The 115343-nt window shown below is 70.2% G+C and carries 101 protein-coding genes and 1 riboswitch (2 of these 102 running past the window's edge); of the genes, 24 read left to right on the top strand and 77 right to left on the bottom strand.

Features of this window, described 5'->3' with window-relative positions; all coding sequences use genetic code 11:
* The 16 genes from DFJ64_RS00760 to DFJ64_RS20130 all read right to left on the bottom strand — a co-directional run.
* Window positions 1-2267: the 5' portion of an HAD-IB family hydrolase gene (locus DFJ64_RS00760; RefSeq protein WP_115848690.1), read on the bottom strand. It extends 19 nt beyond the left edge of the window; 2267 of the gene's 2286 nt are visible here — the first part of the coding sequence; its start codon is at window positions 2265-2267; the stop codon falls past the left edge of the window.
* 114 nt (window positions 2268-2381) lie between these two features.
* Window positions 2382-3101: a bifunctional 1-(5-phosphoribosyl)-5-((5-phosphoribosylamino)methylideneamino)imidazole-4-carboxamide isomerase/phosphoribosylanthranilate isomerase PriA gene (gene priA, locus DFJ64_RS00765; protein WP_115848691.1), complete on the bottom strand. Its 720-nt coding sequence runs from the start codon at window positions 3099-3101 to the stop codon at window positions 2382-2384.
* A gap of 105 nt (window positions 3102-3206) precedes the next feature.
* On the bottom strand, window positions 3207-3827 hold the full coding sequence (gmk, locus tag DFJ64_RS00770; protein ID WP_115848692.1) for a guanylate kinase: 621 nt from the start codon (window positions 3825-3827) through the stop codon (window positions 3207-3209).
* Window positions 3828-3967: 140 nt separating this feature from the next.
* Complete coding sequence (gene hisH / locus DFJ64_RS00775) at window positions 3968-4606, bottom strand: imidazole glycerol phosphate synthase subunit HisH (RefSeq protein ID WP_115848693.1); 639 nt, start codon at window positions 4604-4606, stop codon at window positions 3968-3970.
* A gap of 25 nt (window positions 4607-4631) precedes the next feature.
* The gene (locus tag DFJ64_RS19310; RefSeq protein ID WP_170152446.1) at window positions 4632-4772 is read right to left on the bottom strand and encodes a hypothetical protein; all 141 of its coding nucleotides are present in this window, start codon (window positions 4770-4772) and stop codon (window positions 4632-4634) included.
* Window positions 4773-4790: 18 nt separating this feature from the next.
* Window positions 4791-5435: an imidazoleglycerol-phosphate dehydratase HisB gene (gene hisB / locus DFJ64_RS00780; protein WP_115848694.1), complete on the bottom strand. Its 645-nt coding sequence runs from the start codon at window positions 5433-5435 to the stop codon at window positions 4791-4793.
* Entirely contained in the window at window positions 5432-6514 is a 1083-nt protein-coding gene (locus DFJ64_RS00785; protein ID WP_115848695.1) for a histidinol-phosphate transaminase, read from the bottom strand. The genes hisB and DFJ64_RS00785 overlap by 4 nt, the downstream gene beginning before the upstream one ends.
* A 1-nt stretch (window position 6515) precedes the next feature.
* Window positions 6516-7325: an inositol monophosphatase family protein gene (locus DFJ64_RS00790; protein ID WP_115848696.1), complete on the bottom strand. Its 810-nt coding sequence runs from the start codon at window positions 7323-7325 to the stop codon at window positions 6516-6518.
* Window positions 7326-7390: 65 nt separating this feature from the next.
* Window positions 7391-8713, bottom strand: coding sequence for a histidinol dehydrogenase (gene hisD / locus DFJ64_RS00795; RefSeq protein ID WP_115848697.1), 1323 nt, complete (start codon window positions 8711-8713; stop codon window positions 7391-7393).
* A gap of 207 nt (window positions 8714-8920) precedes the next feature.
* Window positions 8921-10390, bottom strand: coding sequence for a DUF3352 domain-containing protein (locus DFJ64_RS00800; protein ID WP_115848698.1), 1470 nt, complete (start codon window positions 10388-10390; stop codon window positions 8921-8923).
* Window positions 10391-10753: 363 nt separating this feature from the next.
* The gene (locus DFJ64_RS00805; protein WP_147304553.1) at window positions 10754-11377 is read right to left on the bottom strand and encodes a hypothetical protein; all 624 of its coding nucleotides are present in this window, start codon (window positions 11375-11377) and stop codon (window positions 10754-10756) included.
* Window positions 11378-11470: 93 nt separating this feature from the next.
* The gene (dnaE, locus tag DFJ64_RS00810) at window positions 11471-15001 is read right to left on the bottom strand and encodes a DNA polymerase III subunit alpha (RefSeq protein ID WP_115848700.1); all 3531 of its coding nucleotides are present in this window, start codon (window positions 14999-15001) and stop codon (window positions 11471-11473) included.
* A 147-nt stretch (window positions 15002-15148) separates the two neighbouring features.
* Window positions 15149-15478 (bottom strand): chorismate mutase, encoded by a 330-nt coding sequence (locus tag DFJ64_RS00815; RefSeq protein ID WP_211310448.1) that lies wholly within the window; start codon window positions 15476-15478, stop codon window positions 15149-15151.
* Window positions 15479-15571: 93 nt separating this feature from the next.
* Window positions 15572-16525, bottom strand: coding sequence for an RluA family pseudouridine synthase (locus DFJ64_RS00820; RefSeq protein WP_115848701.1), 954 nt, complete (start codon window positions 16523-16525; stop codon window positions 15572-15574).
* Window positions 16522-17199 (bottom strand): signal peptidase II, encoded by a 678-nt coding sequence (gene lspA / locus DFJ64_RS00825; protein ID WP_115848702.1) that lies wholly within the window; start codon window positions 17197-17199, stop codon window positions 16522-16524. The genes DFJ64_RS00820 and lspA overlap by 4 nt, the downstream gene beginning before the upstream one ends.
* The gene (locus DFJ64_RS20130) at window positions 17172-18089 is read right to left on the bottom strand and encodes a DUF167 family protein (RefSeq protein ID WP_211310449.1); all 918 of its coding nucleotides are present in this window, start codon (window positions 18087-18089) and stop codon (window positions 17172-17174) included. Before DFJ64_RS20130 ends, lspA begins: the two co-directional genes overlap by 28 nt.
* Before the next feature lie 230 nt (window positions 18090-18319).
* On the opposite strand from DFJ64_RS20130, the gene ileS reads away from it, so the two are divergent.
* Complete coding sequence (gene ileS, locus DFJ64_RS00835; RefSeq protein ID WP_245940873.1) at window positions 18320-21547, top strand: isoleucine--tRNA ligase; 3228 nt, start codon at window positions 18320-18322, stop codon at window positions 21545-21547.
* A gap of 236 nt (window positions 21548-21783) precedes the next feature.
* Here the strand turns inward: ileS and DFJ64_RS00840 are convergent, their stop codons facing one another.
* From DFJ64_RS00840 to mraZ, 18 genes are all read right to left on the bottom strand, one after another.
* Window positions 21784-22584: a DivIVA domain-containing protein gene (locus DFJ64_RS00840; protein WP_115848704.1), complete on the bottom strand. Its 801-nt coding sequence runs from the start codon at window positions 22582-22584 to the stop codon at window positions 21784-21786.
* A gap of 106 nt (window positions 22585-22690) precedes the next feature.
* A complete protein-coding gene (locus DFJ64_RS00845) occupies window positions 22691-22981 on the bottom strand; it encodes a YggT family protein (RefSeq protein WP_115848705.1) in 291 nt (96 codons plus the stop codon).
* A 119-nt stretch (window positions 22982-23100) separates the two neighbouring features.
* Entirely contained in the window at window positions 23101-23595 is a 495-nt protein-coding gene (locus tag DFJ64_RS00850) for a cell division protein SepF (RefSeq protein ID WP_115848706.1), read from the bottom strand.
* Between the two features lie 65 nt (window positions 23596-23660).
* Window positions 23661-24398, bottom strand: a complete 738-nt coding sequence (locus DFJ64_RS00855; RefSeq protein ID WP_115848707.1) for a YggS family pyridoxal phosphate-dependent enzyme — start codon at window positions 24396-24398, stop codon at window positions 23661-23663.
* Window positions 24395-25903 carry a cell division protein FtsZ gene (ftsZ, locus tag DFJ64_RS00860; RefSeq protein WP_115848708.1) on the bottom strand — a complete coding sequence of 503 codons (1509 nt, stop codon included), beginning with the start codon at window positions 25901-25903 and terminating at the stop codon, window positions 24395-24397. Before ftsZ ends, DFJ64_RS00855 begins: the two co-directional genes overlap by 4 nt.
* 191 nt (window positions 25904-26094) lie before the next feature.
* The gene (locus tag DFJ64_RS00865; RefSeq protein WP_170152456.1) at window positions 26095-26853 is read right to left on the bottom strand and encodes a cell division protein FtsQ/DivIB; all 759 of its coding nucleotides are present in this window, start codon (window positions 26851-26853) and stop codon (window positions 26095-26097) included.
* A gap of 5 nt (window positions 26854-26858) precedes the next feature.
* A complete protein-coding gene (gene murC, locus DFJ64_RS00870) occupies window positions 26859-28313 on the bottom strand; it encodes a UDP-N-acetylmuramate--L-alanine ligase (RefSeq protein WP_115848710.1) in 1455 nt (484 codons plus the stop codon).
* Window positions 28310-29419, bottom strand: a complete 1110-nt coding sequence (gene murG, locus DFJ64_RS00875) for an undecaprenyldiphospho-muramoylpentapeptide beta-N-acetylglucosaminyltransferase (RefSeq protein WP_115848711.1) — start codon at window positions 29417-29419, stop codon at window positions 28310-28312. The genes murC and murG overlap by 4 nt, the downstream gene beginning before the upstream one ends.
* Before the next feature lie 6 nt (window positions 29420-29425).
* Window positions 29426-30652, bottom strand: a complete 1227-nt coding sequence (gene ftsW / locus DFJ64_RS00880) for a putative lipid II flippase FtsW (RefSeq protein ID WP_245940874.1) — start codon at window positions 30650-30652, stop codon at window positions 29426-29428.
* A 65-nt stretch (window positions 30653-30717) separates the two neighbouring features.
* Complete coding sequence (gene murD / locus DFJ64_RS00885) at window positions 30718-32181, bottom strand: UDP-N-acetylmuramoyl-L-alanine--D-glutamate ligase (protein WP_115848713.1); 1464 nt, start codon at window positions 32179-32181, stop codon at window positions 30718-30720.
* Window positions 32178-33263 (bottom strand): phospho-N-acetylmuramoyl-pentapeptide-transferase, encoded by a 1086-nt coding sequence (mraY, locus tag DFJ64_RS00890; protein WP_115851709.1) that lies wholly within the window; start codon window positions 33261-33263, stop codon window positions 32178-32180. Before mraY ends, murD begins: the two co-directional genes overlap by 4 nt.
* Window positions 33260-34675, bottom strand: a complete 1416-nt coding sequence (locus DFJ64_RS00895; RefSeq protein WP_115848714.1) for a UDP-N-acetylmuramoyl-tripeptide--D-alanyl-D-alanine ligase — start codon at window positions 34673-34675, stop codon at window positions 33260-33262. The genes mraY and DFJ64_RS00895 overlap by 4 nt, the downstream gene beginning before the upstream one ends.
* A complete protein-coding gene (locus DFJ64_RS00900) occupies window positions 34672-36252 on the bottom strand; it encodes a UDP-N-acetylmuramoyl-L-alanyl-D-glutamate--2,6-diaminopimelate ligase (RefSeq protein ID WP_115848715.1) in 1581 nt (526 codons plus the stop codon). Before DFJ64_RS00900 ends, DFJ64_RS00895 begins: the two co-directional genes overlap by 4 nt.
* 161 nt (window positions 36253-36413) lie before the next feature.
* Window positions 36414-38147, bottom strand: a complete 1734-nt coding sequence (locus DFJ64_RS00905; RefSeq protein WP_245940875.1) for a peptidoglycan D,D-transpeptidase FtsI family protein — start codon at window positions 38145-38147, stop codon at window positions 36414-36416.
* A gap of 440 nt (window positions 38148-38587) precedes the next feature.
* Window positions 38588-39184 carry a cell division protein FtsL gene (ftsL, locus tag DFJ64_RS00910; protein WP_147304554.1) on the bottom strand — a complete coding sequence of 199 codons (597 nt, stop codon included), beginning with the start codon at window positions 39182-39184 and terminating at the stop codon, window positions 38588-38590.
* Window positions 39181-40167: a 16S rRNA (cytosine(1402)-N(4))-methyltransferase RsmH gene (gene rsmH, locus DFJ64_RS00915; protein ID WP_425452151.1), complete on the bottom strand. Its 987-nt coding sequence runs from the start codon at window positions 40165-40167 to the stop codon at window positions 39181-39183. Before rsmH ends, ftsL begins: the two co-directional genes overlap by 4 nt.
* 9 nt (window positions 40168-40176) lie before the next feature.
* Window positions 40177-40422 carry a hypothetical protein gene (locus DFJ64_RS00920; RefSeq protein ID WP_115848718.1) on the bottom strand — a complete coding sequence of 82 codons (246 nt, stop codon included), beginning with the start codon at window positions 40420-40422 and terminating at the stop codon, window positions 40177-40179.
* A 253-nt stretch (window positions 40423-40675) separates the two neighbouring features.
* Entirely contained in the window at window positions 40676-41116 is a 441-nt protein-coding gene (gene mraZ, locus DFJ64_RS00925) for a division/cell wall cluster transcriptional repressor MraZ (RefSeq protein WP_115848719.1), read from the bottom strand.
* Between the two features lie 759 nt (window positions 41117-41875).
* Between mraZ and DFJ64_RS00930 the strand changes: the two genes are divergently transcribed.
* The 3 genes from DFJ64_RS00930 to DFJ64_RS00940 all read left to right on the top strand — a co-directional run bounded on the left by DFJ64_RS00930 (window position 41876) and on the right by DFJ64_RS00940 (window position 46694).
* Window positions 41876-42898: an AAA family ATPase gene (locus tag DFJ64_RS00930; RefSeq protein WP_211310450.1), complete on the top strand. Its 1023-nt coding sequence runs from the start codon at window positions 41876-41878 to the stop codon at window positions 42896-42898.
* 5 nt (window positions 42899-42903) lie between these two features.
* Window positions 42904-44250 (top strand): DUF58 domain-containing protein, encoded by a 1347-nt coding sequence (locus tag DFJ64_RS00935; RefSeq protein ID WP_115851712.1) that lies wholly within the window; start codon window positions 42904-42906, stop codon window positions 44248-44250.
* A 68-nt stretch (window positions 44251-44318) separates the two neighbouring features.
* Window positions 44319-46694 carry a transglutaminase TgpA family protein gene (locus tag DFJ64_RS00940; RefSeq protein ID WP_115848720.1) on the top strand — a complete coding sequence of 792 codons (2376 nt, stop codon included), beginning with the start codon at window positions 44319-44321 and terminating at the stop codon, window positions 46692-46694.
* Window positions 46695-46935: 241 nt separating this feature from the next.
* On the opposite strand, the gene DFJ64_RS00945 is transcribed toward DFJ64_RS00940, so the two are convergent.
* From DFJ64_RS00945 to DFJ64_RS00955, 3 genes are all read right to left on the bottom strand, one after another.
* A complete protein-coding gene (locus DFJ64_RS00945; protein ID WP_115848721.1) occupies window positions 46936-47364 on the bottom strand; it encodes a DUF3040 domain-containing protein in 429 nt (142 codons plus the stop codon).
* 221 nt (window positions 47365-47585) lie between these two features.
* The gene (locus DFJ64_RS00950; RefSeq protein ID WP_245940876.1) at window positions 47586-48293 is read right to left on the bottom strand and encodes a methyltransferase domain-containing protein; all 708 of its coding nucleotides are present in this window, start codon (window positions 48291-48293) and stop codon (window positions 47586-47588) included.
* A 319-nt stretch (window positions 48294-48612) separates the two neighbouring features.
* Window positions 48613-49134 (bottom strand): SAV_6107 family HEPN domain-containing protein, encoded by a 522-nt coding sequence (locus DFJ64_RS00955; RefSeq protein WP_170152457.1) that lies wholly within the window; start codon window positions 49132-49134, stop codon window positions 48613-48615.
* Window positions 49135-50012: 878 nt separating this feature from the next.
* On the opposite strand from DFJ64_RS00955, the gene DFJ64_RS00965 reads away from it, so the two are divergent.
* Window positions 50013-51371, top strand: a complete 1359-nt coding sequence (locus DFJ64_RS00965; protein WP_170152458.1) for a phytoene desaturase family protein — start codon at window positions 50013-50015, stop codon at window positions 51369-51371.
* 14 nt (window positions 51372-51385) lie between these two features.
* On the opposite strand, the gene metF is transcribed toward DFJ64_RS00965, so the two are convergent.
* Window positions 51386-52306 carry a methylenetetrahydrofolate reductase [NAD(P)H] gene (metF, locus tag DFJ64_RS00970; protein WP_115848725.1) on the bottom strand — a complete coding sequence of 307 codons (921 nt, stop codon included), beginning with the start codon at window positions 52304-52306 and terminating at the stop codon, window positions 51386-51388.
* A gap of 49 nt (window positions 52307-52355) precedes the next feature.
* Here metF and DFJ64_RS00975 point away from each other — a divergent pair, with 49 nt between their 5' ends.
* On the top strand, window positions 52356-53483 hold the full coding sequence (locus DFJ64_RS00975) for a polyprenyl synthetase family protein (protein WP_245940877.1): 1128 nt from the start codon (window positions 52356-52358) through the stop codon (window positions 53481-53483).
* 100 nt (window positions 53484-53583) lie between these two features.
* Here the strand turns inward: DFJ64_RS00975 and DFJ64_RS00980 are convergent, their stop codons facing one another.
* From DFJ64_RS00980 to DFJ64_RS00990, 3 genes are all read right to left on the bottom strand, one after another.
* Window positions 53584-54024: a barstar family protein gene (locus tag DFJ64_RS00980; RefSeq protein WP_170152459.1), complete on the bottom strand. Its 441-nt coding sequence runs from the start codon at window positions 54022-54024 to the stop codon at window positions 53584-53586.
* Window positions 54025-54128: 104 nt separating this feature from the next.
* Window positions 54129-54521, bottom strand: a complete 393-nt coding sequence (locus tag DFJ64_RS00985; RefSeq protein ID WP_115848728.1) for an Rv2175c family DNA-binding protein — start codon at window positions 54519-54521, stop codon at window positions 54129-54131.
* Window positions 54518-55702 (bottom strand): NAD(P)/FAD-dependent oxidoreductase, encoded by a 1185-nt coding sequence (locus tag DFJ64_RS00990; RefSeq protein ID WP_115848729.1) that lies wholly within the window; start codon window positions 55700-55702, stop codon window positions 54518-54520. The genes DFJ64_RS00985 and DFJ64_RS00990 overlap by 4 nt, the downstream gene beginning before the upstream one ends.
* A 174-nt stretch (window positions 55703-55876) precedes the next feature.
* Between DFJ64_RS00990 and pknB the strand changes: the two genes are divergently transcribed.
* The 9 genes from pknB (at window position 55877) to DFJ64_RS01035 (ending at window position 66577) form a co-directional block, all read left to right on the top strand.
* Entirely contained in the window at window positions 55877-57805 is a 1929-nt protein-coding gene (pknB, locus tag DFJ64_RS00995; protein ID WP_245940878.1) for a Stk1 family PASTA domain-containing Ser/Thr kinase, read from the top strand.
* 205 nt (window positions 57806-58010) lie between these two features.
* Window positions 58011-58844 carry a deoxyribonuclease IV gene (locus DFJ64_RS01000; protein ID WP_245940879.1) on the top strand — a complete coding sequence of 278 codons (834 nt, stop codon included), beginning with the start codon at window positions 58011-58013 and terminating at the stop codon, window positions 58842-58844.
* A 5-nt stretch (window positions 58845-58849) separates the two neighbouring features.
* Entirely contained in the window at window positions 58850-59794 is a 945-nt protein-coding gene (locus tag DFJ64_RS01005) for a DMT family transporter (RefSeq protein WP_245940880.1), read from the top strand.
* 114 nt (window positions 59795-59908) lie between these two features.
* Window positions 59909-60922 (top strand): aldo/keto reductase, encoded by a 1014-nt coding sequence (locus DFJ64_RS01010; protein WP_245940881.1) that lies wholly within the window; start codon window positions 59909-59911, stop codon window positions 60920-60922.
* Window positions 60923-61348: 426 nt separating this feature from the next.
* Window positions 61349-62305 (top strand): carbohydrate ABC transporter permease, encoded by a 957-nt coding sequence (locus DFJ64_RS01015; RefSeq protein ID WP_115848731.1) that lies wholly within the window; start codon window positions 61349-61351, stop codon window positions 62303-62305.
* Between the two features lie 44 nt (window positions 62306-62349).
* Window positions 62350-63249 (top strand): carbohydrate ABC transporter permease, encoded by a 900-nt coding sequence (locus DFJ64_RS01020; protein WP_245940882.1) that lies wholly within the window; start codon window positions 62350-62352, stop codon window positions 63247-63249.
* A 16-nt stretch (window positions 63250-63265) separates the two neighbouring features.
* Complete coding sequence (locus DFJ64_RS01025) at window positions 63266-64603, top strand: ABC transporter substrate-binding protein (protein WP_115848732.1); 1338 nt, start codon at window positions 63266-63268, stop codon at window positions 64601-64603.
* A gap of 125 nt (window positions 64604-64728) precedes the next feature.
* Window positions 64729-65388, top strand: a complete 660-nt coding sequence (locus DFJ64_RS01030; protein WP_115848733.1) for a molybdopterin-dependent oxidoreductase — start codon at window positions 64729-64731, stop codon at window positions 65386-65388.
* Between the two features lie 163 nt (window positions 65389-65551).
* Complete coding sequence (locus DFJ64_RS01035; RefSeq protein ID WP_245940883.1) at window positions 65552-66577, top strand: N-acetylneuraminate synthase family protein; 1026 nt, start codon at window positions 65552-65554, stop codon at window positions 66575-66577.
* Between the two features lie 24 nt (window positions 66578-66601).
* Here DFJ64_RS01035 and DFJ64_RS01040 read toward each other — a convergent pair whose 3' ends face one another.
* Window positions 66602-67657, bottom strand: coding sequence for a threonine aldolase family protein (locus DFJ64_RS01040; protein WP_281268473.1), 1056 nt, complete (start codon window positions 67655-67657; stop codon window positions 66602-66604).
* 168 nt (window positions 67658-67825) lie between these two features.
* On the opposite strand from DFJ64_RS01040, the gene DFJ64_RS01045 reads away from it, so the two are divergent.
* Window positions 67826-68647, top strand: a complete 822-nt coding sequence (locus DFJ64_RS01045; protein WP_115848735.1) for an RraA family protein — start codon at window positions 67826-67828, stop codon at window positions 68645-68647.
* Window positions 68644-69927, top strand: coding sequence for a mandelate racemase/muconate lactonizing enzyme family protein (locus DFJ64_RS01050; RefSeq protein ID WP_115848736.1), 1284 nt, complete (start codon window positions 68644-68646; stop codon window positions 69925-69927). The genes DFJ64_RS01045 and DFJ64_RS01050 overlap by 4 nt, the downstream gene beginning before the upstream one ends.
* Window positions 69928-69958: 31 nt before the next feature.
* Here the strand turns inward: DFJ64_RS01050 and DFJ64_RS01055 are convergent, their stop codons facing one another.
* From DFJ64_RS01055 to DFJ64_RS01085, 7 genes are all read right to left on the bottom strand, one after another.
* Window positions 69959-70861 (bottom strand): universal stress protein, encoded by a 903-nt coding sequence (locus tag DFJ64_RS01055; protein WP_115848737.1) that lies wholly within the window; start codon window positions 70859-70861, stop codon window positions 69959-69961.
* Between the two features lie 44 nt (window positions 70862-70905).
* Entirely contained in the window at window positions 70906-71562 is a 657-nt protein-coding gene (locus tag DFJ64_RS01060) for a CBS domain-containing protein (protein ID WP_115848738.1), read from the bottom strand.
* Between the two features lie 153 nt (window positions 71563-71715).
* On the bottom strand, window positions 71716-73044 hold the full coding sequence (locus DFJ64_RS01065; protein WP_245940884.1) for a class II 3-deoxy-7-phosphoheptulonate synthase: 1329 nt from the start codon (window positions 73042-73044) through the stop codon (window positions 71716-71718).
* A gap of 16 nt (window positions 73045-73060) precedes the next feature.
* On the bottom strand, window positions 73061-74086 hold the full coding sequence (locus DFJ64_RS01070) for a 6-phosphofructokinase (RefSeq protein ID WP_115848739.1): 1026 nt from the start codon (window positions 74084-74086) through the stop codon (window positions 73061-73063).
* A 65-nt stretch (window positions 74087-74151) separates the two neighbouring features.
* On the bottom strand, window positions 74152-74829 hold the full coding sequence (locus DFJ64_RS01075) for a response regulator (RefSeq protein WP_115848740.1): 678 nt from the start codon (window positions 74827-74829) through the stop codon (window positions 74152-74154).
* A 10-nt stretch (window positions 74830-74839) separates the two neighbouring features.
* Complete coding sequence (gene macS / locus DFJ64_RS01080; protein ID WP_211310452.1) at window positions 74840-76012, bottom strand: MacS family sensor histidine kinase; 1173 nt, start codon at window positions 76010-76012, stop codon at window positions 74840-74842.
* Window positions 75993-76796, bottom strand: coding sequence for a lysophospholipid acyltransferase family protein (locus DFJ64_RS01085; RefSeq protein WP_115848742.1), 804 nt, complete (start codon window positions 76794-76796; stop codon window positions 75993-75995). Before DFJ64_RS01085 ends, macS begins: the two co-directional genes overlap by 20 nt.
* 204 nt (window positions 76797-77000) lie before the next feature.
* Here DFJ64_RS01085 and DFJ64_RS01090 point away from each other — a divergent pair, with 204 nt between their 5' ends.
* A complete protein-coding gene (locus DFJ64_RS01090) occupies window positions 77001-77777 on the top strand; it encodes an alpha/beta hydrolase (RefSeq protein WP_115848743.1) in 777 nt (258 codons plus the stop codon).
* Between the two features lie 2 nt (window positions 77778-77779).
* A complete protein-coding gene (locus DFJ64_RS01095; protein WP_147304555.1) occupies window positions 77780-78634 on the top strand; it encodes a hypothetical protein in 855 nt (284 codons plus the stop codon).
* Between the two features lie 97 nt (window positions 78635-78731).
* Here DFJ64_RS01095 and DFJ64_RS01100 read toward each other — a convergent pair whose 3' ends face one another.
* A complete protein-coding gene (locus DFJ64_RS01100) occupies window positions 78732-79016 on the bottom strand; it encodes a hypothetical protein (protein WP_147304556.1) in 285 nt (94 codons plus the stop codon).
* A gap of 180 nt (window positions 79017-79196) precedes the next feature.
* Here DFJ64_RS01100 and DFJ64_RS01105 point away from each other — a divergent pair, with 180 nt between their 5' ends.
* The 3 genes from DFJ64_RS01105 (at window position 79197) to DFJ64_RS01115 (ending at window position 83723) form a co-directional block, all read left to right on the top strand.
* A complete protein-coding gene (locus DFJ64_RS01105; RefSeq protein WP_115848746.1) occupies window positions 79197-80042 on the top strand; it encodes a helix-turn-helix domain-containing protein in 846 nt (281 codons plus the stop codon).
* Between the two features lie 19 nt (window positions 80043-80061).
* A complete protein-coding gene (locus DFJ64_RS01110; protein WP_115848747.1) occupies window positions 80062-80268 on the top strand; it encodes a DUF397 domain-containing protein in 207 nt (68 codons plus the stop codon).
* Window positions 80269-80549: 281 nt separating this feature from the next.
* Complete coding sequence (locus tag DFJ64_RS01115; protein ID WP_115848748.1) at window positions 80550-83723, top strand: RICIN domain-containing protein; 3174 nt, start codon at window positions 80550-80552, stop codon at window positions 83721-83723.
* A gap of 58 nt (window positions 83724-83781) precedes the next feature.
* Here DFJ64_RS01115 and DFJ64_RS01120 read toward each other — a convergent pair whose 3' ends face one another.
* The 15 genes from DFJ64_RS01120 to DFJ64_RS01190 all read right to left on the bottom strand — a co-directional run bounded on the left by DFJ64_RS01120 (window position 83782) and on the right by DFJ64_RS01190 (window position 99252).
* A complete protein-coding gene (locus DFJ64_RS01120; protein WP_115848749.1) occupies window positions 83782-84294 on the bottom strand; it encodes a 2,4'-dihydroxyacetophenone dioxygenase family protein in 513 nt (170 codons plus the stop codon).
* A gap of 132 nt (window positions 84295-84426) precedes the next feature.
* A complete protein-coding gene (locus DFJ64_RS01125) occupies window positions 84427-85170 on the bottom strand; it encodes an SDR family NAD(P)-dependent oxidoreductase (RefSeq protein WP_115848750.1) in 744 nt (247 codons plus the stop codon).
* A complete protein-coding gene (locus tag DFJ64_RS01130; protein WP_211310453.1) occupies window positions 85160-86152 on the bottom strand; it encodes an aldo/keto reductase in 993 nt (330 codons plus the stop codon). Before DFJ64_RS01130 ends, DFJ64_RS01125 begins: the two co-directional genes overlap by 11 nt.
* 103 nt (window positions 86153-86255) lie before the next feature.
* Complete coding sequence (locus tag DFJ64_RS01135) at window positions 86256-87002, bottom strand: endonuclease/exonuclease/phosphatase family protein (protein WP_170152460.1); 747 nt, start codon at window positions 87000-87002, stop codon at window positions 86256-86258.
* 102 nt (window positions 87003-87104) lie between these two features.
* Complete coding sequence (locus DFJ64_RS01140; protein ID WP_245940885.1) at window positions 87105-88127, bottom strand: Gfo/Idh/MocA family oxidoreductase; 1023 nt, start codon at window positions 88125-88127, stop codon at window positions 87105-87107.
* Entirely contained in the window at window positions 88124-89032 is a 909-nt protein-coding gene (locus DFJ64_RS01145) for a TIM barrel protein (protein ID WP_115848753.1), read from the bottom strand. The genes DFJ64_RS01140 and DFJ64_RS01145 overlap by 4 nt, the downstream gene beginning before the upstream one ends.
* Window positions 89032-89976 carry an ATP-binding cassette domain-containing protein gene (locus tag DFJ64_RS01150; protein WP_115848754.1) on the bottom strand — a complete coding sequence of 315 codons (945 nt, stop codon included), beginning with the start codon at window positions 89974-89976 and terminating at the stop codon, window positions 89032-89034. The genes DFJ64_RS01145 and DFJ64_RS01150 overlap by 1 nt, the downstream gene beginning before the upstream one ends.
* On the bottom strand, window positions 89973-91019 hold the full coding sequence (locus DFJ64_RS01155) for an ABC transporter permease (protein WP_115848755.1): 1047 nt from the start codon (window positions 91017-91019) through the stop codon (window positions 89973-89975). Before DFJ64_RS01155 ends, DFJ64_RS01150 begins: the two co-directional genes overlap by 4 nt.
* A gap of 3 nt (window positions 91020-91022) precedes the next feature.
* Complete coding sequence (locus DFJ64_RS01160) at window positions 91023-92033, bottom strand: sugar ABC transporter substrate-binding protein (RefSeq protein WP_115848756.1); 1011 nt, start codon at window positions 92031-92033, stop codon at window positions 91023-91025.
* A 108-nt stretch (window positions 92034-92141) separates the two neighbouring features.
* Complete coding sequence (locus DFJ64_RS01165; protein ID WP_115848757.1) at window positions 92142-93647, bottom strand: CoA-acylating methylmalonate-semialdehyde dehydrogenase; 1506 nt, start codon at window positions 93645-93647, stop codon at window positions 92142-92144.
* A gap of 15 nt (window positions 93648-93662) precedes the next feature.
* The gene (gene iolD, locus DFJ64_RS01170; protein WP_115848758.1) at window positions 93663-95546 is read right to left on the bottom strand and encodes a 3D-(3,5/4)-trihydroxycyclohexane-1,2-dione acylhydrolase (decyclizing); all 1884 of its coding nucleotides are present in this window, start codon (window positions 95544-95546) and stop codon (window positions 93663-93665) included.
* The gene (gene iolB / locus DFJ64_RS01175) at window positions 95543-96418 is read right to left on the bottom strand and encodes a 5-deoxy-glucuronate isomerase (RefSeq protein WP_115848759.1); all 876 of its coding nucleotides are present in this window, start codon (window positions 96416-96418) and stop codon (window positions 95543-95545) included. The genes iolD and iolB overlap by 4 nt, the downstream gene beginning before the upstream one ends.
* Window positions 96415-97320 carry a Cgl0159 family (beta/alpha)8-fold protein gene (locus DFJ64_RS01180; protein ID WP_245940886.1) on the bottom strand — a complete coding sequence of 302 codons (906 nt, stop codon included), beginning with the start codon at window positions 97318-97320 and terminating at the stop codon, window positions 96415-96417. Before DFJ64_RS01180 ends, iolB begins: the two co-directional genes overlap by 4 nt.
* A complete protein-coding gene (iolC, locus tag DFJ64_RS01185) occupies window positions 97313-98236 on the bottom strand; it encodes a 5-dehydro-2-deoxygluconokinase (RefSeq protein ID WP_115851720.1) in 924 nt (307 codons plus the stop codon). Before iolC ends, DFJ64_RS01180 begins: the two co-directional genes overlap by 8 nt.
* Before the next feature lie 17 nt (window positions 98237-98253).
* Complete coding sequence (locus tag DFJ64_RS01190; RefSeq protein ID WP_115848760.1) at window positions 98254-99252, bottom strand: Gfo/Idh/MocA family protein; 999 nt, start codon at window positions 99250-99252, stop codon at window positions 98254-98256.
* 261 nt (window positions 99253-99513) lie between these two features.
* On the opposite strand from DFJ64_RS01190, the gene DFJ64_RS01195 reads away from it, so the two are divergent.
* Window positions 99514-100251, top strand: a complete 738-nt coding sequence (locus DFJ64_RS01195; protein ID WP_245940887.1) for a GntR family transcriptional regulator — start codon at window positions 99514-99516, stop codon at window positions 100249-100251.
* A gap of 37 nt (window positions 100252-100288) precedes the next feature.
* Here DFJ64_RS01195 and DFJ64_RS01200 read toward each other — a convergent pair whose 3' ends face one another.
* The 7 genes from DFJ64_RS01200 to DFJ64_RS01235 all read right to left on the bottom strand — a co-directional run bounded on the left by DFJ64_RS01200 (window position 100289) and on the right by DFJ64_RS01235 (window position 107515).
* Entirely contained in the window at window positions 100289-101326 is a 1038-nt protein-coding gene (locus tag DFJ64_RS01200) for an ROK family glucokinase (protein WP_115851722.1), read from the bottom strand.
* The gene (locus DFJ64_RS01205; protein WP_425452154.1) at window positions 101326-102342 is read right to left on the bottom strand and encodes an ROK family glucokinase; all 1017 of its coding nucleotides are present in this window, start codon (window positions 102340-102342) and stop codon (window positions 101326-101328) included. Before DFJ64_RS01205 ends, DFJ64_RS01200 begins: the two co-directional genes overlap by 1 nt.
* Window positions 102343-102508: 166 nt before the next feature.
* A complete protein-coding gene (locus DFJ64_RS01210; RefSeq protein ID WP_115848762.1) occupies window positions 102509-102943 on the bottom strand; it encodes an SRPBCC family protein in 435 nt (144 codons plus the stop codon).
* A gap of 180 nt (window positions 102944-103123) precedes the next feature.
* On the bottom strand, window positions 103124-104107 hold the full coding sequence (locus tag DFJ64_RS01215) for a DUF3500 domain-containing protein (protein ID WP_115848763.1): 984 nt from the start codon (window positions 104105-104107) through the stop codon (window positions 103124-103126).
* A gap of 342 nt (window positions 104108-104449) precedes the next feature.
* Complete coding sequence (locus DFJ64_RS01225; RefSeq protein WP_115848764.1) at window positions 104450-104734, bottom strand: ubiquitin-like small modifier protein 1; 285 nt, start codon at window positions 104732-104734, stop codon at window positions 104450-104452.
* Window positions 104731-105819, bottom strand: a complete 1089-nt coding sequence (locus DFJ64_RS01230; RefSeq protein WP_115848765.1) for a WD40/YVTN/BNR-like repeat-containing protein — start codon at window positions 105817-105819, stop codon at window positions 104731-104733. The genes DFJ64_RS01225 and DFJ64_RS01230 overlap by 4 nt, the downstream gene beginning before the upstream one ends.
* A 145-nt stretch (window positions 105820-105964) precedes the next feature.
* Window positions 105965-107515, bottom strand: a complete 1551-nt coding sequence (locus tag DFJ64_RS01235) for a phosphotransferase family protein (RefSeq protein ID WP_115848766.1) — start codon at window positions 107513-107515, stop codon at window positions 105965-105967.
* A gap of 154 nt (window positions 107516-107669) precedes the next feature.
* Between DFJ64_RS01235 and DFJ64_RS01240 the strand changes: the two genes are divergently transcribed.
* Window positions 107670-109535, top strand: coding sequence for a polyamine aminopropyltransferase (locus DFJ64_RS01240; RefSeq protein WP_115848767.1), 1866 nt, complete (start codon window positions 107670-107672; stop codon window positions 109533-109535).
* Here the strand turns inward: DFJ64_RS01240 and DFJ64_RS01245 are convergent.
* From DFJ64_RS01245 to DFJ64_RS01265, 5 genes are all read right to left on the bottom strand, one after another.
* Entirely contained in the window at window positions 109520-110659 is a 1140-nt protein-coding gene (locus tag DFJ64_RS01245) for a glycosyltransferase family 4 protein (RefSeq protein WP_115851724.1), read from the bottom strand. The two genes, DFJ64_RS01240 and DFJ64_RS01245, sit on opposite strands and share 16 nt — an antisense overlap.
* A gap of 55 nt (window positions 110660-110714) precedes the next feature.
* Window positions 110715-112016, bottom strand: coding sequence for a M48 family metalloprotease (locus tag DFJ64_RS01250; protein WP_211310454.1), 1302 nt, complete (start codon window positions 112014-112016; stop codon window positions 110715-110717).
* A gap of 36 nt (window positions 112017-112052) precedes the next feature.
* Entirely contained in the window at window positions 112053-113456 is a 1404-nt protein-coding gene (locus tag DFJ64_RS01255; RefSeq protein WP_147304557.1) for a hypothetical protein, read from the bottom strand.
* 98 nt (window positions 113457-113554) lie between these two features.
* A complete protein-coding gene (locus tag DFJ64_RS01260; protein ID WP_115848770.1) occupies window positions 113555-114580 on the bottom strand; it encodes a C40 family peptidase in 1026 nt (341 codons plus the stop codon).
* A 13-nt stretch (window positions 114581-114593) separates the two neighbouring features.
* Window positions 114594-114771, bottom strand: a riboswitch (cyclic di-AMP (ydaO/yuaA leader).
* A 117-nt stretch (window positions 114772-114888) separates the two neighbouring features.
* A protein-coding gene (locus DFJ64_RS01265) for an NYN domain-containing protein (protein WP_115848771.1) crosses the window boundary here: on the bottom strand, window positions 114889-115343 show its 3' portion. 871 nt of this gene lie beyond the right edge of the window; only the last 455 of its 1326 coding nucleotides appear in the window; its start codon lies beyond the right edge, outside the window — the gene reads right to left on this strand; its stop codon occupies window positions 114889-114891.

Here is a 115343-nt window from a genome sequence, read left to right on the forward strand (position 1 = left end):
GTCAGGTCACGGTCGGGCAGGGTCAGTCGGGACACCGTGCCCGAGGTCTTCCAGTCCTCCACGGGCCACCGGCCCTTGCGGGCCTCCCGCCACAGGTGGACGTCCGGGCTCACCGCCACCGGCCGGCCGACCGCCCGCAGCATCGGCAGGTCGGAGTGGCTGTCGGCGTAGGCGTAGGACCGGGTCAGGTCGAAGCCGTGCGTGCTGGCGTACCTGCGCAGCCACGCGGCTCGGGCTTCTCCCACCAACGGTGGCGAGGTGAGGAACCCGGTGCACCGGCCCCAGTCGTCGGTAGCGAGATCGGCGGCGACGATCTCGTCGAACAACGGCGCGAGTGGCCTCGTCAGCGGCCGGATCGCGCCCGTGATGAGCACGGTGCGGTGACCGGCCGCCCGGTGCGCGCGAACCCTGCGCAACGCGGCGCCCGAGACCCGTTCCAGGATGTGCGGGGTGAGGATCTCGTCGACGATGCGCTCCAGCTCGGCCAGGTCGGCACCCTGGTAGCGGCGGTAGACCGCGCGCAGGAAGCCACCTCGGTCACGGCGCTCGGCGGCGATGAAGCCGGGCAGCTTCCGCAGTAGCACGCCGATCTCCCGCAGTCTCCCCACGCGGTCAAGCTCGGGCAGCCGCAGCCACAAGTAGGTCTCGATCACGTTGCTCGACAGCAGGGTGCCGTCCATGTCGAACGCGGCGAGGATGTCGGAGCCCTGCGGAAGCTCCTTGGCGACCGTCGGCGCCCGCCGGCCGCGGCGTCGCCGGATGACGTCGTACTGCCGCATCGACTTCGTGACGCTCGGGCAGTGGACGTCGATGAGGTAGTGCTTCCAGTCGATGACGGACGTGTCGAAGGCGAAGACCCGTCGGTCCTCCTCGTCGAGGCTGGCGAGCAGCTCCATCGTCCGGTCGTCGGTGAAGTGCAGCTCGGCCTCGGCGTAGGGCCGGTACAGGTCCAGGTAGCGGCGCAGAAAGTCCAGCCGCCGCTGCTGCTGGTCGAGCTCTCGGGCGAGCTTGCGGACCCGCTCACCACGCGGAGCGTGCCGGACCGCCCAGTCGGCGATCTTGTGCGCCCGCTCGCTCATTCCGAGCAACCGATCGACCGCCTCCCCGCCGGGGAAACGCCACGTCGGCAGGCGAACCGCGCCGCGCTCGTTCATGTCGAACGGGTGTGCGTCGAAGTAGCTGCGGACCAGCTCGTAGAGCCGGCTGAAGGTGAGCGGGTTCCGCGAGCCCGAGCAGATGTGGAAGTACGCGGGCTTCCCCGGGGGTGGTGGCGTCGCCGCGGCCGCCAGCGTCGCCCCCACCACGTGGTCGACGGGCACGATGTCGACGACCCCGTCCGGACTGGCGGGGAACTCCGGCAGCTCACCTCGCCCGTAGGCCAGGATCAACGGCTCGGCCATCTTGAAGCCCTCGATCCAGCCCGGGTAAGGCGTCTCCAACGCGCTCTCGATGATGCTGGGCCGGACGATCGTGACCGGGAGTGGCGCGCCGACCTCTTCGACGACCCGCTCCCCCAAAGCCTTGGTGAAGGTGTAGACGTCGGTCCAGCCGAGGGAGCGGGCCCGCTCCCGTCCGGCCTCGACGAGCTTCTTGTCGACCCACTCCCGCCGCCGGCGCTCGGTGTCGTGGGCCGAGGTGATCGGGCCAGCGCGGCCGTGCTCACGCTCGGCTTCCCGGCGCAGCCTGGACAGCACCCCCGGCGACCGGGAGGTCTCCTCGATGCGGTCCCGCAACGCCTGGCCCCACCGCGCCTCCGTCCGCCAGTCGACGTTGTGCTCGACGGGGGCCTCCGGGATCGCGCCGCGGCGCCGACCGGCCGTGTAGGCGGTCGAGACGTGGACGTAGTGCGGCTCGGCGCCGCTGGCCAGGATGCGCCGCAGCAGGCGTTCGGTGCCCAGCACATTGGTCTCGAACGCCTCGTGGATCGGAGGGTCGAACGACACGTCACCAGCGCAGTGGATGACGATGTCCAGGTCGCCAGGCAGCTCCGGCACGTCGGTGAGGTCGCCCTCGAGCACCGTGACCCGCGTGTCGAGCAGTGCTGCCGCCTCGCCTCCGTGCTTCGCCCGGATCTCCTCGAAGATCGGCTTGCTCAGCAGCTGCTCAGCGCGGGCACGTCCGGTAAGTGATCCCTTCGGGCGGACGAGCGCCACGACGTGGGTGTCCGGCAGGTCACGAAGGATGCGGTGCAGTAACGCCTCGCCCACGAAGCCGGTGACACCGGTGAGAAGCATCCGCTTCCCCTGGAGTCGTTCCCTCAGCTTCACTGGCGCTTCCCCTCTTGTCGGCAGCACGGAGCACGCCCCCGGACGTGTGCTGCCACACCCTATCCGGACGCTCTGCGTGACAGCGGGAACCCACTCAGAATGCGGCCCAGCTTGTCAGCCCACCGCAGCGAGAGCTTCCTCGAGAGTGAACGCGCCGGTGTAGAGCGCCGTCCCGACGATCGCCCCCTCCACCCCGAGTGGGACGAGCTTCGCGATGGCTCGCAGGTCCTCGAGCGTGGAGACCCCGCCGGAGGCGATGATCGGCCGATCGGTCGCCGCGCACACGGAGCGGAGCAGATCCAGGTTGGGGCCCTGGAGCATGCCGTCCTTGTTGACGTCGGTGACGACGTAGCGGGCGCAGCCTTCGGCGTCGAGGCGGGCCAGCGTCTCGAACAGGTCGCCGCCCTCGCGGGTCCACCCACGAGCGGCGAGCGTACGGCCACGGACGTCCAGGCCGATCGCCACCCGGTCGCCGTACTCGGCGATCGCCTTCGCGCACCAGGTGGGGTTCTCCAGCGCGGCGGTGCCGATGTTGACGCGGGCGGCACCAGCGCTCATCGCCCAGTGCAGCGAGTCGTCGTCGCGCAGCCCACCAGACAGCTCCACCTGCACGTCGACCCGCCGGATGATCTCGGCGAGGAGATCCCGGTTGTGACCGCGCCCGAACGCCGCGTCGAGATCGACCAGGTGGATCCACTCGGCACCGGCCCGCTGCCAGCGCAGCGCGGCCTCGATGGGGTCGCCGTACTGTCCGCCGGTGCCGGCACGCCCCTGGACCAGCTGGACGGCCTGTCCGTCCGAGACGTCGACGGCGGGAAGAAGGACCAGGCTCATGACGTCCGCCTCACCTCGCTCATGTCCGCGCAGGGTATCCCCTCGCAGGGACGGCCGGCTCACGGCCCAGGCGACTCCGCCTGGAGACCACGCGACCCCCTCGCGTCACGTCCGCTCGCCGCTTCGTTCGGGACGGATCCGGCAGCGCTCCGCGTGGACGATGTGCACGAGGTTCATGGCAGCGACCTCCACGTCGTCGTTGACGATCTCGTAGCGGAAGAGGTGCCGCTCCCGAAGCTCCTCCTCGGCCTTGCGCAGTCGGAGGGCGATCTTGTCCGGGCTGTCCGTGCCTCGACGGTAGAGCCGCTCCCGAAGCGCCTCGAACGAGGGTGGGGAGAGGAAGACGAGCACCGCGTCGGGGTGGCTGGCCAGCACCTGCTTGGCGCCTTGGACCTCGATCTCGAGCAGGACGTCCAACCCCGCCGCCAGCCGGTCCTCCACCCAGGCGCGGGGTGTGCCGTAGTAGGCGCCGGCGAACTCGGCCCACTCGAGCAGCTCACCCGCCGCGCGCAGCTTGGCGAACTGCTCCTCGGTGCGGAAGAAGTAGTCCACGCCCTCGATCTCGTGGGCACGCCGCGGACGGGTCGTCACCGAAACCGACAACACCATCCGGGGGCACCGGGCCAGCGCGAGCTCGCGGACGACTCCCTTGCCCACGCCGGAGGGTCCGGTCAGGACGATCAAGTTGCCGGGTCGGATCCCGTCCCGACCCTGGTCGGGGCACATAAGCCCGAATCTAGCGGGGGCACCTCCGGGACGCCCGGACCTCCGCGGTGTCCCGAGCCCCAGAACCTGCACGCGTCACCAAGGCTGTACCGCCAGCGAGCGGATGCCGGAGGCCACCGGCACGAGAGGCTCAGCCGAGGTCAGCGGAGAGTCGTGAGCCAGTTCTTCAGAACCTGCGCGCCGGCGTCGCCGGACTTCTCCGGGTGGAACTGGGTCGCCCACAATGGGCCGTTCTCCACGGCGGAGACGAAGCGGTCGCCCCCGTACGGCGTCCAGGTCACCAAGGGTGTACGGAAGTGCCCGCTTCCCTCGAGCAGCCACTGGCGCACGGCGTAGGAGTGGACGAAGTAGAAGCGTTCCTGCGACACCCCCGCGAAGAGCGCGGAGTCGTCCGGCGCCTCCACGACATTCCACCCCATGTGGGGCACGATGGGCGCGCGCAGACGCTCGACGACGCCCGGCCACTCGCCGCAGCCCTCGGTCTCCTCCCCGTGCTCGATTCCTCGTTCGAAGAGGATCTGCATCCCCACGCAGATGCCAAGCACCGGTCGGGAACCGGCGAGCCGGCGTCCGATCAACTGGGCACCCCGCACCCGCCGCAGGCCGGCCATGCAAGCGGCGAAGGCGCCCACGCCGGGAACCACCAGTCCGTCGGCCTCCATCGCCGCGTCGTAGTCGCCGGTGACCTCGACGTCCGCACCGACCCGAGCCAACGCGCGTTCAGCAGACCGGAGGTTCCCCGATCCGTAGTCGAGGACCACGACCCGTGGTCGCTTCATCCGCGCAGCTTCCTCCTCCCTGATCTCATCGGGTGGACTCGCGCATGCCGGCCCACAAGAAGATGGCGGCGAGCACGGCCAAGGTCAGCGAGACCCACAGTGGCCGGCGCTGCTGTCGAGTCGCGATCACGCCACCGACGAGGAGGCCAGCCAGAGCGAAGAACACGTACTGCACCGTGGTCGCCTACGCGGTCAGGTCGTCGGATCTGCCCTCGCCCCCGAGGACTCCCTTGGTGCTGGGCACGCCGGTCTCCCTCGGATCGAGCGCCACAGCGTCCCGTAGCGCGCGGGCGAGCGCTTTGAACTGCGCCTCGACGATGTGGTGGGGGTCGCGTCCCGCGAGCACCCGAACGTGCAGACAGATCGCAGCGTGGAACGCCAGCGTCTCCAGGATGTGCCGGGTGAGTGAACCGGTGAAGTGGCCGCCGATCATCGCGTAGGCCTGACCCTCCGGCTCTCCGGTGTGGACGCAGTAGGGACGTCCCGCCACGTCGACGACGACCTGGACCAAGGCCTCGTCGAGTGGCACGGTCGCGTCGGCGAACCGTCTGATCCCTCGCTTGTCGCCGAGCGCCTGGCGCAACGCCTGCCCGAGGACGATCGCGGTGTCCTCCACCGTGTGGTGGACGTCGACGTCGATGTCACCTTGAGCGCGGACGGTGAGGTCGAACAAGGCGTGGCGGCCAAGCTGGTCGAGCATGTGGTCGTAGAACGGGACACCGGTGGACACGTCCACCCGCCCGGTGCCGTCGAGATCGAGCTCGACGATCACCTTGCTTTCCTTGGTTTCCCGCTCGATTCGAGCGCGCCGCGCTCCCCGGTCACTCACAACGCCAGCACCTCCCGCAACGCGGCCCGGAACGCCGTCATCTCCTCGAACGTACCGATCGAGACTCGCAGCCAGCCGTCCGGGCCGGTCTCCCGGATGAGCACGCCCCGGTCGAGCAGCCCCTTCCAGACCGCGTGCCGGTCCTCGAAACGACCGAAGAGGACGAAGTTGGCGTCGGAGTCGATCGCCTCCAGGCCGAGGCCACGCAGCCAGCTCACCGTCTGGTCACGACGCGCGCGGAGCTCGTCCACACGGGCCAGCAGCTCGTCGGCGTGCCGCAGGGCGGCGAGCGCCACCGCCTGGCTCACCGCCGACAGGTGGTACGGCAACCGGACGATCCGCAAGGCGTCGACCACGGCGGGGTCGGCGGCCAGGTAGCCCAGGCGCCCGCCCGCGAGCGCGAACGCCTTCGACATGGTCCGGGTCACCACCAGACGGGGGTACGACGGCAGCAACGTCAGCGCGCTCGGCGTGCCCTCCCGGCGGAACTCGGCGTAGGCCTCGTCGACGACGACCATGCCGGGCGCCACGGCACAGATCCGTTCGATCACCTCGAGCGGCAGCGACGTGCCCGTGGGATTGTTGGGCGAGGCGAGAAAGACCACCGACGGCTTGTGGTGGACGATCTCCCGCACGGCGCGCTCGGGGTCGATGGTGAAGTCGTCGGAGCGGGGAACGGTGAGCCAGGTGGTGTTCGTGTCCCGGGCGTACTCGGGATACATCGAGTACGTCGGCTCGAAGGACATCGCCACCCGTCCGGGCCCGCCGAACGCCTGAAGGATCTGCAGCATCACCTCGTTGGAGCCGTTCGCCGCCCAGACGTTGTTGGCGGTGAGGCCGTGTCCGAGGTACGTGGCGAGAGCGCGACGCAGCTCGAGGGCCTCCCGGTCGGGGTACCGGTTGAGCCCGCGGGCCGCTTCGGCCACCGAGCGCGCGATGTCGGCGACGACCGCCTCCGACGGCGGGTAGGGGTTCTCGTTGACGTTGAGCCGAACCGCCACGTCGAGCTGGGGCGCGCCGTACGGCTCTTGGTCCCGCAGATCGTCTCTCAGCGGAAGATCGGCGAGTGTCTGGCCCATCTCATATCACCTTGACCATGCCAACCAGGGCTTGCGTCACAGCGGGGGTGCCGGCGACAAGCACGTCCATGCCGGACTCGGTGGTGACCCACTGGCAGCTTCCCCCCGCGGCGTGGACCAAGGCGATGCCGGCCGCGACGTCCCACAGGTTGACGCCGAACCCGAGATACCCCTCCTGGGAGCCGAGTGCCACGGACAGCAGTTCGCAAGCGGAGGAACCACTGCGCCGGTAGTCGCGGATGTGATGCATGAGGTCACTGACGAACGCCTGAACGCGCAGCCGCTGCTCGAGCCCGCTGGGGAGCCCGATGCCGATGAGAGCATCGCCGATGTCGGTGGCCGCAGAGACTCGCGGTGTCACCGACCGACCGAACGCCTCTCCACCTCCCGCAGTCGCCCACTCACCGTCAGCGGGCCGGACGATCGCCCCCGCGACCACCTGTCCATCCCGCTCGACACCTACCGACACCGCGTAGTCGCCACGCCTGTGGACGAAGTTCATCGTCCCGTCGAGAGGGTCGACCAGCCAGCGGACTCCGCTCTCACCGGCGTGGACGCCAGACTCCTCGGCGAGGATCGCGTCGTGCGGTCGGGCGGCTCTGATCAGGCGAAGGATGGCCTGCTCGGCCGCCTTGTCCGCGCTGGTGACGAAGTCGGCGGCGTGTGCCTTGGAGTTCACCTCCACGCTGCCCAGACGCAGCTCACGCAAGATCGCGTAAGAGCCCGCGTGCGCCGCCGCGAGCGCGAGGTCGCGCAGGTCACTGTCGAGGGTCATGGGGTCATCGAACCGGTCATCCGCCGGTGTGGTCATGGTGATACCTGCTCCGTTCGATCGGTGGGCAGTATCTCAGGCGGCGCGAACGGCACCGTGGGGCCTCAGGAATACCCACCGGGATCGTCGACGAACCGAACCTGTACCGCGGCGCCGTGTGCCGGAAGGTCCTCCGCCTCGGCGAGCGCGACGACGTGCGGAACGGCCTCGCGCAACGCTCGCTCGTCGTAGGTGACCACGTGGACCGCCTTCAGGAAGCTCCGGACCGACAGTCCGGAGGAGTGACACGCGCATCCACCGGTGGGGAGCACGTGGTTGGAGCCAGCGCAGTAGTCACCGAGCGAGACCGGGGACCACGGTCCGACGAAGATGGCGCCGGCGTTGCGCACCCGCGCCGCCCAGCGGTCCGCATCGACGGTGTGGATCTCTAGGTGCTCGGCGGCGTAGGCGTCGACGACGGCCAGTCCTTGCTCGAGGTCGTCGACCAGCACGATCGCGGACTGCTCACCACCGAGCGCCTCGGTGATGCGGTCGACGTGCTTGGTCGCCCGGACCTGCGCCTCGATCTCGTGCAGGACCCGCGTGGCGAGCGTCTCGCTGGGCGTGACGAGAACGCTGGCGGCCATCGTGTCGTGCTCGGCCTGGCTGATCAGGTCGGCTGCCACGAAGGCGGGGTTGGCGCTGTCGTCCGCGAGGATGGCGATCTCGGTCGGACCGGCCTCCGAGTCGATCCCGACGACTCCCTTGACCAGGCGCTTGGCGGCCACGGTGGTGATCCGACCCGGACCGGCCACGAAGTCGACCCGGGGACACGTCTCGGTGCCGTAGGCGAACATGGCCACCGCGCCGACGCCGCCGACGGTGTAGACCTCATCGACGCCGAGCAGCGCGCACACCGCCAGGATCGTGGGATGCGGCAGGCCGCCGAACTCCCGCTGGGCGGGCGAGGCCACCGCGATCGAGCCGACCCCTGCGACTTGGGCGGGGACGACGTTCATCGCCACGGTGGATGCCAAGGGCGCCAGACCGCCGGGAATGTAAAGCCCGACCCGCTGGTAGGGAATCAGGCGTTGGGCCACCCGGCCGCCGGGCACGACCTCAACGCTGGGTTCCTTCTCCAGCTCGGCCTCGCTCACCACGCGCAACCGGCGGATGGACTCCTCGAACGCCGCACGCACCGCGGGATCAAGCTCGGCGAGCGCCCGCTCGAGCCGTTCGGGGGGAACCCGAAGATCCGTGACCTCCACGCCGTCGCGGCTCGCGATCTCGAGGAGCGCCTCGGTCCCCCGGTGTCGAACGTCGTCCATGATGGGGCGGACGACCTCGATCGCTGCGTCGACGTCGAACTCCGCCCGAGGAACCAGGCTGCGGTAGTCGAGGGCTTCACCGCGGGCACGGCGGCCGCGAAGGTCGATACGACGGATCACGTCACCGAGTCTAGGGCGCCGGTCGCGAACCGCGTCGTGCGCTGCCGACACCAGCTTCGGGGCGTTGCGTTTCGCCCGACCTATCCGATTTCACGCCGGACCTGGTGCCGCTCAGCTCAGCCGAGGTGCCACCCCCTGAGAAGACGTCGCGGCGCCCCGACCGACCACGCCGGTGGGGCGCCGCGACGAGGTGCGAGTGCGCGTCGGTTAGTTGACGAGGACTCTGAGGGTGAACGCCGCACCGTCGTCGGTGGTGTACCCGGACATCCCGACGGCCTTGAGCGGCTCGATGACGTCCCGGTTCGACATCGACGACGGCGCCAGTTGCTCCAGCTTGTCGATGTCGACGAACAGCCCGAACTGGGCGTTCTCGGTGTTGGCCACCACCTGCCGGAAGGCGTCTGTGTCGCTCAGGCCTCCCTCCTCGACGAGCGCCTGCGCGTAGGACTCGCTGGTGGCCAGCGCCACCGCATCGGACGAGGTGGCCGTTCCCAGCTGGAACGGCGCACCGGCCGCCGACAGCAGGTTCGTGACCTTGTCCAGGACGTCCTTGGCCTGGTCGACGTCAGCAGGCGTCGACCGGAATCCCACCTTCGGGAGCGCGGAGGCACGGCCCTGCACGGCGTCGGCGAGCCCCTCCTCGTCGAGCGCGATGGTGAACTCCTTGCCGAGGATGGTCACCAGGTCACCTGGCAGCTCGATCCCGAACTGCTGCCGAGCGGCGTCGATCACGGCGTTGTACTGGTCGCCCGCGGAGGCCCTCAGCGCGCTCTCCACCATCGACCAGTTCTGCTCAAGCGACGCGCCGGCACCGGCGACCGAGAGCCCGACCACGGTCGACTCCGGCAGCTCACCGAGCTTGATGCCCTTGTCCTGCACCTCGGGGATCTGTCCCCCGCGCAGGCGAGCCTCCAGCTGGGCGTAGTTGCTCTCGAAGCTGAGAGCCCCGACGACGCGCCCGTCGAACTGGGTGCTTGCCGCGCCCAGCTGCCCCATGGACTCGTCACCGACCTCGTTGGCGAGCTCCTTCGCGTCGGCCCAGAAGGAGAGCACACCCGTGCTGTCGAGGGCGGCCATGTCGGCGCGGAAGTCCTCGTTCTCGGCCAGTGGCTTCTCCGCCGCGGCCTTGACCACGTCGTCAGCGATCTGCTGGGTGTCGGCGATGACCATGTAGTCATCGGTGAAGGCGACGCCGGTGTCGTCGTCTTCGGAGCGGATCTTCTTGACCGCCTCTTCAGCCTTCTCCTGGTCGGTGATGTGGAGGACCGCGACTGGTTCGGTCCCGCTGTCACCGGCCGGGACCGCAGCCATGGCCGCCCGGTTGCCCAGCCACGGCTCGATGTCCGTGGCGTAGTCGAGGTCCTTCAGGTCGTCGTCCTCGGACGCGATCGCCTCCCACAGGGTCTTGCGCAGATCCTCCTCCTCGTCCCCGAGCTTCTTGTCGACCTCTGGGAACTTCTTGAAGAACCGGAGGGCGTTGAGCTTCTGGTCGGCGGACGGGTCGAGGTCCATGCGGACGTAGGCGACCGCGTCGGCGGGCAAGACCTCCTCGGGCTGCGGGCCCTTGCTGCGGAGGGCGTTGAAGGCCCACGCGCCACCACCAACCGCGACGACGAGGAGCGCCGCGACACCGGCCGCGAGCCACGCTCGACCGCGCTTGGGCTCCGATGGCGGCACACCCGGAGCCGAGCCCTGAGCCCACGGCCCTTGAGGAGGCGTGCCCGGGCCGCCCGTGGGGGACGCACCCGGCGGCGTGGACGCGTGCCGGCCCGGAGGGCCGTACGGCGCTGGACCCGGCTGGCCAGGCTGACCAGGCGGAGGGAAGGGCGGCTGACCACTCGGCGGCGGACCATAGGGCGGCTGACCACCGGGCTGTGGACCCGCAGGAGGCCCACCAGGCTGGCCGAAGCCAGGCTGACCCGGCGGCGGCCCGCCAGGGCCGCCCGACGGCGAGTAGCCAGACCGATGTGGATCGTATGGTGGCTGATCGTGCGACAAGACGGACACCCCCGTCGTAGGCGGACGTGTGGCGGCAAAACGCTAGCGCATGACCTCGATGTCTCGGTGACGGTCCGGCCCCTCGGTGGAGAACTCGTGGTTTGCGTCGTCCGCCCAGCCCAGCCAGGCCAGCGGCAGCAGCGGCATGAGCGCGGCGATGGGCCATACGAGAAGGAAGCCCCAGGCGCGTAGCGTCAACGGAGCCGGCGCCAAGGCCCCCATGGGAAGGTCGGGCTCCCACCGCAGGACGACCGCGCCGTTGGCGACCAGGCTGCCGGTGACGAACGACACCACGGCAGCCACCAGGCCACCGACGAGGAGAGCGAACACCGTGACGAGACCGTGGCGGAGGTAGACCGTTCCCAAGACAGCGCCGAGCATGACTCCCGCCCCGCCACCGAGGACGGCGTACCAACCGTCCATCGAGGCGAGGAGTCCGGCGTCCTGCTCGCTCGCCGGGTAGGGGCCGACCTCCGTCATGCGGAGTTGGACATCGGGCACGAGGAACGGCCACACCAGGCCCGCCACGACTCCGGCCACGGCGAGGACGACGAGGGGCACCACGAAGGCCCAGACCCGCGCCGTGGGTTCACCGCGTCCGATCGCGCCGGGGACGGCGGGCACGGACGCCGGCGGCGGAGTCGGGGAGCTCGATGGTGTGGTCACCGCGCCAGATCATAGAGGTCCCCCGGCGCCACCCGGGCCCGCACCACGATCGTGAGGCGACGCCCCTGGTTTGACGAGGCGTCCCGAGGGCTGTCACACCCGGACACAGCCTGGACCGAGGAGCGCCTTGAGGTCGCCCATGAACGCGGTGGAGGGCGTGACCCGCCAGCGGTCCTCCAGGCGCCACACCTCGGTCTTCCCATCAACCCGCACGTGCACGTGCACCTGCGTCAGGCCTGGGTGGGTGGCGAAGATCTCCTTCAGCCGATCCACGACGGGCGGGGTGCAGCGCTCCCTGGGCAGGGAGATCGCCACCGGACCGCTCTGCTGGTCGGTGAGGTCGGGTGTGGACACCTCCATGGCCACCAGCTGCGGCACCTCGTCACGACGGTCGAGCCGACCCTTGACGACGATGACGGCGTCCTCGGTGAGCTGGTGGGAGGTGAGCTGGTAGGTCGACGGGAAGAACATCACGTCGATCGCGCCCTCGAGGTCCTCGAGCGTGACGATCGCCCAGGGGTCGCCTCGCTTGGTCATCTTCCGGGTGACGCCGGTGATGAGCCCACCGACGGTGACGACAGACCCGTCGGGGCGCTCCTCGTCGGTCAGCAGCGCGCCGATCGTGGTGTCGGAGGCCTTCGCCAGGACGTGCTCGATGCCGAAGAGCGGATGGTCGGAGACGTAGAGGCCGAGCATCTCCCGTTCGTGCGCGAGCAGGGTCGACTTGTCCCACTCCGGCACGTCCGGGAGCTGCGGCGCCATCATCGCGTCGGTCGCCCCGTCCGTGTCGTCGCCGAACCCGAACAGCGAGTCCTGGCCGATCGCCTCCTGACGCTTCTGGTCGGCGAAGTAGTCGACCGCGTCCTCGTGCCACGCCACGAGCGCGCGCCGTCGGTGGCCCAGCGAGTCGAAGGCGCCGGCCTTGGCGAGCGACTCCACGACCCGCTTGTTGCACACGCTCGCCGGCACCTTGGCCATGAAGTCCACCGCGTCCGTGAACCGCCCTTTGGTCTCCCGCGCGGTGATGATGGCATCGACGACGTTGGCGCCGACGTTGCGGACCGCCGAGAGCCCGAAGCGGATGTCGGTGCCGACCGGGGTGAAGTTCGCGGCCGATTCGTTGACATCCGGCGGCAGCACCTTGATGCCCATGCGACGGCACTCGTTGAGGTAGACGGCCATCTTGTCCTTGTCGTCCTGGACGCTGGTGAGCAACGCCGCCATGTACTCAGCTGGGTAGTTGGCCTTGAGGTAGGCCGTCCAGTACGACACCAGGCCGTACCCGGCGGTGTGAGCCTTGTTGAAGGCGTAGTCGGAGAACGGAACCAGGATGTCCCACAAGGTCTTGATCGCCTCGTCGGAGTAGCCGCGGGCGCGCATGCCCTCCGAGAAGGGCACGAACTCCTTGTCGAGCACGTCCTTCTTCTTCTTGCCCATCGCTCGGCGGAGCAGGTCGGCCTGGCCGAGCGAGTAGCCCGCGACCTTCTGGGCGAGACGCTGCACCTGCTCCTGGTAGACGATCAGGCCGTAGGTCTCGCCGAGGATCTCCTCACACGCCTCCTTCAGCTCGGGATGGATCGGCGTGATGGGCTGCTGGCCGTTCTTGCGCAGCGCGTAGTTGGTGTGGGAGTTCGCCCCCATCGGGCCCGGCCGATACAGCGCGAGCACCGCGGAGATGTCCTCGAAGTTGTCCGGCTTCATCAACCGGAGCAGCGACCGCATCGGTCCGCCGTCGAGCTGGAAGACGCCCAGCGTGTCCCCGCGGGACAACAGCTCGTAGGTGCGCTTGTCGTTGAGCGGCAGGGAGAGCAGGTCGATCTTCTCGCCGCGGCTGGCCTCGATGTTGCGCAGGGCGTCATCGATGATGGTGAGGTTGCGCAGCCCGAGGAAGTCCATCTTGAGCAGGCCGAGCGTCTCGCAGGTCGGGTAGTCGAACTGCGTGATGATCGCTCCGTCGGTCTCCCGCTTCATCAGCGGGATGTGGTCGGCCAAGGGCTCGGCCGACATGATGACGCCCGCCGCGTGGACGCCAGTCTGGCGGATCAGGCCCTCCAGTCCCCTGGCGGTGTCGATGACCTTGCGAACGTCGGGATCCTGCTCGTAGAGCGCCCGGACCTCGGCCGCCTCGTGGTAGCGCGGGTGGTTCTCGTCGAAGATGCCGGACAGGGGGATGTCCTTCCCCATGACCGCCGGTGGCATCGCCTTGGTGATCTTGTCACCGAGCGCGTACGGGTAGCCGAGCACCCGTGCGGCGTCCTTGATCGCCGCCTTCGCCTTGATGGTGCCGAACGTGACGATCTGCGCGACCTTGTCCTCGCCGTACTTCTCGGTGACGTAGCGGATCACCTCCCCGCGCCGACGCTCGTCGAAGTCGATGTCGATGTCCGGCATCGAGACGCGCTCGGGGTTGAGGAACCGCTCGAAGATCAGGCCATGCTTGATCGGGTCGAGGTCGGTGATGCCGAGGGCGTAGGCCACCAGGCTGCCCGCCGCCGATCCCCGGCCGGGCCCCACGGCGATGCCGTTGTTCTTGGCCCACATGATGAAGTCGGCCACGACCAGGAAGTACGACGGGAAGCCCATCTGGATGATGATGTCCATCTCGTACTCGGCCTGCCGCCGGTACTCCTCGGAGTAGCCGTTGGGGAAGCGGCGGCGCATGCCCCGCCAGACCTCCTCGCGGAACCACGACTCCTCGGTGTAGCCCTCGGGAACCTCGAAGCGGGGCATGAGGTTGCGTGGCTCGAACATCCCCGTGGTGTCGATCCGCTCGGCGATCTCGAGCGTGGTACGGCAGCCCGCCTGCCACTCCGGCGAGTCGTCGAGGGCTCGCATCTCCTCCGGCGACTTGAGGTAGTAGCCGGATCCCTCCAGCTGGAACGCCGGTGCCGCCAGGGTGGAGGCGGTCTGCACGCACAGCAACGCGGCGTGCGCGGTCGCCTCGTGCTCGTAGGTGTAGTGCGAGTCGTTCGTGACGACGTACTGGAGGCCGAGCTCACGGGCGATCTTCTCCAGGCCCGGACGGGCCCGCTTGTCGATCTCGATCCCGTGATCCATCAGCTCGACGAAGAAGTTCTCCGCGCCGAAGATGTCGCGGAACTCCGCCGCCGCCTCGAGCGCCTCGCGCTCCATGCCGAGCCGGATCTTGGTCGGGATCTCCCCGGACGGACACCCGGTGGTGGCCATGAGGCCCTCAGCGTGTTCTGCGAGTAGCTCGCGGTCGACCCGAGGCTTCCGGAAGAAGCCCTCCATCGAGGCGCGAGTCTGCAGCTTGAAGAGGTTGTGCAGGCCCTTGACGTCCCGGGCCCAGATGGTCATGTGCGTGAAGGCGCCGCCGCCGGAGACGTCGTCGTCCTTCTGGTGCTGCTGGCCCCACCGCACCGGCGCCTTGTGAAAGCGTGACTCCGGCGCGACGTAGGCCTCCAGGCCGATGATGGGAGTGATCCCCGCCGCCTTGGCCTTGGTGAAGAAGTCGTAGGCGCCATGGAGGTTGCCGTGGTCGGTGATGGCCACGGCAGGCATACCGAGCCGCTGCACCTCGGCGAAGATGTCCTTGAGCTTCGCCGCCCCGTCCAGCATGGAGTACTCGGTGTGGACGTGGAGATGCACGAACGAATCAGCCATGCTGGTGCGCCTTCCTCTGGTCCGGGGACCCCGACTCTCCGGGGGTCCCGACTCTAGGACCGACCTGGGACAGGGCCGAAGGGGACGCGCCGCGCGACCCTCGAGCCGGTCGCCGGACGATGGTCAACGCAGATCACCGGCCGACGATCAGCGGGCAGCCGGTGCCTCCTCCGCGAGGTCCAGGCTCTCCTCGATCACCGCGGTCATGATGCGGCGGAGGCGTCGGGGGCCCAACCGCGGCGCCCACCGCGCCATCCGATCGACGATCTCCGCCTCACGGCGAGGGTCGCGCCCAGCGCGCCCGCCCACCGGCTTGAGCTGTTGGACACGCGCGCTGATCGTCGCGCGGTACTCGAGGAGGACGGCGAGCAACGCGTCGACCTCGTCGATCAGCTGCCGGCACTCGGCCAGCGACGCGGGCACCTCTCTGCTGATCAGGGCACCGATCGAGGGGTGGTGGTCGGTCGGGTCGGGCACCCTCGACTCCTTCGACGAAGACTCACGCCAAACCAGCGCCCCACGCTAGGCGGAAGGTGATCAGCCGTTCAACATGGCGAGACGTTCGTCTCGCTAGGTGACCCGCTCCGTCTCCTCGCGGGCGGTCTCCAGCGCGGAAGCCAGGTCCTCCGGGTAGGGGGAGGTGAACTCGACCCACAGCCCGGTGGCGGGATGGGTGAACCCCAGCCGGACAGCGTGCAGCCACTGCCTGGTGACGCCGAGTCGACGCGCCAGCACCGGGTCGGCGCCGTACATGAGGTCACCCACACACGGATGCCGGATCGCGCTCATGTGCACCCGGATCTGGTGGGTACGCCCGGTCTCCAGCCGGATCTCGAGCAAGCTGGCGTACCGGAGCGCCTCCAGGGTCTCGTAGTGGGTCACGGCCGACTTCCCACCGGCCACCACGGCCCACTTGTAGTCGTGGGTGGGATGACGGTCGATCGGCGCGTCCACCGTGCCTCGCGACGGGTCGGGGTGCCCCTGGACGAGCGCGTGGTAGTACTTGTCGACCCGCCGCTCCTTGAACGCGCGCTTGAGGACCGAGTACGCCAGCTCGGACTTCGCCACGACCATGAGGCCGCTGGTGCCCACGTCGAGCCGGTGGACGATCCCTCGCCGCTCCGCCGCGCCAGACGTCGCGATACGGAACCCGGCAGCGTGAAGGTGACCCACGACGGTGGGTCCCCGCCACCCGGGGCTGGGATGGGCCGCGACGCCGATCGGCTTGTCCACGACCACGATGTCGGCGTCGTCGTGGACGATCCGCATGCCTTCGACGGTCTTGGGAGCGACTGGCTCCGCAGGGCCTGGAAGCTCGACCTCCAGCCATGCGCCAGCGCTCACCCGCGCCGACTTGGGGAGAGGGGAGCCGTCGACGAGAACCTGGCCACTCTCCACCAGCTCAGCCGCCTTCGTCCGGGAGAGTCCGAACATCCTCGCCAACGCGGTGTCCAGGCGCTCCCCCTCGAGGCCGTCGGGCACGGGGAGGCTCCGGCGTGATCCGGTCGACAACGTCACGCTCATTCCGGTTCTACCGCGGGTACGTCGCGGGCGATCGCTGATCTCGTCGAGACGGTCCTAGGGGCTGACCGCTCCGGTGGCTCGGTCGTGCGCTGTTCTCCCTCCGGCGGTGGCGCGCCCTCGTCCGGCCGCGCCGGGTCGGTGTCCGTCGTGCCATCCCACCGTCGGCCGCGCAAGGCCATGACCATGATCAGGCCGGCCGCCACGCACACCGCGGTGTCGGCCAGGTTGAACACCGGCCAGTACGGGAGCGCGATGAAGTCGACCACGTGGCCGCGCAGAAACCCGGGCTCTCGGAACACGCGGTCGCTGAGGTTTCCGAGTGCTCCTCCCAGCAGCAGGCCGAAGGCGACCGCCCAGGGAACGCTGCGCAGGCGCTTCGACAGTCGGAGCACGACGGCGACCACGCCGATCGCGAGCAGGGAGAGGATGATCGTGTACTCCTGCGCCAGCCCGAACGCCGCACCGGAGTTGCGCACGAGCCGGAGCGTGAGGAGTCCGCCGAGGAGGGAGATCGGCGGGCGACCCGCCAACTGCGCCATCGCCACGAGCTTGGTCACCACGTCCAAGGCGAGGACCAGGCTCGTGATAACGGCGACGAGGACGAGGCAACGCCGCCGGAGGGCTCGGTCGGCGTGGTTGGCGTCGTTCAGTGACGCTCCTCCTTCTGCTTGCATGACACGCACAGTGTCGCACGAGGGAAGGCGAGCAGCCGAGCCTTCCCGATCGGCTGGCCGCAACCCTCGCAAACGCCGTAGGTACCGTCGTCGATCCTGGCCAGCGCGCGCTCGGTCTGGATGAGCAGGTCGCGGGTGTTGTTCGTGAGCGAGAGCTCGTGCTCGCGCTCGAACGCCTTGGAGCCCACTTCGGCCTGGTCGTCGCCCGCGCCGTCACCGCTGTCCCGAAGCAGATCAGCGAGCTCGATGGTCGCCAGGTCGAGCTCCTCCCGCAGGCGCTTGGCGTCGGCCGTGAGCTCACGGTGCACCTCCGCGAGCTCCTCCGCCGTCCACGCGTCCTCGTCATCGCGGACGACCAGGGCCGAAGCCCGCTCAGCGAAGTCGGGGGCTTGGGATGTCGCGACGTCCGACGCGTTCATGGTGGGCCGCCCCTCCTCCGGCTTCGTCTGCTTGCTCACGGTCTTGGAATTCACCTTCGCGTTCTCTGTCGTATCTGTCGTACTGGCAGCTGACGTCTTCGTCATGGCGGAGCTGGCCCGGGATCTCGTCCCGGTGGCCTTGGTCCGGGCCTTCCGCCGGGCGCTCTTCGACACGTCCGCGGAGGCCGCGTCGTCGAGCAGCTCCTGGAGCCGCTCCTCGACGAGAGTCCCAGACACCTCGATGATCTTGTCACGGCTTCGCTCACCCGACACTAAGGAAACCTGACGACTCGAGACACCGAAGGCCTGGGCGACCGCCTCCATCACGGCTCGTGTCGCCTTCCCCTCCACGGCCGGAGCGGTGACGGCCACGACCAACGCGGGTCCGTGCGGGCCGTCGTACCGCCCGCCGACGTGGGTGCGTCGAGCGCCTGGTTTGACCCGGACTCTAACCCGCCGCGACGTCTCCATCAGGACAGTGTGCATCGGTCGCCAACCGCCGCCGCCCCGGGTCCGACGATCAGGGACGCCGGCGTCACGACGCCTCCGGGGCTCGCGCGACGGGCCGGTTGATCATGAGCGGCCAGGGTCGATCGACGATCGGATGAACGATCGGATAAGAGAGGAGGGCGACGACGCCTCGCGCGCCGCCGCGCCAGGAAGAGCACGCCACTAGGATGGGCCGTCCGTAGATTACCCCCTTGAGGACCGGAGAACCGGTGAAGGACACCAACAACCGCGCCTATCGGGTCGTGGACCCCCATGTGGACCTGGCCTCCGTGGACCGGGAGGTCCTGGACTTCTGGCGTGAGCACCGCATCTTCGAGAAGTCACTCGAGATGACGGCGGGCGGGCAGCCGTGGACCTTCTACGAGGGCCCGCCGACCGCCAACGGGACGCCAGGCACCCACCACATCGAGGCCCGGGTGTTCAAGGACGTCTTCCCGCGGTTCCAGACCATGCGCGGCCGGCACGTCGAACGGAAGGCCGGCTGGGACTGCCACGGTCTGCCCGTCGAGGTGGCGGTCGAGAAGGAGCTCGGTCTGTCGGGCAAGCAGCAGATCGAGGAGTACGGCATCGCGGCGTTCAACGCGGCGTGCCGCGAGTCGGTCCAACGCCACGTCGACGCGTTCACCGAGCTCACGGAACGGATCGGCTACTGGGTCGACATGACCCAGGCCTACCGCACGATGGACCGCGAGTACGTCGAGAGCGTCTGGTGGTCGCTGCGGCAGATCTTCGACAAGGGCCTGCTGGTGCGTGACTACCGCATCAGCCCCTATTGCCCGCGTTGCGGCACCCCGCTCTCCGACCACGAGCTGGGCCAGCCCGACGTCTACCAGACCGTCGCCGACCCGTCCGTCTACGTCCGCATGCCGCTCACCTCGGGTCCGTTGGCGGGCCAGGCGGCGCTGCTGGTCTGGACGACGACACCGTGGACGCTGCTGTCCAACACCGCCGTCGCCGTTCACCCCGAGGTCGACTACGTCGCCGCGACGGACGGCAACGAGACCCTGGTGGTCGCCGAGGCTCTCCTGTCGTCACTGGGCGAGGGTTGGCGGGTGACAGCACGCTTCCGCGGCTCCGAGATGGAGCGCTGGACCTACACCCGGCCGTTCTCGCTCATTCCCTTCCCGAGCACCGGCGAGGATGCCGCCGAGGGGCAGCCGTCGGCCCACTTCGTCGTGGTCGACTCCTACGTCTCCACCGAGGAGGGCACGGGCCTGGTCCACCAGGCGCCGGCGTTCGGTGCCGACGACTACCGGGTCGCCAAGGCGTACGGGCTGCCGATCGTCAATCCGGTGCGCGCCGACGGCACCTTCGACCCCGAGGTGCCACTCGTCGGCGGGATGTCGTTCAAGGCGGCAGATCCCACGCTGATCGCCGACCTCAGGGAGCGCGGGCTGCTCTTCCGTGCGGAAACCTACGAGCACAGCTACCCGCACTGCTGGCGCTGCGAGACGCCGCTGCTCTACTACGCCGTCCCGTCGTGGTTCATCAAGACGACGGAGATCAAGCAGCGCCTGCTGGAGGAGAACGCACGCACCAACTGGTATCCCGAGACCATCCGGGACGGCCGCTACGGCGAGTGGCTGCGGAACAACGTCGACTGGGCGCTCTCCCGGAACCGCTACTGGGGTACGCCGTTGCCGATCTGGGTCTGCCCCGCGGGCCACTACACGTGCGTCGGATCGCTGGCGGAGCTCGGCGAGCTCGCCGGCCGCGACCTGTCCGACCTGGATCCGCACCGCCCCTACGTGGACGAGGTGACCTTCACCTGCCGACACACCGAGGACGGCGGGCCGTGTGGGCAGACCGCGACCAGGGTGCCCGAGGTCATCGACGCCTGGTACGACTCGGGTGCGATGCCGTTCGCCCAGTGGGGCTACCCGTACGTGCCGGGGTCGAAGGAACGGTTCGAACGCGCCTTCCCCGCGCAGTTCATCTGCGAGGCGATCGACCAGACGCGCGGCTGGTTCTACTCGCTGATGGCCGTCGGCACGCTGGTGTTCGATCGGTCGGCGTACGAGAACGTCGTCTGCCTCGGGCTCATCCTGGCCGAGGACGGTCGGAAGATGAGCAAGCACCTCGGCAACGTCCTGGAGCCGATCCCGCTGCTCGACCGGCACGGCGCGGACGCCGTGCGGTGGTTCATGGTCTGTTCGGGCTCGCCGTGGTCGGCTCGCCGGGTTGGCGACGCCACGATCCAGGAGGTCGTCCGCAAGGTCATCCTCACCTACCTCAACACGGTGGCGTTCCACACCCTCTACGCCCGGCTGGCCGGCTGGACGCCCGGGGCGTCCAGTGAACAGCCCTCCCACGTCCTCGACCGGTGGCTGCGATCGGAGACGCACCGTCTGGTGCGCGAGGTCGAGGCGGCGTTCGAGCGGTTCGATACCCAGTACGCCGGACAGCTGCTGAGCCAGTTCATCGACGACCTGTCGAACTGGTACGTCCGCCGGTCCCGGCGCCGCTTCTGGACCGGTGACTCGGCCGCGTTCGCGACCTTGCACGAGACGCTCGAGGTGCTGACGAAGGTGCTGGCACCGCTCATGCCCTTCGTCACCGAGTACGTGTGGGCGCGGCTGGTCCGCCCGGTGGCGCCCGACGCGCCGGAGTCGGTGCACCTCGCCCACTGGCCGGCGGTCGACGAGGCGGCCATCGACGACCGGCTGGCCGCTCAGGTGGCTCTGGCCCGCCGCGTGGTGGAGCTCGGCAGGGCCGCGCGAGCCGAGGCCAAGGTCCGCACCCGTCAGCCGCTTCGTCAGGCTCTGGTCGGCGCCTCGGGGTGGACGGACCTGCCGGAAGAGCTGCGCCGTGAGGTCGCCGAGGAGCTGAACGTCCTCACCGTGCACGGCCTGTCCGAGACAGGTGACTCGCTCGTCGAGTACGCCGTCAAGCCCAACTTCCGTGCGCTCGGCAAACGGTTCGGCAAGGACACGCCGCGGATCGCCGCCGCGGTCACCGCGGCCGACGCCGCGTCCTTGGTCGAGCAGCTGCGCCAGACGGGTCAGGCCACGCTGGACGTCGACGGCACCGCGGTGGTCCTCGAGGCCAGCGAGGTGATCACGTCGGAGCGTCCACGCGAGGGCTGGGCGGTCGCCAACGCGCACGGTGAGACGGTGGCACTCGACCTCACCGTGACCGAGGAGCTGCGCCGCGCTGGCATCGCTCGCGAGGTCATCCGCCTCGTCCAGGAGTCCCGGAAGAAGGCCGGTCTCGAGGTGAGCGATCGGATCACGCTCTGGTGGTCCGCGTCCGACCCCGAGACAGCGGCTGCCTTGCGGGAGCACGAGGGGTTCATCGCGGACGAGGTCCTCGCGGTCCAGGTTCACGAGAAGCCACCGGCCGAGACGGCCGACATCGTCACCGGCGACGCCGAGGCTCTGGGTCTGTCGTTCTGGTTCACGCGAGCGGCGAACACCTGAGCGGTGTCACTGACCGACCGTGCCGGCCGGGACGAGCCGCACCGGCCACCCGGCCGGCACGGTCGGAGCCGGCCGCGTACACGACGAGGGCTCTAGCCGCTCCCCAAACGGCGCGGCTAGAGCCCTCGTGGCGTCAGTCGAGGCCTTCGTCGGTGGTGCGGTCACGCCCTTCGGTTTCGCCGGGACACCACGCCGGCGGGCTGGGCCCGGCGAGCTAGGCCGGTGAGCTGGATGGCCTAGATGGCGGAGTCGTCGTCGTCCTCGAGCAGAGCGTTGAGGCGGGGCGTCGCCGCGCCGCTGCTCACGCGGTCGCCACGGTCCACCCGCTCGCCACTGCCGCCGATCGCCGACGGCTGCTTGTGGGCGTTGACGGGCCGCGGGCCGTTGGACGACTCCACGTTCGGCGCGGGAATGCTGTTCTCGACGCTGCCCTGGCTGGCGAGCAGCCGCAGCTGGCTCTCGAAGTAGGCCTTGAGGCGGCTGCGGTACTGCCGCTCGTAGGCGCGCAGCTCGTCGACCTCGCGCTGCAGACGAGCCTTCTCCTTGTCGAGCTGGCCGAACAGCTGGTTGCGCTTCTCCGCGGTCTCTCGCTCCAGCTGCTCCGCCTTCGCCCGGGCCTCGGACTCCAGCCGGCTGGCCAGACCACGAGCCTCGTTCTCCATCCGCTCCGCGCGGGCGCGAGCCTCGGCGAGGATGCGGTTGGCCTGCTCCTTGCTCTCGGCCACGAGCTGGTCGGCGTTCTGGGTGGCGATCTCGAGAAGACGAGCGGCCGCGCTCGACGCCTCCGCCACGCTGGAGGGCCCCGCACCCTGGGCCTGCCTCACCATGGCGTCGTCGCCCATAGGCTGCTTGTAGACCCCCTCGCCGCGCTGCGCAGCCGCAAGCTTCTGCCGGAGGTCCTCGTTCTCGTGGTGGAGCCGCTCCAGTTCAGACTCGACCTCGTCGAGGAACTGGTCGACCTCCCCCATGTCGTAGCCCTCCCGCAAGCGGACGGGCGTGAAGCGCTTGTTGCGCACGTCCTCGGGTGTCAGCGGCATGACCTCACCTCAGGCTCGCAGGCTTCGACAACTGGCTGGGAGCAACGGTACCCGGTTTTGGGTGACAAACACCCGGGTGGGCTCCACATGCCGGTGACTTGCCACTCTATGCCATAAAGCTCAAGACGAGCATCTGCAGGACATAGATGATCACGATAAGTAGCAAAAAGGACAGATCGAGCGCGAAGCCGCCGAAGCGTAACGGCGGCACCACGCGGCGCAACGCTTTCAACGGCGGGTCGGTGGCGGTGTAGACCCCCTCCAATACCACGAGCAGGATCCCACTCGGCACCCACGACCGGGCGAAGACCTGAACCCAGTCCACGACCAGCCGGATGAACAGCAGCACGAGGTAGATCCACAGCGCGACGTAGATCAACTCGCCGATGACCTGCACATCCGCTCCTCAGGGTGGGCTGACCTTGGGTTTCGACCCTATCCCCGAGCGGTGCGGCACGCCGCTAGCCGGCCGAGGACCGGGGCCGGAGTGGTGCGCTGTGTGGTGCTCCGCGCCGGTCAGCTCTGGTTGAAAAAGCCCGCTTCAGCCATGCGTTCCTTGTCCTCGGCCCGCACGTTTACGTTGGCGGGCGAGAGCAGGAAAACCTTGGCTGTCACGCGCTCGATGCTGCCACGCAGGCCGAAGATCAGCCCTGCGGCGAAGTCAACCAGGCGCTTGGCGTCCGCGTCGTCCATTCCGGTGAGGTTCATGATCACCGGAGTGCCTTCGCGGAAGTGCTCCCCGATAAGCCGCGCGTCGTTATACGTGCGCGGGTGCAGGGTGGTGATGCGCGACGGCGGCGCCTCCGGCGCCACCCGGACCCGACGACGCTCGGGGAAGGGTGCGACGTTGCCCACCCTCTCCTCGTGCACGGACGGTGGTTCGCCCGACCGCGGCTCACGCTCGTCGGCGTCGTAGTCGCCTTCGTAGGCAGGGTCATACTCGTCGTCGTAGCGGCCCTGGTCTTCGACGAGACCGAGGTAGACCGCGACCTTGCGCAGGGCGCCCGCCATTGACCTCTCGCCTTCTTGGTTGAACTGCGACTGTCGAACCCGTCAAGGCTCCGTCCGCGATGACGCTACCTGTTCCTCGGCCGAGCACCTAGTAACCCACGCCCTATCCGCACGTGTGTCGCGCCGTGGCCGATCGCGGCCTCCAGATCGCCGCTCATCCCAGCCGAGATCCAGGTGGCCTCGGGGTGGCGAGACCGGACCGCCTGGGCGACCTCGGCGAGCCGCGCGAACGCGGACTCGGGGTCGACGCCGAGCGGTGCCACCGCCATGACGCCCGCGCAGAGCAGCCCGGGTGCCGCCGCGATCGCGTCCGCGAGCTCCACCGCGGCCGATGGGTCGGCGCCGCCTCGGCCTGGCTCGTCATCCAGGCGTACCTGGACCAGGCACCGGAGAGGGTCCGACCGGACTGATGCGACGGCCCGTTCCAGGGCGTGAACGAGCCGCACCCGGTCGACGGAGTGAACGACCGAGGCGTAGCGCGCCACGGAGCGGGCCTTGTTCGTCTGGAGCTGGCCCACGAAGTGCCAGGTGAGACCGAGGTCAGCGCATGCCGCTGCCTTCTCGCGCGCCTCCTGGTCACGGTTCTCGCCGATCTCGCGGACGCCAAGCTCGGCGAGGAGCCGGATGTCAGAGACGGGGAACGTCTTCGTCACCGCGACGAGGGTCACCTCGTCCGGGTGCCGGCCGGCACGCTCGCAGGCACGCGCGATCCTCGCTCGAACCGCAGCGAGGTTGGCGGCGAGCTCCGCGCGGCGTTCCGGCCGGTTAGCGTCGAGGTAGACCCGTGGCGACCCCGGCGTCACTTCAGGAAGTCGGGGATGTCCAGGTCGTCGCCCTCGTCAGGGGCCGGGCGCAGCGGTGGTCGACTGGACGAGAGCGGCCGGCTGACCGAACCCTCACCGCGCTGGCTTGACTCGGCGTGGGTGTCGGAGCGCGCGTACGGGCTGTTGCCCAGCAGCCGCTGACGCAGCTCCTGGGTCTGCGCAGCGAGGTCACTGGTCGGTCGCCCGACGTCGCCACCGGCTGCCGCGGCTGCCGTCCGCACCTCCGCCTCGCTCGCTTGCTCCGCCGCCGTGGGCGCCTCGGCCGGCTTGGTCGCCGCTTGGGCCTCGTGCTGGTCTGCGGCCGGCCCGGACGGCTGCTGCACCGAGTGCGCCGGCGCGTCAGGGGCGTGGCTGGTCTCAGCCGACTGACCAGCGCCGTTCGACGTGCGCGAGGTCGAGGATGCGGGCCAGCCGAGCTCCCCCGGACGCCGGAAACCGTAGACCTGGCCGCCCTGCGTCGGCAGCGAGCTCACTCCCGACCTGGACGCGGGCCGACCCGGTAGCCGTTCCTGTTGCTGCTCCTGACGACGTCGAGGCATCCCGCCATCGAAGCCCGCCGCGATGACCGTCACGCGGACCTCGTCTCCGAGACCGTCGTCGATGACCGCGCCGAAGATGATGTTGGAGTCCGGGTGCGCGGCCTGCGAGACCAGCTGGGCCGCCTCGTTGATCTCGAACAGACCGAGGTCTGAACCCCCAGCGATCGACAACAGGACACCATGGGCTCCGTCGATCGACGCCTCCAGCAGAGGGCTGGAGATCGCCATCTCGGCCGCTGCCACCGAGCGGTTCTCGCCCCGGGCTGACCCGATCCCCATGAGCGCCGAACCGGCGTTCGACATCACGCTCTTGACGTCGGCGAAGTCGAGGTTGATCAGACCGGGCGTGGTGATCAGGTCAGTGATCCCGGACACGCCCTGGAGCAGGACCTGGTCGGCCTGCTTGAACGCGTCGAGCACACTCACCTGACGGTCGCTGATCGACAGCAACCGGTCGTTGGGGATGACGATGAGGGTGTCGACCTCCTCGCGCAGGCGGTTGATGCCCTCCTCAGCCTGCGTCGCCCGCTTCCGCCCCTCGAAGGAGAACGGGCGTGTCACGACACCAATGGTCAAGGCGCCCAGCGACCGCGCGATGCGCGCGACCACCGGCGCGCCACCGGTGCCCGTCCCACCGCCTTCCCCAGCGGTGACGAAGACCATGTCGGCGCCCTTGAGGACCTCCTCGATGTCTTCGGCGTGGTCCTCGGCCGCCTTGTGGCCGACCTCCGGGTTGGCCCCCGCTCCGAGCCCGCGCGTGAGCTCCCGGCCGATGTCGAGCTTGACGTCGGCATCGCTCATCAGGAGCGCCTGCGCGTCTGTGTTGATCGCGATGAACTCAACGCCTTTGAGGCCGACCTCGATCATCCGGTTGACCGCGTTGACACCTCCGCCGCCGATACCGACGACCTTGATGACCGCGAGGTAGTTCTGCGGTGCCGCCACGACGCTCGCCTCTCAGTAGGAAATCCGCTCGACCCGGTCGTCCATAAACTCTCACCCTCAAGTAAAGGGTTATAGTTATGTCAACCTCGGCTGCCAGAACGGTACGGAAGCCGTGTCAGGCGAAGCAACACAACACGCCGTCCAGGGCTGGCGAAGCCGTGTCTTCGGCGTGTCCTGTTCCCGTCGCCGCCTCACGCCCGTGTCGCCGGGAACCTCGGCGCGCTCACGTCGTAGACCTTGGCTGGCAGGTGGCGCAACAGGACCTGGAGAACCTGAGCCTTCGCGGCTCCCTCCTCAGCGCTCCCCCATTTCACCACCACGCCGTCGGTGAGTCGTATCACCACCGACTCGACCGACTCCACCCGGACGACCTGCACCCGCGGGCGAAGGCTTCGGGGCAGGTCCGCCACCACCCGTGCACCGGCCCGACGTAGCTCCGGCGAGCGGCCGGCCGACGGCGCCGCCTCGACGATCGGCAACGAGGTCTTGACAGGGTCGACGGTTCGGAACGGCACACCCTCGACGTCAACCAGGCGATGGACGGCGCCTTCGCGCCACACGCCGACCGGGGTGCGCTCGGTGACGCCGATGCGGACCGTGTGAGGCCACGACCGTTCGACGGTCGCTGTCCGCACCGGCGGCAGCTCCATGACGCGTGTGCGGATGGCGTCCAGGTCGAGGCGGGCGAGGGGACGACCGAGCGGGACCGCGGCCGCCTCACGTACCTGCGCCACCGAAAGACCCGACGCCGTACTCACACCCCGGACCGTCACCTCGCGCACGTCGAGCAGGGACGAGAAGCCCACCGCCCACACGGCCGCCCCGAGCACGAGGAGCACTCCGGCGGCGATGAGCGGCACACGGAGCCGAGACAGCCGGCGGGCCCACTGCCTGCGGATGAATCGGCGGGCGGAGGACGGCACGGTCCCCGACCGCGCTCTCCGCGCCACGCGAGTCATCCTCGGATGTCCTGGTCGTTGTCGCCGGCCCCGGCGTCGGCGTCGTCTCGGCCGCCGACGAGCTCCAGGACTTCCGGGCCGATGAGTGCCACGTCCGGCGCCCCGAGGGTGAGCACCAGGTCACCCGGCCGCACCCGCTCGGCCACCCGGACCGGAGCCGCTGACCAGGAGCGTTCGTAGACGATGCGCTCCGCCGGGAGCGGGATGTGCGGGACGATCAGCGCGCCGGTGACACCGGGGATGGGGTCATCGCCGGTCGGGTCCATGACGACGACCTCGTCCGCGAGCCCGAGCGCCTCCCCCAGCTCCTTGTGAAAGAACTTGGTCCGGGTGTGCCGAAGCGGCCGGAAGCACACGACGACTCGCCCGTCCCCAGCCGCGCTCCGAGCCGCGCGGAGGGTGGCGACCATCTCCGTCGGATGGTGACCGTAGTCGTCGTAGACGCGGATGTCTCCCGCGCTGCCTTTGTACTCGAAGCGGCGGCGCGTGCCGGTGTAGCTCGACAAGCCCTCCCTCAGCTGAGCCGAGGGAAAGCCAAGGCCCAGTCCCGCCGTGAACGCGGCCGCGGCATTGAGGGTGTAGTGACGCCCGGCCACGTGGACGTCCACCGAGCCCACCCGGCGGCCGTCGACCACGAGGTCGAACGTCGAGCTCAACGGGTGGAGCTGGACGTTGTCCACCCGGACATCCGCTTCCGGCGACTCTCCGTAGGTGCGGACGTCGATGCCACGCGCACGGGCGGCCTCCGCCACCCGCCGGGCACCCGGGTCGTCGATGCAGGCGACGAGGACGCCGCCCGGCACGATCCGGTCGGCGAAGGCGTCGAAGGCGCGGTGGTAGTCCTCTCGGGACTCGTACATGTCGAGGTGGTCGGGGTCGACGTTCGTGATGACCGCGACCTCCGGGGAGTACTGCAGGAACGCGCGGTCGGACTCGTCGGCCTCCACCACGAAGATGTCACCCGTGCCGTCGTGGGCGTTGGTTCCGGTGTCGTTGAAGTTGCCGCCGATGGCGAACGACGGGTCGGCGCCACAGTGCTGGAGTGCCACCGCGAGCATCGACGAGGTGGTGGTCTTGCCGTGCGCCCCCGACACAGCGGCGACCCGGCGGCCGTCCATGACCGCGGACAACGCGGAGGCTCGGGAGTACAGCAGGAGGCCACGTCGCCGGGCCTCCACCACCTCCGGGTTGTTCTCCTTGATCGCCGTGGACACCACCACTGTGTCGACGCCGTCGAGGTGGGACGGGTCGTGGCCGACGTAGACGGTCGCGCCGAGCGCGCGGAGGGCGGTGAGCGTGGGCGAGTCCTTGACGTCGCTGCCGCTCACGGTCATCCCGCGGGCGAGCATGATGCGCGCGATGCCCGACAGCCCGGCGCCGCCGATGCCCACGAAGTGCACGTGCCCCAACTTCTCCGCTGGGATGATCTCCGGAGGCGGAGGAATGATCATCGGCCACCCTTTCCGGCATTCCCTGCGCTGGCGACCGAGCGGACCAGCTCGGCTAGTCGGTCGTCGGCGTCGGCGGGCACGAGGTCTCGCGCCACCTTGGACATCGCGGTCAGTCGGTCGGCGTCGGTGAGCAGCGCGACGACGTGCTCGCGGACCCAAGCGGGGGTGAAGTCCGCGTCATCGACGAGGAGACCGCCGCCGGCGTCGACCACGGGCTGGGCATTGAAGCGTTGGTGCCCCGCCACGGCCGGGTAGGGGACGAAGATCGCCGGCAGGCCGACCGCCGCGAGCTCGGTCACGGAACTGGCACCCGCACGTGCGATCGCCAGGTCCGCCGCCGCGTACGCCAGGTCCATGCGGTCGATGTACGGCACCGCGACGTACGGCGGTGCACCGGCGGGGCGGTCCGGCACGGTCACGGTGTTGCGTGGCCCGGTCGCGTGCAGCACCTGGATGCCCGCCTCGGCCAGCTCGGCCGCGGCGCCCGACACCGCTTCGTTGATGCGCACGGCGCCCTGCGAGCCGCCGGTGACGAGCAGGGTCGGCCGTTCGGGGTCGAGGCCGAAGGCCGCCCTCGCCTCGAGTCGAAGCGCGGCGCGGTCGAGGGTGGTGATCTCCCGCCGGAGCGGTAGTCCGACGAACGTCGCGTGTCGCAGCGGCGTGCCGGGGAAGCTCACCGCCACGTGCTCGGTGACGAACCGGGCCGCGAACCGGTTCGCGATGCCGGGGCGCGCGTTCTGCTCGTGCACGACCGCGGGCACCCTGAGCCGTCGGGCCGCCAGGTAGGCCGGCATCGCGACGTAGCCGCCGAAACCCACGACGACGCTCGCCCGGGTGCGCTGGATCACCGCCGCGGCGGCGCGCACCGCGCCCGCGAGACGGCCCGGCACGGTGAGCAGGCGAGGGGTGAGCTCGCGTGGCAACGGCACGCGCGGGATCGTGACGAGCTCGTAGCCCGCCGCGGGAACAACCCGGGCCTCCAGGCCTTCCTCGGTGCCGAGAAAGGTCAGACCCACGTCCGGGTCGGCCCGGCGGAGCGCGGCGGCGAGTGCCAGCGCGGGGCTCACATGTCCGGTGCTGCCTCCACCGGCGAGGACCACGTGCACCGACTCTCAACCCTCCTTCGAACGTGCCGAGCGACGCTTCCTGGCCGCACGGGCTGCCGCTCGGTCGGCGAGCGCGGCGCGCGCCGCCGGCTCGCTTCGAGCGAACGACACGAGCAGACCGATGGCGAACAACGTCGGAAGCATCGCGGACCCACCGTATGACACCAGAGGCAGCGGAATCCCGGCGATGGGAAGGAGACCCAAGACTGCGCCCATGTTGATCACGGCCTGTGAGGTGAGCCAGCCCGTGATCCCCGCGGCGGCCAATCGGACGAAGGTGTCCTCCACACGCAAGGCGATCCGCACCCCGGCGTAGGCGAGGGTGAGGAACAGGGCGAGGACGATCGTCGTCCCGGCTAGTCCGAGTTCCTCACCGATGACGGCGTAGATGAAGTCTGTATGGGCTTCGGGGAGAGAGCCCCACTTTTCCCGGCTGTTGCCGATGCCAACACCCCACCATCCGCCCGTCCCCAGAGCGAACAGCGAGTGGGCGGCCTGCCAGCCGGTGTCGTGGTAGTCGGCGAAGGGGTCGAGGAAGGAGGTCAGCCGCCTGATCCGGTGGGGAGCAGTGACCGCGAGGTAGGTCACCAAGGCGGCGACGCACACCACGAGCGCTGCGAAGAAGCGCATCGGGATGCCCACGACGAACAGCAGGACCAGCACCAGGGAGAAGAGCACCAGGGACGTCCCGAGGTCGCCTTGGCCGAGCACCATGGCCAGGACGACACCGCTGACCGGAACGAACGGGATGAACAGGTGCTTCCAGTCGTGCAGCAGGCGCGACTTGCGCGCGAGCAGGTCGGCGCCCCACAGCGCGAGCGCGAGCTTGGCGGCCTCACTCGGCTGGAGCAGGAACGGGCCACCGAACGACAGCCAGTTCCGGTTGCCGTTGATCTCCACCCCGAGAGGAGTGAAGGTCAGCGCCAGCAGCACGATCGCCGCCAACAGCCCCGGGAGGACCAACGCGCGCACCAGACGCAGCGGTAGGCGCGAGGCCACGAACGCCAGCGGTAACCCCGCCGCCACCCACATCAGCTGCCGGCTCGCCACCGCGTACGGGTTGCCGTAGCGCTGGAGCGAGTAGACGCTCGACGCCGAGAGCACCATGACCACGCCGAGCGCGAGCAGCAGGCCGCTGACTCCGAGTACGAGGTGGTACGAGGTCAGCGGCCGGTCGAGAGATCGCCTCGCGTCAGCCAGCCATCCCGTACGCTCCCGCGTCGCCGTCGTCACGCCGCTCCCACTCCGGTGACCAAGGGCCTTCGGTGACCAAGGGTCTTCCTCCACGGGTCGTGTCGTCAGCGACCTCCGAGCCGGCGTACCGACGCCGCGAAGGCGTCGCCACGAGCGGCGTAGCTGTCGAACAGGTCGAAGGAGGCACAGCCGGGGGCGAGGAGCACCGTGTCGCCCGGCTGGGCGAGCTGTGCGGCACTCGCCACGACACGATCCATCACCTCAGTGTCTCCGCCCGCCACCTCGACGACGGGGACGTCAGGGGCGTGTCGCGCGAGTGCGTCGGCGAGCAGGTGGCGGTCCTGCCCCAAGAGCACTACCCCACGCAACCGACCCTTGACAGTCTGCACCAGATCGTCGAACTCCTGTCCCTTGGCCAAGCCGCCCGCGATCCAGACCACCGGCTCGTAGGAGAGCAGGGACGCCAAGGCGGCGTGCGCGTTGGTCGCCTTGGAGTCGTCGACGTAGGTCACCCCGTTGTGCTCGGCGACGTACTGGATGCGGTGTGGCTCGAGGTGGAAGCCCGACAGGCCGGCCCGAACAGCCGCCGGTGGCACTCCGAAGGCGCGGGCGAGAGCGGCGGCCGCGAGCGCGTTGGCGATGTTGTGGGGCGCCTGGGAGGGCAGGTCATCCAGCTTGCACAGCTCCGCAGCGGAGGTCTGGCGCTGGGCGACAAAGGCACGGTCGGCGATGACCCCGTCGACGATCCCGATCATCCCGACAGCCGGGATTCCGGCGGTGAACCCGATCGCCCGACACCCTTCGACCACGTCGGCGGCCCGAACGAGGTCCTCCGTGGTGGGGTCGGCCACGTTGTAGACGCAGGCGACCTCACAGCCTTCGTAGATCTTGCCCTTGTCGCGGGCGTAGGCGTCCATCGACCCGTGCCAGTCGAGGTGGTCCGGTGCGACGTTGAGCACAGCGGCCGCCCGCGCGCCCAACGGCCGCGCCCAGTGCAGCTGAAAGCTGGAGAGCTCGACCGCGAGGACGTCGTAGGGCGTGGGATCGAGGACCGCGTCGACGACGGGAGACCCGATGTTGCCCACCGCGGCCGTGCGGAGCCCGGCAGCCCGCAAGATCGCCGCGACCATGCCCACCGTGGTGGTCTTGCCGTTCGTGCCGGTGACCGCGAGCCAGGGCGCGGGGCGTTCCGGGTCGCGGAGCCGCAACGCGAGGTCGACCTCGCCGAGAATCGGGAGGTCGCGCTTGGCCGCCTCCACCAGGAGCGGGGCGTCCGGCCGCCAGCCCGGAGAGGTGACCACCACGTCGACGCCGTCCGGGAGCGACTGGGTGGTGCCGGCGCCGAGCCGCACGTCGGCCCCCAGTGTCTCCAGGATCGTCGCCTTCTCCCGCTCGGCGTCGCCGTCCCGCTCGTCGACCACGATCACCCTCGCCCCGACCTGGAGCAGGCCGGCGGCGGCGGAGTACCCGGAGACCCCGATACCGGCGACCAGGACGGTCACCGTCGGCCACGGAGAGGTCCGATTGGCCTCGTCGAGCCAGCTCCGCACGTTCACGTCGGTCGTCATGTGCCAGTCACCCACTCGGTGTAGAAGATGCCCACCGCGCCAGCCACGCAGATCCCACAGATGATCCAGAACCGGATCACGATCGTGACCTCGTTCCAGCCCTTGAGCTCGAAGTGGTGGTGGATCGGCGCCATGCGGAAGATCCGACGTGGCGTCCCAGTCCGCCAGCGGGTGAACTTGAAGTACCCGGTCTGGATCATCACCGAGGCGGCCTCGATGACGAAGAGCCCGCCGATGAGGAGCAGCAGCAGCTCGGTGCGGGTCATGATGGCCATGCCGGCCACTCCGCCGCCCAACGCGAGCGCCCCCGTGTCACCCATGATGATCTTGGCCGGCGAGGCGTTCCACCACAGGAAGCCGAAGCACGCCGCGGCCACCGCGAACGCCACGACGGCCAGGTCGTAGGGGTCACGGACCTCGTAGCACTTCGGGCCCGGTTGATTGGCGCAGGACTGGTTGAACTGCCAGACGCAGATCAAGGTGTAGGCCGCGAAGACCATGACCGAGGCCCCCGTGGCGAGACCGTCCAGGCCGTCGGTGAGGTTCACGCCATTGGACGTGGCCGCGATCATGAGCAGGACCCACAGGACGAAAGCGACCGAGCCCAGGCGGAGCCATGGCACCTCGATGTCGCGGATGAACGAGACGAACGGCGAGCCAGGTGTGACGCCTCGCTCGTCGGGGAACTGCAAGGCCAGGATGCCGAAGATGATCGCCACCGAGATCTGGCCGGCGAGCTTTGCCTTGGCGCGCAAGCCAAGGCTGCGTTGGCGAGAGACCTTGAGGTAGTCGTCGAGGAAGCCGACGACCCCGAGCCCCACCATGAGCAGCAGGACGAGCACCGCCGAGGCCGACGGTAGGCGGCCGGCGTAGATGTGCGCGGCCGTGTACCCCATGACCGCGGCGATGATGATGACGACGCCGCCCATCGTCGGGGTGCCTCGCTTGGTGTGGTGCGAGGTGGGCCCGTCGTCTCGGATGATCTGGCCGTAACCCCGCGCGGCGAGAATCCGGATGGCGACCGGAGTGCCGAGCAGGGCGATCAGGAGGGAGACGCCGCCGGCAAGGAGGATCGCCTTCACGCCTCGCCCTCCGAGGCAGCCGTCTGCGCGCACAGCGCGTCGCCGAGGTAACGCAAGCCCGCGTCACGCGACGACTTCACAAGCACGACGTCACCCGGTCTGACCTCGCGACGCAGCAACCTCAAGGCATGATCGGCGTCCGGCACGACGACTGGCTCCTCTCCCATCTGTCCCCCGGACCTCGCCCCGCGCTCGATCGCGCGGGCTCCTTCTCCGACGACAACCAGCCGGGACACACCCAGCTCGGCGACGAGCCGACCGATGGCCTCGTGCTCTCTCGCGGAGGCCGGGCCGAGCTCGAGCATCTCCCCCAGCACCGCCCACGTCCGCCTGCCCTTGGCGATGGTCGGCAACGCCTGGAGCGCCGCTCGCATCGAGTCCGGGTTGGCGTTGTAGGCGTCGTTAATGATCGTCACCCCGTCTGGACGCTCCGTGACCGCCATCCGCCACGGAGACAACGGCACCGCCGCCGACAGCCGCTCGGCCACCTCGCCGAGCTCCATGCCGACAGCGAGCCCCACCGCCGCGGCGGCGAGGGCGTTGGACACATGGTGACGCCCCACGAAGCGCAGTCGCACCTCGGCCTGACCCTGTGGTGTCGCGAGAGCGAACGACGGCCGTCCCCCCTCGTCGAGCCACACCTTCTCCGCCCGCACCGCGGCATCCTCGGCCTCACCGACGAGCACCGTGGGCGCCGAGGAGCGGTCGGACATCCCCCGCACGAGCGGGTCGTCGGCATTGAGAACCGCCAGGCCGTCGTCGAGCAGCGCCTCGACAAGCTCCCCCTTCGCCCGGGCCGTCGCCTCTCGGCTGCCGAACTCCCCCACGTGCGCGAGACCGACGTTGAGCACCACGGCGATGTCGGGCGGCACCAGGTCACAGAGGTAGCGAATGTGTCCCACGCCACGGGCGCCCATCTCCAACACGAGGAAGCGCGTCTCCTCGTCGGCTCGGACCACGGTGAGAGGGACACCGAGCTCGTCGTTGAGGGACGCCTGCGGAGCCACCGTGGGACCGGCACCGGCGAGCACCTGGGCGAGCATGTCCTTGGTGCTGGTCTTGCCGCTGGAGCCGGTGATGGCGATCACCGAGGCGTCGACCAGCCGGCTGGCGACCACGTGCGCGAGCCGACCGAACGCGACGACGGAGGCGTCGATGTCGCGGTCGGGCGCGGGTGGCGCGACGATCGTCGGCAGATCGGGCAACGGTCGGCTGGCGAGGACAGCGACCGCACCCCGACGGACCGCATCCTCGGCGAAGTTGTGGCCTGGGCCGTCAGCGACGAACAGGCTGCCCGGCTCCGCCAGCCGAGAGTCCGCGACCGGTGGTGCCACGACCACGTCGTCCGGATTCGCGCCACGAAGCTCCCCGCCAACCACCGCCGCGATCTCGGCAAGCGTCATCGTGATCATGGGCCGGCGACCCTCCGCTCCGCGGCCTGCGTCGTCTCGGACATCTCGTGGAGAACCTCCTGGGCGACCACTCGGTCGTCGAAGGGATAGACCACTCCAGCGACTTCCTGCCCCTGTTCATGCCCCTTGCCGAGGATGAGCACGGTATCGCCGGGGCGGGCGGCACCGATCGCCCACCTGATCGCCTCCCGTCGATCGGGAACGTCCACGACGTCGCCACGCTCCGTGGCCGGCACGGCACAGGCGCCGTCGAGAATGGCTCGCCGCACCCGCGCGGGATCCTCCGAGCGCGGGTTGTCGTCAGTGATCACTACCATGTCGGCTTCCCGCGCCGCGACCTGGCCCATGAGTGGACGCTTGCCCTGGTCGCGGTCTCCGCCGCAGCCGAGAACGGCGATCACTCGCCCCTTGGTCCACTGACGAGCCGACCTCAGGACGACCCCGACCGCGTCCGGGGTGTGGGCGTAGTCGACGATCACGCTGAAGTCTTGCGGACCCGGCACTCGCTCCATCCGTCCCGGCAAGCCGGTGAACTCGGCGAACGCGGACACGAAGGCCGCGGGTTCGACACCGGCGGTCACCAGCATGGTCGCGGCGAGGAGGGCGTTGGCGACGTTGAAGTCACCGGGCAGGTTCAGGTTCAGCGCGTACCTGGCGCCCTCAGGCCCGACGATGCGGAAGCGGCTCGTCCCGTCGGACGTCAGATGGACCGCCTCGGCCCTCCAGTCCGCCCCGGGCGCACCGGCCGCGGAGCAGGTCACCACCTCGATGGGGGCGTGGCGGGCCAGGCGCCGGCCATAGTGGTCGTCCAGGTTGACCACGCCCCGCCGAGCACGGTCGGGATGGAAGAGCGCCGCCTTGGCGGCGAAGTACGACTCCAAGTCGCCGTGCAACTCCAGGTGGTCCTGCGTGAGATTGCTGAAGCCGGCGACATCGAACACGACTCCCGCCACCCGACCGTAGGTCAGGGCGTGGCTGGAGACCTCCATCGCCACGGCGGTCACGCCTCGCTCCCGCATCAACGCCAACAACGCCTGGAGCTCCGGCGCCTCCGGCGTCGTTCGCGCGCTCGGCAAGACCTCCTCGCCTACGCGAGTCTCGACGGTGCCGAGCAGGCCGGTCCGGTGACCGGCCTGGCGAAGGGCGACGTCGAGCAGGAAGGTCGTCGTCGTCTTGCCGTTGGTGCCGGTCACGCCGAGCATGAGGAGGTCCCGCGACGGGTGGCCGTAGATCCACGCCGCGAGCGGCCCGAGCACCGACTGCGGGTCAGGCACGACGATCGTCGGCAGGTCGGCCTCGCGGCAGGCGGCCGCCCCCGAGGGGTCGGTCAACGCGGCGACGGCCCCGGCGTGGGCCGCCTGCGCCGCGTAGTCTGCGCCGTGAGCGACCGTGCCCGGTCGGGCGATGTAGAGGTCGCCCGGCACCACAAGGCGGGAGTCCTGCGCCACACCGGTGACGGTGACTTCAGCGAACCCAGGGGCGGGGTCGGCACCCGCGACGCGTGCGATCTCGGCCAGGGTGTGACGAGGTGGGTTGGCAGGCCGCCGGCTCATCGGCTGGGCGGCGGGGACGGCCACGGCGTCTCCTCCCTCGGTCGTACTCGTGTGGCGTGTCTGGACTCACCTGGACTGTCGTCCGTGCGCACCCCGCAGCGTCGCCAGGACGGGACAGTGCGTTCCCTGGCCATCTGGGGCGTGAGAGTACCGCGCACACCACGCGGGCCGAACCGGCGCCCGCGCTACCACGTGAGCGGCATCGAGGGCGAAGTGCTACCCGTGGGCGGAACGCCGTACTTCTGCAGGGTGAAGGCCATGATGTCGCGGAAGACCGGGGCGGCGAGGCCACTTCCGCTGTTGTCGCCACCTTTGGGATCGTGGATGGCGACATAGACGACGAATCTCGGCTTGTCGGCCGGGGCGAAGCCGCCGAACGACGCCGTGTAGCCGCGGTAGCAGCCGCACGCGGGGTCGACTCGCTGCGCGGTTCCCGTCTTGCCAGCGACGCGGTAGCCCGGGATGGCGGCCTTCGGAGCCAACGGGTCCTCGCCCGTCACGACCTGCTCCATCATGCGCGCCACCGTCGAGGCGGCCTCGCGGCTGATGACCCGGGTGCGCTTCGGGGTGGACGCCCGCTCGACGCTGCCATCCTCCCGCACGAAACCTTTGATGAGCGTCGGCTGGACGCGGACGCCCGCGTTGGCCACCGCGCCGAGCGCCGATGCCATCTGTACGGCGTTGACGGACAGGCCCTGCCCGAAGGAGATCGTGGCTCGCCGGAGGTCCGACCAGTCCTCCGGGTCACCGAGGGAGCCCTTGCTCTCTCCCGGCAAGCCGACGCCGGTCGGCTGGCCCAAGCCGAACTTGCGCAGGTACTCGGCCTGCTCCCGCTTCGGCATCCGTTCCGCGGCAAGGATCGTCCCCACGTTGCTGGACTTGGCCAACGCGCCGGTGAAGGTCAGGTTGATGGTGCCGTGGTCCCAGTAGTCGCCGATCCGGTGACCGCCTCGCACCAGCGTTCCAGGCACGCGGATCTTGGTGTCAGGCGCGACGTAGCCGGCGTCGATCAACGCCGCGGCGGTGAGCACCTTCGCTACGCTCCCCGGCTCATACACCTCTTGCAAGGGGCGGTTGACGCGCTGCTCGGCTGGGGTGGCGGTCGGCTTGTTCGGGTCGTACGTGGGAACCGTCGCCACCGCGATCAGCTCACCCGTCGTGGCGTCGAGCACGATGGCGTCACCACTGCGGGCCTTGTGACGCCGGACCTGCTCGGCGAGCGCGCGTTGTGCCACCCACTGGACGTCACGGTCGATCGTCAACGCCACGTTCGCCCCAGGCACGGGGTCTCGCTCGGCGCTCTGCGCGAGCGGGATCTGCTGCCCGTTGGCGCCACGCTCGTAGACCCGATGTCCTTCCTTACCGCGGAGCTTGGCGTCGAGGGCGTACTCGATGCCCGCCAGGCCCTGACCGTCACCGCCGACGAAGCCGACGATGTTGGCCGCGACCTGGCCAGCGGGGTAGCTGCGCAGCGGGTCAGGCTCATGGAAGACGCCGCTGAGGCCTTCCGCCGCCAACGCCTCCTTGACTTTCGTCCAGGTGTCCGCGGGAACCTTCCGCGCTAGGTAGACGAACCGGCTGTTGGGTTTACGCAGCTTGGGGACGAGCTCGTTCGCCGGGACGTCCAGCAGCGGTTCCAGTACCTCGGCGATCTGCCTCGCGTTGGACCGCGTCATCGTCGGGTCCGCGGTCACGGCAACCGTGTCGACGGTGGTCGCCAGCGGGACACCACTGCGGTCGGTGATCTCGCCACGCTTCGGTCTGATGGTGACCTCGCGCAGTCGCTCCCGTGCCGCGGCGTGGGCGTAGCCCGCGGCGTCCACGGCCTGCAGCTCGAGGAGACGGCCAGCGAAGATGGACATGACGAAGGCCACCAGAACGAAGCCGACCTGCAAGCGCCGCTTCGTCTGACCCAGCACGAGCCTGCGACGGCGACGACGAGGGGGACGCGCCGGAGGGCGCGAGGGCCGGCGACGCGGCTCGGCTCGGAGGCCTTCGGCCCCCGTCGAACGAGCTCGTCTCGGCACACCCGTCGACGCCCTGGACGAGTTCGCCTTCGTGGTTGGCGTCGCCTTCTGGGTCGCCTTCCTTGTCGTACCGGCGGATTCCCGTCGGGTCGAGGCCGCCTCTGCGACACGCCCGCTGGTGGTGCCGGAAAGTGTTCGCCGAGCCGCCCTGCCCGTCGACGTCACCCGAGCGGCCGCGACTCGCCCCGTCGCCGCTCGGGTGGCGCCGACGCGGCGACCCACCCCCTGACCGGATCTCTGTCGCACGTTCGTCGCCGCGCCGCCTGTCCGCCGGCGTTCCTGCGGGATGACCGCCGGCTCGGGACGGCCACGGCGGGGTGGCCGGACACCGGTCATTGGTCTCCTCTCTGTTCGGGCAGCGCCGGCGCGGGGTTCACCTGGTCGTGCTGCGGTGCGGGGCTCGCCTGCGGACTCGCCGTACCGCGAGGCTGGGTCGGGGCACCTGGTGTCGGCGTGCCGTTCGGCTGCCCAGTCGGCCCGCCGCTGGGCGCCGGTGTCGGCCCGCCGGTCGGCCCTGACGTCGGCCGCGGCTGTGGCGTGGGCGGCGGGCTCGCGGGTACGGCGTCGCCCAGCACGGCTCCGTCGGAAAGGCGCAGGAAGACGGGGTTGGTATTGGGCACCATGCCGAGCGACCGCGCGCGTCGGGCGAGGACCTCCGGCGACTTGGCCTGAGCGACTCGCTGCTCGAGCTGGCCCTGCCGCTTCTCCAGCTCGGCCGTCGTCCGGCGCAGCTCGTGGATCGCGAACGATCCGCGCTGCAGCGACGTGTTCAACAGAAGCAAGCCGACGAGCCCAACCCCGAGGATGAGCACCACGAGCACGACGAACGCGGCTCGCGAGGGAGCCGGCGGCGGCGTGGGCACGACGCGCAGCCTCGTGCGCGGCGTGGGCGTCGACGACGGCGCGGGTTTGGCGTGCAACAGACTCATCCGGCTCCCCCTTGACGGACCGTCCGACGGCCCTCTCGAATCCGTTCGGCAGCCCGGAGCCGAGCCGACGCCGCGCGGGGGTTCCGCTGCACCTCCGCGGGCGTGGGCTTCTCCGCTCCACGAGTGAGGAGCCGGAGCACCGGCTCGTGTTCCGGCGGCACGACCGGCAGTCCTGGCGGCACGTCGGGCTGGGCTAGGGCCCCGAGCGTGCGCTTGACCAGCCGATCCTCGAGCGAGTGGTACGACAGCACGACGATCCGCCCACCGACCGCGAGCGCGTCGAGGGCGGCAGGTAACGCCCGCTCCAGAGTGGTCAGCTCGGCGTTGACCTCGATACGCAGCGCTTGGAAGGTCCGCTTGGCGGGGTGGCCGCCGGAGTGTCGACCACGGACGACGCCGCGGATCAGCTCGACCAGCTGCCCACTCGTCCGTAACGGCTCCGCACGACGCGCTCGGACGACCGCGTCGGCGATCCGCCGCGCATGGGGTTCCTCGCCGTAGACGCGGAAGATCCGGGTGAGCTCCGACGCCGAGTAGGTGTTGAGGACGTCCGCGGCAGTGCGTCCGGTCGTCGGGTCCATCCGCATGTCCAGTGGGACGTCGCGGCTGTAGGCGAACCCACGCGCCGGCTCGTCCAGCTGGAGCGAGGAGACACCGAGGTCGAACAGCACACCCGCGACGCGCTGGAGACCGAGTCGGTCGAGGACTCGCGGGAGCTCGTCGTAGACCGCGCGTTCGACAGTGACGCGGTCACCGAACGGGGCCAGCCGCCGTCGAGCCAGGGCCAGCGCATCCGGGTCCCGGTCCAGACCGACCACCCGAACGTGGTCGTGTTCACGCAGGATGCGCTCGGCATGACCGCCAAGGCCGAGGGTGGCGTCGACCACGACAGCGTCGGGCTCACGCAGCGCCGGAGCGAGCAGCTCGGTAACGCGCTCGACAAGCACGGGAACGTGGGCGGGCTCCGTCCGTGCGTTCATCATGGGCCCGCCTCAACCTGGGGATCCGACCAGAACTCGCAGCGCGATCACGACAGCCGACGAGGCGACGAGGGAGAAGGCGGCGACCGCCAGCCGGGCGCGCAACGCCTCCCGGACAGACCCGTCGCATAGCGGCGTCTCGCGCCTCGGCGCCTCGTCGGTCGGGATCCGGGGTGGTGCGACACAGGACGCGCCACCATGACCGTGGGCGAGGAACGGCGGATGGCCGTGCACGGGCCCGTGCGGAAGCGTGGCCATACGACGGCTACCGCTCCCTTCGTGACCTCGTTCGTTCACGCCGCCCCCCTCTACTGCAGAATTCGTGTCGTGCGGCCAGGTCTCCGCCCGCTCTCCGGGGAAGCCGCCGTCTGGCGCCGGGGAAGGTGCGTCAGAAGGCGCGAGGAGCGGGCTGGAGACCTCGCCGCACGCGTCCGTCTCAATGAGCTCCCGCCGTCCCACCCGTGAGGCGGGTGCTCGACCGGTCGTGGCGCCGCCACGCCACGCCCGCGGTTCACAGGATCCCGGGCAACACCTCCTCGCTCAGCTCGGCGAAGACCTCTTCCTGCTCGCTGGAGTAGCGAGCCCACGCCTCCGCGTCCCAGATCTCCACGCGGTTCATGGCGCCGATGACGACGCAGTCGCGCTTCAGTCCGGCGTACTCGCGCAGCATCGGCGGGATCGTGATGCGGCCCTGCTTGTCGGGCTTCTCGTCCGACGCACCTGCGAACAGCATCCGCAGGTAGTCGCGAGCAGCCTTGTTCGTGACGGGTGCCTGCCGCATCTGTTCCGTGAGGCGGGCGAACTCAGACATCGGCCAAACGTAGAGACAGCGCTCCTGCCCCCGTGTGACCACAAGCCCCTCCGCCAGCTCGTCACGGAACTTGGCTGGGAGGAAGAGCCGACCCTTCTCATCCAGCCGGGGAGTGTGGGTGCCGAGGAACGTGGCAGCCACCTCCCCGTGTAGCAATCAAGGTGCCGCTCTCCACCACTGGCCGCCACTTTACCCCACTTCCCCCCACGGTCAATCATTCCCGGCCGTGTCGCGACAGTCCTCCGCGTCGCCACGCTGCGCACAATGTCGCAGGTCAGAGGCCGAATACGAACAGTGACGAGAGGACTGTCCGGGGAGTCGGACGCTCCGCGCTGCCCCCGTTCAGCCACGCAAAGGACGACGCTCCACAGAGCCGGTCCGCCACCGTCGCGCACGGGCCCGCTGGGCTTCGCGAGCGGCGAGCTGACCACGCGAACGCGCGACGCGGGTGGAGGTGGTAAGGCACGTGGGGGCAAGGCACGTGGGGATGAGGCCGTGCAGGTCGTGCAGGTAAGGCAGTGGAGCGACGTGGAGCGGCCCGCGGCTCACTGGCGGGTGTGGCACCGGGGAGTCCCGGAGACGACGACCTCGCCGCGTGACACCCACCGGCATGTCCCGGAACCGGGGATGGGCTTGGCGCCTCGGCGTACCTTCGAATTCGAAGGGGTACCGGCTCCTGGCTGACGGCGATCGGGCACGATCTTGAAGGCGAAGGGATTTCGTCGTTCGTCCCACACGTCGCCGGCGGTCTGTTGCGGGACCCCACGCGGGTGTGACAGGAGCAGGCACGCTGTGAATGGACGAGGAGACCCTGATCTGCCGCCCCACGCAGTACTCGAACCTGACAGACTCAGAGCCAACACTCGCCGCCCCGCGCGGCCCTGCCGGTAGAGGGAGGCCATGGTGTCGACCGGCCCGACAATCGAGCCGACGAGGCGGCCCGGACGACGCTGGGCGCCGGCTGCGGACTTTCCCTATCTCGCTCAGACCATCGCGCAGGTACGCGGTGCGGTCGAGAACGTGATCGAGGGCAAGCCCGAAGTCGTGAAGGTCGCGCTCACGGTTCTGCTCGCCGAGGGCCACCTCCTCATCGAGGACGTGCCAGGCGTCGGTAAGACGATGCTGTCGAAGGCGCTGGCCCGCTCCATCGACTGCACTGTACGCCGGATTCAGTTCACCCCCGACTTGCTTCCGAGTGACGTCACCGGCGTCTCCGTGTACAACCAGGAGACGCGGGACTTCGAGTTCCGGCCCGGTGGCATCTTCGCGAACATCGTGGTCGGTGACGAGATCAACCGCGCGTCGCCCAAGACCCAGTCCGCCCTCCTGGAGTGCATGGAGGAACGACAGGTCACCGTGGACGGCACCACCTACCACCTGGAGCCGCCGTTCATGGTGATCGCGACTCAGAACCCCATCGAGATGGAGGGCACCTACCCCCTGCCCGAAGCGCAGCGAGACCGTTTCATGGCCAGGGTCTCCATGGGCTACCCCAGCGTTCAGGCCGAGCTGCAGATGCTCGACACCCACGGCGCGCGCTCGCCGTTGGACGACTTGGAGCCGGTCACCGACGCCCGGGAGATTGCCAAGCTCATCGACATCGTGCGGGGCGTCTACGTCGCCGACGCGGTCAAGGAGTACGCCTTGGCGCTGGTCACCGCGACCCGCAACTCCCCCGAGCTACGCCTCGGCGCCTCGCCACGGGCCACGCTGCACCTGCTCCGCGCCGCTCGGGCCGCGGCCGCGCTCGACAACCGCGAGTACGTCCTTCCCGACGACATCCAAGCCCTGGCGGTCCCAGTCCTGGCGCACCGACTCCTGCCGGCCGCCGAGGCACAGGTCGCTCGGCGCACCCCCGAGCAGATCGTCGCCGATCTCCTCCGGACCGTGCCGGTACCGGACCCGCAGCGTCGTCGTCGGTGAGCTCGATGGGCGGGCGGTTCTCCTCGCTGACCACACGCGGCCGCGCGTTCCTCGCCGCGGGTGTCGCCGCCGCCGTCTGTGCGCTCGGCCTCGGGCAGAAGGACCTCCTCCGGGTCGCCGTCTTTCTCCTCGCCCTGCCCGTCGTGACCGTGCTCATGGTCGCGAGGACCCGCTACCGCATCGCCGCGTCCCGCTCCATCACTCCCGTCCGTGTCCAGGTCGGGCAGCAGGCGGTGGTGCGCTTACGGCTGGAGAACGTGGGACGAGCGCCGACGGGCCTGCTGCTGCTCGAGGACACCGTGCCGTACACGCTCGGTTTCCGACCTCGCTTCGTCCTCGATCGGATGTCGAGCCGGTGGCGACGCGAGGTTGCCTACTCCGTCCGTTCCGATGTTCGTGGTCGATACCCGATCGGCCCCCTGACGCTGCGCGTGACCGACCCGTTCGGCCTCGTGGAGCTCACCCGCTCCTTCAAGGCGCGCGACCACCTCCTCGTCACGCCCGCCGTCCACCCCCTGCCATCCGCGCGGCTGGTCGGTGAGTGGGCCAGCAGCGGCGAGAGCCGGTCCCATGCCGTGGCAGCGGACGGCGAGGAAGACGTCACTGTCCGCGAGTACCGCGACGGTGACGACCTTCGCCGTGTGCACTGGCGCTCCAGCGCTCGCCGCGGCGAGCTCATGGTGCGGCGTGAGGACCAGCCATGGCAGGCACGGGCAACCCTGCTTCTCGACACCCGACGCATCGCCCACCGAGGCAGCGGCCCAGCGTCCTCATTCGAATGGGCGGTGAGCGCGGCCGCTTCCGTGGGGGTCCACCTGCTCCGACACGGCTACTCCGTCCGATTCCACACGGACTCCGGCGTCTCGGTGACGGCGTCCGCCCGGGAGTCCGGGCTCTCCGTCGAGGCCGAGGGCTTACTCCTCGACATGCTGGCCGTCGTGGGACAGTCGTCGGTGGGTCAGCTCAGCCAGATCCCCAGCCTGTCCGTCGACGGCTCCCCTGGACTGCTCGTCACGGTCCTCGGTGTGCTGACACCGGCCGACGCCGAGGCGCTTGTTCGCCTCCGCCAAGGGAGCAGGAACGCCTTAGCCATCGTCACGGACGCGCCGTCGTGGGCGATGCAGAAGGAACGCTCGCCCCAGCAGGTGGCTGAGCAGCTGTCCGACAGCGTGCGCATGCTCCGGCACGCGGGATGGAAAGTCGCGGTCGCTACCGCTGGCGACACCGTTCCCGCGGTCTGGGGCGAGCTGGTCGGGGCGGCGGGCCGGCCCGGGCCGCCGACCTCTGGCACGCCAGCGTCGACATCACCGTTCCATACGGTAGGTGTGATGCCGCCGAGCCGACCGGCCTGACGGGGACGCCGACCGGTCGTCGACCGGCTCGGCGACGTCTGGCTCTGACAGACCGAGAGCGAGGGGCCGTGATCAGCGCATTGAGAACCACCGCAGCCGGAGCCATCGCCACCCTGCTGGCCAGCCTCGCGCTTCTCCCTGCCATGCAGAGCCAGGCGTGGTTATGGCCCACGGCTTTCGCCGTCGTGTTCGTCGCGGCGACCGGGTTCGGTCTCCGTCACCTTGGCACCCCTCGCCTGCTCATCCCCCTCGGCCAGCTCGCCGCACTTGGCTGGGCCGCCACGCTGGTCTATGCCAACGACGAGCTGCGGTTCGGCTTCCTCCCGAGCTCGGAGTCGGTCCGCACCCTGGTCGAACGCATCAACGACGGGCTCTTGGTGGTCGTCCGCTTCGCCGCTCCGGTGCCCCACGATCCCGACCTGGTGGTCGTGACCGCCCTGGGCGTCGGGCTCGTCGCGATCGTCGTCGACACGATGGTCGCGACCTTCCGCTTGGCACCGTGGGCCGGGCTGCCCCTCCTCCTGCTCTACAGCATTCCCGCCACCACGGTGGCGGACGGCATCTCACCGTTCGCCTTCATCCTGCCCGCGATCGGCTACATCGCCCTGCTCGTCAGCGAGGGACGCGAGCGCCTCAACCGATGGGGCCGAGTCGTGGGCTTCGCCGACGATGTGGCCGGTCCCCAGAAGTCGGTGGGTGGGTCCGCGCTGGGGCAGACCGGACGTCGAGTCGGCGCGACCGTGATCTGCCTCGCCGTGGTCGTCCCCGCTGTCCTGCCGTCTCTGCCGGAAGGGGTCTTCGGGCAGGGCGACGGGCCAGGGCTCGGGAACGGCGGTGGTGGTCAGACCATCCGCGTCGACAACCCCATCGTCGACCTGAAGCGTGACCTGCGGCTCCCACAGAACGTCCCGGTCCTGAGGTATCGCACCGAGGTCAACCAGCCCGACTACATCAAGCTGGTGACCCTCGACGAGTTCGACGGCCAGCGGTGGCGACCATCGCAACGGAGTGTTCGTGACATCGCCGGTGGCTCTGGCGAGAACACCTTGCCCGACCCACCTGGACTCGACGACCGCGTGCCCCGCACGAGAGTGCGCAGCACGTTCGAGATCGCCGAAGCGCTGGAGAGCAAGTGGCTGCCGACGCCCTATCCGCCCAGCGCACTCGACGTGCCCGGCGACTGGGGGTACGACCCCGACACGCTCGACATCGTGAGCAAGGGCGAGAGCTCAGCCGGGTTGCGGTATGAGGTCACCACATTGGACGTCGACCTCCAGCCGGAGGGTCTGCAGGCGGCCGGGCCGGCGCCGTCGGCCGTCCACGGCGACTACACCAGGCTCCCTCCGGACCTGCCTCGCCAGGTCGTCGAGCTCGCCCGTCAGCAGACGGCCGGGGCGGCCACAGCGTACGAGAAGGCGGTGGCGCTGCAGCGGTGGTTCCGCACCGACTTCATCTACGACCTCAGTGTTGAGCCGGGTCATGGTGGCTCGGCGATGGTGGAGTTCCTCACCGACAAGCGGGGCTACTGCGAGCAGTTCGCCGCCACGATGGCGGTGATGGCGCGCTCGCTCGGAATCCCCGCTCGGGTTGCGGTCGGCTACTTGCCCGGGACGCGTCAGCCCGACAACTCCTGGCTCGTCACCGCCCATGACTCCCACGCGTGGCCGGAGCTGTATTTCGCAGGCTATGGCTGGGTGCGTTTCGAGCCGACCCCCCAGGCTCAGACGGGCATGCCGCCGACCTGGACAGTGCCCGACTCCGGCACCACCTTCACTCCGGAGCCTGGGCTGACCGGGCGCCCCGAGGATCCTCGGGAGGAACGAGCGAGCGCCGCGCCGGTCGTCCCCACGGTGGAGCCGACCGACATGGCTGCTCCAGCCAACCCGGGCTCAAACGGGTGGTCCCTCGACCCGGTTCCCCTGCTCATCGGTGCCGGCGTCCTGCTCCTCCTGGCGTCACCCATGCTCGTGCGGACGACGATTCGTCGTGTGCGCTTGGCACGGAGCGAGCCGGCCCACCTGGTCGAGGGCGCGTGGCGTGAGCTCGCCGACGCCTGTCTCGACTATGGCGTGGCCTGGGATGCCTCGCTGACACCGCGGGCGACGGGCGCCCGGCTGCTGACGGCCTTGCCGATGTCGGTGTCGGCGGCTGTCCACCGACTCGTCGGTGCCGTCGAACGGACCCGCTACGCCCCCGAACCCGGATCAGTCGGCAGCACTCCCCGCGATGTCCGCATGGTGATCCGCGCCCTGCGCGAGGGAGCGCCGCTCAGCCGCAAGCTCCTCGCGCTCCTCCTACCCCCGTCCTTGTGGCGCCACCTGCCGCGGCTGTGGCGACCGATCACACGTTTGTTCGATGCGGTGGACGCGATCGGTCCGCGGCTTCGGCAATGGTGGTCTCGTTCCGATGCTGGAGGTCAGGCGGCCGCGCGACCGGGACGCTGATCTCCCCTGACTTGGCGCGGTTGCGGTCTGGCGGAGTACGACATTCGATCCGCGAGAATTCGATCCGCGAAAGCGTGACGTCGCGACACCGCCGCCTGCTCATCCGCCGCAGGGCGGCTGATCACGTGGAGCGAGCAGGTCCCAAAGCCAAGATCCGATGGACTGCGAAAGAGCGGGCACACTCAAGCCCAACGATAGGAAGGCTCGGAATCCTGCGAAGGACCCCGAAAGGCGGAGGAGGCTAGAAGCCGGACTCCCGTCTGCGTCGCCAGCGCTCCTCCATCCGCTGCATGAACGAACCGCTCGGCTTGCCCTTCGCACCGGGCCGGCCGGCACGACCACGCAGCGGGATCACCGTGGACGTCTCGCCCGATGCGGGCATATGGCGCAGCGTCGTCGCCACGTAGTAGGCGGACACCAGCATGACGACGAAGCCCAGGACACTGACCACGATGTAGCCGGTGGCATTCCGTCCCGTGGTCATCACGACGGCGCCACCGAGCATCATGACCATGCCCACAAGGAACACCAGTGCACCAAGGACCGCCCTGCGGCGTTGCCGGGTGCGCAAGTCGACTCCTCGCAGCGCCGAGGCCAGTTTGGGATCCTCGGCGGCAAGGGCCCGCTCCATCTGCTCGAGCAGTCGCTGCTCGTGGTCGGAGAGAGGCACCGGACCTCCAACGGGACACTGCCGTGTTCGATCTTTAACGGCTTTAGGTGCAGTCTAGGCAGGCACCGACCCGCGCGGTAGCTGACCTGTCACGTTCGACGGTACCCCGGCAGTCCCGGCCTGCTCCACCCCGCGGCCGCCCGAATCGTCACGCACGTCCTAACCCCGTCACTTCGCGGCCACGCTGGTCCTCTCGATGGGTCTGACGCGGCCGCCGTCGGTCAGAGCCGCCGAGCCAGCACGTGAAGCTGGGTCGCGAGAGCGCGGAAGGTGGGATCCTCGCTCGCCAAGGACTCCAGCTGTAACAACTCGTCGACACCGCCAGGATCGTCCGCGCATCGGCTCGGGACGAGGTCGGTGACCACGCGGACCCCGTGCTCGGCGAGCACCACCAGGCCGGCGTCTTCGACCGCTCGGCGCAGCTGTTCAGCGGTGAACCGCCGGGGCACCGGATCGCTCACACCCCAGCGGCCAGCCGGGTCGGTCAGCGCCGTCCGAGCCTCGGCGATGTGACCGCCGAGCAGCTTGGTGAGAACCAGGCCGTAGCGATTGGCGACGACGACACTCAGCGCACCACCCGGCCTCAAGACACCCGCCAACGCACGAAGAGCGACACCGGGATCGTCGACCACCTCCAAGACGCTGTGGCAGAGCACGAGGTCGGCAGTCGTCTGGAGGACGTCCGGAAGGTCGGCGGCGTCGCCCTGCACAGCTCGAACACGGTCGGTGACACCCGCCTCCTCCGCACGCCGTTCCAAGGCCGCGAGGGAGTCCGGACTGGGGTCCACGACTGTCACGCGGTGGCCCAATCGGGCGATCGGTACGGCGAGATTGCCCGTGCCGCCACCGGCGTCGACGACGTCGAGGACGGATCGGGCCGCGACCTCCACCTGCTCTTCCAGGGCAGCTCGTACCAGGCGCCAGATCACTTCAGCACGGACCGATCGGCGGTGGCCGGCAGCACTGCCTGGCGACTCGCCCCACGGATGGTCAACGGTGTCAGGGGTGTGTGGGCCTCGCTGGGCCACGGGCGGAGCCTCCTCGACGGTGTGAACAGCTCGCCCCAACCCTACGGCGCAGCGGGGTCACTCGGACCACGGAAGGTCGTATTCGACGTCGTCCGCGTCCGACGTCGAACGCATCCGACGATGCCATGGTCAGACCAGATCGGCCTTCCGACCGGTTCACACGTCCGAGCCAGCCTGCGCGCCCGGGTCAGGTCGCTCCAGGGGAGGCAGGCCTTCGCTCCTACGCGGCAGCGCCCGGTCGTCGCGACGGCGTGGGATCCGCAGCGGCCGCCGTCGCCGGTCCACCGGTCGGTCCAGTGCGCGGCTGGTCGACAACACCCGATCCCTGTGGGAGCACCGGTCGATGCGGGACGTCGAGCAATTGCTCCACCACGACCAAGAACCGCTCCGCGTCGCGAAGCAGATCGTCCGCCTCGCGATCGGTCACACGACCGAGGCCTGCCTCCAGGGCCGCTCGCTTGTCGGCACCGGCGGCGAAGAAGGCCGCCCACTCGCTGAGTTCCGGCGCCACCCGGGCGAGGAGCGTCCAGGCGCTGGTCGGGCGGCGACGACCAGCCGGACGCGCGCGGCTGGCGAGCACGGCGGCAGCGATCCGCAACGCGGCGACGTGAGCGGCGACGTACCGATCCGCGGCGGAGTCCGCCAGCATCGCCTCGGTGAGCGAGGCGCGAGCTCGGTCGAGTGAGGTGAAGACGCTCGGTCCCAACGGCGCCTTGTATCGACTCGTGGCGCGTGTCGACATGACGACTCCTCCTGGTCAGACAGCGTCCGTCCGAGGGACTCCTACGGCCTGGCTGCGCCTCCCCCTCGTTTCGCTTCGCGCGTCCCGATCCGTCCACGTGTCAGCCGCCGTGCGTGCGTGACCGAAGGCTGCTGGGGTCTGGGCGGAACGCTTCCCCTGCCCTGCACACTCCGCCCAGACCCAGCCAGGCCCGAGCTCGCCACGATGGTGGCGGCTGGGCCCTCACCCGGCGGAGACGAGGCACCGCACCACCGGCGTTGCTCGAACATACGTTCGAACGATGGGCACTGTATCCGGCCACCGCCGAGGGCGTCAACACCGGAACGAGCAACCGGACACGACGCGCGGAGTTCGCAACCGGCAAGGGCCGGGTCCCGGCTGCTGGAGACGCCCAGACGATGCCGGGTCGAGACCCAGTGCCAGGTCGAGATGCCGTCGGTACGGGCCGTCATGAGGCGAGTGTGACAGCGAGCACCGACAACGCCTCAGCTCACGGAGTGGAGAAGACCACGGCGAAGACCGGTGGGAGACGCGGAGGAGAAGACGTGGAGGAGAAGAAGAGGACGACGAAGGAAGCGAGCGAGAGAAGCGACCGGACGCGCCTCGCGCGTCTCGGGTGAGCCCCACCCCCGTCGGGGCCCACCCGAGACGGTGCCTTCCTCTTGCCTGGAATCTTCCCGGCCGGAACGGCCGGCATCATCCGAAGCCGTACTCAATCCGGACTAGGTACCCGGACGAGGTCCCAGCCTGGGTACGCAGCCGGGGTCTGGGCACGACGCCTCAGGGGTGTCCACCCAGACGGAAACGGCAGGGCGAGCCGTGACCAGCGGGACCGGCCAGTCAGGCGGAACGTGGGCGCGCACTAGGCTCCCCTGGCTGTGGCACGCGTCGTCGTGGTCGGAGGAGGGCTCGGCGGGCTCGCCGTCGCCGCTCGGCTCGCGAAGAACGGACACCAGGTCACGCTGGTGGAGCGCGCCACCCGGCTGGGTGGCCAGATCACGCGCCGGACAGGTGTCGGCCCAGCCGAGGGCTTCCAGTGGGACGCGGGGCCCGCGGAGATGACGTTGCCGACCACCATCCGCGACCTGTTCCGCAAGTCCGGACGGCCACTGGAGAGAGTCCTCGACCTCCACCTGGTGACCGACCCTCGACGCCACGTGTTCTCGGACGGCACGGTCCTCGACCTGCCCACCCAGAGCCGGGCCGACCAACGACGCGCGCTCTCCGAGACGCTGGGCGCGGCGACCGCGGACGCGTGGGAGGCGACCGTCGACGGTTTGACCGCGACGTGGGAGCTGCTCCGCACCCGCGTCCTGGAGGTCCCCTTCGCGGGAGCGCGACGTCTCGGCCCTCGAGCACTGCGCCGTCTGGCGTTCGGGACGTCGCTTTCCACCTTCGCCGGTCGCGCACTCCCCGATCCACGCGCGCGGCGCGTCCTGGAGTACACGGCCGTCGGTGTCGGCTCCGAGCCGCGGCTGGCTCCGGCGCTCACCGCGGTCCACGCCTACGTCGAGCGGACCTTCGGGCTCTGGCGCTGCCCCGGGGGCTTCGCCCGGCTGGCCGACGCCCTCGCCGACCGAGTCCGGGAACGCGGTGTCGACCTTCGGCTGGGGAGCGCGGTCGTGGCCATCGAGACCAACGAGGCCGCCGTCACAGGTGTCCGACTGTCAGACGGCAGCCGGCTTGCGGCTGAGGTGGTCGTGTGCGACATCGACGTGCGCGACGTGGTCTCCCGGCTGTCGCCGAGCGCTCCTCGGGCGCTGCGGCGAGCCGCTCGACGGCTCCGTCCCGGGCGAGCACTTCGCCTCGTCCACCTCGGCCTGCGAGGCGAGGCCGAGGACCTCCCCCACGAGACCGTCGTCCACGGCGCGGAGGCGACCGTCGTCGTGCGGGCGCCACGCGACCCCGCTCTCGCGCCGCCGGGCCATCGCGCGGTCACCCTCGTGGTGCCCGACGGGGCGTTGGCCGGCGAGGACGTCCTCCGGTGGCTCGCCCGGTACGGCGTCGACCTCCGCGACCGGGTCGCGGTCCGTCTCGACGACGAGTCCCGTCCATGGGGGCCGACCTGGCGGGGGCCGTGGCGTGGCCTGGGCGTCGCGCGCAACGCCACACCGGTTCGAGGACTGTTCCTCGTCGGCGACACCGCGCACCCGGGGCCGGGCGTGCCCGCGGTGCTGCTCGGAGCCGCCGCCACCGTGCGGATGATCGACGAGACGTTCGGGCGGCCGCCTCGATGAGGCACCTGCCGGGGTCAGCGAGCCGCGCGGACTCCGGCGATGTTGGCGTAGATCTCCCGCGTGGCTGTCGAACGGTTGAGCGTGTAGAAGTGCAGGCCAGGCGCGCCGCCAGCGAGCAACTTGAGGCAGAGCTCGGTCGCCACCTCCACACCGATCGCACGGACCGCCGCGGGGTCGTCCTCCACGGCGAGCAGCCGCTCGGCCAAGTCGGCGGGGAACTCCGCGCCGGACAGGAGGGCCATGCGCTCGATTTGGCGAACGTTCGTGACCGGCATGATCCCAGGGATGATCGGGATGTCGCAGCCGTAGCGGCTAGCCCGCTCGACCAGCGCGAAGTAGTCGTCGGCGTCGAAGAAGAACTGGGTGATGGCGAAGTCCGCGCCCGCCTTGGCCTTGCGGGCGAGGTACCGCGCGTCGGCCTCCAGGCTCTCGGCCTCCGGGTGCCCTTCGGGGAACGCCGCCACGCCCACGCAGAAGTCCCCCAGCTGCCGGATCAGCGCGACCAGCTCCTCTGCGTGGTCGAAGCCGTCGGGATGACGGACCCATGGCTGCCCCGGTCCACCTGGAGGGTCCCCGCGGAGAGCGAGGATGTTGCGCACGCCGGCGTCGGCGTACGCGCCGACGACCGAGCGCAGCTCGGCGCGGGAGTGACCGACGCACGTCAGGTGTGCCACCGGGTTGAGGGTGGTCTCGGCGGCGATCCGGCCGGTGATCCGCACCGTACGGTCCCGGTTGGACCCGCCGGCACCGTACGTCACCGACACGAAGGTGGGCGAGAGACCTTCCAGCTCCCGGATGGTCCGCCACAGCTGACGCTCGCCCTCGTCGCTCTTCGGCGGGAAGAACTCGAACGAGTACGACACCGCACCGCCCGCGAGCAGCTCACGGACCGTCGGGGGAGCGGCGAGCCTCGTGGAAGGTCGTCGGGGTGCCATGCGGCCCAGGCTACTGGGACGGACGGCCCCGCGGTCTAGGCTGGCGGGCGTGCCGAGCATCAAGCGCACCCAGGACGACACCGCCGAGCACGGGAGCGCGGGGGCCGGTGGCGCCGGCCTGGATCTCGCGCCGCTGCGCGCCGCTGTCGATCGCGCCTTGGACGAGTTCCTTCGCGGCAAGGCGGCCGAGCTGCGCGCCATCGACCCCGAGCTCGACGCCCAGGTGACGACCGTCGTCGAGTTCGTCGCGGGCGGCAAGCGGCTGCGTCCCGCGTTCTGCTACTGGGGTTGGCGCGGCGCCGCCGGCGACCCCGACGATCCCCGCGTCGTGGTCGCCGCCGCGGCGTTGGAGCTTCTTCAAGCGGCGGCGATCGTTCACGACGACGTGATGGACGCCTCCGACACCCGCCGCGGCAGGCCCTCCGTGCACCGGCAGTTCGCCACGCTGCACACGACACGGGGATGGGTCGGTCCGGCCGAGCGGTTCGGGCTCGGTGGGGCGCTCCTCCTCGGCGACCTGTGCCTGTGCTGGTCCGACGAGATGCTGCGCGGCTGCGGGCTCGCGCCCGACCGCCTGCTCGCCGGATTGGCGTACTTCGACACGATGCGCACCGAGGTGATGGCCGGGCAGTACCTGGACCTGGTGAGCCAGGCCTCCAACACCGCCTCGCTGGACCGAGCGATGCGAGTGGTGCGGTTCAAGAGCGCCAAGTACACCGTGGAGCGTCCGCTCCACCTCGGCGGGGTGCTGGCCGGCGCGAGCCCCGAGCTGCTCGAGGCGTACTCCGCCTACGGCATTCCCCTCGGCGAGGCGTTCCAGCTGCGCGACGACATCCTGGGCGTGTTCGGCGATCCCGCCGTCACCGGCAAGCCCGCCGGCGACGACCTGCGCGAGGGCAAGCAGACCGTGCTCGTCGCCAAGACCCTCGAAGCAGCCAGTGACCTGGAGCGGGAGCGGTTTCAGGCCAGGTTCGGTCGGCGCGACCTCGACGACGACGGGGTCGCGGAGCTGCGCGAGCTGATCGTCTCCACAGGCGCGCTCGACGCGGTGGAGGGCATGATCGCCGAGCTCACGACCACGGCGGAGGAGGCGCTGGCGAAGGCGCCGCTCGCCGACGACGCGCTCCGTGCCGAGTTCGCCGCCTTGGCCCAGCTCGCCACGCAGCGCACGGTCTAGCGTCGACCTCGGCCGGCTTCGACGCCACCTCGTGGCTAGATCGGCGGCCCGCGTCGACCGCCCTCGTCGCAGGCCGGCCGGAGCCCAGGCCCGCCCACTCTCATTCGGGGACCAGCGAGGGAACGTCGAGCGCTGGCCCGGTGCCGACGAGCAGGACCACGAAGGGCCCGCCGAGCGAGCGAGCCGCCCGGCCGGTGAACGCCTCGATGGCCAGGCGCGCCGCTTCGGGGTTGAGCTCGGCGAGGCCCGCCCAGCCGTCCCACACGACGAGGACCCCGAAGTCATCGCGGACCTCAGCGAGGTACGCCGTCAACGACTCCAGACCTCGGCCGAGGTAGGCCGGCAGGCCGAAGGTCTTCGCGACCGCGTCGAGCAACCCCGCCTTGTCGACCACGGTCGTCGTGTCGAGGTAGATGAACCTCCAGCCGGCCTCCCCCACGACGGCCTGGATCCGGTCGGTCGCCGGCGCGGCGGGCCACAGGTAGACCCCCGGGGCGCGATCACCGGTGAGCACCTGTTCGAGTGGGTCGAGCGTCGACACCGCAGTCCTCCGGCCGTCCATGGAGCCCAGTCGTCGGCCCCGCTCGGTTCACCTGGCCCAGGCGGCCGACCTGGCCGAATCGACTCTGCCCCGAGTGAGGCGGACTAGAAACCCAAGACCTGGGCGTGACGACGAACGAGACGGCCCCGGCCGTGCGCGAGCGCCGCGATGGGGGTGCCATCGAGCGCCTCGTCCGGGGTGAAGAGCCACCGCACCGCCTCGACGGCGTCGTAACCCTGGTCGTGCAGGACGGTCAGCGTGGACCCGAGACCTCGGAGCACGTGATCGCCATCGAGGAACGCGGCCGGCACCAGGAGAGCCTCACGGTCGTCTCGGGCGCTCGGGACGGCGACCAGCTCGCCGTCACGGAGCAGTTGACGGACCTTGCTGACGCTGACGTGGAGGCGCTCGGCCACCTCGGGAATGGTCAGCCACTCCCGCACCAGCGCGTCGAGGTCAGGGGCGGCCGCGTGCGTGGTCGAATCGCTCTGGCTCACTCTGAAGAGCCTGCCACCGACTGCTTGACACTAACCAGCGGGTCGGCGAGGAGATCCAGGTCGACACGGGCGTCCCGCTCGGCCAGTCGCCGCGCCTGGGTCAGGTCGCGGGGTCGGTCGACGGTGAGGGCGGCGGCGATCCGGTGATCCGCGGTCACCCAGAACACCGCCCAGGTCGGGTCGCGGGTCGGGTCACCTCGCCAGACCAGTCGAGCGTCCGGCATCGGGACGCCCGCGAACTGGACCATGCGTCCGAACTGCTCACTCCAGACGTACGGCACGGGGTCGTAGCTGGTCGGGCGCCCCAGGAGCGTCGCGACAGCCGCCGCGGGCGCCCGCAGGGCGTCATCCCAGTGCTCGCCCCGGATCCGCCGCTCGTACCGCGGTGACCAACGGGCGGCGACGTCGCCCACCGCCACGACGCCGGGCCAGCTGGCGCGCAGATCCGGGCCGACCAGCACACCCGCGTCCACCTCGAGGGGCGAACCTTCGAGCCACCCGGTCGCGGGGCGAACGCCGACCCCCACGATCACGACGTCAGCCCGCAGCAGCTCACCGTCGGCCAGCTCGACGCCGTCGGGTCGGACCTCCGCGACCCGCTGGCCGGTGCGCAACTCGACGCCGGCCCGCGCGTACCAGGGCGCGAGGTGACGGCCGACCTCGGGCGGCAGGACGTGAGGCGCCGGCGTGGCGGCCTGTTCGACGACGGTCACTCGGCAGCCCCGGCGTGCGGCGGCCGTCGCGACCTCCGCGCCGATCCAGCCGGCGCCGACGACCAGCACACGAGCGCCGGGGCGAAGGGCCGCGCGGACCGTGTGAGCGTCGTCCCGCGTCCGCAGGTAGTGACCACCGGTGCCGGGCAGCCGCAGCGGCTCGGCTCCGGTGGCGATGATGAGCCCGTCGTACGCCTGGTCTTTGCCGTCGGTCTCGACCAGGCCGGGTCGCAGGCCAGTGGCCCGCACACCGTAGTGCACGTCGACCTTCAGCTCCTGGGGGTCGAACGGCAGGGTCGAGTCGTCGAGGTCGTTCAGCAGGAACCCCTTGGTCAACGGCGGGCGGTCGTAGGGCGGGTACCGTTCCGCGCCGAGGAGGACCAGCTCACCGGCGTATCCCTGGGCCCGAAGCGCGGTGACCGCCTGGAGACCCGCCAGGCCGGCTCCGACGACGACGACTCGCTCCACGCCTCGCACCTTAGAGGCTGCGTCGAGGTGGGCGGTCACCGCCGCGGTGACGTAACCGCCAAGATCGCTGCCTTCTGTGATCGTTATGTCGCGTCCGGTGCGTCCCTAGGGCGCCTTGACCTGGTGTCTTTACACTCGTGGGGATCTGTCCGACCACCCCTACGAGGTCCGCACGTGGACGTGACCGTCAGCGACCCGATGGTCGGCCGTCTGCTCGGCGGCCGCTATCGCGTGGGTCGGCGCATCGCGCGCGGCGGTATGGCCACCGTCTACGAGGCCCGCGACAACCGGCTCGACCGTACCGTCGCGGTCAAGGTGCTGCATGCCAACTTCGCCGACGACGCGGACTTCGTCCGGCGCTTCCAACGGGAGGCGCGGTCGGCCGCGCGACTGTCCCACCCGAACGTCGTGGCGGTCTTCGACCAAGGCTCGGACGACGGAGTGCCCTACCTCACGATGGAGTACGTCCCCGGCGGCACCTTGCGACAGCTGCTACGTGAGGAGGTACGCCTCTCGCCGGACCGGGCGTTGACGATCCTGGACCAGATCCTCCAGGCGCTCGCGGCGGCACACCAGGCCGGTCTGGTGCACCGCGACGTGAAGCCGGAGAACGTCTTGCTGGGTGAGGACGGCTCGATCAAGGTCGCTGACTTCGGGCTGGCTCGGGCCGTCTCGGGACACACCAACACCGCCACGCAGGGCCTGCTCATGGGCACGGTCTCCTATCTCGCGCCCGAGCAGGTCACCCACGGTGTCGCGGACGCTCGCGCCGACGTGTACGCGGCGGGGATCATGCTGTACGAGATGCTGGTGGGCGCCAAGCCGCACGAGGGCGACTCGCCGATCCAGGTCGCGTACAAGCACGTCAACGAGGACGTGCCAGCACCGTCGCTCACCGTGCCCGGCATCCCCGCCTTCCTCGACGGCCTGGTCCTGCGGGCCACGGCTCGCGACCGGGACGTCCGCCCGGCGGACGCGCGGGTCTTCCTCCAGTACGTGCGCAGGGCCCGCAGCGCGCTCGCGGAGGGCGTCGACGACCCCGAGCTCACGCAGGACCTCACGATGTTCCTGCACCGGCGACCGACGCCTCCCCAGGTGCTGGGAGTCGAGCCCACCCTGGTGGCGCCCGCTGAGGAGATGCGCGGTGCGATCGGCGTCCCCGCCGGGGCTCCCCGCCCTGGGGGCGATGTCGCTTCCTCGAGAACCTCCGTACGGTGGTGGCGGCGGCGGATTCCCGTGCTCGCGGCGACGCTCGTGCTCCTCGTCCTCGTCGCGGGTGGTGCGTGCTGGCTCGCGGGAGTTGGGCCATTCACCCGGGTGCCCGTCGTCGTGGGCGTCGCCCAGTCCGAGCTGGATGAGTTGGCGGCCCGCTCGGGAGTCCGATTCGTCGTCGCGGGCCAGGTGTACAGCGAGGAGCACCCCAAGGGCACCGTGGTGCGGTCCGAGCCGACGCCCGAACAGCGCACTTTCCGGGGCAGCACGGTCCAGGTGTGGGTCTCTCGCGGGCCTGAGCGTTACCCGGTCCCCCGGCTCGCCGGTCTCACTGAGAAGAGGGCGCGCGAGCTGATCGCCGCCACCAAACTGCGGGTCGGCTCGGTCGAGCGCGTCTACACCCTCGAGGTCGGCCGGGGCCGAGTGATCAGGTCGTCTCCAGCGGCCGGCGCGCTGCTACGCCGGGACTCCCCCGTCAACCTGGTGGTCAGCCTGGGACCCGAGCCGGTGACGATCCCCTCCGTGACCGGCCTCCCGCTCGACCAGGCGAGGGCCACGCTGGACCCGCTCGGCCTCACCGTGACCACCTCGGAGGAGTACTCCGATACCGTCCCCGCCGGTGCGGTGGTCCGCCAGAACCCAGGTCCTGGGCCCGGCCACCGTGGCGATACCGTCGAGCTGGTCGTCTCCAAAGGCCCCGAGTTCTTGCCGGTGCCCGAGGTGCGGGGCCGCAGCGAGCAGGACGCCCGACAGATCCTCACCGACGCCGGGTTCCAGGTCGAGGTCCGACACAGCCAGCTCTACGTCGGGGCGAACCTGGTCGTGAACCAGTCCCCTGGGGCTGGCGAGTCCGCGAGGGTCGGCTCGGTGATCGTGCTCGAAGTGGTCTGACACTTCTCCCGGGTGCCATGTCTCCCAGGTGTCTTGTCTCCCAGGTGTCATGTCTCCCAGGTGTCATGTCTCCCGGGTGTCAAGGCCGTCCGGCGCGAGCCGTCAGCTGGCGGAACCACCACCGTGCGCCAGAGCAGGGGTTTGAGAACCTGGTGCGGTGCCCGCACGTCCACGTCGCACACCATCGATTCCTATCGGAGCCCACGTGCCCGTCTCGGGTGGGCTGGCGAACGGAGCCATCCGAGCCGCCACCGAGATCGGCGCCGAAGCCATCCAGGTCTTCGTCGGCAACCCTCGCGGGTGGGCGCAGAGCGCCGGAGACCCGGCCCAGGACCACGCCTTCCGGGCATGGTGCGAGCAGGCCGGCATACCGGTCTTCGTGCACGCGCCCTACCTGGTGAACCTCGGCTCGCCCACGCCAGAGACCGTGCGGCGTTCCGCTGACGCGGTGGCGCACAACCTTGCGCGCGCAGCCGCGATCGGAGCACGGGGCGTGGTGGTGCACACCGGTTCCTGTGTGTCGGAGGGGAGCTATTCCCAGGCGATGCGGCAGCTACGCGACCGGCTCCTGCCGCTGCTCGACGCCCTCCCGCCGGACGGCCCGCGGCTGGTCCTGGAGCCGACCGCCGGTCAAGGTCGGTCACTGTGCGCCGGCGTCGACGATCTCCCGGCGTACCTGGACGCGCTCGACCGGCACCCCGCACTCGGCATCTGTCTCGACACCTGCCACGTCTTCGCCGCAGGAGCCGACCTCGACCAGAGGGGTGGCATGACCCGCACACTTGACCGGGTGGTGGCGTACGCCGGCCCGGATCGGCTGCTCCTGGTCCACGCCAATGACGCCAAGGATCCCCGCGGCAGCTACCGGGATCGGCATGAGCGCATCGGACGCGGCCACATCGGCAAGGCCGCCTTTCGCGCCCTGTTCCGCCATCCGGCGATGCGCGGTGTCCCAGTGATCGTGGAGACCCCGGGCGGCAAGGAGGCGTGGCGCGAGGACATCGCCCTGCTCAAGGCCCTGCGTCGGGGTGGACGGTGACCTCGGTGTCAGGCGCACCGTTGGTCTCCGGCGAGGAGACACCTGCCAGGCCGACCGGGCGTGAGTCCGTGCTCGCCGTCACCGGACTCCTCGTGGTCACGGCGTCGTGGGGGTCGACGTTCTTCCTCATCAAGGATCTTGTGACCCGCGTGCCCGTGCCCGACTTCCTCGCGCTGCGATTCGCTGTCGCGACGGCAGCGCTGGCGCTGGTCGCGTGGCCGGCGGTGCGACGGCTGAGCGCTGGCGCGAGACTCCGGGGGGTCGTGCTCGGTCTGCTCTACGGACTCGCCCAGATCCTCCAGACGGAAGGGTTGGCCCATACGGCCGCGTCGGTGTCCGGGTTCGTGACCGGGATGTACGTCGTCTTGACGCCGGTGTTCGCGGGACTGCTTCTCCGCCATCGGATTGGCGTGCCGGCCTTGTGCGCGACTGGGCTCGCCACGGCGGGACTGGCGGTGTTGTCCCTGCGCGGCTTCGCCTTCGGTCACGGCGAGTTGCTCACGCTCGCGTCAGCGGCGCTGTACGCGTTGCACATCGTGGCTCTGGGTGCGTGGACCAACCAGCGGGACGCGCTCGGGCTCTCGGTGGTTCAGGTCGCCGTCATCTCCTGCGTCTGCGCGTTGGCCGCGCTGCCCGGCGGCATCACCGTGCCGAGTCGGGGCGACGACTGGCTCGCCTTGCTCTACATGGCGCTGATGGCGGGAGCCTTCGCGCTCGTCACGCAGACATGGGCGCAAGCGCACCTGTCGCCGACCAGGTCCGCGGTGATCATGTGCGCCGAGCCGGTGTGGGCGGCGCTGTTCGCCGTCGTCTTCGGCGGCGAACAGGTCACCTTGCGGATGGTCGCCGGTGGCGGACTGATCCTCACCGCGATGTACACCTCGGAGCTGGGCAACAGTCGGCCGCAGCGCGACGCACAGCCGTCGAGGTCTGCACCGAGCGAGACCTGATCGCCGCCCCTCTTCGCCGCCTCAGCGGCGTCACGCTGTCGGATTGGTCTGGTCGTCCGCCCACCGATTGGTTCGGGAACGCGCGGCCTCCTGCACGTACGCTCGACCGCGCACATGCTCGACAACAGTGACTTCGGAGCGTCCATGGAGTATCGCACCATCGGCACCAACCCCGCGACTCGGCGGTCGGTGAGCGTGCTGAGCCTCGGCGCCATGATGTTCGGGACGGCGGTCGACGAGGCGACGTCGTACGCCATCCTCGACCGCTACGTGGAGGCGGGTGGCACCTTCATCGACACGTCGAACAACTACGCGTTCTGGCACAGCGGTACGCAAGGCGGTGAGAGCGAGACGTTGCTCGGCCGGTGGCTGCGCAGCCGCGGCGTCACCGAGAAGGTGGTCATCGCCACCAAAGTTGGAGCTCGACCGCTGACGCCCGGGACGAGCTACGTCGACAACGCCGAAGGGCTGTCCGCGAAGGTCATCCGGGAGCAAGCGGAGCGGAGTCGCGAACGCCTCGGCGTGGAGAAGCTCGACCTGCTGTACGCGCACATCGAGGACCCCAGGACGCCGTTGCAGGAGACGGTCGAGGCGTTCGCCGAACTGGTCGCTGACGGCGTCGTCGGTCTGCTCGGTGTGAGCAACCACTGGGCATGGCGCGTCGAGCGCGCTCGTCAACTGGCCGCTGCGGCCGGGCTACCCGGATATGAGGTGCTGCAGTACAGCTACTCCTACCTACGGCCGCGCACCGACCTGCCGGGCGAGCTCTCCAGGGACGGCAACCTGGGTGCGGCGAGCGGGGATCTGCTGAGCTACGTGCGAGAGCACGAGGGCCTCACGCTCGTCGCGTACTCGCCGTTGCTCAAGGGCGGTTACGTCAAGCGCGACAGGCTCGGCGCGGAGTTCGACCACGCCGGCACCGCGTCACGCCTCCAGGCGCTGCAGGAGGTCGCCGATGAGACGGGCGCGACCGTCAACCAGGTCGTCCTGTCGTGGTTGATCGGGCACGAGGTTCCCATCATTCCGCTCGTGGGCGTGTCCTCGCTGGCGCAGCTGAACGAGAACCTCGCCGCCGTGGACCTCACGCTCACCCCGGAGCAGCGGGCCAAGCTCGACGCGGCTCACTGAGACCGGCTCGTCGTGACCACGTGCGACGGGCCTTCGCGCCGTCGTACGTGGTCACGGCTCAACTCACGTGCCGAGCGCACGCACGCCGCCCACGGCGCTCAGCAGCGAGCCGTTCCCCTCACCGGTCGTGGCCGGGTGGGCTTGCGGAGTGGCCGGTGACGGACCGTCCTCGTCGCGGTCGACCCCGCCGAGCTGCGAGCTCGACCGTTGAGTCGACGCGGTGTCCGGATTCGGCAAGCGACGGGGGTTGATCCAGCGCAGCCGTCGTGGTCATCCTCGACCCGGCTCCCGGCGTGTCCGATTGGCTGGTTTCCCAATGTGGGAACGTGCCCACATCGGAAGCGTCGGTACCAGCGACAGCGACGTTCGCCTAGGTACAGTGACTCGCGCCTAGGTGGAGTCGCCGGCTCACGGGAGGTACCGAGGGTGACCGCAACAGCGCAGGTGGCATCCGAACGCCAACCATCCCCCACCGGTCGCGCAGCCGCCCGGAGAGCGTGGAGCCCACGAGAGAAGGCCAACCTCGTCAAGGGCCTTCTCTTCATCAGCCCCTGGATCGTGGGCGTCCTGGCCTTCGTGGCCTACCCGATGGTCTACTCCCTGGCCATCAGCCTGACGAAGTACAGCGGCATGCAGGCCCCGGAATGGTTCGGGCTCGGCAACTACGTCCGGCTGTTCCAGGACCCGTTGGCGTGGACGTCGATCTACAACACGCTCTTCTACTCCGGATGGGCGGTGCCCATCGGACTGGTGGTCGCGCTCCTGCTCGCCCTGGCGATGAACCGCAACGTGCGGGAGGTGGCGTTCTACCGCACCGCGCTGTACATACCGTCGTTGGCGCCGATCTTCGCGCTGTCGTTCATCTTCATCGTGCTGGTCAACCCCGGCACGGGTATCGTCAACCAGTTCTTCGGCCTGTTCGGCGCCGAGCCTCGGGACTACCTGGCCGACCCGACGACAGCGAAGCTCGTCATCGTGGCGACCGCGCAGCTCGGCGCTGGTAACGCCGCCCTCATCTTCCTGGCCGGGTTGAACAACATCCCGCAGACGTTGTACGAGGCAGCCCGCATCGATGGCGCGAACGCGTTCCAGTCGTTCACTCGGATCACGCTTCCGCTGCTCACGCCCGCGATCCTGTTCAACCTCATCACGGGCATCAGCGCAGGCCTGCAGGTCTTCACCCAGGCCTACATCATGACGCGCGGCGGCCCCAACAACGGCACCTTGTTCTACATGTACTACCTGTACAAGAACGCGTTCAGCTACGCCCAGCTCGGGTACGCGTGCGCGCTCGCCGTCATCCTCTTCCTCGTCGGTGTGATCCTCGCCGTGGCCGTCTACCAGGTCTCCAGGCGTTTCGTCCACTACGACGTCACCGCCTGAAGCCGGCGCCGCGCAGACATCCGACCCAAGAAACGAGGACCATCATGGCCACGCAGACCGAGATCGACTTCCGCACTCGGCGGCAGGACAGCGGGCCCGTGATGTCGGCACGCTCCCGTCAGCTGCGCCGGCTCTGGGACGGTGTCGGCAACCGGATCTTCCTGATCACGATGTCGGCGCTGTTCCTCCTGCCGCTGTACTGGATGGTCGCGACCGCGCTCAAGTCGAACGAAGAACTGGCCACCACGCCGCCGACGATCATCCCGAGAAGCTGGCAGTGGAGCAACTTCGTCGAAGCGTTCCAGACGATTCCGTTCGCCACCTACTTCAGCAACTCGGTCATCATCACCGTGCTCGGCGTGGTTGGCTCGGTGCTCTCGAACCTCATCGTGGCCTACGGGTTCGCCTGCATCGAATGGCGCGGCCGGGACAAGGTCTTCTACGTCGTCTTGGCGACGCTGTTCATCCCCTTCCCCATCGCCATCATCCCCACCTTCGACCTGTTCGCCTGGCTGGGTTGGATCAACACCTTCCTGCCGCTGGTTGTCCCCCACTTCCTCGGCAGCGCGTTCTTCGTCTTCCTGCTTCGCCAGTTCCTGCTCCAGATCCCACGCGAGCACCTCGACGCCGCGCGGGTAGATGGCGCGAACGAGTGGCAGATCCTGTGGCGGGTGGTCTTCCCGATGGCGCGGCCAGCGGTCGCCACGGTGGCGATCTTCAGCGCGGTGGGCTCGTGGAACGACTTCATGGGGCCCCTGCTCTACCTGCAGGACGAGGCCAAGCAGACGCTCGCGATCGGGCTCGAGGCGTTCCGGTCGACCCACGACGTGCAGTTCAACCTGCTGATGGCCGCGTCCGTGATGATCGTCCTCCCGCTGGTCATCTTGTTCTTCGCCGCCCAGAAGTACTTCATCCGCGGCATCACGCTCGGCAGCTTCAAGTAGGAGAGGGCACTCGCAGATGAGATTCCGACGCACTCGTCCTCGCCGGCTCCTCCTCACCGCGTTAGCCATGCTCATGGTGGCGGCCACTGGCGCGGCCTGCGGAAACGACCGACCAGACAACGAGCTGCTGGTGTGGACCTCTCTCGGCGGCGAGATCGATATGGCACCGCAGCGGCAGATCATCGCCGAGTTCGAGAAGCGCAACCCCGGCGTCAAGGTTCAGATCGTGCCGAAGTCCGGGCGCTTCACCGGTGACAACACCGCGCTGATCGCCGCCGTGCGCGCCAAGGAGCCCCCGGACGTCTTCATCACCGACCGGTTCACGGTGGCCAACCAGGCGTCGATCGGTCTGCTCACCAACCTGTCCGAGCTCGCTGGTGAGGAGGCCGACGAGCTGGCCAAGCAGTACCTGCCGTTCGCGATCGCCGAGGCCTCCTACAACGGCGACCTCTACGCCCTGCCGTTCGACACCGACGCCCGCGGGCTCTACTACAACAAGCAGGTGCTGCGGGACGCGGGCATCGATCCCGACGTGCTCGACCCTCGCCATGGACCTCCCACGATCGCCGAGGTCATGGAGATCGCCGACAAGATCACCCAGACCGACGAAAGGGGCAACTACACCCGTCTCGGCATCATCCCCTGGGACGGCCAGGCGTTCCACGCCACCTGGGGTCTGATCAACCGCGCGCAGTGGTACGACGAGAAGACGTGCGAGATCACCGCCACCTCGCCGGGCTGGCTGAAGACGTTCCGGCAGTTCGACGAGTGGGCGCGGAAGCTGGACTTCCAGAAGGTGCAGGCCTACCTCGCCACCTACCGTCCGCCGAACGCCGACCCGTCGACCTCCCCCTTCTACACCGGTCGGCTCGGTATGGCGATCGACGGCAACTGGCAGCTGGCCAGCATCAAGAAGTACGCACCCGACCTGGACTTCGGCGTGACCTGGCTGCCCGTACCGGAGGAAGGCGACCCTCCCCTGACGTGGTCGGGTGGCTTCGCCCTGGTCATGCCCAAGGGCGTGAAGAACCCGGACCTGGTCTGGAAGTTCATGAAGTTCTACGCCGGCGAGGAGGGGCAGCGCATCTACGCCAAGGGCGCCAGCAAGATCCCCACGTGGAAGTCGCTCATCAACGACGAGAGCGTCACCGGTGAGCAGGGGATCTTCCCGAGCATGATGGAGCACTCGACCAACCGGCCGGCACTGCCTGTGGGCGCCCAGATCTCCGACGCGATGGACGCCGCGCAGTCCGGCGTCCTCCTCGGCGAGCTCACACCGGAGGAGGCCACCCAGCAAGTGCAGGACCGGGTGGGACCGCAAATGAAGCAGTTCTGCCCGTTCACGTTGACCTAGTCACGCTCTCGACCACCGTCCGAGACGGTGTCACCGCCCGCTTGTCGGCGATCGCTGTCCACAAGCGGGCGGTTTCATACCGTTTTCCAGACCTGCCGCGTGTCGCGTCCCCACCGTCTGGAACCATGAGGTTCGTGCAGGGTTGGCCCAAAGACGCGTGCGTCGGCACGGTGACACGGGTCGACGCCCGGCGCGGGCTGCCGCCGGGCCAGCGGGTCGCCCGGGAGTGGAAGGTCTACCACTACGGACCTCTGCCGCGTCCGAAGGACCTCGCCACCTGGGACCTGCGGGTGTTCGGCGCGACGGCGTCGGGGCGCGAGCACGTGTTCGACCTCGACGCGCTGGCCGACCTGTGCCGGATCACCGTCGACGCTGACCTGCACTGCGTGAGCGGCTTCAGTGTCCTCAACCTGACCTGGGAGGGCATTCCTGCCCAGCGGCTGCTGGAGCTCGCGCCACCGCGGGACGACGTTCGCTACGTCGTCGCCTGGGCACAGTACGGCTACTCGGCGAACATGACGCTGGCCGACTTCACCGCGCCGACCACGATCCTCGCCACCGGCGTCAACGGCCAGCCGCTCAGCGTCGAGCGTGGCGGACCGCTTCGGCTGGTCGTTCCCCACCTGTACGCCTGGAAGGGGCCGAAGTGGCTCCGGGCCATCGAGTACCTGACCCACGACCGGCGGGGGTTCTGGGAGGAGCGCGGGTACCACAACCGCGGCGACCCGTGGTCGGGACGCCGCTACTCCTACCAGGAGGAGGCCGGCGAGGGCCCGCCCTTGTGAGTCGTCGCGCCGATCCGGCCGTCGCTGCCGAACCGTGACCATCAGGGCTGTCCGAATCCTGGACAATCGTCCCGGAGACTGAGCGGACGCGGGCTAGGTTTCGCTCTCAAGCGGTCCAGGCCCTCGCCGCTGGGACGGAGGTCCGCCGGCCATGGTGGTCGTCATGCAACCAGGCGCGACCCAGCACCAGGTCGACGCCGTCGTCGCACACATCGAGGCTCGGGGCGGGGCGGCGTTCGTCAGCAGGGGCGTGCGTCGCACGATCGTCGGCGTCGTGGGCGACACCGACATCTGCTTCGAGCTCGACCTGAGCAGGATGCCCGGAGTCGCGACGGTGCTCCGGGTGACGGCGCCCTACAAGCTGGTCAGCGCCGAGGCCAGCGGCGAGCGCTCCGTGGTCCACGTCGGACCACCGGACCGACGGGCGCCGATCGGACCCGGCACGTTCACCCTGATCGCGGGGCCGCCCGCGCTGGTGAGTGGCGACCAGGCGGTCGAAGCGGCCCGCTTGGCCGCCGCCGCGGGCGCGTCGGTCCTGCGGGGAGCCACCTACCGGCCCCGCCTCGCTCCGCCGTCGCCGCCGGGGATGGACGAATCCGACCTCCGCACCCTCGCCGAGATCGGGCGGGCAACCGGACTCCCGATCCTCGTCGAGGTGGTCGATCCCGCCGACGTCGAGACCGTGGCGGGGTACGCCGACATGCTCCACGTGGGGTCGGTGAACATGCAGAACCTTCCCCTCCTCGATCAGGTCGGCCGATGCGGTCGCCCCGTCCTGCTCACCCGTGGTACCCACGCCACGGTCGAGGAGTGGCTGCTGGCCGCCGAGTACATCGCCGAGCGGGGCAACCTCGACATCGTCCTGTGCGAGGCTGGCGTCCGAACCTTCGATCCGGCCGTCAGCCGAGCCCTCGACATCGGCGCCGTCCCTCGGGTTCAGCGGCTGTCGCACCTCCCGGTGATCGTCGATCCCTCGACCGGCGCCCACGAGCTGGTGGTCCCGCTGGCGAGGGCCGCCATCGCGGCGGGCGCCGACGGCCTGCTCGTCGACGTCCACCCCGACCCGGACAGCGTGCTCGTCGACGGGCGCTGCCCGGTCGCCGGCGCCGTCCTTCGCGAGCTGGCTTCGGTGCTGCGCCACCTGCCTCCGCTGATGGGTCGTGCGTTGGCCGACGCTCGTCGCTCCTGACGCCACACGCTCTGGTACGCGTGCTCAGCCTTCGCGGATCGCACGGGCGAGGACGTCCCCGGCCCACGCGCAGTCGTCGGCGCCGACGTCGAGGTGGGTCACCAGGCGCAGGGTGGACGGGCCCAGCACGGACACGAGGACGCCCTCGGCCCGGGCGCGCTCCGCGACCTTGGGGGCCGCGGGACCCGACGAGGGCAGGTCGATCACGACGATGTTGGTCTCGGCGTCGGACACCGCGGCCACGCCGTCGAGTCGCTCGGCCAGGGTGCGCGCCAGCGCCTGGGCATGGGCGTGGTCCTCGGCGAGCCGCTCGATGTGGTGGTCGAGCGCGTAGAGACCGGCGGCCGCGAGCACCCCCGCCTGACGCCATCCCGCGCCCAGCCGCTTGCGCCACACCCGCGCCTCGGCGATGTGCCGCGCGGAGCCGGCGACCAGCGACCCGACGGGCGCTCCCAAGCCCTTGGACAGGCACACCGTCACCACATCGGCGAGCTCGGCGTAGACGTGGACTGGCACACCCGTCGCAACGCTGGCGTTCCACAGCCGCGCACCGTCGAGATGGATCGCGACGCCGGCCTGCGTCGCCATCGTCCGCAGCGCGCGCAGGGTCGGCACGGGCTGGACGCTGCCCCCGCCGAGGTTGTGGGTGTTCTCCACGGACACCGCCGCGGTCGAGACGAAGTGCGGGCCGGCGTCGGGTGCGAGCATGGCCTCGATCGCGTCGAGGTCGACCAAGCCTCGGGGGTGACTCCACGTCCGCGTCGTGACACCGAAGACGGCGGCGTGCCCGCCGAGCTCGGCGCGGGCGATGTGGGCGCGCGCTTCACACAACACCTCCTGTCCGGGCTGGACGACGGTGTGGACCGCGAGCAGGTTGGCCAGCGACCCGCTCACCGTGAAGAGCGCGGCTTCCTTGCCCAGCAGCTCGGCGACCCGGTCTTCCAGCGCCCGGCAGGTGGGGTCCTCCCCGTAGACATCGTCGCCCACCTCCGCCTGGGCCATCGCCCGCCGCATTCCCTCGGTCGGCTTGGTGACGGTGTCGCTGCGCAGGTCGACGAGATGGTCTGGCTGTCGAGACACGACGGCACCGTATCCGACGGCTCAGGTCCGGCCGCACCCGAGCGACCTCCTCGGTGGCCGATTTCTCTCCGCGACTGACCGATCTCGGAACGAGCTGATGTCGACTGCTGACGCGGTGCGATGCTGGCTCGAGACGAGACGCGATCATCGCGGAGGTCTGGGCTCCCCATGCGCATCCACCCCACCCCGGACGACCTCATCGAGCTCACCGCCAGCTGGACCGGCGACCGATTCCCCGACGGGCGACCACGGGTTCCCGACGATGTCCTCGACAAGATCCGCCTCGCCACGACGGAGCAAGCATGGGCGGTCCTGCTACGCGAGGGCTACGAACGCCAGTTCGCCGGTGGCTGGCGACAGACCCATCCCGGCACGATCCTCGTCGGACGCGCGGTGACGGCCGCGTTCCTGCCCCACCGGCCGGACTTCGACGAGGCGGTTGTGCGAGCCGGCGCCCGGGAGGGGCACCTGGAAGCGGACCGGCAGAACTCCTGGATCATTCAGACACTGCAACCCGGCGACGTGATGGTGACCGACATCTTCGGAAAGGTGAAGGAAGGCACCGTCGTCGGCGACAACCTCAGTACCGCCGTAGCGGCCCGTACCGGTGTCGGCGCCGTCATCGACGGCGGCATCCGTGACTACCAAGGCATCGTCGAGCTCGGTGGTGGTGTCAACTTCTTCTTTCGCGACGTCGACCCCACTCCCATCCGCAACGTGACGCTCGCCGGCATCAACATCCCGATCCGCATCGGCGAGGCGACGGTCCTGCCTGGCGACGTCGTCCTCGGCACGCCCAGCGGGGTCATCTTCATCCCAGCGCACCTGGCGGCGAAGGTCGCCGAGGTCAGCGAGGAGATCCGGATTCGCGACGTGTTCGGCAAGCTCCGCCTCGCCCACGGCGTCTACACCAGCGCCGAGATCGACGTCCCCACCTGGGCCCCGCACATCGAAGCCGACTTCCAGCAGTGGCGGAAGGAGTCGCGATGACGACGGACCAGGCGGAGGAAAGACTCCTGGACAAGGTCAACACCTACTCCCGCCCGTCCGATCTGCGGATCACCGACCTGCGGGTCGCCACGCTCGTCGGGGTGCCGTTCCGCTCGACGATCATCCGGATCGACACCAACCAAGGCATCTCCGGGTACGGCGAGGTTCGCGACGGCGCGAGCAAGACCTACGCGCTGATTCTGAAGAGCCGTCTGCTCGGGGAGAATCCCTGCAACGTCGACAAGCTGTTCCGCAAGATCAAGCAGTTCGGCTACCACGCTCGGCAGGCCGGCGGCGTGTGCGGGGTCGAGATGGCGCTCATGGACCTGGCGGGCAAGGCGTATGGCGTCCCTGCCTACGCGCTCGCCGGCGGCAAGTTCCGTGACCGGGTCTTGTGCTACGCCGACACGCCCCGGTCAGCCGATCCGACGGTGTTGGGCGAGCGACTGCTGGAGCGACGCCGACGCGGCTACAAGTTCCTCAAGATGGACGTCGGCATCGACCTCCTCTGGGACGTGCCGGGAGCACTCATCGCCCCGCCGGGCGCCCGGGAGTCGACGACGACCATGCACCCGTTCACCGGGATCCAGGTCACCGACAAGGGCGTGGAACTGCTGGCCGAGCACGTCGCGACGGTCCGGGAGATCGTCGGCTATGACGTCCCGCTCGCCGTCGACCACGTGGGCCACATCGGCGTCAGCTCCTGTTTGCGTCTTGGGCGCGCGCTCGAGCCCTACACCCTCGCCTGGCTCGAGGACCTCATTCCCTGGCAGCTCACCGAGCAGTGGCGTGAGCTCACCACCGCGCTCACCACGCCAACCTGCACCGGTGAGGACATCTACCTCGCGGAGAACTTCCGGCCGCTGTTGGAGCGCCAGGCCGTCCGAATCATCCACCCCGATCCCGCCACCTCGGGCGGCATCCTGGAGACGAAGCGGATCGGTGACCTCGCGGAGGAGCATGGCGTGGCCATGGCCCTCCACATGGCGGGAACGCCGATCGCCACACTGGCCAGCGTCCACATCGCCGCGGCGACGAACAACTTCCTCGCGCTCGAGCACCACGCCGCCGACATCCCCTGGTGGAGCGACCTGGTGACCGGGCTTCCCCAGCCCCTCATCGAGGACGGGTACATCACGGTGCCCGACACCCCAGGGCTGGGGTTCGACGACATCAACGAGGAACTCTTCCGCGAACACCTCGACCCAGCCGACCCGACGTTCTTCGCGGACACCTCCGCGTGGGATGCCGAGATCGTGCGGGATCGCCTCTGGAGCTGACGTCCCGCCTTCGACGCGGCGCTCGACGTGGCTAGGACTCGTCGTTCACGGTCTCGATGAGATGGCGCCGTTCCAGTCCGCGCGGCACGACAATGACCGGACAGCCCGCGTGGTGGAGAAGAGCCTGGCTGACCGAGCCCACGACCATCCCGGTGAACCCGCCTCGGCCTCGGGTTCCGACGACCACCAGGCTCGCCTGCTGTGACAGGTCGAGCAGGACACCCGCCGGGTGTCCGGTCAGGACACGTTCCTCGATCGCCACCTCCGGGTGACGCCTCCGGCATCCGGCCACGGCCTGGCGAATCGCTTTGTGTCCAGACGGCGTGCCTCGAAGTCGGGCTCGAACGCGCGCGCCAGGACCTGGCCTCCGGACGTGGGTGACGAGGAGGCGGCACCCGCGAACCGCCGCCTCACGTGCCCCGACCTCGACCACGTCCGTGCTCAGCGATGACCCGTCGACACCGACGACCACGGGCCGAGAGGTGCGTTCCGGCGCAGCCGTGCCACGAACCACCGCGACGGGCGCGTGTGAGCGAGCCACGAGGCCGACAGTCATCGAGCCGGCCAACATGTCGGCCACTGGGCCGAAGCCAGAGACCCCGACGACGACCAAGCTCGCTCGGCTGCTCTCGTTGACCAGCAACGACAGCGGTTGGTCGGTCACGATGGCCGTGCTGATCGGGACGGCTGGCGCCGCCGCTCGCGCCGCCTTCTCCGCCTCGGACGTCACCAGCTCGGCGAGGGCCCGTGGGGCCCCCTCGGCCGCCACCTCCCAGGTCAGGGGTGGGATGGTCGGCAGCTGCCAGGTGAAGGCATGCACGATCCGCAGGGGTACCTCGTGCAGGTCAGCTTCGAGGGCTGCCCACGTCACCGCGGCCAAGGCACCGCTGGACCCGTCAGTCCCGACCACCACCGGCCGGACGGCTGTCGACATCCGCCCTCCTTCCGTCGAACACCGTCTCCGGCGTGCGTCGCGCGTTAGCAGTTCTCCATCAGGACCTGCACGACGTCCCGGATCGAGACGACACCGACGACGGCGTCCTGCACGCGAACCGGGATGTGCCGGACCTCGGCCTCCCGCATCATCGCCGCGACATCGCGGATCGAGTCGGTGGGCTGCGCCCACACCGTGGTGGCGCCCACCAGGTTGAGCGCTTCCACCTGGTCCGGGTCGCTCCCGCCGGCGACGGCGTGGACGACGTCGCGCTCGGAGATCATGCCGAGCGGAGTCTCGTCGTCCATCACGACGAGCGCACCGACGGCGGCGTCGGCCAAGGACACCGCCACCGTGCGGAGCGAGTCACGCGCCTCCACCGTGGCGACCGGGCTGCTCATGATGCGCTCGACGGGATCGTCCGGCCTCGTCCTCGAGACCGCGGGCGGGGTCGTCCTTCCCTCGGTGCCCTCCGCGGCCGATCCAGTCGTCGAGGCCGGCGGCTGCTCCCGCCGCGTCTGAGCAGGGATGATCGCGGCGTCCGGTCCCGGGTACAGCACGGACTCGCGACCGTCATCCCAGACGACCCGGTAGTGCTCGTGGTCACCGGCGCCGAGCACCTCGCGGACCGTTCCCTGCCGATCGGGTCGGTCCACCGAACCGCTACGGACGACGATTCGATCTCCTACCACCGCGCGCATGTCCACCTCACCCTTGGCAAGGGCTCACCCCTGGCAAGGGTGCCCGGCCGCGGCGTCCCGCCGCGCGGCGAAGGTCCTCGCCAGACGGGTCGAATGGCTCTGGCGGGACGACCGAGCAGGAGGTGCGCGGCAGCGGTTCGGAGACGTCCGCGGTCAGGCGCGGTGCAACATCTCGGCGACGAGGAAGGCCAGCTCCAGCGACTGCGCGCGGTTGAGCCGTGGATCGCACACGGTCTCATAGCGCTGGGTCAGGTCGGCCTCCTCGAGGGCGTGCCCGCCGCCGACACACTCGGTGACGTCGTCCCCGGTGAGCTCGACGTGGAGGCCGCCGGGCACGGTCCCCAGCTCTCGGTGCACCTCGAAGAAGCCCGCGACCTCATCGAGGACGTCGTCGAAGCGACGCGTCTTGTACCCCGTGGGCGTCTCGAAGGTATTGCCGTGCATCGGGTCGCAGACCCACGCGACCGTCGCGCCGCTGGCGGTGACCTTCTCGACGAGCTCGGGCAGCACGTCGCGGATCTTGTCCGCGCCCATCCGGGTGATGAACGTCAACCGCCCGGGCTCACGGTCGGGATCGAGCGCCTCGATCAGCGCGAGGGCGTCCTCCGCGGTCGCCGTCGGGCCGAGCTTGACGCCGATCGGGTTCCGGATGTGCCGAGCGAACTCGACGTGGGCGCCGTCGAGCTGACGGGTGCGCTCCCCGATCCACAGGAAGTGGCCCGAGGTGTCGTAGGGCAGGCCGGTCCGCGAGTCGATCCGGGTGAGCGCGGCCTCGTAGTCGAGCAGCAGGGCCTCGTGGCTGGCGTAGAAGTCGACCGTGCGGAACTCCGCCGGGTCGGCGCCGCACGCGTGCATGAACGCGATCGCCCGGTCGATGTCACGGGCCATGCGCTCGTACCGCTCCCCCACCGGGCTGTTGCGGACGAAGTCGGTGTTCCACGCGTGCACCTGACGCAAGTCGGCCTCGCCGCCCACGCAGAACGCCCGCGCCAGGTTGAGCGTGGCGGCCGACGCGTGGTAGGTGCGCACCAGCCGCCTCGGGTCGGGCACCCGCGCCTCCGGCGTGAACTCGAAGCCGTTGACGGCATCGCCGCGGTAGACAGGGAGCTCGACGCCATTGCGCACCTCGGTCGGCTTCGACCGTGGCTTGGCGTACTGCCCGGCGATCCGCCCCACCTTCACCACCGGCATGCTCGCGGCGTAGGTGAGGACCACGGACATCTGCAAGATCGTCCGCAGCTTGTTGCGCAGCGGGTCGGCGCCCACGCCGTCGAAGGTCTCGGCGCAGTCGCCGCCTTGGAGGAGGAACGCCTTGCCCGCGGCGACGTCGGCGATGCGCGCCTTCAGCGCGTCACACTCGCCGGCGAACACCAGCGGAGGGAACGTTCGAAGCTCCGCGACCGCGGCCTCGAGCGCGGCGGGGTCGGGCCAGTCCGGCTGCTGAGCCGCCGGCCTGGCCCGCCACGAGTTCAGATCAGTCACGAGTCGCAGATGACGGTCAGCCGAAGAAGACCTCGGCCTCGGCGTACAGCTCCGGCGTCACGAGCTTGAGCTCCTTGGTGGCGTCCGTGAGCGGAACGCGCACGATGTCGGTGCCTCGCAGCGCCACCATCATGCCGAAGTCCCCGTCGTGAACGGCCTCGATCGCGTGCAGGCCGAAGCGGGTCGCCAGCCACCGGTCGAACGCCGTCGGGGTACCGCCGCGCTGCACGTGTCCGAGCACGACGGCGCGCGCCTCCTTCCCGGTGCGCTTCTCCAGCTCCTTGGCGACCATGTCACCGATGCCGCCGAGCCGGACGTGTCCGAAGGCGTCGCGCTCGTCGCTCTGCAGCGAGTGGGTGCCCTCCTTCGGCACCGCCCCCTCGGCGACGACGACGATCGGCGAGTAGTTGGTGCGGAAGCGGCTCTCGACGTACTCGACGACCTTGTCCATGTCGAAGGGCCGCTCGGGGATGAGGATGACGTTGGCGCCACCGGCGAGTCCGGCGTGCAGCGCGATCCAACCGGCGTGCCGCCCCATGACCTCGACCACCATGATCCGGTGGTGGGACTCCGCCGTCGTGTGGAGACGGTCGATCGCCTCCGTGGCGATGTTGACGGCCGTGTCGAAGCCGAACGTGAAGTCGGTCGCGCCGAGGTCGTTGTCGATCGTCTTGGGCACGCCGACGACCTTGACGTCCAGCTCGGAGAGCTTCGTCGCGACGCCGAGGGTGTCTTCACCGCCGATCGCGACGAGTGCGTCGACACCGTTCGCGGCGAGGTTCTCCTTGATCCGCTCCACGCCGTTCTCGATCTTGAACGGGTTGGTGCGGGACGAACCGAGGATGGTGCCGCCGCGCGGGAGGATGCCCCGGACCTGTGGAATGCCCAGCTCGCAGGTGATGTTCTCCAGCGGTCCGCGCCACCCGTCGCGGAAGCCGACGAACTCGTAGCCGTACTCGCTGACACCTTTGCGAACAACAGCCCGAATGACAGCGTTCAGGCCAGGGCAGTCGCCACCACCGGTGAGGACACCAACGCGCATGACAGTCCCTTTCACAAGGCTGCGCAAGAACAGGTCGTGTCGAGCCTAGTCGGGCCGCTTCGGGCTCATGAGCCCGGGCCGTCGCCGGTGTCGTCGTCGAGACCGGCCTGGAGAGCGTATCGAACCAGCTCGACACGGTTGTGCAACTGGAGCTTGCGCAGGGTGTTCTGGACGTGGTTCTGGACGGTCCGATGCGACAGCACGAGGCGCTCGGCGATGTCCTTGTAGCTGAGGCCCTTCGCGACCAGTCGGAGCACCTCGGTCTCCCGCTCGGTGAGCCGTGGGGCCGCGGGCTCGGCGTTCCGCGCGGAGCCGTCACCGGCCGACAGTCGGCGGAACTCTCCCAGCACCAGCCCCGCCAGGCCGGGAGTGAAGACGGCGTCACCTTCCGCGGTGCGGCGCACCGCCTCGAGGAACTCCTCTCGCGTCGCGGACTTCACCAGGTACCCGGACGCGCCCGCCTTGACCGCCGCGAGCACATCGGCCTGCTCCCCGCTGGCAGACAGGATGAGCACCCGCACACCCGGGTCGGCCGCGACGAGCCGACGCGTCACCTCGACCCCGCCGAGCCCGGGGATCTGCAGGTCGAGGACCACCACCTGAGGACGAGTGGCCTGGGCACGGCGGAGCGCCTCCTCACTGGTGGCGGCCTCGGCGACGACCTCGAACCCCGCCTCGCGCAGGTCGCGGGCCACGGCGTCACGCCACATCGGATGATCGTCGACGACCATCACGCGGATCATGCCGCTGACCCTACGCGGGTTCGTGCCGTCGACGACGGGTTACCTCAGGATGCGGAACGACGAGCTCCCATTCCGTGCCTTTCCCCGGCGCGGTGGTGAGGGTGGCGCTCCCTCCGAGGTCAGCGAGCCGACCGACGATGGAGCGGCTCACTCCCATCCGCCCGGCGGCCTCGGCCTCCTCCAGGCGTCCGGGTGGAATGCCGGGGCCGTCGTCGCGCAGGCTCACGACGATGCGGTCGTCGTCGTGCTCCAGGAGCACGTACGCCTTGGCTCCCGGGGCATGGCGCTCGACGTTGTCCAGGCCGGCTCGGACGGCGGCGACGAGCTCCTCGGCCAGGGACGCCGGGACCAGCACCGGCTCAGCCGGCGTCGCCACCATGACGTCGCCGGTCCCGAGGCTGGCGAGCCGCTGGGCGAGGTCAACCTGTCCCCCGGCGGAGTCGGTCGCCTCCGACTGTCCGCGGATGAGATTCCGCAGCAGCTGCTCCTGCTCCCCCGCCGCCCGCGCCAGCTCGGCCGTCTCGCCACCGATCTCCATACCGCGCCGCTGGACGTAGGCGAGCACTTGCAGGACGCCGTCGTGGACGGCTCGCGCCAGCCGCTCCCGCTCGGCGGTGCGGGCCGCGAGCTCGGTGGCGCGTGCCCGCTCGGCCGCCGCGGCTCGCACGTGCAGCGAGGTGTAGCCGACGACCGCCGCGGCGAGCAGCAGGAGGAACATGTTGCTCACCGTGGTCGCGGTGATGATGGCGCGGGTGCCGAGGTCCACCGGCACGATGACGAGTCCGGCGAGCACTCCCCCGACCCAGCCACGGTGGATGGCCCAGGCCAGGACGGGCGCGGTCACCCAGTAGGTCGGGAGGGTGAAGTCGTGTCGGGCCAGCATCTCGTCGCTCAAGACGTACGGCGTCACGAGCAGGGCGCCGACGGCCACGCCCAGGTCGGCGGCGAGGAGGGGCCAACGGCGCCGCCGCGGCGCGTCGTACGCCCAGGTCACGACCAGCGTCCAGACCGCGATGACGGTGAGGACGAACCATCCGACGAGCGGGTCGTCGAAGCGCTGCCAACGGGCCAGGTTGATGGCCAGCGCGTAGGCGAGGAGGATGAACCGAAGGACCGCGAGGCCCTTCCACAGGGATCCGGTGGGGTCACCCCCACCCGTCACCTCAGCCGGCGCGTCGGACACCCGCGTCACTGGCGACGCCCCCCGAGCCAGCGCGGTCCGCGCCGCCGTCCGGCGCCGCGGAAGGCCGAGACGAGTCGCTGCCCTGACCGGCTGCCTGCTTCTTGGCCCGAGCGAGCTCTTCCTTGGCGCGCTGGGCGTACATGTCCACGTACTCCTGACCGGACAGCTCCATCACCTCGTACATGATCTCGTCGGTGATGGACCGGAGCACGTACCGGTCGTCCTCCATGCCCTCGTACCGGGAGAAGTCGAGCGGCTTACCGATCCGAACACCGGGCCGCATGATCTTCGGGAGGGCCTTCCCCGGAGGCTGCATCTTGTCGGTGCCGATCATGGCGACCGGCAGGACCGGGGCCCCGGACGCGAGCGCCAGTCGCGCCACACCGGTCTTGCCCTTGTACAACCGGCCGTCGGGCGATCGGGTGCCCTCGGGGTAGATCCCGAACAGCTCACCCCGCTGCAGCAGGCGAAGACCGGCCTCGAGGGCGATCTGGCTGGCCCGTCCGCCGGAACGGTCCATGGGCACCTGACCGACACCGCGGAAGAACAGCGCAGTCAGTCGGCCCTTGATGCCGACGCCGGTGAAGTACTCAATCTTGGCCGGGAACGTGATGCGGCGAGGCACCACGAGCGGGAGGAAGATGGAGTCGGAGAAGGACAGGTGGTTGCTCGCAAGGATGGCCGGGCCCTCCTTGGGAACGTTCTCCAGGCCCTCCACCCAGGGCCGGTAGATCGCCTTGAGCAGCGGCCCCAGGGCGAAGACCTTGAGGAACCAGTAGAGCAAGTCCCACCTCCGTCTCCTGTCCGGCACATTAGGACGCTCCCGATCCGAGGGCAACGCCGGCACCGCGGTCGGCGCGCGAAAGATCTTCGGGAACACCCCCACGGACCGCGCTGGCCCGGTCACGATGGAGGTCGACCGGCCCGGTACCCTCGCTGTCCGTCATCGCGTGATGCGTCATCGCGCGACGTCTGGAGGAGCGTGCCCGTGCGAGTGCAGCCCTTCGCCGAGCCCTTGGACGCCGGCTCCGGCCGAACGGGCGTTCTGCTCTGTCACGGCTTCACGGGCTCCCCTCACTCGATGCGGCCGTGGGGAACCTACCTTGTCGACCACGGGCTGCGGGTCGTCGTCCCCCGGTTGCCCGGCCACGGCACCACCTGGCAGGACCTCAACCGCACCGGCTGGCAGGACTGGTACGTCGCCGTCGAGCGCGCGCTCCTTCGCCTGCGGGACGAGTGCGACCACGTCGTCGTGGGCGGCCAGTCGATGGGTGCGTGTCTCGCACTACGGCTGGCTCAAACGCACCCCTCGGCGGTGCACGGCCTGATGCTCGTCAACCCGGCTCTGTGGAGTCGCGATCCCCGGCTGCTCGTCCTCCCCGTGCTGCACCGCGTCGTTCCGTCGCTCGCGGCGATCGGCCACGACATCCACAAGCCGGGCGTCCACGAGGGCGCCTACGATCGGACGCCGCTGTCGGCTTTGTACTCGCTGACCCGACTGTGGCGTATCGTCGCCGCTGACCTACCGAAGGTGACCCAGCCGCTTCTGGTTTTCCGCTCGCTGCAGGACCACGTGCTCGACGGCTCCAGCCTCCGGCTGCTCCGGTCCCGCGTCGGCTCACGCGAGATCGAGGAGCATGCCCTGCCGGACAGCTACCATGTCGCCACCCTCGACTACGACGCCCCGACGATCTTCGAGGTGAGCCGCGGCTTCGTCGAGCGCGTGTGCCGAAGGGCGGCCGGGGCCAGAGCTGCCGGGAGGTAGCGATGCGGGACAACGGGCTGCGCGCCGCGTCGTACGTCGCGATCGCCGACCTCACCCCCCGGGTGGCCGAGGCGATGCTGGACATCCTCCGAGAGGCTCACGTGGCCGCCTATCTCGAGCCCTGCCAGCCAGCCGCGCCCTCACTGGAGATTCGGATCCGCCCGGTGCCGTGTGACCGGCTGTTCGTCGACGAGACCGAGCAGGACCGAGCCCGGAGGTTGGTGGACGAGCACGCGGCGAGGCTGCGAGAGGAAGCCGAAGCCTCGGGTCTTGCCGAGACGGGTGGCGACGGCGATGGGCGACTCGAGGACGCGGACGTCGGGAGGTCTGGCCAGCCACCGGCCGGCTCCGACGACACCACCGGCGGCACCCGCATGGCGACCTTCGACGAGGACCGCGCCTTCGCCGAGATCGTCGCCGGCTTCGATCGGCCCACCGACGACGTGGTGCCCCGGTGGCCGGTCGAGGAGGACGTCGACGACGAGTCCGACTCCCCTCCCGACGCCGGGTTCTCCACCGCGACCATCCGACGCGCGCGTGGCATGGAGGACCCTGACGAGGAGGACACCGACGATCTGACCGACCTCGAGGGCATTCGGGAGGCGGTCACACCGGCGGACGACCGCTACATCCCGCCACCGCCCCCACCGCTTCCCAAGCTCGAGACGGCCACCAAGCTCGCCTGGCTCGCCATGATGGTGGGGCCGGTCTTGCTCGTCCTCTCCGCGGCCGCCGACGTCTACGTCCCGACCTGGCTCGGCGCGCTCGCGGTGCTCGCCTTCGTGGGCGGCTTCGTGGCGCTGGTCTTGCGGATGAAGGGCGGCCCGCCGGACAACGAGGACGGCGCCATCGTGTGAGCGGCCACCGTGGTCCGGGCGCGGCGGCGACCGCTGCGGTCATGGGTCCCGGCTGGGCATGACTGCCCAACCGGCTGTCTTGGGGAGACCTAGCGGGTCACGAGGACGTGGTGAGCTCCTTCTCGCCGTCCCAGGCGATCATCGTCTCGCAGTACTCGTTGGTGGAGTAGCCGTCCTCGTCGAGCTGGCCGGCGCCCGCGCAGTAGAGCCCGATGTCGTACCTGCCTGAGGCGAGGACGCCGAGCGCCCACATCCGCAGTCGTGACCGCATCTCCTCCGGCGTTCGACCGTAGGTGTCCACCTCTTCCTGGCGCAGGACCTCCCACGAGACCACCGACGGGCTCGACTTCCTGATCTCCGAGAGCTCGAAGACGCACTTCATCTGGCGACCTTCCACCTGCCCGGCGTGCCACGCGCCCAGCGCGCTCAGCGTCGTCGCGAGACCGCTCTGGGTCTATGCTGACCGATAGTGCGGAATGGGTGAAACATACTGGAAATTTCCAATTCGCCCTAGACCCTGACACGCCCGAACGACGGGAGTCTTCGAACGACGGGAGTCTCGATGGACAAGGCCACGCCGGCGCCTCGTCGGGTGACGAGGGTCCAGCTCGGCATCCTGCTGCGGGAGTGGCGCGACCGGGCCGGGCTGTCGTCGAAGGACGCCGCGGACCTGTTGGAGTGGCATCCGAGCAAGCTGTCGAAGGTGGAGAAGGGCGCCGCCCGCATCTCGGCCGCCGAGCTGGACCGGCTGCTCGACAAATACGGCGTGCCACCCGAGGAGGCCGAGCGGATGCGGGCCCTCGGCAGGGAGGCCCGCAAGCGGGGTGTCGCCGGACGGGTCCCCGACTGGGCCCGGACCTACGTCGAACTCGAGCAGGGCGCGGACGAGATCAAGCTGTACGACGGGGAGATGGTGCCGGGACTCCTCCAGACCGATGAGTACGCCCGCGCCCTCCTGGCGACCTCGCTCATCGCGCCGCCAGAGGACGCGCCGGAGCGGGCGGCCGAACGTGTCCAGCGCCAACAACGCCTCACCAGCGACAACCCACCCGACCTCTGGGTCGTGCTCGGCGAGGCGGCTCTGCACCGCCTGGTCGGTGGGCGCGCTGTCCTACGCCGCCAGCTCGAATGGCTCCTGGAGCTGGCCAACGCGAGGAACGTGTCCTTCCAGATCCTCCCGTTTAGCGCGGGCGAGCACCCCGCGCTCGGGACGCAGTTCTGTCTCCTCAACTTCACCGAGCCCGCGGCGACATTCGTCTACCTTGAAGGGCTCACCGACGCCACCTACTTCGACCGCGCGCCCCACACGGAGGTGTACGCACGGGCGTTCCGACGACTCCTCGTGGCCGCGGCGAACGAGCGCGAGTCGATGCGTATGCTTGGCGACCGCATCGAGGAGCTGTCGTAGGAAGGACTTGAGGGGCAGGATGCGGACCCCTGGCCTGTCCCGCGTGGTGTGGCGAAAGAGCAGCTACAGCAGTGGCGCCAACAACTGCGTCGAGGTCGCCGTGGGAAGCCGGTGGGTCGCCATCCGCGACAGCAAGAACCCCCTGGGCTGTGTGCTCGTCGTCGGTACCGACGCGTTCGCTCAGTTCACCGCCGCCGTCAAGGCGGGCGTCTTCGACCTCGCCTAGACGCCGACGACCCGGTACGCCGCGCCGCTCGCGCCAGCCGTCGGGTGCCGCGCGCCCGTCCCGAGGGTCGGACGTCGACACCGACGTCAGCCGCCACCAAACTCCTCCTGACCCGCGTGGGCTCCTCCTGAACCGACAGTGGTCACGGCCGGGAGCGGTCAGCCCGGCACGCGGTCGGTCACCGTGCGGGCGATGATCACACCACCTGCCTCACCCAGCACGGCGTCTCCCGCTCGCCCGGCTACCACGCCTCGCCGTCGCCACCAGGGAAAGGACGTGCCATGGCTCGCACCGCGCGGATCGTGTCCGGCCCCGCCGCCCTTCTCCTCAGCGTCGGGCTGCTCAGCGCGCCCGAACCGGCGGCGGCCGCGCCCGTCACCTCCCCCGCGGACGCCCCTGGCAGCGCGGTGACCGTCCAGGTCGACCCGTCGTACCGCCACCCGGTGTTCGAGGGATGGGGCACCAGCCTGGTCTGGTTCGCCAACATCACCGGCGGCTATCCCGACGAGATCCGGCGCAAGCTCGTCGACATGGTGTTCGGTGAGGACGGCCTCTGGCTGACCATCGCCCGCTACAACATCGGTGGCGGCAACGCGCCCGACGTCCGTCGCGACTACATGAAGGTCGGCGCGACCATGGAGGGCTTCTGGAAGGCCCCCGAAGGGATCACCCACGAGGACATGGACTGGTGGGACCCCGACAACCCCGAGCACTGGAACTGGGACGCCGACGCCAACCAGCGCTGGTGGGTCGACCAGATCAAGGACAAGGTGACCCACTGGGAGGCGTTCAGCAACTCCCCACCGTGGTTCCAGACGGTCAGCGGGTACGTGTCCGGCGGCTTCGACCCCAACGCCGACCAGATCCGCGAGGACCGTGTCGACGACTTCGCGACGTACCTGGTCCGCGTGGTCGAGCACCTGGAGGACGCCCACGGAATCGAGTTCGACACCGTCGAGCCGCTCAACGAGCCGAACACGCCGTACTGGAGCACGCAATTGGGCCCCGACGGACAACCCACGGGCGGCCGTCAGGAAGGCGCCCACGCGGGACCTGAGCTGCAGCAGAAGGTCATCCTCGCGCTCCGACGCGCGCTCGATGACGCCACGACCGACGCCGTGGTCTCGGCGATGGACGAGACGAACCCGTCCACCTTCGTGCGCAACTGGAACGCCTACACCGACCAGGCCCGCGCCGCCGTCGACCAGCTCAACGTGCACACCTACGGCACCGGTGGCCGGACGAGCGTGCGTGACATCGCCAAGGCCGCCAACAAGAAGCTGTGGATGAGCGAGGTGGAGGGGAGCTACTACTCCCCGACCGACTACACGAGCATGGAGCCCGGCCTCGGGATCGCCGCCCAGATCGTGGGCGATCTCCGTGAGCTGGAGCCGTCGGCCTGGGTGTTCTGGCAGCCGATCGAGGACGCGATCCCGCAGCAGGAGAGCAACAACAACTGGGGCAGCATCCACATCCCCTTCACCTGCACGGCCGAGGACACCCTCGAGACCTGTCCGATCCGCACGAACACCAAGTTCCACACCATCCGCAACTTCACCCACTACATCCGGCCGGGCGACCAGGTGGTGAGAGTCGACGACCCCTCCAGCGTCGCGGCGATCCGGCCGGCGGCGAAGCACGTCACGGTCGTGCACGTCAACAGGGCCACGACGAGCCGCGCGGTCACCCTCGACCTGTCGCTGTTCGCCCAGGTCGCGCCGGGCGCCACCGTGACGCCGATCGTCACGAGCGCTGCCGGCCCGCTGGTCGAGGGCGATCCGGTGCCGGTCCGCGAACGCTCCGCCACTCTCGTGGTGCCGGCGAAGTCCGTCACCACGTTCGTGGTGGACGGGGTGGCCGGGGTCGCCAAGGATGCCGCGCTGGTCCAGCCCGGCCACCCGTATCGACTGCGGGGTGTCCAGAGCGGCCGCTCGCTCGCGCCCTCCGACGATGGGCGCGGCGTGGTGATCCGCACCGACGACCCGACCGACACCGCCCAGCTGTGGTGGATCCGCAAGCTCACCAACGGCTACAGCAACCGCGAGCGCTACGCCCTCGTCAACGTCGCGCAGGGCACCCGCCTGGCGGTCCGAAACGGCGCCGCCGTGCTGGAGAAGGCGGTGGGCACGCCCGACCCGGCCGGGCAGTGGATCTTGTCGACCACCGGTGACGGAACCTGGACGTTCGTCAACGTCGCGAGCGGGCTGCTGCTGGACGTCAGCGGTGAGGCCACCGCCGACGGCTCGCCCGTCTCGGTGTGGACGCCCACCTCGGGCGCCAACCAGCGCTTCGCCGTCGTGGACGAGCACGTCCTCGGCACCGAGCCCGTCGAGGTCTTCACGGTGCCCGGCCGGCCACCCGTCCTGCCCGACCACGTGACCCCGGTCTACCGCGACGGTGCCCGGGGCGAGCTGCCGGTGCGGTGGGCGCTGCCGCCCGACGGTCGATGGAACCGGCCCGGCACCGTCCGCGTGCGAGGCACCGCGACCGACCCGCTCGGACGCCTGGTTCGAGCCGAGGCCGTCGTCACCGTGGACACGATCGTCGCCACCCTGCCCGGCCGGGCCAAGGCCTACGTCGGCGGACGGCCCCAGCTACCCGCCACCGTCGTGGGCGTCGGCGCGCATGGCGGGCGGCCGGACCTGCCCGTGACGTGGGAGGAGGTCCCCGACGAGGCGTTCGAGCGTCCCGGTGTGGTGACGGTGCCCGGCGTGGCGCGGATCGTCGACGGAAGCACGGTGCCGGCCACGGCGCGGGTCCAGGTGACCGAGCCGGTCGAGACGAACACCGCGCTCGAGGACGGCGTCGAGGTGGGCGCGACGTTCACCGAGAGCGGCTACTCACCGGCCGGGTTGCGCAACGGCGACCGCACGGACAAGGCCTGGTCGAACTGGAAACCGTCCGACAAGAACCCCTCCGACACGATCACGTTCACCTTGCCCGCGCGACGCGACCTCACCCGCGTGGTGACGTACTTCTACCGGGACGGCACCAACATCAGCTTCCCCGCGAGCCTTCGGGTGCAGGTGCGCGACGCCGAGGGCCAGTGGGTCGACGTGAGCGACGAGATCGCGGTGGATCCGGACGCTCAGCCAGCGCCGGTGACGGACGTGCCGGTGTTGGCGGCGACCGACGCGGTGCGCGTGGTGATGACGGCTCGGCCGGCCGGTTACATGACCGTGAGTGAGATCGAGCTCTACGCCAAGGCGCCCGGTGTCTCCTCCGACGCCCGGGCCGCGTCGATCGAGGTGGACGGCGTGCCGATCCCCGACTTCGACCCGGACACGACGACCTACCAGGTGGCCGGTGACCCTGGCGAGGTCACGGCCACGCCCGCCGACCCGTACGCGACGGTGGACGCGCGGACGGAGGGGCCGTCGACGGTCGTCGTCACCGTGACGAGCGAGGACCGCACGGCGTCCCGGATCTATCGGGTGGAGTTCGTGCGCCCGTGAGACAGCGCCCTTGAGACCACGTCCCTGCGGCCACGGGCACACGAACTCGCCGACGCCCTCAGCGAATGAACTGGTCTACGAAGTCCGCCCCCAGCCCCACCTTGGCGTAGTGGCGCCGGCACAGCTCGATCTTGGTCCACACGTCCTCGTACCCGATCTGCCGGCCCTCGGCGTCGAGGTAGATCATCGCTCCGGTCACGTTGAAGAAGGTGATCATCTCCGAGCAGTCCTCGGGCACGGCGAGGGTGTGGATCTCGCCCGGCGGCTCGTAGACGAAGTGGCCCGCCTCCGCCATCCACGGATGCTCGTAGTAGTGCCACTTTCCCTTGATGACGTAGCCGAAGACCGCGGCTGGGTGGCGGTGCCGCGACACGACGCCGGAGCGGGTGACCCGCAGAAGGTTGCACCACTGGCCGAGCACGGTGTTGAACATCAACGGGCGGAACCACACGTTCGGCTCCTGCTCCACCCAGATCCGGTCATCGTCGGGAATGGCCGCGATCGCGATCTCCTGCGGCAGCCCCTGGGACTCCAGCACCCGCCCGAACACGATGTCGGTGGCTTCGGCCATGACCTCTCCCTTCCGTTGCGCGTCCCTTCCGTTGCGCGTCCCTACCGTTCCGCGTGGTCCCTCCGGTCCGCGCGGTCGTCCACGTCCGTCCGTCTGGTGCCGCCTCGCGCCGCCCAGTCCGACAGGCCAACCTCACGCCGCGAGGTATCCGCCGTCGACGGGGACGACAGCTCCGGTGACGAAGCCGGCCGCCGGTGAGGCCAGGAAGGTCACCACCCGCGCCACGTCGTCGGGTGTCCCCCAGCGACGCATGGGTGTGCGGTCGAGGATGCGACGCTCCGCCTCCGGGTCGGCGCGTACTTCGGCGGTGAGGTCGGTGCGAATCCAGCCCGGCGCGACCGCGTTGACCCGAATCCCGTCCTCCGCGAACGCCACGGCGAGCGCCTTGGTGAGCTGGACGACACCGCCCTTGCTCGCGGTGTAGGCGGGGACCAGCGGCCCGCCGAAGTAGCTCCAGACCGACGCCACGTTGACCACGCAGCCACCGGAGGCGGCGAGGAGGCGCCGCGCGGCGACGCACGCGCGCATCGTTCCGGTGAGGTTGACGTCGAGCACGTGGGCGAAGACCTCGGGCCGGTACTCCTCGCGTCGGCGGATGATGCCCGCGCTGTTGACCAGCACGTCCAACCGCTCCATCGACTCGACCAGTGCCTCCACCTCGCCCGGCCGAGTGACATCGAGCTCGACGACAGCGCGGGCCGCGACAGGCAGGGGCGTCCGTGGTGGCAACCCGGCGACGGTGACGTCCGCGCCGAGCCGGCTGAAGTGCTCGGCCACCGCGCCACCGATCCCCCCGGTGCCTCCGACGACGAGCACCGCGCGTTCCTTGAACAGGTCTGGGGCGAACGTCGTCGGGGCGGAGGCGTCAGCTGCCATCGGCCCCTCCCGTCTCGAGCTCCTCCCACAGCTCCTCAGGGATCGGCCAGCGCGCCCACTCCAGGATCTGGTCGACCCGCTCGGGAGCCGACACACCGACCACGGTCGAGGCGATGAGCGGCTCGCGCAGGGAGAACCGCAGCGCGGCCGCTCCGAGCGGAACCCTGTAGGCGGCGCACCGCTCCGCGATCCAGCGAACTCGGCCGAGCAGACCCACGTCCGCGTCGCGGTAGGCGTAGCGGCGCGCGACGTCGGGCCCCTTGGCGAGAATCCCGCCGCCGAACGGCGCGGCGTTGACCACCGCGACCCCCGCCCGAGCGGCGTGCTCCAGCAGCACCCGCGCGGACTGGTCGATCAGCGTGTAGCGGTTGTGGGTGAGCACGACGTCGAAGCACCCGGTGTCGACGAACGCGCTCAAGAGCTCGATAGGTCCTCCGGCCACCCCGAGGTGCGCGGCGATACCTTCCGCCTGGAGCTGGAGCAGCGCCTCGACCGGGCCGCCGGGCGCCATCGCCGCCTCGAAACCGATCACCTCCGGGTCGTGCAGGTAGAGCAGCGGGAACGCGGTCAGCCCCAACCGCTCCAGGCTCTGCTCGGCGCTGCGGCGCACCTGCGCGCCCGAGAAGTCTCCGGTCACCGGGTCGGGATCGACCTTCGTGGCCACGACGAAGCCGCCCGGCAGGCCGCCACGGGCGCGGATGGCGGCGCCGACCCGACGTTCGCTCTCGCCGGCGCTGTAGCCCGCCGAGGTGTCGAGGAAGTTGATCGGGCTGTCGAGGACGCGACACACGGTCGCGACACCCTGGTCGGCGGCCACGTCGTAGCCGAAGATCTCCGGCATCCCGCCGAGCACACCGCAGCCGAGGCAGAGCCGCGTGACGTGCAGGTTGGTCCGGCCGAGACGACGACGTTCCCATGTGGTCCCGGGCTCTTCCCAGACGTCCGCACCGCCGTCTGGCTCCCGCAGACTCCGCGTCTCCACGCCTCGAGCCCTCTCTCGGATCTGTGCCCGCCGTGGGGCGCGCCAGCGCTCTCCTTCGCGACGGTAGCTGACCGAGCGCGTTCCGGAACCACCGTCGCGACGGTCAATACCGGTCACGGCCCGCGGCGCGGGGTCGCCACCCTCCGAGGTCACGACCGGGCACCACCAGCTCCGCCAGGACGGGCAGGTGGTCACTCGCGCGAGGCAGCAGCGACCGCAGGTCCGGATCGAGGGGGACGCCGGCTTGGAGCACCTCCACGTCAGGGTTCGACACGAACACCCCGTCGATCCGCGCGCGAGGCGCGTGCGCCGGGTATGTCGGCCGGGCCGAGTCGTCGGCACAGACGTCGCGCAGCCCCGCCCTGGCGAGCGCCGCCCAGCTCGGGCCCGTCGGACCCTCGTTGAGGTCGCCGGCGACGAGGAGCGGCAGCCCGGACTCCACCTGAGCCGCGGCGAGGACCTGCGTCACCTCGCGGGGCCGCTCCCTCGCCGCCAGGCTGAGATGGAGGCCGACGACCCGAAATCGGGTGCCCTCGACGCTCAACGTGGCCGCGACGATCCCGCGCATCGGAGCGCCCAGCGGCACGGTGATCCGCCGTTCCAGCACCTCGTGCACCCTCACCCGGGCGGTGGTGAAGAGGACGTTCCCGCCGGCGGTTCGACCACCGGCGACGTAGAAAAGGCCGCACGCGCGCGCCAACGCCGCACAGCGTGGACGCCACCGAGACCGACGCGGCCCCTCCTGGACGACGAGCACGTCCGGCTGGCAGCGACGAACGATCGTGGCCACGGCGTCGGGGTCATCGCGAAGGCCGCGTACGTTGTAGCTCAGCAGGCGGACCTTGGGCACGGCACCACCGTAATCCTCGGCTCGCCACGCCACGTCCGGGCGACCCGCGGCCTAAGCCCACCCACACACCACGACTGGAACCGGCTCCGTCGAGCGGCTCGGTCAGTCGTGGTAGAGGCTCGGCCGAGGCTCGAGGTGGACCGTGCTGGGCGACCCCGTCTCCAGCGCCCGGATGCCGGCCTCCGCGACAGCCGTCGCGGCGTACCCGTCCCAAGCCGTCGCGCCACGTTGCTGCCCCACCGCGACACCGGCGACCCAGTCCTGCAGCTCAAGTCGGTAGGCGTCGGCGAAGCGATCCCGCCAGTCCTGCACGACGGCGGTGGACCGGGATCGCGTCGTCCGGAGCACGACAGCAGCGGGGTCGTCCACGCTGAGCGTGCCGGTCTCGCCTACCAGCTCGGCGCGAACGTCGTAGCCGTACTGCGCGTTGACGAACACCTCGACGTCGACCAGGACTCCACTCGTGGTCTCCATCACGAGCAGGAGCGGATCGCTGGTCTCGCCCACGACCCGTCCCGACCGCCGAGGCCGGTGCACGGTGACGCGGGTGATCTCCTCCTCGAACAGCCACCGCGCGACGTCGATCTCGTGGATGGCCGACCCGGCGATGAGCGCCGAGCTCGGCAGGTTCGGACGCGCCTCGGCGTTGCGGTGGACGCAGTGAAGCATGAGCGGGGCATCCACCGTGCCTTGGCGCAGGGCGTCCTTGACGGCGACGTAGCCAGGGTCGTAGCGACGCATGAAGCCGACACTGACCAGTCGCCGCCCCAGGTCGCGCTCCGCGGACACGATCCGCAGGGATCCGTCAGACGTCGGTGTCAAGGGCTTCTCGCACAGGACGGGCTTGCCCGCGTCGAGGCAGGCCAGCACGAGCTCCTCGTGCGTGTCGTCGTGCGACGCGACCACGACCGCGTCGACGTCCTCCGCGGCCACCAGGTCGGTGGGCTTCTCCACGATCCGGATGTCGCCGAGCCCGGCCACCGCCGCCCGGGCTCGCTCCTGGTCGAGGTCACTGACCGCGACCACCTCAGCGCGCCGGACCGACGTCGCCAGCGTTCGCACGTGGTCCGCTCCCATGACGCCGGTGCCGATCACACCGATGCGCACGTCCATGCCGGACCTCACCCGCTCTCCTGGACGAGGGTCGGAACGACGGTTCGCCGCAGGTAGTCGACGCTCGCGCGCACGTCCACGATCGGGCCCTCGCCGGAGGCCGGCGGCCCCGTCAGCGTCGTGTCCTGCTCGAGGACGTACCAGCCGGCGAAGCCCGCCTTCTCCAAACCCGCGACGATGCCGGCGATGTCAAGATCGCCCTGCCCCAAGGGAGCGAACAGCCCCGAGCGCACCCCCTCGAGGAAGGTCACCGACCCGTCGGCGACCTGGCGTGCGACGTCACGGCGGACGTCCTTGAGGTGGACGTGGCCGATGCGTTCCGGCGCGGAGTTGACCAGCTCCAGCGGCTCGGTACCCCCGATGGCCAGGTGGCCGGTGTCGAGGCAGACGGGGATGTCGCTGGCGTCGAGCAGCCGCAGCACCGCCTCCCGGGTCTCGATCGCGGTGCCGACGTGCGGATGGAGCGTCGAGCGCAGCCCGAGGTCGGCGGCCAGGGCGGCCAGCCGGCGCAGGTTCGCCGCCAGCACACTCCACTCGTGGTCGTCGAGCCGCACCTTCTGGTCGTAGCCAGCCGGCCCGGCGTCGGCGGCCAGCACCACGACGTCGGCTCCGGCCTCGGCGAGCGTCCGGATCGCCGCCTCCGGTTCGGAGAGGTCCATGTCCGGCGTGACGTGGAGCGTGACCGGCAGGAAGCCGCCGACCAGGCGAAGGCCGTGCTTCTCCAGCGTGGCGCGTACCGCCGTGGCGTCGGGGCCGAGGTAGCCGGTCGGCCCGAGCTCGGTGGCGGTGAGCCCGAGCTGAGCCATCTCCGACAGCACGACCGACGGTGGCAGCTCGTAGCCCCACCCCGGCGCCTCACAGACTCCCCACGAGATCGGCGCGCCGGCGATCCGACCGGTCAGGGGACCAAGGTCCATCACGTCTCGTCTCCTCGCTGTGACGTTGTGGTCGGCTGAGCCGCCGCGGACCCGGCGCCCGACGCCTCGAGCGTCTCCGCCGCCACGTCTTCGTCCACGATCCCGCGCTGGGCGAGCTCGTGGCTGAGCGCCTCGAGCTCGGCGCCGCCGGCCATCTCCCGCGTCAGCTCCGCCAGAGACATCTCCTGCCGGCTCCGGTTGGCGACCATCGTGCCGCGCTTGAGCAGGACGAAACGGTCGCCGACGAGGTAGGCGTGGTGCGGGTTGTGCGTGATGAAGACGACGGCGAGCCCTTCGTCCCGGGCGGCCGCGATGTACTTGAGCACCGTTCCGGACTGCTTGACACCGAGCGCGGCCGTCGGCTCGTCCAGGATGAGGACGCGAGCGCCGAAGTAGATCGCCCGGGCGATCGCGACGGATTGCCGCTCACCACCCGACAGGGTGCCGATCGGCTGGTCGACGTCACGCAGGTTGATGCCCATCCGGGCCAGCTCGGCCTTGGTGGTTCGGCGCATGAAGCCGACGTCGAGCCGCCGAAACGGCCCGAAGCCCTTGGTGACCTCAGCGCCGAGGAAGAAGTTCCGCCACACGGGCATGAGCGGAACCACCGCGAGGTCCTGGTAGACCGTCGCGATGCCGGCGTCCAACGCTTGTCGCGGGCTGGCGAACCGGGTGGGCTTGCCGTCGACGCGCAGCTCTCCGTGGGTGTGCGGGTGCGCACCGGAGAGGATCTTGATGAGCGTGGACTTGCCGGCGCCGTTGTCACCGAGGACGCAGGTCACCTCACCGGCCCTGATCGTGGCCGTCACTTCCTTCAGCGCCTCGATGCTGCCGTAGGACTTGCCGATCCGGTCGACCTCCAGGATCGGCGTACCGGGCTTCGGACGCGACAGCGGCGTCCGCGCGCCGGCCTTCGCTCCGCCCGTGGACGTCGTCGCGGTCATCGTCGGCTCACCTCCGCGCGTCGTCGGACATAGGTGTTGACCAGCACCGCGCCGAGGAGCATGACCCCGAGGAACGCCTTGAGCCAGTTGTTGTCCCACTGGGCGAAGACGATGCCTTGGTAGGTCATGCCGTAGATGAGCGCGCCGAGCGCGGCGCCGATCGCGGAGCCGTAGCCGCCGGTGAGCAGGCAGCCACCCACCACCGCGCAGATGATGTAGATGAACTCCTGCCCCACACCGGTGGAGGCCTGCACGGTCGAGGTGCGGAACAGCTGCAGCATCCCGGCCAGCCACCCGGCACCCGCCGTCACCATGAACAGCCCCACCTTGGTGCGCATGACCGGCACGCCGACGTGGCGCGCGCTGGTCGCCGCGCCGCCGACCGCGAAGATCCAGTTGCCGGCGCGAGTCCGCAGCAGCACCCAGGTGGCCAGGGCCGTGAGCGCGATCCACCAGACGATCGAGATCTGGAACTGGGCGCCGAAGAGCGCGAACGTCGAGCCGAAGAGCCACTTGACGTCGAAGAATCCCGGCACCTTGTCCAGTCCTTGGACCGACACCTGGCCGATGATCGCCTTGGTGAGCGCGAGGTTCAGCCCTTGCAGGATGAAGAACGTCCCGAGGGTGACGATGAAGCTCGGCAGCCCGGTTCGCATCACCATCAGACCGTTGCCCAGCCCGACGGCGAGCGCGAACACCAAGGCCAGCACGACCGCCAACCAGATGTTGACGCCGTAGTGGGTCGTCAGGATGCCCACGAGCAGGCCGGTCGAGCCGACGACGGTCCCAGCGGAGAGATCGAACTCCCCGCCGATCATCAGCAGCGCGACCGCGACGGACATGATGCCGAACAGAGCCGCGGAGTCCAGCCAGGTGGCGACACCGCCAGCGGTGCTGAACGATGCCGTCGTGGTCGCGAAGAACGCGTAGACGAGGACCGCGGCGACCGCCGCCCCGACCTCGGGGCGGCGGAGCACCCGCGTCACCAGACCGACCGTGGTGAGCGTGTCGTCAGTCGTGGTCTGCACTGCCTGCGTGGCCATGACTCACCGAGTCCCGCGTGCGGCGAACTGCTTGACCTGCTCGGCGTTCTCCTTGGTGACGAAGCCCGGTCCGGAGTAGACGGGCTGGCCACCACCGACGTCGTTGCCGTTGCGGATCTTCAGCGCGATGAACTGCACCGGCAAGTAGCCCTGCAGGTACGGCTGCTGGTCGACCGCGAAGAGCAGGTCTCCGGCGAGAATCGCGTCGCAGATGTCGGCGGAGACGTCGAACGTGGCCAGCGTCACGTCCCGCCCGGCCTCCTGCTTGGCCTGGATGGCGGCCTTGGCCACGACGGGGTTCAGCGTGATCACACCGTCGACGCTCTGGTCGGCCATCAGCTTGCTCTTGATCGTGTTCTGCGCGTCGGCGGCGTTGCTCACGTCGACCTGCAGGTTCTCGACCGTGCCGCCAAAGGTCTTGCGCACACCGTCGCAACGGGCCTCCAAGCCCACGTTGCCGGCCTCGTGCACGACGCAGAGCACCTTCGTCAACCCGGCCTCGGCGAGCCTCTCCCCCGCCGCCTCACCGGCCAGGCTCTCACTCTGGCCAACGTGCGTGATGGCGCCGAACTCCTTGGACCGCTCGAGACCGGAGTTGATCGTGATGACCGGGATACCGGCGGACACCGCCTTCTCCACGCTGTCACGGACGCCGTCCGGGTTCGCCATCGACACGACGAGACCGTCGACGCCCTGGGCGACCGCGTTGTCGATGAGCTGGCTCTGCTGAGCGGGGTCGCCGTCACCGCTGTAGGTCACCTTCACGCCGAGGTCCTTCCCGGCTTGGTCGGCGCCGGTCTTGACGATGTCCCAGAAGGCGTCACCCGGCTTGCCGTGGGTGACCACAGCGATCGTGATGTCGCTGGAGGCGTCGCCGTTCTGGTCGGCGGCCCGGTTGGTGTTCTCGTTCGTGGTGTCCGTGCCCGACGCCTGGTCCGGCGCGGCGTTGGAACATCCGGCGAGCGTGAGCAGCGCCGTTACGGCGAGCACGCCCACTCCCTTGAGGATCTTCATTGACTGCTCCCCCTTTCGGAGGTCTGCGCGCGATGCTGGATAGGTCTGGGCTGACAGATGGGTGGTGTGGGGTGGTCGCGCGACACCCCCGTGGCGGACCGCCCGACCTCAACCAGAGCTTGGGAAGTGGAAGCTGGCGGAGCCCTCACCTCCGACTTCGACGTGGGGCCACCGCGCGGTCACCACCTTGGCCCTGGTGTAGAAGCTCACTCCCTCCGGGCCATGGATGTGCCGGTCGCCGAACAGAGAGGCTTTCCATCCACCGAAGCTGTAGAAGGCCATGGGTACCGGAATCGGCACGTTGATGCCGATCATTCCGACACTCACGCGGCGCTGGAACTCCCGCGCGGCCCCGCCGTCGTTGGTGAACAGCGCGGTGCCGTTGCCGAAGGGGTTGGCGTTGACGAGCTCGATCGCCTCGTCGAGGTTCTTGACCCGGACGACGACGAGGACGGGGCCGAAGATCTCGTCCTGGTAGACCTTCATGGCGGGTGTGACGTGGTCGACCAGGCACGGGCCGGCGAAGAAGCCCCCCTCGTGACCAGGCACCCGCAGACCGCGGCCGTCGACCACGACCGTCGCGCCATCGCGCTCCGCGGCGTCGACGTACGACACCACGCGGTCCCGTGCCTGCTGGGTCACGAGCGGCCCCATCTCGGCACCGGCGTCGTCTCCCGGCCCGACTTTCACGGCGCGAGCGCGCTCCGCGAGCTTCTCGACGAGCGGGTCCGCGCTCCGCCCCACGGCCACGACCGCGGAGATCGCCATGCACCGTTGGCCGGTCGAGCCGTAGGCCGCGGCCGTGATGTGGTCGGCGGCGTAGTCGAGGTCGGCGTCCGGAAGCACGACCGCGTGGTTCTTCGCGCCTCCGAGGGCCTGCACGCGCTTGCCCGCCTTCGCCGCCCGCTCGTGCACGTAGGACGCGATCGGCGTGGAGCCCACGAACGACACCGCCGCGACCTCGGGGTGGTCGAGCAGCGCGTCGACGGCCTCCTTGTCACCGTGGACCACGTTGAAGACGCCGTCCGGGAGACCCGCTTGCTGCCACAGCTCCGCGACCAGCCGCGAGGGGGAGGGATCACGCTCCGACGGCTTCAGCACGAACGTGTTGCCGCAGGCGATCGCGATGGGGTGCATCCACATGGGCACCATGACCGGGAAGTTGAACGGCGTGATCCCGGCGACAACGCCGAGCGGCTGGCGGAAGGCCCAGCTGTCGACACCGGTCGACACCTGCTCGGAGAACTCTCCTTTGAGCAGCTGCGGGATCCCACACGCGAACTCGACGACCTCCAAACCGCGCAGCACCTCGCCACGAGCGTCGGAGAGGACCTTGCCGTGCTCGGCGGTCACCAACCGGGCGAGGTCGTCGACGTGCTTGTTGACCAGCTCCCGGAAGGCGAAGAGGATCTTGGCGCGCTTGCTGACGGAGACGTCGCACCATGTCTCGAACGCCTTCGCCGCGGCCTTGACCGCAAGGTCGACGTCCGCGGCGGTCCCCAGGACGACCTCCGCTTGCTGCTCGCCTGTCGCGGGGTTCCACACCGGACCGCGGCGCGTCGACGATCCGGGAGTCGACGCTCCGGCGATCCAGTGCTCGATCGTGCGTGGCATGGCGGACCTCTCCCCTTACAGGTAGTGCCGTTGGGTTGGCTTGTGGGCGTCGTACTCCTCACGGGCGCGGCGGGTCGACTCCAAGCTGGAAACCTCCGCCACCGGCACGTCCCACCAGGCTTCTGACGACGGTGCGCCGGCGAGTGGATCGGTCTCGATGTGGACGAGAGTCGTCCGGGTGGCTTCCTTCGCCTTGACCAACGCCGAGCGCAGCTCGTCGATCGTGCTCACCCGGATGACGTCGGCGCCGAGGCTGGCGGCGTTGGCAGCGAGGTCGACCGGCAGGATGTCCCCGTCCAGGCCACCGGTGTTGGGGTCGCGGTAGCGGTAGCGGGTGCCGAAGCGCTCGGTGCCGACCGTCTCCGACAGCGATCCGATCGAGGCGAAGCCGTGGTTTTGCACCAGGACGATCGTCAGCTTCACGCCCTCCTGGACGGCGGTGACGATCTCCTGCGCGAGCATGAGGTAGGACCCGTCGCCGACGAGGACGATGACCTCGCGATCGGGTGCCGCCATCTTCACGCCCAGGCCGGCGGCGATCTCGTAGCCCATGCAGGAGTAGCCGTACTCCACGTGGTACTGCTTGGGGTCGCGGGCGCGGAACAGCTTGTGCAGCTCGCCCGGCATGCTGCCGGCGGCGTTGATGACGACCGCTCGGTCACCCGCGGCCTCGTTGACCACGCCCAGGACCTGGGTCTGGGCGGGCAGACCGTTCTCTCGAGGCGCGGGGTCGTACGCCTGGTCGACCACGCGCTGCCAGTTGTCGGCCAGCTCGCGCGCCCGCTGGCGGTAGGCCGGATCGACCTGCCACCCCACCAGTCGCTGGCTCAAGGCCTCCAAGCCGGCCCGGGCGTCGGCCACCACGCTCACACCCGCGTGCTTCGCCGCGTCGAAGGCGGCGATGTTGAGGTTGACGAACCGCACGTCGGGGTTGGCGAACAGCGAGCGGGACGCCGTGGTGAAGTCGCTGTAGCGGGTACCGATGCCGAGCACGACGTCGGCTTCGCGCGCCAACGCGTTGGCCGCGGCCGTCCCGGTCGCGCCGATCGCGCCCACGCTCGCGGGGTGGTCCCACGGCAAGGAGCCCTTGCCGGCTTGCGTCTCCGCGACGGGGATGCCCGTGGCCTCGACGAACGCGCGGAGCTGTTCGGTGGCTCCCGAGTAGATCACACCGCCGCCCGCCACGATGAGAGGGCGACGCGCGGAGCGGAGCAGCTCGACGGCCCGCTCCAGCGCGGCCGGCTCGGGCACCGGCCGGGGGATGTGCCAGACCCTGCGAGCGAAGAACTCCTCCGGCCAGTCGTAGGCCTCGGCCTGGACGTCCTGCGGCAGCGCGATGGTGACCGCCCCGGTCTCGGCGGGGTCGGTGAGCACCCGCATCGCCGCGAGCGCCGAGGGGATGAGCTGCTCGGGCCGGTTGATCCGGTCCCAGTACCGTGACACCGGACGCAGGCAGTCGTTGACAGAGATGTCGTACGACCGCGGGTCCTCCAGCTCCTGCAGCACCGGGTTGGCGACGCGGGTGGCGAAGATGTCACCTGGGAGGAGCAGGACCGGGAGCCGGTTGATGGTGGCGAGGGCGGCTCCCGTCACCATGTTGGTCGCGCCCGGCCCGATGGACGTCGTGCACGCGAGTGTCTGCAAACGGTCGCGCATCCGAGCGAATCCGACGGCCGTGTGCACCATCGCCTGCTCGTTGCGCGACGGGTAGTACGGCATCTCCGTGGGATCACGGCGGGCCGACTCCAGCAGCGCCTGACCCAGGCCTGCGACGTTGCCGTGACCGAAGATCCCGAAGCAACCGGGGATGAGACGCTGCTCCACACCGTCGCGCTCGGTCCACTGGTTCGCCAGGAACGTCACGAGCGCCTGACCGACTGTAAGGCGACGGGTCGTCATCGTGAGCCTCCCGAGGTCATCGGCAGTCGGGGATCGACCGGCTGGTCGTTCCAGGTCTGGCGGATCCAGCCATGCGCGGGGTCGTCACGGATGAGCCACGCCCGATCCGGGCCGGGCCCCGCCATCACGTTCAGGTAGTAGAGGTCGTAGCCGGGGACGGCCATCGACGGCCCGTGCCACCCGTGCGGGATCGTGACCACGTCGCCGGTCCGGACCTCGGCGAGCACGTCGATCGGTCGCTCCGGGGTCCCATAGACCCGCTGGTAGGCAACGCCTGGGCCGGCCGGGCCGTCCGCCACCTCGAAGTAGTAGACCTCTTCCAGGGGGCACTCCTGTCCGGGATGGTCCTCGTCGTGCTTGTGCGGCGGATAAGAGGACCAGTTGCCGCCGGGAGTGAGCACCTCCACCGCGATGAGCTTGTCGGCCTCGAAGGCATCGGCGGCGCAGAAGTTGTGCACCTCTCGGCTGCACACTCCGGCACCGCGCAGCTCCACCGGCACCTTGTCGGCCGGACCGTAGCGAGCAGACAATCGCCGCTCACACCGGGCGGACGGGAACGCCACGCGGGCGGCGCGCGGTGCGCGGACGGTGACCTCCGCGTCGCGCGGGACGTAGGCGAAGTCACTGACGCCGGCGAACACGTGAGGCCGCCCGGCGAGCTCGAACCGCTCGCCATCGCACTCCACGATCACCCCCTCGCCGGCGAGCGGCAGGACGACCATCTCCTCCTCGCCGGTCGCGAAGGTGTGTGACTGGCCGGGCGCAAGGTCGAGCACCCGCAGGCCGCTGTAGGTCCAGCCGGCCCGCTCTGGCGTCAGCAGCAGGCTCCACGGACCCTCGGCGAGCTCTCCAGCACGCAGGTGATGGCTCACTGTTCGTCCTCCACAGGTAGCAGGCTCACCGCGGTGTCGACGGCCGCGGCCACGTCGTCGTCAGGCGGGTAGAGCAGGGACCGGCCCACCACGAGCCCGCGGACGGTGGGGAGCGCGAGCGCCTTGGCCCACGCGGCGTACGTCTCGGTGGGGTTGGCGCTCACCTCGCCGCCGAGCAGGAGAATGGGCAGGGTGGTCGCGGCGGCGACGCGTTCCATCTCCTCCACCACGGGGAGCTTCAGCCACGTGTAGGCGCTCGTGGTACCGAGCCCGGAGGCGACCACGGCGGAGCGGATGACGGCGTCCGTGGCCAGGTCATTGCGAAGCACGCCGTCGACCCTGCGTGCCATGAACGGCTCGACCATGGCGATGAGGCCCCGGCTGGCGAGCTCGCTGACCGCCTGCCCGCACCCTTCCAACGTGTCGGCCGACGCAGGGTCGGACAGGTCGATGCGCAACAAGACCTTGCCGCCGTCCAGCCCAGCCCGCGCGATGCTCTCCGCGTCGTAGGCGGTGAACCGATCGTCGATCTCGAACGTCGCGGTCGGCAAGCCGCCGCGGTTCATCGACCCGAAGACGACCTTGTCGTCGAGCGCACCGAGCAGCAGGAGGTCTTCGACGATGTCGGGGGTGGCGAGGACACCGTCGACCCCGGGTCGCCGCAGCGCCACGAGCAGTCGGCCGAGCAGGTCGGCCCGGTCGGCCATGGCCAGCGGTCGGTCACCGGCCCGGAGGGCGCCCCGGGCTGGGTGGTCGGCGGCGATGATCAGCAGGCGCCCGGACGGACCGATCAACGGCCGCCGACGTCGCCGGGCGGCGTACGCGCGGGCGATCTCGCCCGGGTCACGGAACCGCCGGGTGGTGAGGGAACGGACGTCCACGACCGGGGGCCGCTCACTCATCGGCCACCTCCGCGAGCAGCCGCTCGACGTCCTCCTCACCGGGCATGGCGTCGGCGCAGGCGAGTCGAGCCGCGACGTAGGCGCCCGCGGCGTTGGCGAACCGCATGATGCGCTCGAGGTCCCAACCGGCCAGCAGGCCGTGACAGAGCGCCCCACCGAACGCGTCGCCCGCGCCGAGGCCGTTGACGACCTCGACTCGCACTGGCGGGACGACGACTTTCTCGGTCTTGGTGCGAGCCAGGACGCCGGCTGGGCCTTGCTTCACCACGGCCAGCTCGACGCCTCTGTCAAGGAGCGCCTGCGCGGCCTTGTCGGGGTCGCGAGTACCCACCGCGACCTCGCACTCGTCGAGGTTCCCGACCGCCACCGTGACGTGCTCGAGCGCCTGCTGGATGACCGGGCGGGCGTCCTCGTGCCGCCAGAACATGGGGCGGTAGTCGAGGTCGAGCACGGTGTGCTGACGGTGCTCGCGCGCCCGCAGCGCCGCGAGCGTGCTCGACCGGCTGGGCTCCTCCGACAGGCCGGTACCGGTGACCCAGAAGATCCCCGCCGAGACGATGGCGTCCATGTCCAGCTCGGACTCGTAGATCTCCAAGTCCGGCGCCTTGGGGTAGCGGTAGAAGTAGATCGGGAAGTTGTCGGGAGGGAAGATCTCGCAGAAGACCACCGGCGTCGGCAGGCCCTCGACCGGGGTGACGTACCGGTCGTCGACGCCGAACTCGCGCAGCGCCCGGTGGATGTAGTCGGCGAAGGGGTCGGCGCCGGTGCGGGTGATCACCGCCGAGCGGTGGCCGTACCGGGCCGCGGCGACGGCGACGTTGGTCGCGCTGCCGCCCAAGAACTTGGAGAACGAACGGACCTCGGACAGCGGGACGCCGATGTCGTTGGGGTAGATGTCGACGCCCACCCGTCCCATCGTCACCAGGTCGTAGCTCACCCACTCACCTCATCGATCCGCACCGTTCGGTTCTCGCGGCGCGCCCGCTCACACGCCTCGGCGACGTAGAGCGCGGCCAGCGCGTCCTCGCCCGAGCACGGCGACTCGCTTCGTCCCGCGATCACGTCGACGAACGCGCGCAGCTCCGCGACGTAGGCGCTGTGGAAGCGCTCGGCGAAGTTGGCGTAGGCCCGTTGGGTTGGCCACCGCGCGCCGGGCTCGGCCGACGCCAGCGGGACGCGCTCGTCCAGCCCGACGACCACGGTCCGGCGGGAACCGTGCAGCTCCAGGCGGACGTCGTAGCCCGCGCCGTTGTAGCGGGAGGCCGCCAGGGAGACCAACGTCCCGTCGTCGAGGGTCAACAACGCGTGTCCGGTGTCGACGTCGTCCGCGGCGGCGAAGAAGTCGGCGCCCTTGTTGGCGCCCGTGGCACGCACCTCGACGACCTCACGACCGGTCAGCCACCGGATCGCGTCGATGTCGTGGATGCTGCAGTCGCGGAAGATCCCACCCGAGGTCGGCAGGTACTCAGGCGCCGGTGGGGCCGGGTCGAGGGTGCACGCCCACACCGAGTGCAGGGTGCCGAGCTCACCCGCCACCAACGCCGCGCGGGCGGCCTGGTAGCCGGGGTCGAACCGACGCTGGAAGCCCATCTGGAGTGGGATTCCCGCCGCCTTCACCCGAGCGAGCACCTCGCGGGTCCCCGGCACGTCGGCCGCCAGCGGCTTCTCGCAGAAGACGGGGACGCCTGCCTCCGCCGCCCGAAGGACCAGCTCGGCGTGGGCGGAGGTGGCCGCTGCCACGACGACGCCGTCCAGCGCCATCGCGAACAGCTCCTCCACGGACGCGTGCCCCACCCCCAGCTTCTCGGCGGCCTCGCGAGCTCGAGACGTCGACGCGTCGGCGAGGACCAGGGCCTCGACCTCCGGGATGTCCCGCAGCGTCTCGGCGTGCAACGTGCCGATGCGCCCGACGCCGATGAGCCCGACACGCATGTGCTTTCCTCCTCCGACCGTGAATCCGCCCTCCCCGGCGACCGCTCGCGGACACCGTCGGCGGCTTGTCGGAGAGTTTTCACGGCCCTTTCTGACGTGTCAATAGTTTGTTAAGACATCTTCAAGTACGATCCTCACTCCATGGAGGTCAGCACTGAGCCAGCCGAGGCCCCGCGCCCCGCGCGACACGACACGGCGTCGGGCACCGCGCGGCGCGAGCCGCCGCGGTCAGGCCCGAGGCGCGAGAAGGAGGTACGGGGTGTGGCTGACCTCGCTGTCACAGTCGACCGCAGCAGCCCCGTCCCTCTGTACTTCCAGGTCGCCCAGCAGATCGAGCGGTCGATTCTCGACGGCACCCTGCCCGCGGGCACCCGGCTCCCCAACGAGGTCGACCTCGCTGACCAGCTTTCGTTGTCACGGCCGACGATGCGGCAGGCGATTCGCTACCTCGTCGACAAGGGCTTGCTCGTCCGCAAGCGCGGCGTGGGCACGCAGGTGGTGCAGTCGCAGGTGCGGCGGTCACTGGAGCTGTCGAGCCTGTACGACGACCTCGCCCGCACCGGCCAGCGACCGACCACGAGCGTGCGGGAGCTCCGGGTCGTCGAGGCCCCGGAGGAGGCCGCCGCCGCTCTCGGGGTCCCAGTCGGCACGGAGGTGCTGCTCATCCGTCGGCTTCGCTGCGCGCAGGGCGAGCCGCTCGCGCTCATGACGAACTACCTGCCACGGGACCTGGTCGACATCAGCGCCGCCGACTTGGAGAGGGCGGGACTGTACGAGATCTTGCGCGCGTCCGGCATCTCGCTCCGCGTGGCCCGGCAGACCATCGGGGCGCGCTCGGCGACCTCGGCGGAAGCTCGGGACCTCCACGAGCCGCGCGGGGCCGCTCTCCTCACGATGACGCGGACCGCGTACGACGACGAAGGGCGGGCCGTCGAGTACGGCACCCACGTCTACCGCGCGACCCGCTACTCCTTCGAGCTCACCCTCATCAACCGCTGACCCGGCCGGCGCCGTGCGGGCACGCAGCGTCCGACGCTCAGAGTTCGGCCAGCTGGTCGACCCTGGCCCGCAAGCGCTCCGACGCCCGCTTCCGACGTCGCCGACGCCGGAACAACCGCAGGTTCTCCCGGGCTAGGTCAGCCGCGCCCACCAGACCCGCCTCGTTGCCCAAGGCGGCCCGCAGGATCCGGGCCTCGGGCCGGAAGCCGCGCCCGGTCAAGGTGCGTCGGAACGCCTCCCGCGCCGGCTTCAGCAGCAGCTCACCCGCGTCGGAGACACCGCCGCCCACGACGAAGGTGCCCGGGTCCAACGCGGCCGCGATGTTGGCCAGGCCGACGCCGAGCCAACGACCGACCTCCTCCAGCAGCTCGACCGCGAGGCGGTCGCCGTCCTTGGCGGCCTCGGTGACGGCGGGGCCGGTGATCCGCCCGGGATCACCGCCGACCCGGTCGAGGAGGTTCTGGGCCACGGGCGACCCGGACGCTGCCAGCTCACGCGCCTCCCGCACCAGCGCGTTCCCACTGGCGTACTGCTCCCAACAGCCGCGGTTGCCGCACTCGCAGCGGTGGCCGCCGGGCACGATCGTCATGTGCCCGAACTCCCCCGCCACGCCGTACTTCCCCCGCAGCATGACGCCGTCGATGATGACGGCACCGCCGATGCCCGTGCCGAGGGTCACACAGACCAGGTGGTCCTCGCCCTGACCGGCGCCGAACCGCCACTCCGCCCACGCGGCGGCGTTCGCGTCGTTCTCGATGACGACCGGCAGCCGAACCCGGCGGCGGACCGCGTCCCGTAGCGGCTCGTGCCGCCACGCCAAGTGCGGGGAGAACAAGACGGAGGTGCCCGTCACGTCGATCCAGCCGGCGGCTCCGATGCCGACCGCGGTCACCTCGTGGCGGCTGCGGAGCTCGGCGACGACATCCGCGATGGTGTCCTCGGTCGCCTGCGGGCTCGTCGACGGAGTGTCCCGCCGCAGCCGCTCGAGCACATTGCCGTCCGGGTCGACGACGCCCGCGGCGACCTTCGTCCCGCCGATGTCGACGCCGATCGTGAGCGCCTGGATGAACGCCATCACCGCCACCGTGCCAAGTCGGCCGCTCCGATGATGCCGGCCTCGTTACCAAAGGACGCTTGCTGGATGCGCAGCACCGGCCGGTGACCGCGAGCGGTGAGGGTGCGCTCCAACGCCGCCCGCGCCGGCTCCAGCAGCAGGTCACCAGCCTCGGAGACGCCCCCGCCGATCACCACGACCGCCGGATCGAGGAGCGCCGCGAGGGACGCGATGCCCTCGCCCAGCCAGCGACCGACCTCCTCCAGGAGCTCCTGGGCGGCCCGGTCGCCCTCCTTGGCGGCCTGCGTGACCATTCGTCCCTTCACGTTCGCGGGATCACCGCCGGCCAGCTCGAGGAGCCGGCTGGCCCGCGTCGGGCTCGACTGCGCCAACGCGCGCGCCTCACGTTCCAGCGCGGTGCCGCTGGCGTACTGCTCCCAGCAGCCCCGGTTGCCGCAGCCGCACGGGTACCCCCCGGGGACGACGCGCATGTGGCCGACCTCTCCGCCCACGCCGAACGCGCCACGGTAGAGCTCGCCACGCAGCACCAGCCCGCCTCCGAGCCCGGTGCCGACCGTGAGCAGCACCATGTCGGTGACGTTCCGACCGCCACCGAACCGGAACTCCGCCCAGGCGGCGGCGTTCGCGTCGTTCTCGATGATCGTCGGCAGCCCGATGCGCTCCTCGACCACACGCTTGAGCGGCTCGTCCCGCCAGACGAGGTTGGGCGAGAAGAGCACGGTCGTCCGGTCGGCGTCGACCAGGCCCGCCGCACCGATCCCCACTGCACGCACGTCGTGTCTGGACCGCAGGTCCGCTACGACGTCGGCGATCGCCGCGGCGATCTCCTCCGGACTCGTCGCGGGCGTCTCCCGGCGTGCCTCGTCGAGGATGGCCCCCGACTCGTCCACCACGCCAGCGGCGATCTTGGTCCCTCCGACGTCGACCCCGATCGCCAGGGACGATCGGGTGGACCCGCTACCAGACCGCGCGCCTGGTCGCGCCCGCTCCTGTTCCACCTCGCCCGACTCAACCACGACGCCTACTTCCTCGTCCGCCTCGACGGCCTTCCTCCAAGCCAACTCGTGGGGCCGTCGGGTGACTCCTCGGTTGGAGAGGCGACGGCTCCCGGCCGCTGCCCGAGCGGGAGACTACCGCGCTGTCCGACGTGCGGGTCGAGCCGCCGCGGCGACGCCGACCGGCTCAGCCCTCGACCTTCTTCTTCAGCTCCTTCAACGCGGTGTCGATGATCACCTTCTCGGCTTTGCGCTTGATCAACCCGAGCATCGGGAATGTCACGTCGACCGCGAGCCGATAGGTCACCTCGGTCTTGCCCCGACCTCTGTCCCGCAGCGTGTAGGAGCCGTCCAGGCGCTTGACGACCTTCCCCTCGACCAACGACCAGCGCACCTCGCGGTTGCCGTCCCAGGTGTAGGCGAGGGTGTACTCGTCCTTGATCGCGCCAGCGTTCAAGACGAAGTGCACCTCCTTGGCGCGACCGTCGGGATAGGTGGAGAGCACCTCCACCTCTTTCACCGCCGCCGCCCACGACGGATATGCCTCGAAGTCGGCGATGACCGACATGATCGTCGCCGGATCGGCCTCGATCGTGACGCTGGAGCTCGTCTGCTCTGTCACCTGGGCTGTGCCCCTTCCACCGCTGCGTGCCCGCGCGCTGTGTATCCGCGGACGCACCTACCGTCGGGTCCCACAACCTACCCGAGGGCGGACCGCTCACGCGGTACCTCCAACATCGCACGGCTGGACGAGCGCCGTGAACGCGGGGTCACCAGCTGACGACGTCGTGTCCGCGAGCGGTCAGGCGTGGTGCGCGGCGTAGTGAGCAGCCAGCAGGTCCTCCCCCCAGTCGCGGCGCAGGTCACGCCACACCGTGTGGACGTGATTGGCGCCGTTCTGGGTGTTGTCGTACTCCAGCAGGAAGGTCGGGCCCGTCACGGCGTAGTAGTGGCCCTCGCCGGGCGTCGTCGAGCCAGCCCAGCAGAACGCCACCTCCGTCAAACCCGCGTCGACGGCGTCGCGCCACGCGGTTTCGGCGGCCTCCGGGGCCACTCGACCCATGTAGTAGCGCACCAGCGTGGTCAGGAGTCGCCGCTGCGGCTCCGTCATGTCGGCGTACGTCAGACCTCGCGGAACGACGCTCGGATCGGCGACCGGGTCGCGACGGGTGAGGATGTCGTCCGGCGCCTCGGGCGAGACGATCGCGACGGTGCGGCGGTCGGGGTCCAACGCCTCGAGCAGCGCTCGGCCAAGGTCCTCGGCGTCCGGCAACGTGCGCAGGCCAGCGTGCGGTCCGCTCGGCACCCGTGCTGGATTCGCGCCGAAGAACTGCGGGGTCGCGGCGATCCGGTCGCCCACGACCGTCACGTGGGTGGCGAGGTGGTGACCATTGACGCGCCAGGCCCACGGCTGGTCGCCGCCGGGATCACCGAGGATACGCACCCAGTAGTAGTGAGGGTGGCGTTGTCGCCACATCGCCCGACCGGCCCCTCGCTCCAGCTCGCGCAGGACGGCCTCGAGAGCCATGACCGCGCGAGCCTCCCGCGAGCCATGCGCGCTCAAGCCCGTGTCGAGCAGCACCATCGCCAGTTCGCGTTGCCGCTCGGTCATGTCGGCGAGCGCCAGACCGGGCCGCGGTCCGGGCAGGTAGGTCCACTCGCGGTGGTCGGGGGTGTCAAAGGGAGCGGTAGCCGCCCGCCGCTGGTCCGGATCCAACGACGCCAAGAACGCCACCGCGGCGGCCGCCATCCGACTCGCCCGCCCCGCCTGCTGCGACCCCTCCATGTGTCGACCTCCGCCACCACTCGACCGTCACGACCCACCATGAACCGGCAGATCACCACCGTGCAGAGCCCCGCCAGCCTAACCGCGCGTGGACGGAGTGACGTGAGCTCCACGAGTCCGCCGTCCCGCATCGGCCGCCTGTTGTCGCGCCCGCGATGGGAGACGGCGGTGGCGTCACGGTCGTGTCAGGGCTGCGACCTGTACAAGGCGGCGACGCGGACCGTCTTCGGCGACGGGGACCCCGACGCCCGCGCCGTTGTGCCCGGCGAGCAACCAGGCGATCGGAGGACCGCCAGGGACAGCCGTTCGTCGGCCCCGCTGGCGGGCTTTCGTCGCGGCCGGTCACCCACCCGCGACCGAGGGGACGATGTGCACCTCGACGCCGTCGCGCAACGCGGTCCGCAGGCCGTCCTGGTGCCGTGACTCCGTGCCGTCGACGTAGACGTTGACGTAGCGCCGAAGCGCACCCTTCTCGTCGCGCAGCCGGCGTTCGAGCCGCGGGTAGTGAGCGGCGAGCTCGGCCATCAGCCCACCGAGAGTGGGATCCCCGGTGAGCTCGACCACCAGACGGGCGGCCCCACCGCAGTCGGCCCGGAGGACGGACGGCACGACGACGTGCACCCTCATGCCACGACCGCCGCTCGGACACACAGCACATCTGGTAGGTGGGCGGCCACGAGCCGCCACGTCTCGCCCTCGTCGGCGCTGGCGTAGACCTCTCCGCTCCGGGCACCGAAGTAGACGCCAGCGGGCTCGGCGTCGTCACACGTCATGGCGTCGCGAAGCACGCTGGCGTAGAACCCATCGGTGGGCAGCCCTGCGCCCAACGGAATCCAGCTCCCGCCGGCGTCGTCACTGCGGAACACCCGACACCGATAGTCGGGTGGGAACCGGCGAGCGTCGGCGGCCAGCGGGAAGGTGTAGACGACGCCGGACTTGCGCGGGTGGGTGACGATCGGGAACCCGAAATCGCTGGGCAGTCCGTCGGCGATCGACGACCAGGTGAGGCCGCCGTCGTCAGATCGGTCCACCCCATGGTGGTTCTGGAGAAAGAGCCGCTCCGGATGCACCGGGTCGCGCGCCACCTTGTGGACGCACTGCCCGAACTCCGGGTACTCGTTGTCAGGCAGGAAGTACGCCCGGATACCGGTGTTGCTCGCCTTCCAGCTCTTGCCCCCGTCGGTGGTGCGGTAGACCCCACCGGATGACATCGCAACCAGAACTTGGTCCTGGTCATCGGGGTGCGGGAGCACGGTGTGGATCGCCTTGCCACCGTACCCGGGGTACCAGTGAGGGCGATGGGGATGGTCCCAGAGCCCGCGGACGAGCTCGAAGGAGCGACCACCGTCCTCGGACCGGAACAGCGCGGACGGCTCCACCCCTGCGTAGACGAGGTCGGGCTGCTCGGCCGGACCTGGCGCGATCTGCCACACCCGCTCCAGGGTGGCGTCGGTGTCGGCGGGGAACGCGATCGGCGCGACCTCCGACTCCTGCCACGTCTCCCCGAGATCGTCGCTGATGGTGACGCTCGGACCGAAGTGCGAACTGGCGGCACCGACGAGGAGACGTGGCGGCTGTCGTCGAGTGTCGATGGCGACGGCGTAGACGGCGTTCATCGGCACGTGCGGGCCGCTGAGCTCCCAGCGTTCCCGGTCGTCGGATCGGGCGAGGAAGAGCCCCTTGGCTGTGCCGATCGCGAGGAGGACTGTCATCGGTCTGCTCCCTTGGGCGCGTTGCTCGGTGCGTCCAGCGCAGTCGCCGAGACGTCCGCGCCGGTGCGTGCCGTGAAGTATGCGCCTCAGGACCGACAGTCGGCCACCGCGCGCATGACCGAGCGGGTGGGGTTAACGAGTGGGGTCAAGGGGACGAGTCCAGGCGTCGCGCGGCGGTGTCGAAGAAGGCCGTGAGTCTGGCGCGAATCGTGTCGGTGTCGACCGAGGCGCCGACCGCGGCGTAACGCTCGGCGACCTCGGGAACCTCGCAGAGGGCACGCGCCGCGGCGACGACATCCCACGCGGCGATCCCGCGCACCTCTCGTCCCGACACCTCTCGGTAGGCGCGAAGGAACTCGTGGGACGCCTCCTCGCCGAGAACGGCGGCAAGGTCCGCTCGGCAGGTCGCCACATCCACCTCGACCGGACCGGGACCGGCGGCACCCCAGTCGACGACTCCGGTGACCCTGGCCTCCCCGTCGATGCCCTCGGGAACGAGCATGGTGGCTTCGTCGACAAGGACGTTGGCGGACTGGAAGTCACCGTGACAAAAGCCGAGGTCTCGCGCTGGCCAACCCGACGCGGCTACGACGCGCAGCCGGCGCAGCGCCTCGTCGGCCGTGGTCGCGCGGGCCGCGTCGAGGTACGCCCCCGGCCACTGGTCCGGCCACGCGGCGAGAAACCGTCGGGACGGAGCCCCCGCGTCCGACACGGCCGAGTCGCCACGCTCTGGGTCTCGGTCCGGCTGGTCCTCGCGGGCACCGTGGCCGACGTCGGTCCCATGAACGGCGGCCAGCGTCGTCGCCAGCGCCTTGAGCCATCCCGTCCGGTCGCCTGCGTGGCGGACCAGCATCCCGGTGAGGACGACACCGGGGAGCGCCGTCATGACCACCGCGGGCGTCCCGAACCACCGACCCTCCAGGTCGAGCAGGACGGGCTCGGGCGTCGGAACGGCACACCGCCGAGCGAGCAGGAGCCCTTCCCACTCCGAGCCGGCCGTGTGGTCGTCGGCGAGGTAGCGCTTGAGGACGACGTTCTGCGCGGTCCCGGTCGCCTGGCGCACCGTGAGCCGGTGGACGGCGCTGGCCAGTCCTCCCGGCAGCGCGACGACTCCGGCGGGCTCGACGCACCCGCCCCGGCCGTCTGCCCCGGAACGACCGTTCGGCGGACCCATCGACGTGCCCCGCCCGCGAGGTCCGCTGCCGAGCTCGGACGTCACCGGCGCGTCGGGCGCCGCGGTCGTCACGTCCCTCAGCAAAGCCGCCAGACCGAGTCGAGACGGTTCGGTCCGGCGGTGGAGAGCACGCCTGGTGCGAGCATCGACCTCTCCCGGCCGCCCGGCCGCCCGGCCGGCCTCCAACTCGTCCTTGATCGCGAACACCGCCGCCTTCAACGAGCGGGTGAAGCGGTGCCGCAGCCTGGTCAGCCGCCGGGACGACATCGGACGCACGGGGTCGGCCCGGAGGAAGACGTGGACGAGCGTGCCGTCGCGGTAGGGCTCGAGCCACAGCTCAGCGGTGCCGACCACGGAACCGGTGACGTACCACCGTCGACCTTCGACGCCGCGGTCGTGGTAGACGGTCAAGGTCACGGTCGGCCAGCACGAGCGCCAGAACGCTGGATCACGCAGTCTGGCCGCGACCCTGCTCGGTGGGGCGACGACGAAGGAGTCGTCCGCGACGTCCACCTGGGGCACTGCTCACCTCCACCGACCGCCACCCCGGCACCCTGACCCGGCCCTCCGACCCGGGCGCTGAGACTCCGGACGCCTCGGGCACCAGCGACCGGGATAGATTCAACCGCGCCCGGAGCTCCGGGAGTGGGAGCGCACCTCGGCGGATGGAGGAGCGATGAGGACCGGCCTGCGTGTGGTGCTCGCCGGGATCCAGCTCTCCCTCGTGATGACCTTCCTGCCCCGGTGGACCGCCGCGCACGGTCTGGTGCTGGAACGGCTCCCCAACGTCGTCCTGCTCGCCACGCTGCTGGGCCTGGCCGTCGGACTGCTCCACGCGAAAGGTGCGGACTTCCGACCGACGTCGCCTCAAGGTCGCGGAGCGTCGGCGCTCCAGCGCGCCCACCGTCGAGCCCGCGACTTCCTCGCCCGCAGGCCCCTCGTGGCGGGTGCGCTGACCTTCTCCGTGCTCACCGGCGTCGCCGCGGTGCCCCGGCTACCGGTCAGGGCCGGCGTCCCCTTGGTGGCCGTCCTCGCCGCGGTGCTCGGCGCGATCTACGGCCTGCACACCGCCGCGGCCCTCCGACGCGCCCACCTGGCTGGCTGGACGCCCGCGGGCACGCTCGCGCTGGGCGTCGTGGGCGGTCTCCTCGGTGTCAGCGTGGACGCCGGCCTGTCCGCTGCGGCCGTCCCACCCCTGGGCTGGGTGCTTCTCCTGGCGGTGGCCGCGGTGCTCGCGCATCCCTCGTACGACGTCCCGGTCGGATTCGTCGTCTGGTGGTCCGTGACCCTGACCGTCGTCGGGGTGATCACCATGGCCGACGACACGACCTGGACCCCGTACGGTGCGACCCGCAGCCGCGATGACCCCGCAGGAACCTCGTGGACGGTCAACGGCGTCCCCGGACCACCGATCCGGGACGCCCGCGAGCTCGCTCGGACCGATCCGGCCACCCCGGCGACCCTGCGCGCCACAGACGGCGGACGCGTGCTCGTCCTGGGGGCGGGACCGGGCAACGAGGTGGCGTTGGCGCTCGCCCGAGGCGCCAGCCAGGTCGACGCGGTGGAGGCCGATGAATCCCTCCTGATTCTCGGTCGGCGTCGCCACCCCAACCAGCCCTACGTCGACTCGCGGGTGACGACACACGTCCGCGACCCCCGCGCCTTCCTGGACCAGACCACGGCCCGCTACGACCTCGTCGTCGTCACGACGCGGATCGCTCGGGCGAGCCTGCCCCCGACGGGCACTCCCGGCTCGTCCTACACGCTCACCACCCAGGCGCTGGCCAAGGTCCGGGACCGGCTGTCCCCCTCCGGTGTGCTGACTCTCCGCTACGACAGCCAGGAGGAGGGACTGGTCCGGAGACTCACGGCCACCTTGGGCCAGGTCTTCGACGAGCGCCCGTGCCTGCACCGAGTGGGTTCCGAGCTCGCCCTCACCGTCGCGATGACGGCCGACGCCTGCCCCGCCGGCAGTCCGGCGACCGCCGACGGTTCACCGCCCGTGACCGATGACCGGCCGGCGCTGAGCCGGCACGGGTCACCGTGGTCGGCGCTGACCGTGGGAGCGCTGTCAGGACTGGTGCTCGTGGGCCTCGTGGCCGGCCTCCGCGGCGCCCGTCCGCTCCGCAGCAGGCGAGCCCTCCGACACGCTGCTCGGGTCTCTGCGGGCGCCACCGGGTGGCTGCTGGGCAGCGTCGCCGTCACGCTCGCGTGTCGTCGGTTCGGGACCACCTGGCCGGTGTGGTCCGTGACACTCGTCGTCCTCCTCGCCGGACTGAGCCTTCTCGTCACCGCGGGCGCCGTCACGGCGGCACGGCGAGGGCGCCCGACGACGCGCGACGAGCCCGTCACCGGTCTGGGCATGGGCACACTCGGTGCGCTGCTCGGTGCCTGCCTTGCCTACGGCGTGCCCGTGCTCGGCACCCGCTTCGTTGTCACGACCGTCGGTGTCCTGGTCCTCCTCGCCGGCGGCGCTGCCCTGCGTGGCCACCGGACCGCGACCTCGAACCAGCCGGGAGCGACGCGTCAGCTCGTCGGGTAACCCAGGAGCTCCCTCAGCCGCGCCACCGAGGAGTCCCATGTCCAGCACTCACGGACCCAGGCCCGGCCGGCGGCGCCCATGGCGCGGGCGTGCTCGCGGTCGGTGAGCAGCCGGGTGATCTTGGCGGCGACGGCGACCGGGTTGTACGGGTCCACGACGTATCCCGTCTTCCCGTGCTGGACGGCGTCCGGCGCACCACCAGAGTCACCGACCACGACGGGCAGCCCGGACGCCTGCGCCTCGAGGAACACGATGCCCAGCGCCTCCGGCTCCAGCCCGCCGAGACGTGTACGGCAGGGCATCGCGAAGACGTCACCGGCGTCGAAGTACGGCGGGATCTCACTCCACGGGACCGCTCCCGCGAACATCACGTGCGACCGCATCCCCTCGGCGTCCACCAGGCGCTCCAGCGCCGAGCGGTGCGGACCATCGCCGACGATCAGCAGCAGCGCGTCGGGTACCTGACGCACGACGTGCGGCCACGACCGGATCAGGACGTCCTGGCCCTTGCGCTCGGTGAGGCGAGCCACGCAGACCACCACCGGCCTCTCCGGCGCGATCCCCAGACGCTTCCGGACGATCTCCCCGCCGCTGCCTGGGCGGAAGGTGTTGACGTCGACTCCGGGCGTCAAGCGCACCATGCGCGCGGCGTCCTCCGGCGCCAGCGCGCGAGCGATGATCGAGCGGGTGTACTCGCCCAAGTACGTGAGCGTGTCGGTGGCCCGACCGATCCGACGGAGGGCCCGCCTGGCGCCGGGGACGCGCGCCCACCACGTCTCGTGGCCGTGCGTCAACGCGACGATGCGTTCGGCACCGGAACGGCGCAGCGAGTCGGCGAGCAAGCCCAGCGGCGCGGCCGCGCCAAACAGGACCCGGTCGCAGCCTTCGGACCGCAGCACCTCGCTGGTCCGCCGAGCCACCATCGGGGTCGGGAGGAGAGTGCCCGCGGGGTCGCGGACGACCGGGAACGGCAACGTGGCGTCGAAGGCCCGGTCACCTGGCATCGAGGCGGTGTAGACCACGACCTCGGACGCGGGCATGCGCTCGCACAGGGCGAGAACGAACGCCTCGATACCGCCCTGACGGGTCGGGAAGTCGTTGGTGACGACGAGGGTGCGGCCCACGACGACTGAGCCTAGCCGGGCGATCATCGCCTGCCCGGTCGGCGCGCCCGCCGCCTCACTGTCCGGCGAGCGCGGGAATCTGCGGCTCGCCGCGGTGCGCGACCCACCACCGGACCACGCCGAGTCGATGCGGCGGGGCCGGGTGCGTGGCGAACCACCCGAACAGCACGGGTGACGGTTCCAGGTCACTGCGGTTCGTGACGGCCAGCCACCGGTGCACGCGCGCGTAGCCGGCGGGATCGCGGGTGAGGTCCAGAGCGTGGACATCCGCCCGCGCCTCCACCCGGCGGGACACCAGGTTGTGGATCGGCGCCGCCACGAGCGCGCCGACAGCCACGAGGGCGAGCACGAGCGCCACCGCGCGCGGGTCAGCGGCCGAGCGCACCCGGGCTCGACGGGTGAGCCACCGACTGTCGAGCAGATACCCGAGCACGACCACACCGGCCACCGCGGCGAGTGCGCCGAGCGCGGTCCCGCGCGCGACGTCGTGTCGGCGAGCATGGCCGAGCTCATGAGCGACGATCAACCGGATCTGCTCCGGCGTCGCCTGCTCGAGCAACGTGTCGTACAGCACCAGCCGCCAGGTCGGGCCGACACCGGACACGTAGGCGTTGACCCTGGTGGTCCGCCGCGACGCGTCCGCGACGAGCACCTCGGTGAGTTGGATTCCATCCCGTTCGGCGAGCTCGAGGAGAGACGACCGCAAGCCGCCGGGAGGCAACGGGGTGAACCGGTACTGAAGCGGCTCGACGACGACCGGATAGACGGCCGAGCCGACCGCCACGGCCAGACCAGCGAGGACGGCGGCGGGCACGCACCACCACCGCGGGAACCGTCGAGCCAGGCCCACGAGCGTGAGCAGGAGAGCGACCACGACCGCGCAGACGAGCGCGAACCCGGCGGCGAGGTCGCGGGCCCACGCCCCCCAGCCATGGGTCGACGCGTCCACGTGTCGCCGCGCCAGCTCCAACCAGACATCGAAGGGAAGGACCGCCAGCCGGACCACGACCAGCAGAGCGAGGGAGCCCAGTGCCACGCGCACCCACCACACCCGAACGCCGCGGGTGACGACGGCGCACAGCCGGCTGCCCCAGCCAGTGAGGCCGAGGAGCGCGAGGAGCACCGTCGACGCGACGGTTGTGAGGTAGGCCGGCGGCTGGATGAGGCGCTGGAGCCGCCTGCTGGCCTCGATCTCCGCAGGGGTGAAGTCCGCGGTCAGCGGAAGCCGCGGCACGGTCACCGCCGTGCCATCGTCGGACAGCCGCCACGGGGTGAGGAGGACGAGCGCCACACCGACGGTGAGCACCATGCCCATGGCCAGGCACGCGTGTGCCCGACGTCTCCCCCGTTGGTCCACCGCGCTCCCCCTCGCGGTTGGCGGCCTCTGGGAGGGTTATCCCCCGACGCTGACGTCCCGCACCCAGTCGCGCCAGGCCTCGACGAAGTCCTCCGGCGTGATACCCAAGACCTCGCGATAGGCCCGGCGCTCCTCCCTCTCCGTCGACGCGGAGTCCATCGCGCGGTAGAAGTCGACCAACGCCGCCTCGCCCCAACGCGAGGCGATGAACCGACAGGCGGTCCACGCCGCCTCGTAGGCCTCGTCGAGGTCCTCGGCCTGAGGGTCGAACTCCTCCTTCTGCGGAAGGTCACGCGGCGGTCCGGAGCGCCGGACCTTCGCCAGGAACTCTTGGGCGATCACGTCGGTCGACAAGCCCGAGTCGTGGAATCCCACGTAGTCGGCGAAGCCCTCGGACAGCCAGAGCGGCATGGCGCTCACCGTGGCACCGGCGGCAACGTGCGTGGTCTCGTGGGTGAGGACGACCAGACGTCCCAGCGAGCCGATCTTGTCGAAGGTATCGGGATTGAGGACGATGTGGGACGCCTCCGTGGGGTTCGCCCGCTCCACGGAGGTGGTGACGGCCGCCACCGCGCCCTGGGTCTCGGCGTCGACGCCGACCACCCGTTCCATCTGCTGCTGGGTCGCAGGAACGAGGACGACCACGTGCTGTGCCCAGTCCTGGCCCCAGATCTTGCTGACCCTTTCGACAGACCGATCGGCGGTCCGGGCGATGCGCTCCAAGCGGCTGCGCGGCGCCACACCGATGAGCAGGCTGTGGGTACCGCGCACGACAGTGACCTCGTCCTCCCACCACAGAGCGGTCGGGCCTGTCGGCTCCTGCCCCTCCCGGTCGGCGGCGACGTAGGTGACACCGTCGCGTTCGACGAACACCATGCGCAGCGTCGTGCGCCACGGTGCCGGGTCACCCTCGAGCTTGTAGGTGACGTCCACCTCCGCGACCCACGCGGTCGGTCCGAGGACGGCACGGCGGTCCGGGGTCAGCCCCACGGTATCCTCGACCGGCGCACCGAAGCGGTACTCCGTCACGCCCATTCGCACCAGGTTGTCGTAGGTGCGGGCGGCGCGCGCGGCGAAGTCCTTGGCGTGCGGATCGACCGTGCGAAGGTAGGCGGCGCGGTTCCGCTCGGTGAGTGCCCGAGCCTGGCGCGCGAGCAGAGCACGAGCGGCGTCGAAGCGTTCAGCGGCGGCTGGCACCGGGCCCGCGCGCTCGTCGCCACTGCCCCGCCGGCTCGGCGATCCCCCCTGCGTCGCCTGGTGGACTGACACCGCGGAGGGGAGCGCACGTCCGTCGGTTACCGCCTTCACGGTGCCCGCGACACCGACGACGAACAGCAGGCCGCAGGCGACCAGAAGGACGAGACGTCGGGGCGATCGGTCCGCCAATGCCGGACGCCGGACTCGGCGGTGAGAGCCCGGCGTCCTCGCGCGGTCAGTCACGCTGGCATCGTAGGGGCGGCCGGCCCCGGCTGGCGGCTACGTCGTGTCTTACGGTCTCGACCCGTCGCGTCCCGCCACCCCTCGCGGCGGCGCGACGATCAGCCCGGGCGACCCGCCCCCGCGTAGGGCATATACCGCATGGGGATGTACTCGACGACCTTCCCCGGGCGAGGCGCGTGGATGATCATGCCGTCGCCGGCGTAGATCCCGACGTGGTGCAGGTCGCTGTAGAAGAACACCAGGTCGCCAGGCCGAAGCTCCGACTGCGAGATCTTGCGTGAGACGGCGTACTGCTGGCGCGAGGAGTGCGGGAGGGACACCCCGGCCTGACGCCAGGCCATCATTGTCAGACCCGAGCAGTCCCACGCGTCCGGGCCGGCGGCGCCGAACACGTACGGCTCACCGAGCTGGGCACGGGCGAAGTTGAGCGCGATCGCTCCGCGACCGCTCCCTGGCGGGGGCGGTGGAAGCCGGTCGCCTCCTCCCCGGGACGAACGGTCACGCGCGCGCTCCCGTTCTTCCTGCTCCCGAAGTCGCCGCCGCTCCTCTTCGGTCAGCCGTTCGAGGAGCGCCTTCGCCTTGGCCGCCTTGCTCCGCGCCACCTTCATGCGCTTCTCGGCGGCCTCGCTCGCCCGGCGGTAGCGCTCCAGTTCCGCCTCGCGCATCGCCTTCTGCTCCGCGAGGCGCTTCTGCTCGGCCTGTAGCCGGCGCAAGAGGTCACCCTGTTGCCCGGCGAACGCCTTGGCCGAGGTCATCTGGGCCAAGAACTCGTCAGGATCGTCGGCGACGAGCAACCGCACCGTGGGATCCAGACCGCCGGAGCGATACTCGGCTGCGGCGTACTGGCCGATGGCCCCCCGAAGCTCAGCCAGTCTGGTTTCCTGCCGCTCGACGTCGGCGTCGAGGGTTTTCACACGCCGCTTGATGACGGCCATCTGGTCTTCGAGCTCGTTGGCTCGTTCGGCCATCAACTCGGCCTGATGGTAAAGACGGTCGACCTGCTTGCGAACCTCGTCGATGCTCGGGGTGGGATCGGCGTGACTTGAGCCGGGAAGACCAACGGCCACCGCCAGCGTGGCGGACCCCAGCGCGAGCAGAGCACGTCGCTTGCGACGGTTCGACACGGGCAGCTTCGCCCCTTCCTTCCAACAACGCCTACCGGGTGAGCTGACGGGTTCGGGCCGGAAGTCGCCCTACGAGAACGCCGGCTCCTGGTGGGCCGCCGACCCTCCCGATTCACCCCCGGGATGTGTTGCTGGGTCCCCGGCTCCTTGCCGGGCGTTGTGACCCGACAAGGATTAGGCGTGGCGTCCGCCCGCCGACCGGGTGGCCGACTAGCACAAGACGGACACCTGGGGCGGGACTTTAGTGACCATCTCGTAATCTTTCAAATCCCCCAGCCGGGTGTTCCCCGGCCGCTGATTACCGCGAGCTACCGCGCGAGAAGGCGGACGAGTTCCGAGGCCGGTCTCGGACGGGCCCCGAAACGGCGAACTCCCTCGGCGACCTCACGGTCGCTCGAGACCACCACCACCGGCCGTCCAGGCGGCTCCGCCGCGGCGATCTGCCGAATCACCTCGTCGGCGCTCACCCCCGCTGGGCTGAATCGGACGCGAACGCCTCTCGGCACCGAGAGCTGGGGTGGCGTCGTCACCTGTGCGCCGTCGAAGACACAGGTGACCTCCGCGCCGGTCTGCGCCACCACACCTCCCAGCGCGGTCACCAGCCGACTGCGCTGCGTCTCCAACGGCAGGGTCGGCCAGGCCGTCTTCGTCACGTTGTAGCCGTCCACGACGAGATGGACCTGTGGCAGCCCGAGCAGAAGCTCCAAAGACACGGCGTCCTCGGGCCTGGATACCGCCGGACCGGGGGCAGGCTCGGTCGCCT

The sequence above is a fragment of the Thermasporomyces composti genome (assembly GCF_003386795.1).
GTDB classification, from domain to species: domain Bacteria; phylum Actinomycetota; class Actinomycetes; order Propionibacteriales; family Actinopolymorphaceae; genus Thermasporomyces; species Thermasporomyces composti.

Bases quoted from the DNA above. Each gene is read 5' to 3' on its own strand.
- priA (WP_115848691.1), bottom strand. From the start codon at position 3,101: ATGAGCCTGGTCCTTCTTCCCGCCGTCGACGTCTCGGACGGACAGGCC.
- gmk (WP_115848692.1), bottom strand. From the start codon at position 3,827: ATGTGCCCCGACCAGGGTCGGGACGGGATCCGACCCGGCAACTTGATC.
- hisH (WP_115848693.1), bottom strand. From the start codon at position 4,606: ATGAAGCGACCACGGGTCGTGGTCCTCGACTACGGATCGGGGAACCTC.
- DFJ64_RS00785 (WP_115848695.1), bottom strand. From the start codon at position 6,514: ATGGGCCAGACACTCGCCGATCTTCCGCTGAGAGACGATCTGCGGGAC.
- DFJ64_RS00790 (WP_115848696.1), bottom strand. From the start codon at position 7,325: ATGACCACACCGGCGGATGACCGGTTCGATGACCCCATGACCCTCGAC.
- dnaE (WP_115848700.1), bottom strand. From the start codon at position 15,001: ATGGCTGATTCGTTCGTGCATCTCCACGTCCACACCGAGTACTCCATG.
- DFJ64_RS00820 (WP_115848701.1), bottom strand. From the start codon at position 16,525: ATGAGCGTGACGTTGTCGACCGGATCACGCCGGAGCCTCCCCGTGCCC.
- lspA (WP_115848702.1), bottom strand. From the start codon at position 17,199: ATGCAAGCAGAAGGAGGAGCGTCACTGAACGACGCCAACCACGCCGAC.
- DFJ64_RS20130 (WP_211310449.1), bottom strand. From the start codon at position 18,089: ATGGAGACGTCGCGGCGGGTTAGAGTCCGGGTCAAACCAGGCGCTCGA.
- DFJ64_RS00840 (WP_115848704.1), bottom strand. From the start codon at position 22,584: ATGCCGCTGACACCCGAGGACGTGCGCAACAAGCGCTTCACGCCCGTC.
- DFJ64_RS00850 (WP_115848706.1), bottom strand. From the start codon at position 23,595: ATGGCGGGCGCCCTGCGCAAGGTCGCGGTCTACCTCGGTCTCGTCGAA.
- murC (WP_115848710.1), bottom strand. From the start codon at position 28,313: ATGATCATTCCTCCGCCTCCGGAGATCATCCCAGCGGAGAAGTTGGGG.
- murD (WP_115848713.1), bottom strand. From the start codon at position 32,181: ATGACGACCGACGTGAACGTGCGGAGCTGGCTCGACGAGGCCAATCGG.
- DFJ64_RS00895 (WP_115848714.1), bottom strand. From the start codon at position 34,675: ATGATCACGATGACGCTTGCCGAGATCGCGGCGGTGGTTGGCGGGGAG.
- ftsL (WP_147304554.1), bottom strand. From the start codon at position 39,184: ATGAGTCTGTTGCACGCCAAACCCGCGCCGTCGTCGACGCCCACGCCG.
- rsmH (WP_425452151.1), bottom strand. From the start codon at position 40,167: ATGATGAACGCACGGACGGAGCCCGCCCACGTTCCCGTGCTTGTCGAG.
- DFJ64_RS00920 (WP_115848718.1), bottom strand. From the start codon at position 40,422: ATGGCCACGCTTCCGCACGGGCCCGTGCACGGCCATCCGCCGTTCCTC.
- DFJ64_RS00930 (WP_211310450.1), top strand. From the start codon at position 41,876: ATGGTGTCGACCGGCCCGACAATCGAGCCGACGAGGCGGCCCGGACGA.
- DFJ64_RS00935 (WP_115851712.1), top strand. From the start codon at position 42,904: ATGGGCGGGCGGTTCTCCTCGCTGACCACACGCGGCCGCGCGTTCCTC.
- DFJ64_RS00955 (WP_170152457.1), bottom strand. From the start codon at position 49,134: ATGTCGACACGCGCCACGAGTCGATACAAGGCGCCGTTGGGACCGAGC.
- metF (WP_115848725.1), bottom strand. From the start codon at position 52,306: ATGGCACCCCGACGACCTTCCACGAGGCTCGCCGCTCCCCCGACGGTC.
- DFJ64_RS01010 (WP_245940881.1), top strand. From the start codon at position 59,909: ATGCTCGACAACAGTGACTTCGGAGCGTCCATGGAGTATCGCACCATC.
- DFJ64_RS01020 (WP_245940882.1), top strand. From the start codon at position 62,350: ATGGCCACGCAGACCGAGATCGACTTCCGCACTCGGCGGCAGGACAGC.
- DFJ64_RS01025 (WP_115848732.1), top strand. From the start codon at position 63,266: ATGAGATTCCGACGCACTCGTCCTCGCCGGCTCCTCCTCACCGCGTTA.
- DFJ64_RS01030 (WP_115848733.1), top strand. From the start codon at position 64,729: ATGAGGTTCGTGCAGGGTTGGCCCAAAGACGCGTGCGTCGGCACGGTG.
- DFJ64_RS01035 (WP_245940883.1), top strand. From the start codon at position 65,552: ATGCAACCAGGCGCGACCCAGCACCAGGTCGACGCCGTCGTCGCACAC.
- DFJ64_RS01045 (WP_115848735.1), top strand. From the start codon at position 67,826: ATGCGCATCCACCCCACCCCGGACGACCTCATCGAGCTCACCGCCAGC.
- DFJ64_RS01050 (WP_115848736.1), top strand. From the start codon at position 68,644: ATGACGACGGACCAGGCGGAGGAAAGACTCCTGGACAAGGTCAACACC.
- DFJ64_RS01055 (WP_115848737.1), bottom strand. From the start codon at position 70,861: ATGTCGACAGCCGTCCGGCCGGTGGTGGTCGGGACTGACGGGTCCAGC.
- DFJ64_RS01060 (WP_115848738.1), bottom strand. From the start codon at position 71,562: ATGCGCGCGGTGGTAGGAGATCGAATCGTCGTCCGTAGCGGTTCGGTG.
- DFJ64_RS01070 (WP_115848739.1), bottom strand. From the start codon at position 74,086: ATGCGCGTTGGTGTCCTCACCGGTGGTGGCGACTGCCCTGGCCTGAAC.
- DFJ64_RS01075 (WP_115848740.1), bottom strand. From the start codon at position 74,829: ATGATCCGCGTGATGGTCGTCGACGATCATCCGATGTGGCGTGACGCC.
- DFJ64_RS01095 (WP_147304555.1), top strand. From the start codon at position 77,780: ATGCGGGACAACGGGCTGCGCGCCGCGTCGTACGTCGCGATCGCCGAC.
- DFJ64_RS01100 (WP_147304556.1), bottom strand. From the start codon at position 79,016: ATGAAGTGCGTCTTCGAGCTCTCGGAGATCAGGAAGTCGAGCCCGTCG.
- DFJ64_RS01105 (WP_115848746.1), top strand. From the start codon at position 79,197: ATGGACAAGGCCACGCCGGCGCCTCGTCGGGTGACGAGGGTCCAGCTC.
- DFJ64_RS01110 (WP_115848747.1), top strand. From the start codon at position 80,062: ATGCGGACCCCTGGCCTGTCCCGCGTGGTGTGGCGAAAGAGCAGCTAC.
- DFJ64_RS01115 (WP_115848748.1), top strand. From the start codon at position 80,550: ATGGCTCGCACCGCGCGGATCGTGTCCGGCCCCGCCGCCCTTCTCCTC.
- DFJ64_RS01120 (WP_115848749.1), bottom strand. From the start codon at position 84,294: ATGGCCGAAGCCACCGACATCGTGTTCGGGCGGGTGCTGGAGTCCCAG.
- DFJ64_RS01125 (WP_115848750.1), bottom strand. From the start codon at position 85,170: ATGGCAGCTGACGCCTCCGCCCCGACGACGTTCGCCCCAGACCTGTTC.
- DFJ64_RS01145 (WP_115848753.1), bottom strand. From the start codon at position 89,032: ATGGACCTTGGTCCCCTGACCGGTCGGATCGCCGGCGCGCCGATCTCG.
- DFJ64_RS01150 (WP_115848754.1), bottom strand. From the start codon at position 89,976: ATGACCGCGACGACGTCCACGGGCGGAGCGAAGGCCGGCGCGCGGACG.
- DFJ64_RS01155 (WP_115848755.1), bottom strand. From the start codon at position 91,019: ATGGCCACGCAGGCAGTGCAGACCACGACTGACGACACGCTCACCACG.
- DFJ64_RS01160 (WP_115848756.1), bottom strand. From the start codon at position 92,033: ATGAAGATCCTCAAGGGAGTGGGCGTGCTCGCCGTAACGGCGCTGCTC.
- DFJ64_RS01165 (WP_115848757.1), bottom strand. From the start codon at position 93,647: ATGCCACGCACGATCGAGCACTGGATCGCCGGAGCGTCGACTCCCGGA.
- iolD (WP_115848758.1), bottom strand. From the start codon at position 95,546: ATGACGACCCGTCGCCTTACAGTCGGTCAGGCGCTCGTGACGTTCCTG.
- DFJ64_RS01180 (WP_245940886.1), bottom strand. From the start codon at position 97,320: ATGAGTGAGCGGCCCCCGGTCGTGGACGTCCGTTCCCTCACCACCCGG.
- iolC (WP_115851720.1), bottom strand. From the start codon at position 98,236: ATGGGACGGGTGGGCGTCGACATCTACCCCAACGACATCGGCGTCCCG.
- DFJ64_RS01190 (WP_115848760.1), bottom strand. From the start codon at position 99,252: ATGCGTGTCGGGCTCATCGGCGTCGGGCGCATCGGCACGTTGCACGCC.
- DFJ64_RS01200 (WP_115851722.1), bottom strand. From the start codon at position 101,326: ATGGCGTTCATCCAGGCGCTCACGATCGGCGTCGACATCGGCGGGACG.
- DFJ64_RS01215 (WP_115848763.1), bottom strand. From the start codon at position 104,107: ATGGAGGGGTCGCAGCAGGCGGGGCGGGCGAGTCGGATGGCGGCCGCC.
- DFJ64_RS01225 (WP_115848764.1), bottom strand. From the start codon at position 104,734: ATGAGGGTGCACGTCGTCGTGCCGTCCGTCCTCCGGGCCGACTGCGGT.
- DFJ64_RS01230 (WP_115848765.1), bottom strand. From the start codon at position 105,819: ATGACAGTCCTCCTCGCGATCGGCACAGCCAAGGGGCTCTTCCTCGCC.
- DFJ64_RS01240 (WP_115848767.1), top strand. From the start codon at position 107,670: ATGAGGACCGGCCTGCGTGTGGTGCTCGCCGGGATCCAGCTCTCCCTC.